Origin of the sequence: Pseudomonas sp. TYF_14, from assembly GCF_043105275.1 — a bacterium.
In the GTDB taxonomy this organism is placed as follows: domain Bacteria; phylum Pseudomonadota; class Gammaproteobacteria; order Pseudomonadales; family Pseudomonadaceae; genus Aquipseudomonas; species Aquipseudomonas alloputida.
Genome location: NZ_JBICLK010000061.1, coordinates 339910 through 422209 on the forward strand (window position 1 = coordinate 339910; position 82300 = coordinate 422209).

An 82300-nucleotide genomic window follows, 5' to 3' on the forward strand; every position below is an offset into this window, starting at 1 on the left:
GATCTGGAAGGGGTAATGCAGAGTGAACGCCTGGACCAGGTCGGCCTCGCCCCGGTCAATGAACGCTGCCATCAGCTCATGCACCACCGGGTCGACCAGTTCGTCACCCCAGGCAGCCACCGTCTGCGGCAGAAACGCCTTCTGGAAAATTCGGCGAAATCGCGGGTGCTCAGGGGCGTCCATGGTGGAAATACTGCGCCCGAAGCTGATGCCCAGGTTGTAGGTGTAGGCGTGATTGGTGAAGGTCTGCGGGTCTCCCAGCACCTGCGCCACTTCGTCATAGCCCAACACACAATAATGCGGAGCTCCTGCAGGGCTGGTGACATCCGGAGCAAGCCCCATAAGCACGCGGTATTCCCCCTGAAGCACGGACGCTTCGCGCCTCAATTCGGCGAGCTTCGGATAAGGGTCTGAATGGTCGCCAAACACCAGTGCATCCTCCAGAAACGGATCGAAGGATGGATCGTCAAACTGCTCGAGTGGGCTCACTGCGCTCATCAGTTGCTTCTCCGGCTTTGTTTATTGTCCCGACGTCTTGCGCTGAGCATTTCCAGCCTCTGCCTGAAGATCGGTTTCGGCCACTCTATGCAACCACTTAAAGGGAATAAATCCACAAAGACTGACAGGATCTTTCAATAAAATTGAATAATCATCTATTATTAAACAGGCATACTTTGCTCACTCCTCCGCCCTTGTTGGCGGGCTTTGACCAAAGGTGTCGATATGACTGAAGCTGTTACAGGCACTGCCATCATCGTCGGTGCGGGGCATGCCGCCGCTGAGTTGGCAACTCATTTACGTGACAACGGCTGGCAAGGCCGTATCGTTCTAATTGGTGAAGAGCCAACCCTTCCCTATCATCGCCCGCCGCTGTCCAAAGCCTACCTTTGCGGCGCCGTTACCACTGAAAGCCTGCTGATAAAGCCCAAAGCAACCTTCGACAAGGCTGACGTAGCGTTCATCAGTGGCACACGAGTCAGTGCAATCGACCGTAGGGCTTGCACAGTCGAGCTAGCAGATGGCAAGACCATTCACTACGACCGCCTGATCCTGACTACAGGCGGGAGGCCGCGGCCACTTCCGATCCCGCAGATAGAACAGGCGCAAAACGCCAACAACTTCCACTACCTGCGCACACTCAACGATGTCGAGCGCATTCGCCAACAGTTCGAAGCGGGTAAGCGCCTGGTCATCATTGGCGGCGGTTACGTTGGCCTGGAAGTTGCGGCCGTCGCCGTAGAGTTCGGCCTGCAGGTCACGGTGTTGGAGGCGCTACCGCGCGTGCTGGCGCGAGTCACTGCACCGGAGCTATCGGCCTTTTACTTGTCGCGACATCGCCAGGCAGGCGTAGATATCCGTACCAATAGCCAAGTGCAGGGTGTGCAGCTGGCGCCCCGCGGTGGAGCCGTTACGGCAGTGCTGTGTGCGGATGGCAGCTGCGTGCCCGCTGACTTGGTGGTAGTCGGCATCGGACTTGTGCCCAATGTCGAGCTGGCAGCGCAGGCAGGCCTGGCTGTGGACGATGGCATTGTAGTGGACGAGTTCGGCCAAACCAGCGACCCGAACATTTACGCGGCAGGCGACTGCACCAACCACCCCAACCCGATTTTGGGTAGGCGATTGCGCTTGGAGTCGGTGCCCAACGCCCTCGAACAGGCACGCTGCGTAGCCGCATCCCTTTGCGGCAAGCCCAAGGCCTATGCGGCTGTTCCGTGGTTCTGGTCCGACCAATATCAGCTGAAGCTGAAAATGGTCGGCCTGTCCCAGGGCTATGACCAATTGGTGTTGCGCGGGGCGCCTGAAACAGACTCTTTCGCCGCTTTCTACCTGAAAGACGGTCACGTCCTGGCCGTCGATACGGTTAACCGCGCGCCGGAATTCATGGTGGCCAAACGGCTGATCAGCGAGCGTATCCATGTCGACCCGCGCCGCTTGGCTGATGACGCCATTCCCGTCAAAGACTTGCTTACCCCCGCCTGAACACGCCACGAGGATAGCCATGCCCACAATCACCTTCATCCAGCCGGACGGCAGCGAGCAGCGCGTAGATGCCCCTGTCGGTCTCTCGGTCATGCAAGTGGCAGTCAACCACCAGGTGCCCGGTATCCTCGGAGACTGTGGTGGCAGTTGCAGCTGTGCCACTTGCCATGGCTACGTCGACCAGAAGTGGGCCCAGCACATGCCTGCCGCCCAGCCCTACGAACACGACATGTTGACCTGCGCGGTGGACGTAACAGAGCACAGCCGACTGAGCTGCCAGATCATGGTCACCCCGGAACTCGATGGGTTGATAATCAGGTTGCCGGCTTCCAGTTTTTGAGTAGTTGCGCGAGCCAGCGGGTGTCGTGCTCCCGAAAACAACAATAAAGTGAGGAAACGTATGACTGCAATTGACTTCACCCACCGGGTCGCTATTGTCACCGGCGCCGGGGGTGGACTGGGGCGCACCTTCGCGATGGCACTGGCCGCCAGGGGCGCATCCGTGGTGGTTAACGATCTGGGAGGACGCTTTGATGGCCAAGGCAGCTCGCCTGGCATGGCCGATGGGGTGGCAGAGGAAATTCGCGCTGCCGGTGGTACGGCTGTTGCCAACTACGACTCGGTGGCCACCCGGGCCGGTGGCGAGGGCATCGTGCAAACGGCACTGGATAAATTCGGTAGAGTCGACATCGTTATCAATAACGCCGGCCACCTGCGCAACGCTCGCTTCGAGGACATCGATGACGACACCCTCGACTCGATCATCGACGTCCACCTCAAAGGCGCCATTTACGTTACCCAGCCCGCTTACAAAGTAATGAAACGGCAAGGCTATGGCCGGGTCGTCTTCATGTCCTCTGCCGCCGCGGCATTTGGCAACCCTCAGCAGGCCGCCTATGCTGCCGCCAAAGCCGGGCTGCTGGGTATCATGAATGTGCTTGCGCTGGAAGGCAGCGCGCACGGCATACAGTGCAACGCCCTGCTACCGGTCGCCACAAGCCGCATGGAGGCAGCGATGGACCCGGCGCAGCTCGCTGCATTCACCGCTCAATATGCCGCTTTGGGCGAGAAACTGGGTAGCTCCTACTTGCCCGAGTTCGTCACCCCGTTGGTGGTGTACCTGGCAAGCGAAGCCTGTTCCAGCACACAGGCGATCTACTCTGCCGCGCTGGGGCGCTATGCCCGCGCTTTTATCGGTGTATCGGAAGGCTGGGCAGGCCCACGCGATAATCCGGTCAGCGCAGAAGTGCTGGCCGAACATTTCCGGCAGATCAGGGATATCGGTCAGTACAGTGTCCCTGCATCCTTGTCTGATGAATTCGCGATTATCGAACGTACACTCGGCCACTAGCCGTATTCCAGAAGGGTCCTGATAGAATCCATGCAAATTGCTTAGTCGGGAGAGGGATTTGGATAAGCTGCGCTGCATGGAAGTCTTCATGGCTGTCGTCGATCACGGTAGCCTCAGCAGTGCAGCGACTGCATTGGGCCTTTCCCCCTCAATGGTTTCCACCCATCTGAGCAACCTTGAGCGCGCTTTGGGAGTGCGGCTGCTGAACCGCACCACGCGGCGCATCAACCTCACCGATGAAGGCACGATCTACTACGCCCATTGCCGCCATCTGCATGACGAGATCGCCGACGTCGAATCCTTGCTCGCTGGCTCGCACGTGCAGCCCCGTGGTCGTCTGCGGGTCGATGCGCCAAGTATCATCAGCCAGTACCTGGTGGTGCCTTTACTGTCGACGTTTCGCAGCCGTTACCCGGATATCCAGCTCGACTTTTCGGACTCCGAGCAGCTCTACGACACAGTCGAAAGCCAATACGATTTGATCCTGCGTCTCGGCCCATTGGGCGACTCAAGCATGATCGCCCGTCAGCTTGGCCATACCCCGCTGCTCACCGTCGCCTCACCTCGGTACTTTGCGACTCGCAAGATGCCGCACGTTCCAGAAGACCTGCTTGAGCATGACTGCATCAGCTACAGGAATACCCGGACCGGTCGCATGCACCCATGGGCTTTTGAGCACAATGGGCATCGCAAGACACTGGACTTGCCCTGCAGCCTGTCCATCACCCAAGGGTGCATCCAGATCGAGGCGGCGCTCGATGGGCAGGGCATCATGCAAGGCATGGGGTTTTATCTGGAGGAGCACCTGCGCAGTGGGGCGCTTTGCCAGGTACTGCCGGACTGGGCCATGACTGCACCGACGATGGAGCTGCTTTACCCGCAAGGTCGAAGAGCCTCAAGCAAGATTCACGCGTTTGTCGATTTCATGCTCGAGCACTACCCAACCGGCCAGCAGATCGCAGCCCCGGCCCGTGCCCATGTCGGGTGACCAGGCTACCGCTGGGGAGCCCCAACGGTAGCGCAGCCAAGGCTATTTATGCAGAATACAACTGCCGTAGCGCAATCTTGTTGACCTTACCGCTGGGCAAGCGCGGGAGTTCGGCCACGAAATCCACGCTGGTGGGCCGCTTGTAACGCGCAATGCGTGTCCCGGAGTATTCGATGAGCTCCTCGGCGGTCAATTCGGCACCGGCCTTGAGGACCACGACGGCCTTTACTGTCTCTCCCCACTTTTCATGTGCAACGCCTATGACAGCAGCGTCACCAACCTGCGGATGGAACATCAGCGCCTGCTCGACTTCCTGGCAATAGATGTTTTCACCGCCGGAAATGATCATGTCCTTCTTGCGGTCGACCAAGTACAAAAAGCCTTGGTCATCGCGCCAGGCCATGTCTCCTGTGCGCAGCCAGCCATCGCGCAGCGCGTCCAACGTCGCAGCGTTGTTGTTCCAGTAGTACGCCAGGTTGGCAGGTGAGCTGATCCAGATCTCCCCGGGCGTGCCGTCGGGGCAATCCTGCTCATGGTCATCGACAATGCGAATGTCGCAATAGGCCATGGCCTGGCCTATCGAGCCCAGCCGTCGCAGGTCATCCTCGTTACCCTCAAGCTTGTGAAGATGACGGGGCAAGACGGTACCGCTGGTTTCAGTCATACCCCAGGAGTTGACGAAGATCGGCCCGAGCAATTCGACACCGCGGCGCAGGACAGCCACAGGCATCGGGGCAGCGGCGTACAGGATGGTTTCCAGGCTGGACAAGTCGTAATCGCGGATGTCCGGCAGGTCAAGCACCTGTTGAACGATGGTCGGCGCCATATGCACGGTCACCACACGTTCGCGCTCAATAGTTCGCAGCACCTCGCGGGCATCGAACTTGCGATGCAGCACGACGCAGCCAGCATGCCAGAACTCCGACAGCATCATGGAAATACCGCCAGCATGGAACATGGGCATCATCACCAGGACACGCCCGTTGATGCGCACATCCATGACCTCGGCCTGGTTCTGTGCCAATGCGAGGTCGCCACGCTGGCTACGCGCCGCACCTTTGGGGCGACCCGTGGTGCCACTGGTGTAGACCAGGTGGACGATATCCTCGGCAGTCGCGCGCAACGGGGCGCCGGCGGTATCGGCCTGCGCAATCGTCGCCTCATAAGGCTGCGCCCAAGGCGGGCAGGCAGCGCCTATGCACAGATAGTGCTCAACCGACTTCAATTGCGGCCGAAGACTGTCTATCACATCGGCATATTGGTCTTCGAACACCAGCACCCGGGGGGCACTGTCCTGCAGGATATATTCGATCTCAGGGGCAGCAAGCCGAAAATTGACCGTTGCGCAGATGTAGCCGGTCAGTTGGCACGCACCGTATACGTCGAAATACTCATTGCAATTCATCGCCAGGACCGCGACGCGGTCTTGATGGCGCATGCCGCGCGCATAGAGTGCAGACGACAATCTACGGGCACGCTCAAACAATTGCGCATAGGTGATGCGACGATCGTCGTAGACCACCGCCTCTTGATGGGGGAACAGGCGCGCGTTGCGTTCCAGCAACTCACCGAGTGTCTTCATTATTATCTCTTTTGCTGATGAGGCCTGGGTGGGCAGCCTGGCAACCGTGCACGGTGTTTGGGGCTGCCCCACCTGAAGGGGCATACACAGTCTACTGAAACCCTGCGACGCCCGGGTTCATCACTTTAGGCTTCCGGTCAACTCCGGTACAGCCTCGAACAGGTCAGCGACCAGGCCGTAGTCAGCCACCTGGAAGATCGGTGCCTCTTCGTCTTTGTTGATCGCGACAATGACTTTGGAATCCTTCATACCGGCCAGGTGCTGAATGGCACCTGAGATGCCTACGGCGATGTACAGCTGTGGCGCAACGATCTTGCCGGTTTGGCCCACCTGCATATCGTTGGGTACAAAACCCGCATCGACTGCAGCACGCGAAGCACCCACCGCAGCGCCGAGTGTATCGGCGAGGCTGTAAAGGTGTTTGAAGTTGTCGCCATTGCCCATACCGCGGCCGCCAGAAACGACGATTTTTGCGGCGGTCAGTTCGGGGCGATCGGACTTGGCCAGGGTTTCTTCAATGAATGAGGAAGTGCCCGCATCATGGACAGCGTTGACGATTTCGACACTGGCACTACCGCCCTGCCCGGCTACCGCATCAAACCCAGTGCTGCGCACGGTGATCACCTTCACTGCGGCGCTCGACTGCACGGTTGCGATGGCGTTACCCGCATACACCGGGCGCTGGAAGGTATCGTCCGATACGACCGCAGTAATTTCAGAAATCTGGTCTACGTCCAGCAGCGCGGCTACGCGCGGCAAGACGTTCTTGCCGTTGGTGGTCGCTGGGGCGAGCACATGGCTGTAGGCTGCCGCCAGTTCGACGATAAGGGGCGCAAGATTTTCTGGCAGGAGGTGGGCGTAGGCACCATGGTCGGCAACCAGGACCTTGGCCACGCCAGCAATCGTGGCAGCACTTTCAGCGACACCGCCGACGTTTTGGCCTGCGACCAGGATGTGCACATCACCACCAATCTGGGCGGCAGCTGCAACCGTGTTGAGGGTGGCCGGCGCTACGGCGCCGTTCTCATGTTCAGCGATAACCAGGATAGTCATTCAGATTACCTTCGCTTCGTTTTTCAGTTTCTCGACCAGTTCAGCCACCGACTTGACCTTGATGCCCGCACCGCGAACAGCGGGCGCCTCGACTTTGACAGTCTGCAAGGTAGTGGTCAGGGCCACGCCCAGTGCATCTGGCGTGACAGTCTCCAGTGGTTTTTTCTTGGCCTTCATGATGTTGGGTAGCGAGGCGTAACGCGGCTCGTTAAGGCGAAGGTCGGTGGTAACGATCGCCGGCAGTTTCAGGGCCACCGTCTGCAGGCCGCCATCAATCTCACGGGTGACGTTGAGCGTGTCGCCAGCGATGTCGACCTTCGAGGCGAATGTGCCTTGAGGAAACCCGCTGAGCGCAGCCAGCATTTGACCGGTCTGGTTGTTGTCGCTGTCAATGGCCTGCTTGCCCAGGATGACCAGCTGCGGCTGCTCCTTGTCCACCACTGCCTTGAGCGCTTTGGCGATAGCGAGGGAGCCAAGCTCGTCGCCCGCCTCAACCAGGACGGCCCTGTCAGCACCCAGAGCCAACGCGGTACGCAGCTGTTCTTGCGCAACACTTGAACCCACGCTGACCACGACCACTTCAGTGGCTACCCCTTTCTCTTTCAGACGAACCGCTTCTTCAACCGCAATTTCGCAAAACGGGTTCAGGGCCATCTTCACGTTGGCCAGGTCGACACCCGAGTTATCCGCTTTGACACGAACCTTGACGTTGTAGTCGACCACACGCTTCACAGCTACCAGAACTTTCATCGCAACCTCGCATCTATACGAACGTTATTCATGATGTTGAACAAAGTTCGGAGGGATGTCAAACCTTCTGAGAGGGTTGAGCAGGCCACTTCGCGACCGTTCGTCCTCTGCTGCTGGCAGGCCTGCACGCGTATGCTATTTATATTTACAAACAGCGTTCAATTTATTTTGACTCTGTGGCAAGATCCGGATAGCGCCTGACCTGCCCTCCAATGGACCACGCATCCTGACAGAGGGACAGGCGCTACTCATTCCAATAACACTGCTCAGAAGCAGGTATAAACGACATGAAGCTATCTTTTCCCTTGAGCCTTTCGCTGTCGGTTTTCGCACTGGTCATCGTCGCGCACTTTGTCGTCGAAGCACGACAGATGGATCTTCGAGCACGCATCGCCGCATGCCATGCCCAGCCTTATACCTGCAACACCCCCTCTGCCAGTCTGGCGATGCTCCGCTAAACCTCGGGAATTCAACTCCTGCCAACGTAAACCGGGCCGCTAGGCGGCCCGGTTTCAGTGTGGGTACGAATAACGCGTAGACGTGGCTACATCAGCGAACCGTATCGCTCGGTGTGGTGATCACTATCACCCCAACTCATATCGATCGTGGTCAGGCGCTTGAAGTACCAACCGGCCGCCAGTTCATCGGTCATGCCCATGCCTCCATGCAACTGGGTGGCTTGTTGCCCGATAACCCTACCCGCGCGGCCCACCAGTGTCTTAGCCGCTGATATGGCCCGCGCCCGCTCATCAGCACGCTCATTGTCGAGATTGGCAGCGGCATAATGGGTAATGGACCGCGCCTGCTCACTGAGGCCAAGCATCTCTGCCACACGATGCTGCAGCGCCTGAAAACTACCAATGGGTTTGCCGAATTGCTTGCGAGTCTGCAAGTACTCGACGGTCAATTCAATCAAGCGGTCCATGCATCCAACCGCTTCTGCGCACAAGGCAAAGCAAGCTCGATCCGCGGCCCACTCCAGATCCGCCAACCCCTTGTGCTCAATGCCCAGCAGCGCCTGGCGGCTCACGTTGACATCGCAGAGCTCTATTTCGGCAACGCGCTGACCATCCAGCCCAGCGAAGCTGCGCACTTTCACACCAGGCGCCGCTGCTTCAACCAGGAACAGGCTGATACCATCAGGATCGTCCTGGGTTCCGCGGGTTCTGGCCGAAACGATCAACCAGTGGGCAGAATCACCGTGTGAAACCACGCTCTTGCGGCCGTTCAGACGATAGCCGGTGCCAGTTTCACTGGCCTGGCACGTCACATCCGCCAGGTCAAAGCGGCTTTGTGGCTCAAGTGCCGCGAGGCTGACACGGCACTCACCGCGCGCCAGCAACGGCAGCAACCGCTCTTTGTGCTGTGCGCTGCCCACCCGCTGGAGCAGCGGCCCCCCCACCAACGCGCTGGCAAGAAAGGGTTCCAGTACCAGTCCGCGACCGAAGGCCTCCATCACCACCAAGGTTTCTTCAGCGCCGGCACCAAGACCGCCGTAATGCTCGTCCAGGCCCAGGGCCAGCAGGCCCGTTTCAGCCAAGGCCGACCAGTTGTCCTCGGACCAGCCTCGGGGGCTTTGTGCCAGGGTGCGGCGGGTCTCGAACTCATACTGGCGCTCGACAAAGCGAGCAACCATGTCGGCGAGCATCTGTTGCTCTTCATCGAGAGAGAAGTCCATGCAAAACCTCCAGGGCGTTAGCGCCGGTCACAGGCCAAGGGTCAATTTGCCAATAATGTTCTTCTGCACTTCCGTGGAGCCGCCGTAGATCGAAATCTTGCGCCAGTCCAGGTAATGCGATGCCAAGGCATTGAGCAGTTGCCCATTGGCGGTATCGACCTGCGTATCTCCCTCCAGCGCCTGGGGTACGAACGGCACCGCGTACGGGCCTGCGCATTCCATGATCAGCTCGGTCAGCCGCTGCTGGATCTCGGACCCTCGGATTTTCAGCAGTGAAGCTTCAATTCCTTTGCCCTGGCCCTTCCCCTCTTGGTCGATCAAACGCAACAGTGACCATTCATGGGCATGCAGTTCCATCTCGATAGCGGCCACCTTGTCTCGAAACCGCACATCGTCAAGCAGCGGGCGGCCCTTCTTCTGGCTACTGGCAGCGATCTCCTTGAGTCGGCGCATGAAGCGCTTGCAGTTGCCCAGACCGGCGATGTTGGTGCGCTCATGTCCGAGCAGGTATTTGGCGATCCCCCAACCTTTGTGCTCTTCGCCAACCAGGTTGTCACGGGGCACCCACACATCATCGAAGAACACTTCGTTGACGTCGTGCCCGCCATCGAGCGTCTTGATCGGTCGCACCTGGATACCCGGGGTGGCCATATCGATCAGCAGGAAAGAGATTCCCTCCTGCTGTCGGCCTTCATGATGCGTGCGCACCAGGCAGAAAATCCAGTTCGCCCACTGGGCGAAGGAGGTCCAGATCTTCTGGCCGTTGACCCGGTAACCATCGCCACTGACTTCGGCGCGGCAGCGCAGCGCCGACAGATCAGAGCCGGCACCTGGTTCGGAGTAGCCCTGGCACCACCAATCGCTCATGTCGAGGATGCGCGGAAGGAACCTGGCTTGCTGCTCCGGCGTGCCGAACTTCTGCAATACCGGGGCCACCATCGACAACCCGAACGGCATCTGCCGTGGAGCACCAGCGGTAAAGCACTCTTCATCGAAGATATTACGTTGCGCAGCCGTCCAGCCGGTACCACCAAAGGCTACCGGCCAGCCCGGCGCGCCCCAGCCGCGTTGTTGCAAGATGCGTTGCCAGCGCACATAGTCCTCGCGCCCCAGGTGCTGAAAGTCCAACACCCGATCACGGATATCAGCCGGTAGCTCGCGCTCTACAAAGGCACGAACTTCCAAGCGAAACGCCAGTTCTTCGCTGCTTTCCCGAAAGTTCATCGACTCATACTCCTCAGGCGAGCTCGATCACGCCGTTGTTCAGCACAACGGTATCGCGGCTGTCGACGCGAGCGCGCAAATGTACCTGGCCACCCTCGCCATTCCAGAACTGAAAGCGCAGCGTTTCGCCAGGATACACAGGCGAGGTAAAACGGGCGGCTATACGTTTCAGCCGCCTGGCGTCGCCTTCGGCGCAGCGCTTGATTGCAGCGAACGCGGCCATGCCGTAGGTGGCCAGGCCATGCAGGATCGGTTGTTTGAAACCCGCACGCGCAGCGACTTCAGGGTCGGCATGCAAAGGGTTGGCATCGCCAGACAGCCTGTAGATCAGCGCAGCCTGTGCAGGCGAGAGCAATTCGTATTCGAAATCCGGAGCGCGGTCAGGCACGCTTGGCAGGCTTTGCGGCGGCTCATCGCTGCGGCCACCTTGGGCGGAGTAGCCGCCATCGCCACGCAGGAACGAAACCTGGCGCGTCTGGGCAATGCGCTCGCCGCTGGCCGCGTCGATGATATCGCGCAGCAGCTCGACGATCGCGCCCTTGCCTTCGCCTTTGTCACAGATGCGATTGACCTGGGTGCGGCTGATGACCGTGCCGCTCACCGGCATCGGCATGAACCAACGGGTGTCCTGCTCGCCGTGTACCAGCTTCAGGTAATTGACACCGGTCTCGGGGTTGGTCATCCATGGCTTCGGCCAGGCAATCGCCGCCGCCAAGGTTGGCACTGCCTGCAAGCCGTCCTCAAAAGTGAACCGCAGGTGGACAGGATCCATCGGGTCGCCACCCACTCCCAGACCGAGCGCATAAAGAATAGTGTCGCGCTCAGTGTACGTGCGCGTGACCTCTTCAATGGGCCAGTGCTTGACGCGTTCATAGTTCAGCATAGGGTTAGCTCGTAGTCGGGTCTCAGGCTCGCCCCACCGGCCGCACCGATGGGGCTCGGTCGCGTAGGGATCAGATCGGTTCCCAGCTGTACACGTCATGGGTCTGGTGCAACGGCAGGAAGCTCGAACGCAAGGCCGGAATGGCGTGTTCAGCGACGTCGCGCGGGGTCCAGCCGTTATCACGGTGCACCGAACGGGTAACGCGAGGCTGGCTAACCAACATGATTTCATTGGCGCGCACATAGAAGATCTGCCCGGAAACATCCTGAGCCTGGTCGGATGCCAGGAACACTGCCAACGGCGCTTGCCGCGATGGGTGCATCATGCGTTCCATGCGCTCGGCTTGCAGTTTTTTCTCCGGAGTATCGGTGGGCACAGCGCCAATCATGCGGCTCCAGGCAGCCGGGGAGATACAGTTCGAACGTACGCCGAAATTGGCCATGTCCAGCGCAATGGCTTTGGACATACCGACGATGCCCATCTTCGCCGCCGCATAATTCACCTGCCCGATGTTACCTACCAGGCCGGTATTGGACGTCATATGGATGTAGCAACCCGAGCTTTGGCTACGGAAGTGCGGCGCCGCTGCGCGCGCCATGAAGAATGAGCCGTTCAGGTGTACGTTGAGTACAGCCTGCCATTCCTGCTCGTCCATCTTGTGGAACATACGATCGCGCAGAATGCCGGCATTGTTCACCACGGTATCGATTTGGCCAAAGGTGTCCATGGCGGTCTGCACGATACGATGCGCCGAGTCCCAACCCGCCACGCTGTCGGTGCTGGCAACCGCTTCACCGCCAGCGGCCTTGATTTCGTCGACCACACGCTGGGCCGGCCCTGCATCCTGGCCTTCGCCATGAACGGACGAGCCCAGGTCATTGACCACCACCCGAGCACCTTCGGCGGCCATAGCCAGCGCGATAGCGCGGCCAATGCCATTGCCAGCGCCGGTGACTACAACCACTTTGCCTTCAACCATTCCACTCATTGCGTATTCCTCTTGTTGTTAGTTGTACCGCTGCCACCTGGGTGCGCAGGGTCTTGTACGCTTAGCATTCGTCGTCAGGGAACTGCGGCGGGCGCTTCTCCATGAAGCTGGCGATGCCCTCTTTGTAATCCGGGCCCTGATTGGCAATTGGCATATCCAGGCCAGCGCTCATCACCGCCTCATGGCACGTCTGGAACGGTACTTCCCAAAGCTGCTGCTTCATGATGCGCATCGAGCGCGGCGAGCAGTTCTGCGCCAGGTCGCGGGCGTACGCATAGGTGTGCTCGACCAGTTGATCGGCCGGTACCGCAAGGTTTACCAGGCCCATACGCTGGGCCTCGACGCCTTTGATCTTGCGCCCGGACAGCAACAGGTCCAGTGCGTGCGCCTGGCCCACATGGTGCTCCAGGATCCAGGCCATGCCGTACTCGGCGGTAAGGCCACGGCGGGCGAACGCGGTGGTGATCGTGGCGTCTTCTGCGGCGAAACGGATGTCACAGAACAGCGCATGGATCAGGCCTATGCCCACGGTGGCGCCATTGAGCATGGCGATCACAGGTTTCGGGATCGCAGGGTAATAAGAGCAACGCGTTTGCCAATCGGCGCGCTTGCGCATGTCGAAAGGCCGCGGCAGCTTGGTCATCAACCCGTTGGGGTCACCGCCAAAACTATTGATATCGCCGCCCGCACAAAATGCCTTGCCTGCACCGGTAAAGACGATCACCCGCACGCCTTTATCGGCGCCTGCAGCCTGCATGGCGTCATACACCTCGGTCGCCACCTGGTCATTCCAGCTGTTGAGCTGGTCAGGCCGGTTGATGGTGATGGTGGCGATGCGGTCCTTGACCTCGTACAGAATGCTCTCGTAGCTCATGCCAACTCCCTTAGAACGACCGTGGCAAGCCGAGGATGTGCTCGGCGACATAGGACAGGATCAGGTTGGTGGAAATCGGGGCCACCTGATACAGGCGCGTCTCGCGGAACTTGCGCTCTACGTCGTATTCACAGGCAAAGCCGAAACCACCATGGGTTTGCAGGCAAGCGTTGGCCGCTTTCCACGATGAGGTAGCCGCCAAGTGCTTGGCCATGTTGGCCTCGGCTCCGCACGGCTGGTGCGCGTCGAACAGCTCGCAGGCGCGGTAGCGCATCAGGTCGGCAGCCCGAATGTCCATGTAGGCTTCAGCAATGGGGAACTGAATGCCCTGGTTTTTCCCGATTGGACGATCGAACACCACGCGGTCATTGGCATAGCGGGTGGCACGGTCGACAAACCAATAGCCGTCGCCGATGCATTCAGCGGCGATCAGGGTACGCTCGGCGTTGAGCCCGTCGAGAATGTACTTGAACCCTTGGCCTTCCTCGCCAATCAGGTTCTCTTCCGGGATCTCGAGGTTATCGAAGAACAGCTCGTTGGTCTCGTGGTTGACCATATTGGGAATAGGCCGCACATCGAGGCCTTTACCGATGGCGTCGTGCAAGTCGACCAGGAAGCAGGACAGGCCTTCGGACTTTTTCTTCACATCGGCCAGTGGTGTGGTACGCGCCAGCAGGATCATCATGTCCGAGTGCTGGACACGGGAAATCCACACCTTTTGCCCGTTCACCACGTAGCGATCACCCTTCTTGACCGCAGTGGTGCGCAACTTGGTGGTATCTGTGCCGGTGGTAGGCTCCGTCACGGCCATGGACTGCAGGCGCAATTCGCCACTGGCGATCTTGGGCAGGTACTTGCGCTTCTGTGCGTCGGAACCATTACGCAACAGGGTGTTCATGTTGTACATCTGGCCGTGGCAGAACCCGGAGTTGCCGCCATTGCGGTTGATCTCCTCCATGATCACCGAGGCCTCAGCCAAGCCCAGCCCCGAGCCGCCGTACTCCTCGGGAATCAATGCGGCCATCCAGCCCGCCTTGGTCAGCGCGTCGACGAACGCTTCGGGGTAGACCCGCGCATGGTCGATCTGACGCCAGTATTCATCAGGGAATTCGCCACACAGGCCTCGCAGGGAGTCACGCAGTTCACGGTACGGATCGTTAGCGTCATGTTTCATAGCGTTCTCTCGTCGATTCAAGCGTCTGCGGCGATCAGGCCGCCATCGCTAGCCAGTTGCGCCAAATGGTGGTCGGCGTCGCCGAACAGGATTTCGATCATGGACAGGCGGCGCATGTAATGACCCACCTGGCATTCCTCGGTGACGCCGATGCCACCGTGCAACTGCACAGCCTGTTGCGCCACGAAGCGTGCTGAGCGGTTGATCTGCACTTTGGCCGCAGCGATGGCGCGGCGACGTTCGAGGACATCGTCGTCGTCCACCATCATGCTGGCGTAGTAGGCCATGCTGCGCGCCTGCTCGAGCATCACCAGCATGTCCACTGCGCTGTGCTGCAGCGCCTGAAACGAGCCGATCAACACGCCAAACTGCTTGCGGACCTTGAGGTATTCAACCGTCATGTCGAAAGCCTGCTGCATTGCTCCGACAGCCTCGGCGCAAAGCGCGGCGACGGCGCGATCCGTGGCGTGTTCGATCAGCGGCAACGCCTGGCGGGATGAACCGAGCAACGCCGCCAGCGGCAGCCGCACGCCATCGAGCGTAATGTCTGCGGCGCGCAGGCGGTCCTGTGTCTGATAACCGCGGCGAGTGATACCCGCGGCATTGGCGTCGACAATGAACAGTGCAATGCCGTCGGCATCCCGTTGCCCACCACTGGTGCGCGCCGAGACGATCAGCTGGTCAGCGCAATCGCCGTGCAACACGAAGCGTTTGCACCCATCGAGGACCCAATGGTCGCCCTCGCGCCGTGCGCGAGTGGCAACGTCTGCCAAGTCATAGCGTGCCTGGGCTTCGCTGTGGGCAAAGGCCAACAGGCGTTCACCGGCAATCAAGCCCGGCAGGATCTCGGCCCGCTGCTGCACCTCCCCGGCGCTGGCCAGCAGTCCGCCAGCAAGCACCACACTGGCCAGATAGGGTTCGAGCACCAATCCGCGGCCCACCGCCTCCATGACAATCATGGTTTCAGCCGGGCCACCGTCAAAGCCACCATCGGCCTCAGTGAACGGCAGTCCCAGCAAGCCCAGGTCGGCATATCGGCCCCATAGCTCGCGGCTCCACCCCTCTCTCTGATCGAGATAACCGGCACGTTGCTCGAAGCTGTAGCGGTCTGCGACCAGGCGATCGACCGCATCTTTGAGCATGCGCTGTTCTTCATTGAAATCGAAATTCATGCTTAAAGTCCGAGCAGAGTTTTGGCCAGGATGTTGTGCTGGATTTCGTTGGAGCCCCCGACAATGGAGACATGGCGCACCCAGTAGTAATTTGGCGCGATGGTGCGCGCCCAATCATCGTCATGCTGTACCTCGCGCTCACCCACCACGAACGGCTGGTCGTATTCAAGCGCGTTGTAGCCTGCGACCTCCATCAACAGTTCAGTCGCCGACTGCTGCAGTTGCGAGCCTTTCATTTTCAGGATCGAGCTGCGCGGGTCTGGGGTGTGTCCGTACTTCTCGCTGTCGGCGATAACGCGCATCTGGGTCATTTCCAGTGCCTTGAGTTCAACCTCCAGGGCCGCGACCCGTTCGCGAAAGCGTGGCTGGTCCGCCAGGACGCCTGCCCCCATGGCCACGCTGCGGGCCAGTTGCTTGGCCCGTCTTACGCGGAACTTCGACAAGCCGACACGGGCGATGCCGCCACGCTCGCTACCGAGCAGGAACTTGGCAACATCCCAGCCGCGGTTTTCCTCACCAATCAGGTTGGCCACCGGAACCCTGACGTTATCCAGGAACATTTCGTTGGTTTCGTGGTGGCCATCGAGGGTGACAATCGGGCGAATCGAAATACCCGGCGTCTTCATATCCATGAGCACGAAACTGATGCCCTGCTGTTTCTTTGCCGTCGCGTCAGTGCGCACAAGCATGAAACACCAGTCAGCATGATGGGCCGTGGAGGTCCACAGTTTCTGGCCGTTCAGCACATAGTGATCGCCATCGCGTACTGCGCTGGTGCGCAGTGAGGCAAGGTCGGACCCCGAACCCGGCTCTGAGAACCCTTGGCAGAACCAGTAGTCCATGTTTGCCACACGAGGCAGGAAGTGCTCTTTCTGCGCCTGGGTGCCGAAGGCGATCAAGACCGGGCCGATCATGTTCATGTTGAACGAGATAGGCTCCGGCGCGGGCGCCATGTGCAACTCTTCCTTGAAGATGTAGTGCTGGGTGGCACTCCAGGCCTGGCCGCCCCACTCGGGCGACCAGGCCGGGCACGCCCAACCTTTGGCGTTGAGGATCCGCACCCAGCTGACCATTTCTTCTTTCGAGAGCCGCTGGCCGTATTCGACCTTGCGCCGAATCGACGCCGGTACTGCCGTTTTCAGAAAAGCCCTGACCTCATCGCGAAAAGCCAGTTCTTCCGGTGTAAATCGCAAATCCATAAGGGTTTCCTCAGTCGATAATGCCGCTGGCACGCAATTGCTCAACCCGCTCCGGGGTGAACCAGGCGGACAGCGCAGCGTCGGTATTGGCTGGCGTGATGGGCTGCGGTGCGAAAGGCGTAACGGGTACGCTGCGGGAGAACCGCGGCGCTGGCGCAGGTTGAGTCACGCCATCGACCTCGATGAACGTGCCCCGGGCGCGCAGATGCGGATGCCCGGCCGCCTCAGAGAACGTCAGCACGCCGGTGGCACAGGCATCGCTGGCCTCGAGCACGGCAACCCATTCATCACGGCTGCGGGTACGGAAACGTGCAGCGAGCACCTTCTTGGCGTTGGCCCACGCCTCGCGATCCATCTGGTCGCCAAGGAGCTGCGGGTCCAGGTCCATCAGCCGCAGCAACTCGTCGTAGAACTTGCTTTCGATCGGGCCAACGCTGATGAACTTGCCATCGGAACACAGGTAGCAGTCGTAGAACGGTGACCCACTGTCAGTGATGTTGGTGCCCCGCCCCTCTTTCCACATGCCGGCGGCCAGCATGCCAAAGAACGTGGTTGCGAGGTGCGCGGCGCCATCGACGATGGCCGCATCGACCACCTGCCCCTTGCCCGAGCCACGAGCCTCCAGAATGCCAGCCAGCAAACCGAGCGCGAGGTACAGCGACCCTCCTGCGTAGTCCCCCACGAGGTTCAATGGGATGCTTGGTGGTTGCCCTTCACGCCCGATGGCATCGAGGATGCCGGTCAAGGCCAGGTAATTGAGGTCGTGCCCCGCATACTTGGCCAGCGGGCCGTCCTGACCCCAGCCGGTCATGCGGCCATACACCAGGCGTGGATTACGCGCTAGGCAGTCATCTGGGCCCAGGCCCAAGCGTTCGGTCACCCCAGGACGGAAACCCTCGATCAGTGCGTCGGCCTGTTCAACCAGCTGCAGTACGGTCTCCACCCCTGCCGGGTCCTTGAGGTCGACGGCGACTGCGTAGCGGTTGCGCAGCAGGGTGTTGTACTGCAGCGGACGCTCGATACCGAGCTTGGCCGGCTGTTTACGATCGACGCGGATCACCGTTGCGCCCAGGTCGGCCAACAACATGGCGCACATCGGGCCTGGGCCGATGCCGGCAAGCTCGACAACCTTGATTCCGGAAAGTGGGCCGGCCATGTCAGCTGCGCCCCTGGCCGCGCATCGCTTGCCATTGCTCTTCATTCCAGTCTTGCATGGCACGGAAGCTTGGTCCGCCAACCCCCTGCATCCAGCGCCCGCCATCAATCACCACCATTTCACCGGTGATGTAGGACGAGCCATCACAAGCCAGGTAGCTATAGAGGTCGGCGAGCTCGCGGTGGTCGCCAAAGCGCCGCAAGGGCACGCTCTTTTCCTGAGGCTCGACCTGCGAACCTGGCGGATACAGCTGCTCCCAGGCACCCGGGGTGGGGAACAGTCCCGGTGCCACGCAGTTCAGACGAATGCCCTTGGGCCCCCACTCCACCGCCAGGCTTCGGGTCATGGCCAGCACGCCAGCCTTGGCCGCTGCGCTGGGCGCGGTAAAGGCCGAACCGGTCATGGTTGGCGTAGACACCGTACTGATGACATTGCCCGGGCGCCCTTCGGCAATCCAGCGCTTCCCGGCTGCAATCGCGCAATAGAAGCTGCCGTGCAGGACGATGTCCAATACCGCATCCACTGCCCGCGGCGACAACGTTTCGGTGCGCGCGATGAAGTTGGCGGCGGCGTTGCACAGCAACACATCCAACGGGCCGCTGCGCCACACTTCGTCCATCATGGCTTCGACCGACTCGGCGTCACGCACATCAGCTTGCACGGTGGCGACACGTGCCCCCGGCAGGGCAGTACGGAACTCTTCGGCAGTAGCATCAAGCACTTCTTTGCGGCGCCCGGCGATTACCAGCTCAGCGCCCAGCTCCAGATAGCGCTTGCCAATACTCTTGCCCAGCCCCGTGCCGCCGCCGGTTATGAGGATTTTCTTGCCAGCCAAAAGGTCGTTTGCGTACATGCTTCAATTCCCGCTGAATGTCGGTTGACGTTTTTCCATGAAGGCCGCAACGGCTTCCTGGTGATCCTGGGTCTGGCGCGTCAGCGGGTTGAGGTCGACCTCACGGCGCCAGGCGGCCTCCACGCTGTCACCACCACGCACCAGCGAAGCCTTGAGCAACGCCAATGTCACAGGTGGCAGTTGCGCCAGCTTCTGGGCACGCTGCACCGCTGCCTCCAAGGCCTGCCCCGGCGCAACCACCTGATTGAACAGGCCCAGTTCGCCAGCCTGAATGCCGTCGAACGGTTCAGCACTGAGCATCAACTGGCGGGCCTTTCCGGCACCGACTTTCTGAGGCAGGGTCCACAACAGCCCCGTATCGGGCAGCAGACCTACCTTGACGAACGAGCAAGCCAGCTTGGCCGACTCACTCCCGACGGCCAGGTCGCAGGCTGCGGCAAGCGACAGTCCAGCCCCCATGCAGTTGCCTTCAACAGCGGCCACCACAGGCTTGTCGCCGGTGAAAATCAGACGGAAGAGCCTGACCCCGATGCTGATGCGCTCACGCATGTCCAGCAACGAAGACGAAACGGTGGTCATCTCCGACAGGTCACCGCCGGCACAGAAGTGTTCACCTGCACCGGTCAGCACGATGGCGCGGCACGTGTCGTCCTGATGATGAAGCCGGTGAAAAGTCTCCAAAAGCGCCAAACGCATTTTCAATGAGAAGGCGTTGCGACGCTCCGGGTAGTTCATGGTGACAATTGCCACCCCGCCCCGATGCTCGACCTGGACGATTTCGCTGTCTTGAGTCATCTCAGGTTCCTTATTGGCCGGTAAATACTGGGGCGCGTTTTTCGAGGAAGGCATTGGCCGCCTCCAGGTGATCGCGTGACTGTCGCAACAGCGGCTGATAGTCGATCTCGGCGCGCAATGCAGCGTCCATGTCGTCTGCCGAGAACGTCAACGCCGTCTTGGTCAAGGCCACGCCCAGCGGGGGCAATTTGGCCAAAGACTTGGCGTACTCGATGGCTACGCTCAGCGCCTGGCCTGGCTCGACCACTTGGTTGGCCAAGCCGATGCGCCCGGCTTCGACGCCGTCGATTTCTCGCGCCAACGACAGCAGCTCGCGCGCCTTGGCGGGGCCAACCCTGTTCTGAAGGGTCCACAACACGCCGGTATCGGGAATCAGGCCAATGCGCAAGAAGGCGGCGCAAAACCGCGCGTTCGAAGCCGCTACCAGGTAATCGCTCGCCACGGCCAGCGACAGGCCAGCGCCGAACGCCACGCCTTCCACTGCCACCACCACAGGTTTGGGGCCACCCAGCAGGTCGCGCACGACTTCGCAGGACTCTGCAAGGATCTCTCGGCTCTGCAGCACAGTGCGCTTGGTCATCTCGGAAATGTCAGCACCAGCACTGAATTGCCCGCCAGCGCCTGTCAGCACCAAAGCCCGAGACTCAGGGTCGGCAACCATCAGCCGGTGCACGGTGTCGCGCAACGCCAGGCGCATCTGGCGGCCCATCGCATTACGGCGCTGCGCATTGTTGAGGGTGATGATGGCCACTTCGCCATCACGGGAAACCTGAATGCGTTCGTCGGTATGTTCGGACATCGTGCTCTCCTCAGTTGCCAACGAACACGGCAGGGCGTTTTTCCATGAAGGCTTTTGCTGCCTCCTGATGATCCTGGCTACGGCGCATGATCGGTTGCAGGTTCACTTCGGTCTCGATCGCTTGATCCAGCGAGCCGATGCCATTGGCCAGAGCAGCCTTGAGGTGGGCAACGGCCAGTGGTGGCATTCGTGCATACTGGCGAGCCACCGCCAATGCGGCCTGGCGAGTTTCGCCAGCAGGCACCAGCTCATTGGCAAAGCCGCTACGCAACGCTTGCTCGCCATTGAATTCATCGGCAGTGAGCATCAGCTCACGCGCTTTGCCAGCGCCCACGCGCTGAGCGAGCGACCAGAAAAGCCCGGTATCGGGCATCAGCCCAACTTTGACGAATGCGCACGCATAGCGGGTATCGGGCGCCGAGACAACGTAGTCACTGGCTGCGGCGAGCGAAACGCCTGCGCCCATGGCAAACCCTTCGACAGCAGCGATCACCGCTTTAGGCCCTTCAACCAGCAGGCGGAAGATGTTCAGCGGCAGCAGGTTGCGTTCGCGGTACTCCATCACCGTGCGTTCTTTCATTTCGGAGATGTCGCCACCCGCACAGAACACGCCGTTGGCGCCGGTCAGCACAATGGCCTGGCATGCAGCGTCGTGGTACATGAGGCCATAGAGGCGCTCATAAAGCGTTTCGCGCATTTTCAGCGAGAAGGCGTTGCGCCGCTGGGGGTAGTTCAAGGTAACGATGGCGACGCCTTGGTCGTACTCGACCTGGACGATATCGTCGGTATTTGCCTGGACCTCGCTCACAGCGTCTCCTCCGTACCCAGGATCAACGTTGCCTGGCTCGACAGCACACCGCCATTGCCGTGGGCGATAGCCAGCTTGGCGTCGGCCACTTGCCGCGCGCCGCATTGCCCCATCAGCTGCTGGGTGGCTTCAACCATGGTGAACAGGCCGTACATGCCTGGGTGGACACACGACAGGCCGCCCCCGTTGGTATTCACTGCCAGCCGGCCACCGGGCGCGATCGCGCCGCCTGATACAAAGCGCCCGCCCTCGCCTTTCGGGCAGAAACCGAGGTCTTCGAGAAACAGAATCGGGTTGATGGTGAAGGCGTCATAGAGCATCACCACGTCGATATCCGAGGGGCTGACACCGGCCATCTCATAGGCACGCTGGCCAGATTCCCGCGCTGCAGTCACCGTCAGGTCTGCCATCGAGGCAATCTCTCGGTGCGTGGTGGCAGAACCTGCGCCCAGCACATAAGCAGGTCGTTTGGCCAGATCATGGGCACGGTCGGCCCGAACCATGACCACCGCGGCAGCACCGTCGGTCACCAGGCAGCAATCACGTACGGTCAACGGGTCAGAGACCATGCGCGCACCCAGCACGTCGCTGATGCTCAGCTCATCACGCATGTAGGCATCGGGGTTGAGTTGCGCCCACTTACGCGCCGCAACGGCAACCTCGGCAAGCTGTTCACGGGTGGTGCCGTACTGATGCATGTGCCGTGCGGCCGCCAGCGCGTAAGAAGACACAGGGTTCATCGGCCTGTAGGGGGTTTCCCAGGGCGACGGACGTGAACTCTGTACCAGTTTGCCCGACGCGCTTTTCTGGTTGCTACCGTAGGCAATCAAGGCGACATCGATCTGTCCCGAGGCCAAGGCCATCGCGGCAGTATGGGCATAGATCTGGAAAGCCGAACCGCCGGTACGGTTGTTGTCGGTGAACCGGGGGTGAATACCCAGGTACTCGGAAAAGGTAAGCCCGGAGAGCATGTCGTCCGGCACACTGACGAACAGCCCGTCTACATCAGCCGGTGTCAGCCCTACCTGCGCCAGGGCGCGTACGCTGGCAGCAGCGGCCAGGTCCATGGACGACAGCCCTGGCGCCTCGCCCATCCCGTATGTGGCTCCCGCCACGATGGCTGTTTGTCCACGAAGACTTTGTTTCATAGTTTCCTGCCTTTATTGTTATTGCTGCAGGTTGCGAATGGTTTTGCCGTGGGTCAGGTCAGGCTGGCTCGAATACCAGCAGCGCCGCGCCATCATCGGGCTGGACGATCTTCGCCCGCACGCTCATGCCTATCTGCACGTCTTCGGGTGCCACACCCTCAACCCGGGACATCATGCGCACGCCCTCCTCCAAGTCGATCAAGGCGACGTTGTAGTTCGGGGTGGGGGGACGCTGGCGGACCACGGTGGAGGAATAAACCACACCGCGCCCACTGGCCTGGACCCATTCCAGGTCGGTATTGCCGGTACCGGGTTGAGCTACCCGGGGGTAGAAGCAGTAACCACCGTTCTGGCGGCTGCGCTGCAGCATGAAACGCCCCTCACTGAGGAACTGTTGGTAATCCGATTCTGGCAACAGGCTTTTCATAAGCCCTCCCGTTGAGCTGCAGAATTAGTTTTTATGAACGATGTTCCGAATGCTAAACGCTGATATCTATATCCGTCAAGCTGCTCGATACCGTTCCCCCTCCTCTTATGCACTATGCCAAACGCCGTTTCCATTATTTTCTGCGCTTTCCCTTCCCTTGTGCCTCCAGCCCAATAACTCCGCGACACGCCTGAACACCCGCCAGGACTGGCTCAAGCACAGAATCAGGATCTGCCATGACGGTTTACCCGCTCAGTGCGCCTTGACACCTTCAACATACGTCGTTTACTTTTACGAACAGCGTTCAGAATAACACTCCACCCCAAACGACATTAAGCGCAGTGGGTGAGCAGTCCTCGATTGGAGCCGACAAAACCGTGAACTACGAATTGACCGATGAGCAGCGTGAGATCCAGGCCCTGATTCGTCGGGTCGCTCGGGAAAAAGTTGCGCCGCGGGCCGACGAGATCGATCGCACGGCGCAATACCCCCATGACATGTTCGCGCTGCTGAAAGAGTTGGGGCTGTTCGCCCTGCCGTTTCCGACTGAATACGGTGGCACCAACAGCTTGCTGTCGGCCTGCATCGCCGTCGAGGAGCTGGGGCGTGTCTGCTACAACACCGGCTACCTGCTCGTTGTGCAATGGACGCCGTTTGGGGCGATCCTCGCTGGTGGTACCGAGGAGCAGAAGCAACGCTTGCTGCCTGGTCTTGCCAGCGGCGATCTGCGCGGCGCCCTGTCGATTACCGAACCGCAAAGCGGCTCGGATGTCTCCGGCATCAAGACCTCTGCACGCCGCACCGAAGGCGGCTATGTGCTGAACGGCTCGAAGATCTGGTGTACCAACTCCAACATCGCCGACTTCATCCTGGTCGCTGCCAAAACTGTCGCCGAGGATGGCACAGGTTTGGGCATCAACTTGTTCATCGTTGATCGCGATACACCCGGCCTGACGATTGGCGCGCCAGAACACAAGATGGGGGCCAGGGGGGTAGCAGCATGCCCACTGTTCTTCGATGACGCTTTCGTGCCAGTCGCCAACCGCCTCGGCCCCGAGGGAGGGGAAGGTTTCAAGATCGCCATGGAGGCGCTCAATACCAGCCGTCCACTGGTGGCTGCCAGGGCGGTGGGGCTGGCTCAGGGAGCTATCGATCATTCGGTCGACTACATCCAGAACCGCGTCACCTTCAAGCAGAAAGTCAGCGATTTCCAAGGCATACGCTGGATGGTCGCAGACATGGTCACCCAGACCGAAGCTGCCCGCCAACTGGTCTATCGCACCGCGTCCATGGTCGATGCCGGCGTCACCGGCCGCACACTCGCGCCGATGGCAGCCATGTCGAAGATGTTCGCCTCGGACGTGGCGATGAAAGTCGCCACGGACGCCGTGCAGCTGTTCGGCGCTGCGGGCATTTCCAATGAATACCCGATCAACCGTTATTTCCGCGACGCCAAGGTGGTGCAGATCATCGAAGGCACCAACCAGATTCAGCGAAACATCATTGCCGACAGCGTGCTCGGACGTGTTGCCCGCAACGACGCCAAACCCCGTTAAGGCGCAATCAGTTGCAGTTCCAAATAACCAACCTCAGGGAACAACAAGAATGGAACAGATCGAAACCGTGGGCCTTGGCATTCACTGGGAAGACCTCCCGGTCGGGCGCCGCTTCAAAACCGTAGGCCGCACCGTCACTGAGGCGGATGTTGTCAACTTCGTTTCAGTGACCGGCATGCTTGAAGTGCTTTTCACCAACGTCGAATTCCTCAAGGAACAGTCTGCGATCAAGGGCCGCGTCGCCCCTGGCGCCCTGGTGTTCACCTTCGCAGAAGGCTTGCTCACCCAGGCGACCATGCAAGGGGTGGGTTTTGCGTTCCTGAATATGGAACTGGACATCAAGGGGCCGGTATTCGTCGGTGACACCATTCACGTCGAGTGTGAGGTCATCGAGTGCCGCGAAAGCAAGGGCCGCCCTGGTCTGGGCCTGGTGCGGACACGCAACCGCATCTACAAGCAAGACGGCACGCTGGTGCAGGAGTACACCCCTCTGCGCCTGGTTAAAGGCAAGGACTACAGGGCTGACTGATCATGACCCAACGGGCATTGGCACAACCCACCGGCCCGCTGTCGGGGCTGCGTGTGATCGACCTCACGATCAACGTCCTCGGCCCCGTCGCCACTCAGATTCTGGGCGACATGGGCGCCGACGTGATCAAGGTAGAACCGCCCACGGGCGATCAGAACCGGCAGAACGGCCCGGGCCGAAATCCCGGTATGTCGGTGTTCTACCTCATCATGAACCGCAACAAACGCAGCGTGGTGCTCGACCTCAAGCAGGCGGCGTGCATGGAGGCCTTGCTCAAACTGGTGGAAACAGCCGACGTCGTTGTGCATAGCATGAGACCTAGCGCCGCCAAGCGGCTAGGTATCTGCTACGAGAAGCTGAGCGCGCGCAACCCCAATATCATCTACGCCTACGCGCCAGGTTACCGTAGCGATGGTCCGTACGCCAACATGCCGGCGTTCGATGACGTGATCCAGGGCGAAAGCGGCCTGGCGGCCATCAATCGCGACAGCGACGGTCGCCCGCGCTACTTCCCTACGGTCATCGTCGATAAGTTCTGCGGTTATGTACTGGCATCCTCCATCAGCATGGCGTTGCTACACCGCGAACGCACCGGCCAGGGGCAGGAAGTGCGGGTGCCAATGATGGAGACCATGTTGCAGTTCAACTTGTTCGAACATCTCTGGGAGGGGGCGCTGGGCAAGTCCGACGGCCTTGGCTATACGCGGATGTTTTCGGCCAATCGGCGGCCTTATGCGACCCGCGACGGCTACATATGCCTGCTGGCGGTCAATGATGAGCAATGGCGGCGTGTGCTGACGGCTATTGGCCGGCCTGAGCTACTGGAAGATCCTCGTTTCTGCCGCATGACCGAGCGCATGCGCCATATCAACGAGTTGTACAGCATTCTCGGGGATGTGATCGCAACACAGACCTCCGCGCATTGGGAAGCCCTGTTCGCTGCAGCCGATGTGCCTCATGGCCAGGTCCGGGAACTGCGCGACATGATGGACGATGAGTATCTGAAGGAAACCGAGTTCTTCAAGAAAGTCCAACATCCCACCGAGGGTGAACTGGTCATGACTTCGATTCCCGTGGAGTTCTCCGCGTCCCCAGGCAATGTGCGCTACTTGCCACCGAATCTGGGTGAACACAGCAGTGAAATCCTCGCCGAGCTGGGTTACAGCCATGAGCAGATCAGCGCACTGTGCGCAGCTCGTGCACCTGCTGCAACTGCTGCAACTGCTGCAACTGCTGCAACTGCTGCTTCACCACCTGCTACAAGCGCGGGCGCAGAAGGCATGATTCCTGAAACTGCGGCCCAGCCGCGTCCCTGATGCAAGATTAAAAGGTACTCGTGATGAAAGGATTGAAAGACAAAGTCGTTGTAGTGACCGGGGGTGCGGGTGGTATCGGTAGCGCAATTTGCAAACGCTTCAGCGAAGCCGGCGCGGTGGTGGCCGTGTTCGACCTGAATACCCAGGCTGCAAGCGCCCTGGTTGGCGAGATCGAAGCAACCGGTGGTCGCGCCCGCGGTTACAGCGTCGATATCACCGACCATGAAGTCGTCCACGCGGCAGTAGCCCGCGTGGAAGAAGAACTGGGACCGATCGACGTGCTGGTCAACAACGCAGGCTGGGACACAGGGGCGTTCTTCCTCCAGACCGAAAAGCCGTTCTGGGACAAGGTTGTCGGCATCAACCTTTACGGCCCGCTGAACATGCACCATGCAGTTCTGCGCCGCATGAGCGAGCGAGGGCATGGCCGTGTGGTGAATATCTCCTCCGACGCCGGCCGCGTCGGCTCCTCGATGGAGGCTGTGTACTCCTTCTGCAAGGGCGGCCTGATCGCCTTCAGCAAAACCATGGCGCGAGAAATGGCCCGCCAGCAGATACCGGTCAACGTCGTTTGTCCCGGCCCTACCGCAACAGCTTTGCTCGATAACCTCGCCCAAGGCGAAAAGGGCGAGCGGATCAAGGCAGGGCTGGTGAAGGCTGTACCGTTTGGTCGCATGGGGCAACCGGACGACATCGCCGGCACCGTGCTGTTCCTCGCCAGTGACGATGCAGCGTTCATCACCGGCCAGGTGATCAGCGTATCCGGCGGCTTGACGATGGTCGGCTGAGCCAAAGACTTTTTAAGGAGTGAAGCATGGAATTCAAAGACATCCTCTACACCGAAGACAACGGCATCGCCACCATCACCATAAACCGTCCTCAGGTCTATAACGCCTTCACTGCCAACACCTGTGAAGAGCTGATCGTGGCGTTCAGCCAGGCCGGCTACAACAAGGACGTCGGCGTTGTGGTGCTTACCGGCGCGGGTGACAAGGCCTTTTGCACCGGCAGTGACCAATCCGGCGGCCGGCACAAGGGCCGCGGGGTGGTTGGCCTGCCGATCGAAGAGCTGCAGAGCATCATCCGGGACATCCCCAAGCCGGTCATTGCGCGCGTCAACGGTTACGCTATTGGCGGCGGCAACGTGCTGGTAACCCTCTGCGACCTGGCGATCGCCGCCGATACTGCGCAGCTTGGCCAGGTTGGCCCTAAAGTCGGCTCTGTGGATCCGGGCTTCGGCACCGCCCTGCTCGCCCGCCTGGCGGGAGACAAGCGTGCCCGTGAGATCTGGTACTTGTGCAAACGCTACACCGCCCAGCAAGCCCTGGACTGGGGACTGGTCAATGCGGTGGTCCCGGCGGATCAGCTGGATGCCGAAGTCAGAAAATGGTGTGACGACATCCTGCAGATGAGCCCCACCGCCATCGCGCTGGCCAAACGCTCCTTCAACATGGACAACGAGAATATCCGCGGGATTGGTGCATTCGCCATGCAAGCCCTGGCCATGTACTACGACACTGAAGAGTCCAAGGAAGGCGGCAACGCGTTCCGCGAGAAGCGCAAGCCTGAGTTCCGCAAATACGTGAAATGATCATCCGAATGCTCGCAAGATGACTGCTGTCAGCCCCTGGCGCGCATCGCCAGGGTGACTGCAGGGTTATCGGCGCACCTTGGCTTGGTACCCCTTTGCCGCCCGCTTTATGCCGGCGGCGTTTTTTTGCCCTGCATTTATGCCTATCCCCAGCAAAAGAAAACCCGGCTACGCATGGCGGAGCCGGGTTGGGTATAGGCAAAGACGGTACAGCAGTGACGCCCCTCTGCGCTAGATCACACGCTTCTCACGCAGCGCTTGTATTTCGGTTTCGTCCAGGCCCAGCCACTCGCCCAGGATCCTGTCGGTGTGCTCACCCTGCGTCGGCGGTGCCTTGTAGTCGACGATCGGGGTAGCCGAGAACTTGACCGGGTTGGCGACCATTCTTACTTTGCCATCAGCTGAAGAGGCATGCGGGCTTTCCACGCACATGCCACGTTCCTGCACATGCGGATCGGCGAAGACTTGCTCCAGGTTGTTGATAGGGCCAGCCGGCACGCCTGCTTCATCCAGGGCGCGCAGTAGATCAAGCACTGTCCACGTAGCCACCAGTGGTTCGAACACCTCGCCCAGGGCCCGACGGTTGACCACTCGAAGAGGGATCTCGGCAAACCGCGCATCCAGCGCGAGCTCTGGATGGCCGAGCACCTCACAAAAACGGGCGTACTGTTCGTTGTTGCCTGCGACGATCATGATGTCGCCATCGACGCAGCGGAACATTCGCGAAGGCATGCCGCCATTGCCCTCGGTGCCTCGGCGCACAGGGATGTCACCTGAGACCAGGTATTGGCTGGCGTAGTGGGAGGTCGAAGCGATCAGGGCATCGAGCAGGGCAATGTCGATATGCTGCCCTGGTGCACCATTGACGTCGCGAGCATACAGCGCCGCTTGAATAGCATAGGCCGCATATTGGCCGGCCAGGATATCGGCTAGACTCGGCCCGGTTTTCATAGGACCGCCGCCGGGGGCTTCATCGGGCAAGCCGGTGATGCTCATCAACCCGCCCATGGCCTGGAAGATCGAATCGTAACCTGGCCGCGGAGCGTAAGGGCCCGTCTGGCCAAATCCGGTCAGCGAGCAATAGATGAGCCGCGGGTTCACTTCGCGCAACGAGGCGTAGTCCAAGCCGTAGCGCTTGAGGTCTCCCACCTTGTAGTTTTCCAGCAGAACGTCGCACTTGCCCACCAACTGGCGGATCAGCGCCTGGCCTTCAGGTTTTGCAATGTCACACGTGATGGATTTCTTGTTGCGGTTGGTGCTGATGTAGAACGAAGACTCTCGCGTGTCCTGCCCTTGCGCATCCTGCAGGAAAGGCGGGCCGAACTGGCGTGAATCGTCACCTTTGCCAGGTCGTTCGATCTTGATCACCTCAGCCCCAAGGTCGGCAAGCATTTGCGCAGCCCAGGGGCCGGCGAGGATGCGGCTCATGTCGAGCACGCGAACATTGCTAAGCGGGCCTTTACTCATCATCGTTTCCTCTTTTTATTATCGCCCAACGAATCGGGCAGGCCGCTTTTCGATGAAGGACTGCACGCCTTCTTTAGCGTCTTCGGTATTGAACAGCCTACGCTGGGTATTGGCAATCGAGGCATAAGCTGCTTGCCAGCCATGGTTTACCGCCGTACGAGCGTTCTGCAAAGTCGCTTGCACCGCCAGCGGCGCCTGCTCGGCAATGCGCTCGGCCAGCTCGATGGCGCGCTTGAACTCCTCGCCTACCGGTACGACTTCCTGGACAAAATTGAGGCGCAGCGCTTCGGCGGCATCGAATTCGTCACCGGTGAGCAGCAGTTTCATGGCATTACCCCAACCTGCACGCTCCACAAACCTGAACGTGGCGCCACAGCCTGCCATGATCCCGCGTTTGACTTCGATTTGTGAAAAGCGGCAATTCTGCGCAGCGATGACGATATCCGCAGCCAGCATCAACTCGATGGCGACAGTGAAGCTGATGCCCTGCAGCGCCATGACCATCGGCTTTGTGCGAATCGGTTCACGCAGGCCGAAAGGATCGACCTCCGCAGGTGGTATGTAGGGTTTACCTTCCTTGCGCAGTGGCGCGCACTTCGGCATGTCCAGGCCGGCCGTAAAGTGGTCGCCTTCGGCATACAGCACACCTACCCGCAGCTCAGGATCTTCTTCCAGACGGGTATACGCAGCCGCCAGCTCGGCAAACATCTTTGGCGTGAACCCGTTACGCTTTTCAGGACGGTCGATGCCAATAAGCAACAAGGGGCCGCGCTGCTCCAGCTTGATACGACCATCCGGGTCGCGTTGAGCTTCACTCATGGGGTGCAATCCTCTTCAGAACAGGTATTGATTGAGGGCTTCGCTGCTGATGCATTGCTGTGCCATCCCCTGCTCCCAGATTGCATTCACGCCTTGATTCTGAGCTCAGTGCGAAGCTGCGACGCATCAAATATCTTCACATAGTAGAACATCGGTCTTATATTTGAACAACACTTACCTTCCAATCCTGCCGACCTGAATGCCATGACTCCTCAAAAAAGTACGTCACACATCGCTCCAGGGGCCCTCCCCAGCTTGTCTCTGGCCTGCGACGTAGTCCGTCATTGGGCTCGCGTCACCCCCGATGCACCTGCACTGAGTGACGCCAGCCTGGCGCTCGACTATGGCTTGCTGGCCCGCGCCATCGATGAAGTCAGTGAGCTGCTGAGCGCGAGGGGTGTCACTGCCGGCGATCGGGTCCTGATTGTTGCGGAGAACAACATTGGCGCTGTTGTCGTACTGTTTGCCTGCCAAGCGCTCGAAGCGTGGCCGGCGGTGGTCAACGCCAGATTGCCAGCGGCAGAGCTGGCCGGGTTGCAGGCACTCGTTGAACCCCGCCTCTGCGTGTATGCCACTGCGGACAGCAAGGCTTGCGCAGCACATGCCCAAAGCGCGGGCGCGGCGCAAGTCGAGGGTTTGTTGGCCGGCCCGCTCGCGATGGGCGATACTCATGCGCACGTTTGCGCCGAACCACAAATAGCGGATGCCCAGGTAGGTCTACTGATCTTCACCTCCGGCACCACCGGCCAGCCCAAGGCAGTCATGCACAGTCATACTGGGCTATTGGCGCTAGGTGCCATTCTCAGCCGCTCGCGCCAGGTCAGCCCGACGGACTGTTACAACGGCGTAGCACCTCTGGCCCATATCATGGGCGTGGCCAACCTGATGTCGGTGATGGTCGCCGGTGCCAGCCTGCGCTTGATGGGGCGACTCGAACTGCCACAACTGGCTAATGCCATCGCCCAAGGCGACATCTCGCACTTGTCGTTCGTACCGACGGTTTACGTACGTTTGCTCGATTACATCGCCACGCAAAAGCTCGATGTGTCAGGGCATCGTCTGCGCTACATCAGCAGTGGCGGCGCACCACTCGATCACACGCTGCAGCAGCGTGTACAGGCACTGTTCGGGTTGCCGCTGGTCAACGGCTACGGCATGACGGAATGCGCACCGGGGGCACGTACCCGGGCCGATCGCACGAGCGAGCCGGGCACCGTTGGCTTTGCCGAAGAAGGCGTAGAGCTGCGCTTTGTCGATAACCAGGGCCTTGACGTGCCAGAAGGCGGGATTGGCGAACTGTGGATGCGTGCCCCCGCCACCATGCTCGGCTACTACCGCAACCCGGCCGCAACCGCTGCGACCTTGCGTCCAGGCGGCTGGGTCGCAACCGGCGATCTTGGTCGCCGGCTGCCGGATGGCGCCGTGGCGGTAGTGGGCCGACAAAAGGAAATGATCATTCGCTCAGGTTTCAATGTATATCCCGCCGAGGTCGAGGCCGCCCTCAACAGCCTGCCGGCCATCGTTGCCTCAGGTGTGGTGGGACGAGCGCTTGCCGATGGTGATGAGGAAATCGTTGCCTTCATCGAGGTTCGCCCCGGCTATGAAATTGATGCACAGCAGATCGATGGTGCTCTACGCGAGTTGATTGCGCCCTACAAGCGCCCCAACCGAGTCGTCTTCATGGCGCAACTGCCCCAAGGCAGCACCGGCAAGATCTGGAAAGCCAGACTTGCCAGCTTGGCAGCTGCGCTGGATAACTCCGCGGCGCCTACAGAGCCATTACCGGCGCCTCAGTACACCGAAGCCCAACCCTGGTTGTTACGCGCCGTGAATGCACCGACGCGCTCTCATTTTGTGCAATGCACGGACACTCGGCTGCACTATCGCAGCTGGAACGCAGACGACGCCACCAAGCCGGTACTCTTGTTCGCCCACGGCTATCGGGCAAACAGCCACTGGTGGGATTTTATCGCCCCCTTCTTCATTGACCGGTACCGCGTCTATGCAATGGACTTTTCGGGTATGGGTGAAAGCGGGCCCCGCAGCAGCTACAACGCACAGGCTTTCACCGACGACCTTATTGCTATTCTCGAGAACGAATTAGGCCCTGCCACAGTGGTTGGCCATAGCTATGGCGGATTACGGACCTTGCGTGTCTGCGCAGATCGCCCAGACCTGATCGTGCAGGCGGTGATCATCGACAGCCGGGTTCGCTTCATCGATGAGCCGAAGTCCGCGTTCCCTTTACCTCCGGCGCGCAGCGGCCGAGCGCGGCATTACCCTGATTACCCGACCATCCGCCAGCGCTATCGGGTTATCCCTGCACAACCACTGCCCCTTGCCGACACTTTCGAGCATGTCGCATTCCATTCCATTGCCTCAAGCCCAGAAGGCTGGCACTGGCGCCTTGACCCGGCCCTGCCGTTCACCGTAGGCGAAACCGATGGGGATGCGCTGCTGGAGAGCATCGACGTGCCGGTGGATTTCGTCTACGGCGAAGAGAGCATCGTCGTCGAACATTGGCGTGCAAAGAGGATCGCCGCCCGGTTGCGTCATTGTCGCGGTGCTATCGGTATTCCCAACAGTCACCATCACCTGATGTTGGATCAACCGCTTGCGCTTGTGTCAGTACTGCGTGCGTTGCTGGCTTCACCGAAACAGCAAGGAGATTGACAGCAACGCCCGAATGCATTCAGAATTGTAAACAGTGTTCATAATAACAAACCGGGCATTAGGCCCTACGGACCCTGTATGCAGCCAGACGGCCAGAGCACTCCTGTCGCCTCACGGGCAGCTAACCTGCCACCGCTGAGCTATCCGCTGTTCCGCGCCGTATGGTGCGCAACCCTCACGGCCAACATTTGCCTGTGGATGCAGAATGTCGCCGCTGCCTGGTTGATGGTCCAGTTTGACCCGTCTCCGTTGATGGTGGCACTGGTGCAGACCGCGATCACCCTGCCGGCATTCCTCTTTGGTCTGCCGGCTGGGGTCTATGCCGACCTGCTCGACAAGCGACGTATCCTTATCTGGACCCACGCCTGGATGTTGGCAGCCACCTTGCTGCTCTACGTGCTGCTGACCAGCGGCCAGCTGACACCCTGGGGTCTTCTGTTGCTGGCATTCAGCCTCGGTACCGGAAGCGCTGTCAGCATCCCTGCCTGGCAGGCGACTACCTCTGACGCAGTGCCTCGTACCGTTCTCGGGGCAGCGATCAACCTCAATGCTATCGCCTACAATGCTGCGCGTGCTGTCGGTCCTGCCCTGGCCGGCATCATCATCGCCAATTCCAGCCTGGAATGGGTATTTGCCTTGAACATCGTGCTGCTGGTGAGCGTTCTGGCAATTTTCGTCTTTGCCTATCGACCGGGCCCTACCACTCTCGCGCCCAAGGAGCCCCTACTCACTGCCATGCGCACAGGGTTGCGTTATGTTCGGCATGCCCATCCGCTGCACGGTCATATCCTGCGCACGCTGTTCTTCGTCAGCTGCGCGAGCAGCCTGTGGGCACTGCTTCCCTTGGTTGCCGGTGGAGACAACGTTGGAGGCTACGGCCTGCTGGTGGGTAGCCTTGGTGCAGGCGCGGTCGTTGGCGGGATCGTACTAAACCAGCTAAGGCCGCGGATCAGCGACTTTCACCGCCTTTCGACGTTATCCACGGTGGTATTTCTGCTTGCCATGCTGGTCGCTGCCTGGGCGCCGTACCTGACACTGATCAGCGTTACCCTGGTACTCGCGGGTGCAGCCTGGATCAACTTCAATTCGACGACCAGTGCAGCGTTCCAGACAACGCTACCTGGTTGGGTGCGGGCCCGTGCACTGGCCATCTTCATGCTGACCTTCCAAGGGTCCATGGCCATTGGCGGCATGCTCTGGGGCGCTGTAGCCAACCAACTGGGTGTGTCGTGGACCTTGACCCTGGCAGCTGGCCTGATCTTCCTCGGCATGGCAGTTACCCGCCATTACCCTTTGCGAATGGGGCGTGAAGCCGAGGTCACCCTGTCCTCGCACTGGGCCGAACACCGCGTAGACATCAGCCCAGACGTCAATGACGGCCCCGTAGTCGTCCAGGTCGACTATCACGTGGCCATCGAGCATCAGCAGGACTTCTGTCAGCTGATCTCCCGATTGGGCCAGGCTCGCAAACGCGATGGGGCCACGCAGTGGCTGCTCTATCGAGACCTGGCTGACCCGCAGCGATTCAGCGAACGCTTTGTCACAGCCTCTTGGGGCGAGCATTTGTTGCAACGCCGCAGAAGCACGCTCGCCGATCACGAACAAGAAAAACAACTGACGCATTACCTGCAGCCAGGGACGATCCCTAGTGTGTCTCACTACCTGCTCGTCGTTCCCACGCCCTAACCGTGAAACCAGACGCCACTGAAGACGTGGCCTAGGAGAAATCTGTTGTCCGATCGTGAGTATATGGAATTCGACGTGGTGATCGTCGGCGCTGGCCCATCAGGCCTCTCGGCTGCCTGTCGGCTGAAGCAGATTGCTGCCCAGACAAGCCAGGACATCAGCGTGTGCGTCGTCGAAAAAGGCTCTGAAGTGGGCGCGCATATTCTTTCTGGCGCAGTGTTCGAACCCCGAGCGCTGAATGAATTGTTCCCCGACTGGCAGGCACTCGGCGCACCGCTGAATACGCCAGTGGTGCGAGACGACATCTATCTGTTGCAAGGCCCGGAGACAGCCACCCAGATCCCGGGGTTGTTTGTGCCCAAAACCATGCATAACCAAGGCAACTACATCATTTCACTTGCCAATCTATGCCGCTGGCTCGGCCAGCAGGCAGAAAACCTGGGCGTTGAGATCTACCCTGGTTTCGCCGCCCAGGAGGCATTGATCGATGAAGACGGTGTTGTACGGGGCATCGTGACCGGTGATCTTGGGGTTGATCGGGAGGGCCAGCCCAAAGATGGCCTTTACACCCCAGGTATGGAGTTGAGGGCCAAGTACACCTTGTTTGCCGAGGGCTGCCGAGGCCATATAGGCAAGCAACTTATCCGCAAGTATCAGCTGGACAGCGATGCTGATGCGCAGCACTACGGTATCGGCATCAAGGAAATCTGGGATATCGACCCGTCCCTGCACCAGCCTGGGCTGGTGGTCCACACCGCTGGCTGGCCGCTCAATGACGACAACCCTGGCGGTTCGTTCCTCTATCACCTGGAGAATAACCAGGTGGTGGTGGGTTTGATCATCGACCTGTCGTACAGCAATACCTATCTGTCGCCGTTCGACGAATTCCAACGCTACAAGCACCATCCTGTGGTCAAGCAGTACCTGGAGGGCGGAAAGCGCGTCACCTATGGGGCGCGAGCCATCTGCAAAGGTGGCCTGAACTCGCTGCCCAGGATGATCTTCCCCGGCGGCGCGCTCATAGGATGCGACCTGGGCACCTTGAACTTCGCCAAGATCAAGGGCAGCCATACCGCCATGAAATCCGGGATGCTCGCTGCAGAAGCGGTTGCGGCCGCACTGGCCGCAGGCCGCGAAGGTGGCGATATGCTTGACGGTTACGTTGAAGGGTTCAAAGCCAGCTGGCTGTACGACGAATTATTCCGCAGCCGTAATTTCGGCCCAGCCTTACACAAGTTCGGCGCGTTGGTAGGCGGGGCGTTCAACTTCATCGATCAGAACATCTTCAGCGGCAAGCTGCCCTTCACCTTGCACGACAACAAGCCAGATCACGCCTGCCTCAAACCCGCCGCCGAGTGCAACAGGATTGCCTACCCAAAACCCGACGGAAAGCTGAGCTTCGACAAGCTGTCGTCGGTGTTCCTGTCCAATACCAACCACGAGGAAGAGCAGCCGTGCCACCTGAGGCTCACAGACCCGGACGTACCTTTGAACTGGAACCTGCCGCGGTATGACGAACCCGCGCAGCGCTACTGCCCCGCCGGTGTTTATGAAGTCGTGACGCAAGACGATGGTGGCAAGCGGTTCCAGATCAACGCGCAAAACTGTGTGCATTGCAAGACCTGCGACATCAAGGACCCCGCTCAAAACATCACCTGGGTCACTCCCGAAGGCGCTGGCGGCCCCAACTACCCCAACATGTAAGCCACCCCAGGCGCCCAATACGTGTGCCTTACAGGAGCAGAATGATGCTTTACGAAACCCTGATTCTGGATAAGCAGGACAAGGTCGGTCTGATACGCCTGAACCGCCCTGAAGCGTACAACGCACTGAACGACCAGCTGATGAATGATTTGACAGCCGCGCTCGATGACCTCGAGGCCGACGACGCCGTTGGCGCCATCGTGCTGATCGGTAGCGAAAAAGCGTTTGCTGCAGGCGCAGACATCAAGATGATGCGCGAGTGGAACATGATGGACGTGTTCAAGCGCCAATTCATCACTGCCAACTGGGAACGCGCCTCGCGCTGCCGCAAACCGGTGATTGCCGCAGTGAGCGGTCTGGCGCTGGGTGGTGGCTGTGAGCTTGCGATGATGTGCGATGTCATCATCGCTGCCGATAATGCCCGTTTCGCGCTGCCGGAAATTACCCTGGCCACCATCCCTGGTGCAGGGGGAACACAACGCTTGACTCGCGCCATTGGCAAGTACAAGGCGATGGAGATGATTCTCAGCGGCCGCCCGATGCTCGCCGACGAAGCTGAGCGCAGCGGGCTGGTCAGCCGGATTGTGCCCCTTGCAGACCTTCAGTCCGAAGCATTGGCATTGGCCGGAAAAATGGCCGGCTACTCCCAGCCGGTGGTGGCACTGGCCAAAGAATGCGTCAATCGGGCCTTTGAGAGCAGTCTCAGCGAAGGTGTGCTGTACGAGCGCCGTATGGCCTACGTGACATTCGGCACAGAGGACCAAAGCGAAGGCCTGGCTGCATTCGTGGAGAAACGCCCACCCCAGTTCAAGCACCGCTAGGAGCCCCCATGACAAAGCAAGTTTCTCTCCCCTCAAAGGCCGTTCGGTATGCCGAGTACCGCGTTGAAGTACCCTTTCTGGACCACCTCGATATCCTGGTCGAACCAGAGCCGGAGCCTCCTTGCCTGGTTGTCGATCTTGAACGCAAGCATCTCAACGGCGCCGAACAGGCACATGGTGGGCTGATGATGACCTTGCTTGACATGGCCATGGCCGCTGCAGCGCGAACCACTGACAGCAAAAAACGGTCATGCGTCACGGTGGAAATGAAAACCAACTTCCTGCGCCCCGGGGGCGGCAGCGGCGGTCGGCTGTCAGCCCGTGGCAAGCTGCGCTACGCTAGCAAGACGCTAGCGTTTTGCGAGGGTGACCTGGTTGACGACCAAGGAAGGCTGGTAGCGACTGCCAGCGGCATCTTCAAATTCGTCAACCTGCCTGGAGATGATGCGCCTTGAGCCTCATCGAGCATCGCTAGCAACACCCCTTCGATGGACCCCTTCAGGAGGCGTGCAATTGGACGCCTCTTTTTTTTGGTCCATCACGAACATCTGGCATTGACTTTAACCACCAAGCGTTTGGTAGTGAGACGGATTTTCTCCCGTCCACGCTTTGAAGGCCCGCCGGAAATTGTGAACATTGCTGAATCCCACGCGATAACTAACTTCCTTCGCACTCAGGCGGGTTTGACTCAGGAAGCTTATCGCCAGGTCCTTGCGGATACTGTCCAGAATCCCTTGGTACGTCTCCCCTTCTGCTTTCAGCTTGCGCTTCAAGCTGGCCGGGCTCACCGCCATGGTCGCACTCATTTCCGTCAGCGTAGGGTAGTTGCCAGGATTCAGAATCAAATGCCGCTTGATAGCGGTGCCAACGCTCGTGCAGCTACTGGCCGCACCAAGGAGCTGGGCACATTGAGCTTCGAGCAGTCCGCCGATTTCCGATGCAGAGAGCACAAGGGGAAGGTCCAGGTACTTTGCGTCGATCGCCAGGCAATTTTCCCTTTGGTTGAATCGAACCGGGCAGCTGAAGATATTCCGGTAGAGTTTTCCGTAAGGCGGCTCGGGGTAGGCCAGATAAAGGCGTTTGAATGGAACATCGACCCCGGTATATGACTGCTGTGCCGTCTTGACCCGCGCGTACATCTCTTCGACCAGAAACGGTTGTACATCGTCCAAGCCGCTGACGGTGGAAAACTTCAGATGCCACTCGCCATTCACCACGCCATCGGAATAATGCGTGAAGTCATTGACCAGCGTCCTATAGGTCTTGCTGAACTCCCTCATACCCCCCAGCGTGGCGCAGAACAGCGCAGCATAACCAAGCAGACCTTCGCCAAGTACGCGTACCTCAAGCCCTATCTTGATACCGATACCCGGTGGAGACATTTCGATAATGCGGTGTAACAACGCGCGATATTGACTGACCGAAGGCATGTAGCCAGCGTTGCCGATGGCGTCGGACTCTATGCCGGTTCCATCCAGGATGGAGTCGAGGGCAATCCCTCTTGCTTCCATCCGCTTGAGCAGGTAGTCGAGCTTTTGCATGGCTAATCAGTCCCGTGCACTCACAGGCCCCCATGGTATGGCATTGATCCTGTCTGACATAGACATTGATGCGTAAATCAGAACGCCATTCAATGCGCCGAACCGTGAATCCCCGCCCATTATCGCCTCTTGAGCCCATCGGATATAGCAATGAGCCCAATGGATATAGGCCTGTCGGCGAACCACTTGTCCCCGCTGCTACCATCGAAACACAGGCTGACAGAGCGAGTTCGGTGGCCACGGACGAGAGCCATCGGAGGTGTGCGGGGTACATAACCGTGGACTATTGCATGCAAGGGTTCGCTCTGAGCTGCCAGCACGTCAACGGATTGAGTGAAGTGATTTCTCAACAATAAAGATAATAGGGAGAGCGCAATGAACAATGCGGAACAACGCGCCCGCGACGCCGGACTGTCGGTGGTCGATTGGGATCTCGAGCTTGACGAAAAGTTTCGTCGCCAGTTGCCTTCGGCCAGTGCTGGGCAAGCCATGCGCGAATACTCACGCGACAAGGGTATGTTTTATAGCAGTGCCGCGCGCGGTTTTTTCGTGGTCACCTCCCATGCCATGATCACCGAAGCACTCAAAAACTGGGAGTTGTTTTCAAGCGTTGGCGGGCACTTCCTCTACCTGCGTGAAACACCGGCACACCGACCACTGCCCATGCAGATGGACCCACCCGATCACACCAAAGTACGCGCGCTACTTGCACCCTTCTTTACCCCCCAGCGCGTACAAGGCAGGTTCAAGGAAGATGCGGTTGCGCTGACCCGCGAAATTATCGACCGCGTTACCACACTCGGCTCATGCGATGCGATAAGTGAACTGGCTGAACCCATTGCCACGGCGATCACGCTGAACAACATGGGCGTGTCGCCTTCGCTTGCCCGTGACCTCACCCAAGCCGTGAGAGCACGTTCAAACCCTAGTACGGTGGGGCAGGACAAGAAAACCTACGAGCAGGGCGTGTTCACAATCCGTGATGTCTTCCTCGAAATCCTCGCCAAGCGTCGCGTCGAACGCGCCGACGACATCCCTTCGGCGCTGCTGGACGCGCGGGTCGACGGTAAACCACTCGACGACGACACCATCCTGAACCTGTGCTGCACGGGGTTTTCTGCAGGTGTGCACACCAGCAGCACGCAGATGGGGTTTGCCTTTTATTACCTGGCGAGCAAGCCCGAGCTGCGCAGACAGATCGTAGAAAACCCTGGCTGCATTCCCACTGCGATCGACGAGCTTTTGCGCTTCGAGTCCTCCGCAGTCATGGGGGGGCGTACCGTCACGCGTTCAGCAATGTTCCATGGCGTGAAGCTGGAAGCCGGCGATCGCGTGATGCTTCTGACACTCGCAGCCAATCGTGATCCCGCGATATTCGAGAACCCCGACCGTATCGACCTTAATCGCAAACCTAACCCGCACCTGTCCCTCGGAGGTGGCCCACATCGCTGCATTGGTTCGTTCCAGGCACGCATGATCATGCAGACCTTACTTGAGGAATGGCACCGGGCGATCCCCGATTATTGGTTGGGTGATATGAGCAACGTGACTTACGAAATGGCAATTACCGGCCGCATGAGCGCCGTGCCCCTCCAATTCGCACCCCGCCCTATTCATTGACAGGAGAAACACAATGCCAGCGTTGGAACTGACTTTCGATTTGCGTCTACCCACTTGGGCGACAACCAAGCGCACTGACCTCTACAAAGCTTCACTGGATATTGCCCAATGGGCTGATGAACGCGGATTTCAGGCCACCTCCATCGGCGAGCACCACACCACCGATGACGGCTATCTGCCCTCGCCTGTCATGCTCGCTATGGCTATTGCCGCGCGAACCAAGCATTTGCAACTGCGCATGATCGTCCTCGCGCCATTCTACAACTTGATGAGGCTGTCGGAGGATCTGCACGTACTGGAGGTGCTGAGTGGCGGTCGTGCACTGCCGGTCATCAGCGGCGGATATCGCCCCGCTGAATTCGACATGTACGGTATTCGGCTTGAAGACCGGCTGAACGTGATGGAGGAGACGGTGGAGTTTCTCAAGAACGCGGGCACCGGCGAACCATTCATGTACCGCGGGCGCCAGATCGATTGCGTTTCCCCCGTGCCGGACGAGCCTATGCGCGTGTTGATGGGCGCCAGCTTCGAAAAAGTATTGCGCCGTGCCGCGCATACGCGTGCAGATGGAGTTCGACCCGCCGAGTACAAGCTCGCCGAGTTCTATCGAGACGAGCTCAAGAAGATGGGCAAGCCTGATCCCGGCCCTTACCCTACCTATGGGCCGACGTATCTACACGTGACCCATTCCCCGGAAAAAGCATGGGATCAGGTCGGACGGCATCTACTGCACTGGACACAGTCCTATGCCAAATACTCCACTCAGCGCAACAAAAGTGGCCAGTTGTCGTCAGCCTACGAGGCGGGTGACACCATTGAAAGCCTCAAAGCGAATCCGAACTTCCAGATCGTCACACCTGAACAATGCCTGGAATATGCCAAGACCTACGGGCCACACGACATCCTGCGCATTGCCCCGCTCGCGGGTGGCATCGACCCCAAAATTGCCTGGGAAAACCTCAATCTATTTGAGAAGGAAGTGTTGCCGCACCTGGATGTCACGTTCAATCCGCGCCTCGTTTATTGATCGCGGGGTTGTTCGACGACATCCCAAGCGGTGACCCATCGCATTGAAAGAGCAGGCGGTGCGCAAGCTTGCAGTGACACACCAGCACCGCAACCTCTCGGAGCTTGCCGTCAGCGCGAGCGGAGCGACAAGCCAGGAAATTGTGCGTTCCAGAATAATAACAAGTCGGAGCAACACGAAGATGAGGCGATTCGAAGGACAGATAGTAGTAGTGATCGGTTCGGCGACAGGCCTTGGCCGGGCCATGGCCGAGGAATTTGCGCGCGAAGGCGCCCACCTGGTGCTGGCCGATATCGATACTGAAAAAGTCAAGGAAACGCAACAAAGCGTCGAAGCGCTAGGCGCTCAAGCGATCACCGTCGCAACAGACGTCATGAAGCGTGAAAATCTCGTTGAGCTGGCCCAGAGTACGCTTGAGCGCTTCGGTCGTGTGGATATCGTCTGCAGCAACGCTGGAGTCGGCGAGTACTCATGCTCCGCCTGGGAAAAGGACGAAACCGACCTGGATTGGGTATTGGGCGTCAACCTTTACGGTACGGTTTACGCCGTGTCGGCCTTTATCCCGATCATGATGAAGCAGGGCCATGGCCACTTCGTCTCCACCGGCTCCAACACTTCGCTGCAACCCATCCCCTCTATGTCCGTCTACGCCGCCAGCAAACGCGCCATGCTGGGCTACTGTGAGGCTCTTCAATACGACCTGTGGAATAACGATTCCTCGATCAACGTGTCGGTAATTTGCCCGAACAAGGTGATGACCGATATGCCCGACAGCGCGCGCAATCGCCCACAGAGCCTCGCCGGTAGAACCCCGACCACGGAAGAAATTGCACGCAAGGCGGCCTTCTTGGCTGCAGGCGGCCACACCCCTCAAGAGGCAGCGAAAATCGTGCTGGACGGGGTTGCCGAGCAGCGGTTCTACATTCTCACGAACGCGGTGGATGCCGACCAGGCGCAGGCGTGGGCGCTCGGGGTGCGTCACGGTCACTTGGTGCGCCCCAACTACGCCCCGCCCAAGCTTGGCCGTTGATGCGCGAACTTACACCCCGGGTTCAGACAGTTGGAGCATATGAAGCATGGAAACAAAACCCACACTCGCCGTCCTCGGTGGTACCGGAGCCCTCGGCTCTGGCCTGGCACTGCGCTGGATTCAAGCGGGCTACAACGTCATCATCGGTTCACGCGAACACGAGAAAGCGACAACAGCCTGCGCCGAGATGCGCACCCTTCTCACCAAGCGCGGCGCTGACGCCACACTGCTAGCGGACATGGACAATATCGGGGCAGCAGCCGCTGCCGAGATCATTGTGCTAACTGTCCCCTTCAGCCACCAGCAGAGCACACTGGCCGCCGTAAAAGATCAACTGCACGGCAAGATTCTGATCGATGTGACGGTGCCATTGATGCCACCTAAAGTCGGCACGGTGCAACTGCCTGACGCAGGTTCCGCCGGACAGGTCGCGCAAGCCTTTCTTGGCGACGGCGTGCGCGTCGTCTCAGCTTTTCAAAATGTTGCAGCTGATCACCTCAAGTCAGACCGAGCGCTCGACTGCGATGTGCTGGTTTGCGGCAACGACCCGCAGGCTCGGGCCGAGGTCGTCAAGCTTGTCGAGGCCTGCGGTATGCGTGGTTTCCAGGCCGGCCCGATCGACAACGCCGCTGCCGCCGAAGCCTTGACCTCAGTGCTGATCACCATCAACCGACAATTCAAATGCCACGCCGGCATCCGAATTTGCGGCCTGTAGAACCGAGTCGGCCCATGACGACACAACTGACTTTGACTGCCCTGCCTGGGATTCCGCTGGTGGAGCCGGGCGACGATTTGTCCACGGTCATCCTCGAGGCTTACGCACGTGTGGAGTTGACACCGGCCGATGGCGATGTGCTGATCGTTGCCCAGAAGGTCGTCTCCAAGGCGGAAAATCGCTATGCGCACCTGCGCACCATCGAACCCTCTGCGCCAGCGCTGGACCTCGCTGGCCATACACGAACGGATCCCCGCTTGACCGAGCTGATTCTGCGCGAATCACGTGAAGTACTACGTCAGAGGCCCGGCGTCATCATTGTCGAGCACCAGCTCGGTTACGTGCATGCCAATGCCGGCATCGACCGTTCCAACATCTTCTCCGACGACGATGACGATCCGCGCGTGCTGTTGCTGCCTGCCGACCCTGACACTTCGGCAAGGATTCTGCGCGACGCCCTGCATGAGCGCTGCGCCGCTGACATCGCGGTCATCATCAACGACTCCGCCGGCAGGGCCTGGCGCAATGGTGTGATCGGTTTTGCAATTGGCTCCGCGGGTATCGAGCCCTTGCGCGACATGATCGGTCAGCCCGACATGTTCGGACGTGCGCTCGAACGCACTCAGATCGCCATTGCTGACGAATTGGCTGCAGCCGGATCCCTGCTGATGGGCCAGGCCAGCGAAGCGACGCCGGTTGTCCTGGCGCGCGGAATTCACTTCAACACCAGCGAGTTGGGCAGCACTCGACTGATTCGGCCCAAGCACGAGGATCTGTTCCGATGAGCATTCGCTATATCGCCTTTTCCGGTGGTGTCGGGGGAGCAAAGCTCGCCTTGGGCCTGGCGCGTGTTGTGCCGCCCGACGAGCTGCTGATCGTCTGCAATACAGGGGACGATTTTGATCACCTCGGTCTACGTATCTGCCCTGATCTTGACACTGTCACCTACACGCTCGCAGGGCGCGCAGACAAGGTACAAGGATGGGGTACCGAAGGCGAAACCTGGAGCTGTCTGGAATCGCTTACAGCGCTTGGCGGCCCCAGTTGGTTTCGTCTTGGAGACAAGGATCTTGCCACTCACCTCTACCGAACTCACCGACTGCGCGAGGGCGCTGGATTAGGCGAAGTCACCGCTGAGCTATGCCATGCCTATGGAGTCGAGGCCCGCGTAGTGCCGGTGTCGGACGACCTGATTGGGACGAAGGTGGTGACGAGCGACGGCGAGCTGCCGTTTCAGGACTATTTTGTACGGCGCCACTGCGCACCACGCGTGTTTGGGTTCCGTTTCGCGGGGGCGGAGACTGCATCCATTCATCCGGAATTGGCTGCTGCGCTGGCGTCGCCAACGCTGCAAGCCACCATCATTTGCCCGTCCAACCCCTTTCTCAGCATCGGCCCCATGCTGGCTATCCCAGGCCTAAAGGCTTCGTTGAGCGCGACAGGAAAGCCGGTCATCGCCGTGTCACCGATTATTGGCAACCAAGCCGTGAAAGGTCCTACTGCCAAAATCATGGCTGAGCTAGGCATGCCGATCACTTCGCTTGCCATCGCTCGGCATTTTCACGGCACTATCGACGCGCTGGTTGTCGATGAGGTGGATCGGGATCTGCTCAGCCCGATTTCCGACCTTGGCATGGCCTGCGAGGTCACGGCAACGCTGATGAAGGACGACGACGATAAAGTGCAGCTCGCCCGAATGATCCTGGAGTACGCCGATGTCCTCACGCGCTGACTCAATCTGGGCGGTCGTCCCGGTCAAGAATTTTTCTGCCGCCAAGAGCAGACTGAGCACATTGCTTAGCGCCGCCCACCGTGCCCAACTCGCCAGAGCGATGGCTGCAGACGTCATCACGGCACTCAGGAACTCAAACGCGGCAGCTCGTCTTTACATGCTGTCGAATTCAAGCGACACCTGCGAAGCTGCTGCTGCCCTTGATATCAATTGGCTGGATGAGGCGAGCGTCGCCCAGTTGCCGGGACTTAACGCTGGCATAGAGGGCACTGCCCGCCTCGCCGCCCGAGGCGGCGCGACCGCGCTCCTGGTGATCCTTGCCGACATGCCGCTGTTGACCGTGGAAGACATTCGTCAGGTGGTATCGACATGGCAATCGCTCGAAGGCGAACAGCGCGTGGTCATGGTTCGCTCCGACGACGGCGGTACCAACCTGCTGCTCGCTGAACACCCGGAAGCGTTCACATACCACTACGGCCCGGACAGCCATGCCCGCCATAGCCGCGAATGCGCACGTCGCCAATGCACCACCGCTACGGTCACGCTGACGAGCACAGCGCTCGACGTCGACAACGTCGAAGATTTTTACAGCCTGGCACATGCGGCGCGGGATGGCCGCTGCGGCAAACACACGGCCGCGCTGCTCAGGGACCTCTCGCCCGCAACGCTCCTTTGCGACACCTCCACTTACCAGGAAATCGCCTCGTGACCCATAACCATAACAACCTCAATGCGAGCGCCATCATCCGTTCAGTCGTCGCGGGCCGCCTACCCAGCGCCGATGAGGCACTGGCCCTGGCTGATTGCGTCGACCTGCCAATGCTACTCGCCGCTGCAAGCGAGATTCGCGACCGTGGTGACCGCAATATCGTGACCTATTCGCGCAAAGTATTTCTACCGCTCACGCGGCTGTGCCGTGACGTCTGTCATTACTGCAGCTTCTCACGCCAGTCGCCCTCCGTCGAAACGGCTTACCTCACGCTGGAACAAGTGCTGGAAACGGCGCGCGCTGGCGTCCAAATGGGCTGCAAGGAAGCGCTGATAACGCTCGGCGAGAAACCTGAACTTCGCTACCGCGCCGCTCGTCAGGCGCTCGATGCGATGGGTTTCGAAACCACTATCGACTATGTCGTGCACATCGCCGCAGCGGTTTTTCGGGAAACGGGCCTTTTGCCGCATGTAAACGCAGGTTGCCTCACCGAAGCTGAAGTGGCGAAGCTGCGTGCTGTTTCACCGTCGATGGGAATAATGCTCGAGTCGACGTCGGAGCGCCTGTGCCAACGCGGCGGCCCGCATTTCGGAAGCCCCGACAAACTACCCGCACCGCGCCTTGCAACGCTCGAGGCAGCCGGCAGGCTGCAAGTGCCAATGACCTCCGGCATCCTGATCGGCATCGGCGAGACCCGCCGCGAGCGAGTCGAGGCCCTGCTCGCACTGCGCGACATACACGAGCGACACGGTAACCTGCAGGAAGTTATCGTTCAGAATTTCCGCTCCAAATGCGGTACGCCGATGGCCAAGGCGCCTGAACCCAGCCTTGACGAGCTCCGCTGGAGCATTGCTATCGCGCGCATCTTGTTTGGGCCGGAAATGGGCATCCAGGCACCGCCAAATCTTTCCTCCGAGGGCTTTGGCATACTCATCGGAGCGGGAGTCAGTGACTGGGGCGGCGTGTCGCCGCTGACGCCTGACTTCATCAATCCCGAGGCGCCATGGCCCCATCTGGACAAACTCGAGCACGAGACAAAAGCAGCCGGTAAACATCTTCAAGAGCGCCTGACCATCTATCCGCGTTACGCGGTGGCCAATACCGACTGGGTGGACCCGGGCTTGCGCAGTGCTGTATTGCGAGGTATCGACACGGAAGGTTACCCCCGTACAGATGATTGGGTCGCTGGCGATGTGCAGCCACCGCCCGCTGCCGACCTTTCGCTGCTCCAAGAGACCGATGACACTCACGTCAGCCAGGATCTGCAGACACTCGTCGAGCTGTTACTTCAAGGCGCGCCTATTGCCGAACAGGATGTCACTCGCTTGTTCCAGGCGCGTGGCCAGGACTTCGCCTATGTCTGCCGCGCGGCGGATCGCTTGCGCAGCGCGCAGTGCGGCGATGTCGTCAGCTACGTAGTCACCCGCAACATCAATTACACCAACATTTGCTACTTCCACTGTGGGTTCTGCGCATTCTCCAAAGGACAGCGCAGCAGTCGAGGTGCCGCCTACAATCTGGGCGCCGAGGAGATTGGCAAACGCGTAGATGAGGCCTGGGCACGTGGCGCGACGGAGGTTTGCCTACAGGGCGGTATCCACCCGGCTTATACCGGCGAAACCTATCTGTCTATCATCGATTCGGTGAAGAAGGCGGCGCCTGACATGCACGTGCATGCCTTTTCGCCACTGGAGATCTGGCAAGGCGCGCACACGCTCGACCTGTCTCTAAACGAGTATCTCACGCGCCTCAAGAACGCGGGCCTGGCCAGCCTGCCCGGAACCGCTGCGGAAGTGCTTGATGATGAAGTCCGCGCCCTGCTTTGCCCCGACAAACTCAACACCCAACAATGGCTGGAAGTAATGTATGCCGCTCACGCGATCGGCCTCAAGAGCACTGCGACCATCATGTTCGGCCATGTCGAACGCATAGAGCATTGGTCACGTCACTTGCTGCACCTGCGTGAGCTCGCCTCGAAAACCGGCGGTATCACCGAATTCGTGCCTCTTGCTTTCGTCCACATGGAGGCTCCGCTCTACCGCAAAGGTAAAGCACGCAAGGGACCTACATTCCGGGAGGCGATCCTGATGCACGCCGTCGGTCGATTGGTGCTGCACCCCTTCATCAAAAACATTCAGGCCTCGTGGGTAAAGATGGGCCTCTCAGGCCTCCAGGCTGCTCTGCATGCCGGCGCCAATGACGCAGGTGGCACATTGATGAACGAATCGATCACCTCCAGCGCCGGCGCCAAGCATGGCCAGGAGATGACCCCCGAGACTTTGACCAACCTGATCGACGCCAGCGGCCGCGTACCGCGCCAGCGAACCACGCTCTACGGTTCGCCGATTCAAGATCGAGAATCGCCAGCAATCTTATAGCAAATCAATTCCGTCCCCCAGAGAGGTTCTTGCCACCGACCCAACCGGAATGCCATGCACTTCGATGAAAACAAGAACAAAACCAGAGGGCATATAAATGCAGAGACAACTAGCTACCCGTGGCAACCCGCTGTCAGCACCCTTCGCGACCGCTAACATAAATCTGGACACTCCGAGTAGTTACAGTCAGCGCGGGTGGGCCAATGGCCGCGCCCCGAGGCTGGGCGCCTATATCGGTATCAACTGCAATCCAGTATGGGAACAGGCGTTGCCAGATATCACCGTGTCGTTCCCGGTTTTCCTGACCAATGAGCTTTACGGCGACCCCGCTAAGCAAACTGCAGGAGTTGCGCCGCGAGACACCTATTCGGTCAGAGTAGATCCGCCCGTTAAATACTTACCGGGCGCGATGAAGCATCAGCTCGACGTTGGATACATCCCCCCTGCAGGCCGCACCGGCGACGTCGGTGAAACAGATGTTCATAGTGGGCTCGACGGCCCACAGGACCGCGATGCGCTGATCTTCACTTATCAAACCGCGCTCTGATTGGGAGGTTCCCTATGAAGCTTCGTATCATTACTTTGTCCATGACACTCTTCGCGGCCAGCGTAGCCCACGCAGCCGTCTCGACGCAGGAAGCCGCTGAACTGGGTAAATCGCTCACCCCATGGGGAGCTGAAGTTGCGGGTAATGCTGCCGGCACCATCCCGGCCTATACCGGCGGGCTGCCGACCTCGACTAATCCGCCTGGGTTTGTGCCAGATTCCGGCCACTGGGCCAACCCTTATCCTGATGACAAACCGCTGTTCATCATTAATGCCAAGAACGTGGATAAGTATGCCGATCAGCTCTCCGAAAGCACCAAAGAGCTGATCAAGCGTTTCCCGGACACCTATACCGTCCCGGTCTATCAGAGCCGGCGCAGCGCTAAATACCCCGACTGGGTCCAGCAGAACAGTCTTGCCAATGCGACGCGTTGCAAAACCATCGAAGAAGGCCTCGCGTTGCAAGGGTGCTTTGGCGGCGTACCTTTCCCCATTCCCAAGACCGGCAATGAAGTTGCTTGGAATGCCATGCTGCACAACCAGGGGGAATCATTGCGGATTTCCGGTCAGGGCTGGTATGTCGATGCCAAAGGCAACAGAGTATTGACGGCAGGCATTGATCTAATTACCGACGCGCCTTACTACAACAAGGAACTGGACGTAGAGAAGTTTGCCGCCATCGGGCTTTACCGGGCGCAGATGAACATCTACACCGCGCCTGCACGCACGGTGGGCGAAGGTAACCTGCTACGTTTTTACGTCAATCCGGTTGAGAGCCCCAATGCCACTTGGAACTACTCGCCTGGCCAACGGCGGGTTCGTCGCTCGCCGGATGCTCAATACGATTTTCCAGTAGCCACTTCTGGCGGTGCCATGCTGTACGATGAGGTGTTCATGTTTTCGGGCATGCAGGACCGGTACGACTTCAAGTACTTGGGCAAGAAAGAAATGATCATCCCTTACAACGCCTATGACTGGATGCAAGCCACGCCCGAAGAGCTCTTGAATCCCCACCACCCTAATCCAAATGTCATGCGCTGGGAGCTTCACCGCGTCAATGTGGTAGAGGCGACCCTCAAGCCAGGCAAGCGTCATGTGCAACCCAAGCGGCGTTTGTACTATGACGAAGATATTCCTTCCACCGGCATGTCCGATGCCTGGGACGCTGCGGGCAATCTGGCCAAGGGCATCTACATGCCGTCCTACCAGATGTACGACAAGCAAGTTCCCCATGCTTCATCAATGTGGCTGTACGACTTTGCAACGGGCGTCTATTACCACACCAGCATCACTGGAGGGCGCGGTAATGGCGCGTTTGTAAGAGAGCATATGCAACCTATTCAATTTTATACAGCAGAATCTTTGGCGCGGCGCAGTCAGCGTTAAGGACAACACAGCAGCAGGCCAACAAGGGCTGCTGCTGTTTTCAAACGCTGCAGCGCTAACAATGCTCGGGCCCATTGGAGCCCTGAAGCAGTACGCTCAATGTCTCAATTCCCAGTTGTTGAAATGATAGTTGCCCCAGGCGACGTCTTCCTAGTCAGGTGTAGAATGATTGAATCCACTTCGCTCGCTGCAGTGATTGTTGGCGCAGGGCATGCGGCAGGAGAACTTGCAACCAGCCTGAGAGACAACGGCTGGCAAGGCAGCATCCTTCTTATCGGGGAAGAGCCCTTCCTCCCCTATCATCGTCCGCCGCTATCAAAAACCTATTTGTCCGGTACGGCGACCGCTCAAAGCCTGCTGATCAAGCCACCGGCCACTTATGAAAAAGCCAAGGTAGACATAATCAGTAGCATGCGGGTCGATAAAATCGACAAGCTCAGCCGTACTGTACTTCTGGCCGATGGCAGAGTGGTCAACTACGATCGCCTGATCCTGGCCACTGGAGGCAGGCCACGGCGATTACCCATTTCGCACATCGAGCAGGCTGAGCGCTCGGGCAACTTTCACTACCTTCGAACGTTGCACGACGTTGACCGTATCCGGCAGCAGTTCGAACCCGGCATGCGCTTGGTCATCATCGGTGGCGGGTATATAGGCCTGGAAGTGGCGGCCGTGGCTGTCAGGCACGGCCTGAAGGTAACAGTCCTCGAAGCCCTGCCTCGGGTATTGGCAAGAGTTACCGCGCCTGAATTATCAGCCTTCTACGAATCGCGTCACCGTGATGCCGGTGTGGACATCCGCACGGGAATGGCCGTTGAGGATGTGCAAATGGATCCATCGGGTGATGCAGTCAGCGTCGTAACGTGCGTGGGCGGCAGCACCGTAGCGGCTGATCTGATTATCGTTGGTATCGGTCTTGAACCGAATGTGGAACTAGCCGCAGAGGCCGGCTTGAGTGTCGATAACGGTGTAGTGGTGGACGAGTTCGGCCAAACGTCTGACCCAAACATCTATGCCGCCGGCGATTGTACTAACCATCCCAACCCCTTGTTCGGCCGCCGACTGCGCCTGGAATCGGTACCCAATGCACTTGAACAGGCACGTTGCGTTGCCGCTTCGATTTGCGGCAATCCAAAGGCCTACTCCTCCATTCCCTGGTTCTGGTCGGATCAGTACGAGTTGAAGCTGAAGATGGTTGGCCTTTCCCAAGGTTACGATCAATTGATTGTTCGAGGAAATCCAGACAGCAATGCCTTTGCGGCTTTTTACCTCAAGGAAGGCCAAGTGTTGGCTGCCGATACCGTGAACCGCCCCGCCGAATTCATGCTGGCCAAACGCTTTATCAGTCAACGGACCAAGGTCGATCCCGCGCGATTGGCCGATGACTCTATTCCACTTCAAGACCTGCTGCCAAACAGCTGATTACTCACTTCCTCAGGACACCAAAATGCCAACCATCATATTCGTTCAACACGACGGAACAGAACAGCGCGTGCAAGCGCAAATCGGCCAATCGGTTATGCAGGTTGCAGTCAGCAATCAAGTACCCGGCATTCTGGGCGACTGCGGAGGCAGTTGCAGCTGCGCCACCTGCCACGGGTATGTCGCGCCGAACTTCAGGTCGCGCATGCCAGTGGCCGAATCGTACGAGACGGACATGCTCACCTGTGCAATGGGTGTATCCGAAGACAGCCGCCTCACCTGCCAAGTCATCGTCACGCCTGAGCTGGACGGCCTAGTGGTGAGACTGCCTACCAGGTAAACCCAACCCATCGGCGAAGAAATGCAATCCAAACCTTCAATAGTGCAATTGATTTTCTATAGAGCTATAGATAATCTCTCGACAGAGCGAAGCAGACTCCCAATCGAATCGAAATCATTCGGAACAGCCCGCTCTGGCGGCTCGTTATCCGCTCAGTAATCATCATCGCGCCATAACCATGGAGAGCAGCATGAATCGACTCAACGGCAAGGTCGCCCTCGTCACGGGCTCTACGCAGGGGCTTGGCGAGGGTATCGTCCGGCGCTTTGCGCAGGAGGGGGCGAAACTCGTGGTTAACGGGCGCTCACAGGAAAAGGGCGAAGCAGTCGTAGCCACGCTGCGCCAGCTCGGCGCCGAAGCCATATTCGTGCGCGCAGACCTGACCGACAAGGAACAAGCGCAACGTCTGGTACGCCAAGCCGCCGAGTACTTCGGCGGCCTCGACATCCTGGTAAACAATGCTCAGGTGGTGCCAGAGCTGGCCAGCGCCGAGTCAGAAGCCAACGATGCTTTGCTCGATGTCGCATTGCGCTCCGGAGTTTATGCCTCGCTCTGGACGGGCCAGGCCGCCCTACCCTGGTTCATCCGGGCAGGTGGCGGGCGCATCATCAACTTCGCCTCAGTGAATGGGGTCTATGGCAGCAAATTCGGGCTGCCGTACAACACCACAAAGGAAGGCATACGCGGCCTCACACGCACCCTGGCCAATGAATGGGGACGCCATAATGTCACTGTGAACGTGGTTCTGCCCTCTGGTTTGAGCCCGGCATACGAAGCGTTCTATGGAGAGGACCGAAAAAAGATGGAGGCTGTTGCCAGACAGACACCCATGCGCCGCCACGGCCGTGCGCAAGAGGATATCGGCAATGCGGTGCTCGGACTTGCCGGCGAGTCTGGCCGCTTCATAACCGGTCAGTCGCTGTTCATCGACGGCGGGCAGAACCTGCTGGGGCTACCACAACTCCACCAAATCGATAGAGTCGAGGGCAACGCATCATGAATGAAATGCAGAACAAAAACGCGCTGATCCTCGGTGCGGACACGATAGGACACGGCATCGCGATACGCTTCGCGCGCGAAGGTGCACGCGTCGCAGTGCTGGATCCCGATGCCAGCCTCGCCGAAGAGTTGGCGCAAACCATTCGTGCTAGCGGTGGTGATGCCTTGGCATTTACTACGCCCTTGGACGAAACGGCTGGGGAAATCGTAACAGCGGCAATCGCACAACTCGGCGGTCTCGATGTCCTGGTCAATAACGTGCTGCCCATTCCTGCCATCGGCCCACTCGAGCGCCAGCCTGCCGCTGTCTTCGCCGAAGTATTCACTTGCATCCAGGCGGCAGTTGCCGCTATGCAGGCCGCCCTGCCAGCCCTGCAGAGTGCAGGCGGCGGGCGCATTATCAACATTGGCCACCGTTACGGCGAGGGCGTCAATGAAGGCTTGGCGGCATACAATGCCGCGGCCTGGAGCCTTGTCGGGCTGACCCGCACGGCAGCCCTTGACTGGGGCCGCTACCAGATCGCCAGCAACCTGCTGCTGCCTTTGGCGGATACCCCGGAACTACGTCGCTATCACGAGCGCCGGCCCGGCGTGATCGACCTGATGATCAGGCAGTTGCCGTTGGAGCGTCTGGGCGACCCAGTCGAAGACATCGGTTCGGCCGCGCTTTTCCTGGCCGGCGACGCGTGCACCTTCGTCAACGGCGAGGTCATTCACGCAGATGGCGGCCAGCACGTGGCCGGACCGGTCCTCAATCCAGCCCGGTTCGGCTGATTAGCCGATCAAGGTGATGAAGTACTGCATGGGGCTGCTTCGCAGCCCCAATTGCCTAAGTGATCAGCATCACACTAGCGCACCATGTTTTCCTTCACGGCCAAACGCATCGCTGGCCTGCCCAAGTGCAACAAGAGCGCTGCAAAAGGCAACGCCAAGGCAAAGATCAAGGCCAATGAATGTCCAACCTTGGTGTCGTCTTCGAAAATGAAGTCTGTAAAAGCCGCGACCACCGACGGCCCAGCACCTATCCCCAGCAATATCATCACGAATAGATAAAGCGATGACAAACGCCCACGCAACTCGGCAGGTGTGGCAATTTGCAGGGCCGCAGCAGAGATTCCCATGAGCGGGCTGAGCAGTACCTGGATAAGGAAAAACGCGCCCAGAAATACGTAGGGGTTGTGCCACAGCACCCCGACGACTGCGATAGGTACACTTACCAATGATGTGAAGCAGAATAATCGCATGTGCGCATCCAGACGCCCACGCGCGATCTGTCGATCGATCAGCTGTCCACATCCAAGAGCACCGAGCACCCCACCCAACGTGCCGACCACCCCGAGCCAGACACCTATCTGAGCGGGCTTCCAGGCAAACGTGCGCTGCAAGTAGGTGGGTGCCCACAACGCCAAGCCGGCGACCGCCATTACGCAGAGCGTGTAGCCAAGATGGTGACAGACGAAAAACCGCGCGTGCCGGCGGATATGGATGAATACCTCACCGAACACTTCAGTTGAAAGAGCGCTGGCAGGCCGAACTGTATGCGTGGTGCGCCTGACCGGCTCGCGGAAAGTGAACACAAGCAAGCCCAGCAATACGCCAGGCAACCCGATGGTGATGAACACCATCTGCCATGAGCGAACTTCACCCACCATAGGTAGCAGGACCGATTGATGCTCAGCCACCAGGCCAACGATCACGCCTCCCATCAGGTAGGCCATGCCTGTACCGAACAGCGAGCCCAGTGAGTACACTGCCAGGGCCGTTGTCAGCCGGTGCGCAGGAAAACTGTCAGCCATTAACGAATAGGCCGCCGGGCTCAGGGCGGCCTCCCCCGCCCCTACGCCAATACGCGCCAGGAACAGCTGCCAGTAGTTGTGCGCGAAGCCGCAGAAGGCGGTTGAAAGCGTCCAGATCGTCACACCACCGAAAATGACCCAGCGGCGGCTGAAGCGGTCGACCAACCAACCCAGCGGCAACCCGCAAACCGCATAAAACAGGCCGAAAGCAAATCCTTGCAACAGCGACAGTTCAAAGTCAGTGATGCCCAGGTCCCGCCGGATCGGGTCCACCAGCAACGAGATAACCAACCGGTCCAGTAGTGACAACCAATAAAGCAGGAACAAGACCCCAGTCATGTACCACGCGGTCGTGTGCCGAGGGAATGGTTGCAGATTGGCTGCCAAAGCAGGCGTTTCCAATTTCATCGTGCAGTACCCCGTAGCAGGAAGCAGGACAAGGCAGGAATGAGAACCAGCGCACCGAGCATGTTCCAGAGGAACATGAAGGTCAGCAGGATGCCCATGTCTGCCTGGAACTTGATGGGCGACCAGGCCCAGGTGATGACACCTGCAGCAAGCGTGATGCCTACCAGCGCTACTACCTTGCCGGTGAACAGCAAGGCACGCCTGTACGCTTCTGCAAGCGGCATCCCGCTGCGCTGCTGCGCCAATTGCACACTGAGCAGATACAGGGCGTAGTCGACCCCGATACCGACGCCCAAGGCAATGACCGGCAGCGTCGCTACCTTTACCCCAAAGCCCAGTGCCACCATCAGCGCCTCGCACAGGATCGATGTCACCACCAATGGCACCAGGGCCACCACAACCGCTCGCCAACTGCGGAAGGTGATGAAACAGAGCGCGGCAACCGCCAGGTATACGAACAGCAGCATGGTGCGGTTGGCATCACGCACGACGATATTGGTCACCGCGTCAATACCCGCGGAACCTGCCGCCGGCAAGAATTTCAGCTGATCGGAGTCATGCTCACGGGCAAAGGCCTCCACCGCAGCCAGGACCCGAGCAAGTGTCTGCGCCTTGTGGTCAGCCAGGTAAGCGATAACGGGCACCAGCGAGCAGTCCGAGTTGACCAGGTCAGGGTTGGCTTCCTGCGCACGCAGCACGGATGTGTTGACCAAGGCCTGGTTATGGCTGATGGTGATCCACTTCGGAGATGCCTCGAAAAGCGCGGAAGACAGCCGGCTGACAGCCCCCGCCAGCGACACCGTGCTTTGCACGCCCGGTACCTGCTGTAGCGCCCACTCCAGGCGGTCAACCTCCACCTGTGTCTGCCATGCTTCGCAGCCGCCTGGCGGGGTTTTGACCATGACCGCAAACTGATCACTGGAAAGCCCGTAGTGGCCAGTAATGAATGCCGAATCCTGGTTATAACGCGCATCGGGGCGGAGCTCCGGAGCCCCCGCGTCCAGATCACCTATCTGCAATTGCAAGCTGATGACAAAACCAGCGGCCGCCAAAGCCAGCGCAAAACCGATTGCCAAAAGCGCCCACTTGGGTTTGGTGAAGCGTACCAGGACGTCCCATGCCCCCGGCGGGTTGTGACTGGACTCATGGCTGCGCCGCGCCGCGTTAGCCCCCACGCCCAGGTACGACAGGAGGATTGGCAGCAAGATAAGGTTGGTGAACACCAACACTGCCACGCCAATGCTTGCTGTCAGTGCCAATGATTTGATGACAGGGATGTCAATGATCATGAGCACACCAAAGCCGACCGCGTCAGCTACCAAAGCCGTCAGACCGGCCAAAAACAGCCGACGGAACGTAAAGCGTGCAGCAACATACTTGTCAGTCCCCCTGGCGATGTCCTGCATGATGCCATTCATCTTTTGCGCACCATGGGAAATGCCAATGGCAAACACCAGGAACGGCACCAACACCGAGTAAGGGTCAAGTGAATATCCCAATGCCCGCACCATGCCCAGCTGCCAGACAACCGCCACGAGTGAGCAGGCAACCACCAACATCGTGCTTCGCACGCACCGGGTATAACCGTAAAGGATCACTATAGTGACCAGCGCTGCGACAGCGAAGTACATCATGACCTGGTACAAGCCCGCGATCAGGTCGCCCGCCAACTTGCCGAAGCCGACGATATGGATGCGAATTTTCCCGGGTTTGTCTGGCAGAGCGGAATCTTGCAACGCTCGCACCGCTTCGAGCTGGGCGTGCAGGGTGCCGTAGTCGATCGGCTCGCCGGTGTCGGCATAACGCTCCAGCAGCGGCGCAATGATCATTGCCGAGCGTTGGTCGTTGGCTATCAGGTTGGCACGTAACCCAGCACGACTGACATTAGTGCGCAGCTCATTGATAGCCCGAGCGGAGCCGTCATAGGTATCCGGCATCACCGGGCCGCCACGAAAGCCCTCTTCAGTCACTTCGGTCCAGCGCACCACCGGCATCCAGATTGACTTGACGAAAGAACGATTTACCCCAGGCATGAGGAACAGTGCGTCATTGACCTGCTTCAACGCCTCAAGGTACTCAGGGTCATAAATATCACCCTGGGTATTCTCGACCACAACGCGAAGGTTGTTACCCAACCCGCGCAGGTCTGCCTTGTTTTCAAGGTAATTGCGTATATAGGGGTGAGACTGCGGAATGATGTCCTCGAAACCCGCGTTTACCTGCAGTTTGCTGGCTTGGAATGCAGTCCAGACCGTCAGCAAGGCGCACGCCAGCATGATGAACAAACGGTGATTGAACAGCAGTTGCTCCAGGTAGCTGCCTGAATGCGGATCGAACTGCGCAGCCCCACTGGCTGCAGCCCGGTCACCGGCGCCGCTGTCTTGGAAAATGGTCATGCGGGATTCCTCACTGACGTCCAAGTTCGAGATGCACTACCCCGCCGGCACCCACCGCGACCACGGCAGCAGTGCCTGCCGGGGCTACGCCATACAACGGCATGGTTCTTGGGGTGGAGACCGGCCGAAAGCGCTCCGCAGCGCTGTCCTCACTGATCAGTACTTCGCCAGCCTGAGTAACCAGCACCACCTGCATATCTCTCAATGAGGTCGCAGCGGTAATGGTGTTGTCAGTTCCGGTATTGGCCTTGCTCCAGTGCTGGCCCCGGTCATGGCTGACGTATACGTTGCCGCGCAGGCCAAATAGCAGCAGGCGGTTACCCTGTTCGAGCATGCCGAACCAAGTGCCGCTATAGGGTGTAGAGAGGGAGTCGAAACGCCCGGTCTGAAGATTTTTTTGCAGCAGCAGCCCTTGTTCCCCCGCCAGGTAGACTTGCCCTGCGTTACCCAACTGGACCGCATTGAAGTGCAATCCACCTGGGTTGTCGGTCTTGTCTGAGAGCACCTGCCAGCTTTGCCCGCCATCTTCGGTTGCGAGTAGCAGGTTGTAGGCGCCGACTGCGTAACCGCTGACGGCGTCCTTGAAGCGCACGTCCAGAAACGGCCGGCCAGGCCCTTCCTCCTTGAAACGTTCGGCATCCAGCAGTGCTGCTGACGGACCGGCATCACTTTCGTCAGCTTGCACGGCAAGCGGCCTCCAGTACGCGATCAACAGGTCTGCCAGCGCTCGCCCGTCCAATTGTTTGAGCCAGGTCTTGCCGCCATCGGCTGAGTGCAGGATTACGCCCCCATGCCCAACCGCCCAGCCTTGAACCGGTGTGGGAAAGTGCACGGCAACAAGGTCTACAGACACCGGCACATCGGCCTGATGCCATGTAGTGCCGTCGTCGGAATATAAGGCGTGACCGCGGCGGCCCACTGCCACCCAGCGACCCTCTGACGTCTGGGTGATACCAGTGAGCATGCTGTGCTGGGCAAGCCTGCTGGGGCTGGCGGGTATATCCAGCGGGTCGCGGAACTGGGCTGCGGTTGCGCAAGCGACACTCAACAGCAGCCCGGCAACGAGCGCCAGTTTTCGTTGTATCAGTAACATCGGCCACTCCTTGTAGGTGGCCCCGAGCACCACTGCGCCAGGGCCGATCACCGATAATCAGCGGCCACTGCGGGCCTGCAAGGCCTCTGGCGTGAACGTAGAGCGCGGGTGGAGCTTATCCATTACCCGCCAGCCAAACTTCAGGTCGGCATAGTGCTGCGAGAACGAGTACGCCCCGGTCGCGAAGTCATACGCCCAATAGGTGCGCGACATGGGCGCCTGCTTGTCATACAGCTGGCTCATCCCCTGCTGCATCGACTTGTAGAGCTTGCCCGAGCCATCGTATTCGTCAGCCACCCCAGCGCCAGACCAGTCCTCATCGAAGTAGTACACCCGCTTGCTGTATACATGCCGCACGCCCGGTTTGAGGGTGCCTTCCACTACCCACACCCGGTGCAGCTCCCAGCGAACATGGTCGGGGTTCACGTGCTTGGGCGTCAGTGACTTGTCAGAGCCGATATTGAAGCTGAGGTCATAGATGTTGTAAGGAATGTACAGCTCACGCTTGCCCACCAGCTTCCAGTCGAAACGGTCAAGACGGCCGGTGTACAGCTCTGCGTCGTCATAGGTGGTCACCCCGCCCTGGGACGCGATTGGTGTGTCGTAGGCGATGTCCGGGCTCAAGCGCACACGGCGCGTACTGGCCGAGTAGGTGTAGGCCCGCCGGGGCATGTCGACCATGTCGATCGTGTCGTAATACATGGTCGCATCACCGACGCTGCGGGCCGGCCCGGTAAAGTGGTAGGCGTTTTGAAAGATGAACGAATCGTTCTTCTTGACCGACTCGGCGGTTGCCTCCGGGTTATGGAACGCAAAGTTGCGCGAAAGCTTGATTTCACCCGAGTTGATCAATTTGCCGTTGCTGTCGACATAGAAGTTGCGCATGTGGTCTTCGGCAGCGACCCCGTTGTACCTGGCCATGTGGTTCCACATGACTTCCTGACCGGTCTTGGGGATCGGGAAAGGAATGCCGCCAATGGCGCCCTCGAGTGCATCTCCACCTTTCGTCAATTTGGCCTGGGTCGCATTGTTGCGGGTCTTGTCGAGAATGAATTGTGGGTAACTGACGCTGCGGTGTGTGGGATAGACGTCCAGACGATAACTGGGCTGGCGCCGCAACATTTCTTTGGTACCTTCCGACAGCTTGTCCGCGTATTCGGCCATGTTATTTGCCGTGATAGCGTATAGCGGCTTCTCTGCAGCGTACGGATTCACCCATTTGCCGCTGTCTTTTACAAAGCCTGGCGGGTTGGTGGTAGTCGGCAGGCCACCCTCGTAGGCAGGTATTTTCCCGTCGGCACTGGCCTGGGCTTGAGATCCGAACAGCGTCAGGGTCTTGCCCAGTTGGGCCGCTTCATCAGCACTGACTGCCGCAAGGGCACTGCTGCTCAGGCCTGCCAGTGCGCAAGCTACACACATTTTTCTAAACATGGATTTGCCTCGTGGTGATTATCGGCAGATCAGAAGGTGGTCTGGTAGGTCAATGACACCCACGCTTTGTCCAGGTACGGAGCCCCAAGAATCAGGTTGTCCGAATCACTTTTCTTCTGGTCGTAATAGGTAACGGCGAGGTCTACGAAATGGCGTGAGTAGGCTTCTGCAGAAATCCCCACCTTGGCGGTGGTGAACCCTTCGCTGCCGCCGCCATTGGTAGGGGCGTTGCCACTGAGGTTTCTAGAGAGAAAAATCGGCAGCTTGAGATCGATGCTGGGGAATACCTGGACCCATGTCGGGGTAAAGGCCACGGCCACAGAGTAAAACTCATCATCGGAACAACCGAGCATCTTGGCGTTGCTGTTGCAACCGGCGTTGTAGCCCTTGGCGCGGTAGGCACTGCGGTTGTCGGTGACCTTGTCCAGCTTGGCCCAGGCCAATTCACCGGAAAGGCTGGCGGAATCGAAGAGCGCGGTATCACCATAGGTTTGCACAGCATTGACCAAAGCATGCCACGTAGAGCCGCGCGCGCCTTCCAGGCGATGAGCCTGGTCAGCGGCGGCGCCACTGGAGTTGAGCGGCATGTTCTCGCGGTAGGACAACTCAGCGCCGATCGACACACCGCCGATGTTGCTGCTGACGCTCAGGCCATAAAGCTCGATATCCTTGGCATAGACAGCGTGCACCAAACCAGTGGCGAAGTCGCGCTGGGAGACCCATGCAGACTTTTCATCGAAACGGCGGTAGTACAGGCCCAGCGTGCCATCAAACCAGTCCGGTCGATAGCGTACCGACAAGCCGTAATCCCCCTTGTCGCCCTCGATAGCCTTGCCCCGACCAACGTTGGGGCCTTCGAGTATCGCATCGCTCCCCGCAAAGTAAGTGCCGCCTTCTGGAATGCGATTCGGGTCCCACTCGAACAGATACTGACCTGCCACGACAATCTGGTCGCTGGCCTGCGTCATGAACGATATCTGGTTTATTGGCAAGGCCGTTTCTTTTGCCGATGCGCCTGGGTTGGCGGTCGCTTTGCGCAGGTCTGCCGGCGCTTGCGAGTACGAAATTGCGTTAGTGCTGCCGAATAACCCCTCGCCCCAGATTACCGCATGCTGCCCAAGGCGCAGGTCCGTCGGGAGCCCTGCGGGTTCGAAGCGGCCATACACGTAGGCGTCAAGAAACTCCCCGGAAGGGCCCGCGTAATAGCGCTTGACGATATGCGTGAATCGATTGTCAACGTAGCTCGTGCCACCGGGGACCGTCGCAGGGTTTTTGCCGTCGTATGCCTCGTCGTACCAAGCCGCCGCACTCAAACGGGCCCCGTAACGCCCCTGGTAGTTCAGGTCGATCTCACTGAGCAAGTCCAGACGGTTGCTGATGGTGTCGTATTTGTCGAACGCGGCGTTGCTTTGATCGTAAGCGCCACCCCCTGCCCGGTCGATCAAGTGGCTCTGGTCTTGCAGGCGCATGGCCCAGTTGTAACGCACCGTGTTGTCCCAACGGAGGCGGAAATCGGAATCACCCAAGTCAACTTCGAACGCCTGGGCCTGGCCTACCGTCATGCACGCAATCGCTACGCCAAGCAAATGGGGCTGCAAGCGCCCCGGTGACATCGCCTTCATCATCATTGATAACCCATTTTGGCTTTTTTATTGGAAGGGTACGGCCGTCGTGCATTCATCCTTTTGAATGGAGTTCCATAAATAGACCAGATGATTCCGCCACGCAAGGAAGCATTTTAAAATTTCAAAGCAGCGTAGATGCTGCACTTTCAGCGAGTCGCCGTTTGAAACCTACCAAGCACGCTTGCTTAAAAGGCCAAGCAAGTGATCATTTCGTATTGATATACGAACGCCGTTCAGTTTAAATTGACATGAATTCGTCACTGCTTTACTGGCTTTTCCCTAAAGCGCGCCGAGGGCACAGCGGCACATGAATGCTACAGAACACCCCCTGACATCTACACAGCTCCAACGGGTCATCGACGCCAATGCGTTCAGCTCCTGGATGCAAATTCGTGTTCACCGGGTCAGCGAAAACGGTATCGAACTGCACCTGCCGAGCCGTCCGGAGATGCTTGGCACCGAGGCATTGCAGCGGGTGCATGGAGGCGTCATCTCCAGCCTCATCGATGTCGCCTGCGGTTACGCGGCAATGTGCGTCAATGGCCGCGGGGTCAGCACCGTCAGCCTGCAAACCGATTTTCATCGTGCAGCTACACCCGGCGCGCTGCGCGTCGAAGGTTGTGTGGTGCATCTGGGTGGGCGCCTGTGTACTGCTCATGCGCGTGTCCTGGACAGCGCAGGCACGCTGTTGGCCAGCGGCCGCTGCACCCTCTACATCAGCCGTGAAGCACACCCTGCGCTTGCTCCCGATTCGCCCAAGGCAGCGTCACCGGGCGCTTCATTTCAGAGGTAACAACAATGCGAGAAGCACTGTTCACGACCCGCATCACAGAACTTCTCGGCATTCGTCACCCTATATTGTGTGGCGGCCTGGGCCCTGCACTTGCCGACGCCGAGTATGTAGCTGCGGTGGTCAATGCGGGCGGCATGGGATTCCTGGTCGCGGCCGGCTTCCCGGACCCAGAGATGTTTCGCGAGCAATTGCTGCGCTGCCGCCATCTCACAGGTGGCCAAGGTTTTGGGGTCAACTTGTATATTTCTCGCCAGGCCGGTGGAGCCCAACGCCTTGAGCGGCAGATACAGGTGCTTATCGAAGAAGGCGTGAAGTGCGTGGAAACCGCTGGCGCGAGCCCCGAGGCAGTGCTACCGGCACTGCGCGATGCGGGCATCAAGGTCCTGCACAAAGTACCCGCCGTGCGTTATGCGCGCAGTGCCGCACGGCTAGGCGTAGATGCGGTGATCGTGGTCGGTAACGACTGCGGCGGTCACCCGGGCATTCATGGCATCAGCAGCATGGTCCAGGCCGCACAGGCCACAGCCGAACTCAGCGTCCCGATCGTAATTGCCGGAGGTATAGGCACTGGCCGGCAGCTGGCGGCCACTCTGGCCATGGGTGCCGACGCCATCCTCATGGGTTCACGCATGCTGGTGGCCAAAGAGTTGGCAATCCATGAGGCCTATAAAACCCAGGTGGTATGCGGCGACGGCACTGAGAGCATCGTGGTCAAGACCGGCCTGCGGGACCATCACCGGGTGCTCCTCAACGAAAGTGCCAAGGCCGTTGCTGCGCTCGATGCTACCGGGGCCAACGACTTCGAACAGTACCGGCCTCACGTGGTTGGCGCCCTTGCAACCGAGGCCTACAGAAGCGGCGACAGCCGCCTGGGCATGCTCGACTACGGCCCTGCTGTGGTGTTCGCCGACGCCATCAAACCTGTTGAAGCCATCTTTGACGACATCATCGATGACGCACGCAATGCCATGAGCCGCCTCGGCCAACTGACTCACCCCCACAAGAAAAATGACCATGACTGAATTGCTGGCTAGCGAACATTCACTCGACCTCAGCGGCCTGGTAAAGCGCGGTGATACCGTGATGTGGGGGCAGGCCAATGCGGAGCCCTTGGCGTTAACCCAGGCTTTGATGCAACAGCGTCAGCGTATCGGCAATTTTCGTGTTTTCCTCGGGATAACCGACAGCGACACCTGTCGCCCCGAGCATGCCGACTGTGTTGAGTTTCTCTCATATTGCGGCAGCGGCGAGAACAGGGCGCTGGCCAAGGCGGGTGCACTGCAGATTCTGCCAAGCCATTATTCCGAGTTTCCCAACCTGATCCGCCAAGGCCTTCTGCAGGTGGATGTGCTGATGTTGCAATTGGCGCCCGCAGACGCATTGGGGCGGTACAGCCTGGGACTTGCCCACGAATACCTTCTGCCTGCATTGGAAAAAGCCAGGCTGGTCATTGCCGAAGTGAACCAAGCGTGCCCTTGGACGTATGGCGAGCGCTACCTGCACGCCAACGAACTTGACCTGATCGTGCACACCAATCGTCCTCCCCTGCAAAGCCGAGCCATAGCGCCCGGCCCAGTAGAGCGCGACATCGCCCAGCGCGTTGCCGAGCGTATCCAGCACGGCTCCACCCTTCAACTGGGTATTGGTGCAATCCCCGAAGCCGTGCTTCATGCTCTGCACGGCCATCGCGAGCTTGGCGTGCACTCGGGGACTATCGGCGATGGAGTAGCCGACCTCATGCAACGCGGCGTGATTACCAATTCCCGTAAGAGTCAGGACAAAGGGGTCACGGTGGCGGGCGTACTGATGGGCAGTGAGGCGCTGCATCGCTTCGCTCATCGCAATCCGTTCATCCGCATGCGCTCTACCGCCTATACCCATTGCGCACAAAACCTCGCGGCTCAACATCAATTTGTGGCCATCAACTCGGCAATCGAGGTTGACCTGACCGGGCAAATCAACGCTGAAAGCGTGGGTGGCAACTACATTGGCGCGCTCGGCGGCGCTGTTGACTTCCTGCGCGGGGCACGACAGTCCCGCGGCGGCCTGCCAATCATTGCCCTGCCCTCCACTGCCGGGGCGCGCAGCCGTATCGTTTCCCAACTCAGTGGCCCAGTCAGCACCCCGCGCAGCGACGCCGGGTTGATCGTAACCGAGTACGGCGTTGCCGACCTGCGCGGCTTGAGCCTCAGCCAGCGTGCCCGCTGCATGATTGAAATTGCCCACCCCGATTATCGCGAACAACTGAAACGAGACGCCGCCAGCCTTTAGCTGGCAACAGGAGCCCACCATGAGACGTGCAGCAATTGTCGCCCCCTTGCGAACCCCCGTCGGTACTTTCGGGGGTAGCCTGCGGCCACTTGCCGTAGAGGTACTCGGCGCCCATGTAGTGAACGCAGTTTTGAACAAAAGCGGCCTGGACCCCGCGCGTATCGACGATATCGTCTTCGCCCAATCCTATGCCAACAGCGAAACCCCTTGCGTGGGCCGCTGGATCGGTCTGCAGGCAGGCCTGCCGGTGGAAGTCCCGGGCATGCAGTTGGACCGGCGCTGCGGCGGCGGACTGCAGGCGGTGTTGAGTGCCGCCATGATGGTACAAACCGGCGCTGCTGATGTGGTGGTCGCTGGTGGCGTCGAGAGCATGAGCAATATCGAGTACTACAGCACCGATATGCGCTGGGGCTCACGGGCTGGTACGGTCAAGCTGCATGACCGCCTCGAGCGTGGGCGTGAACGCTCTCAACCGGAAGAGCGCTTCGGTTTCATCTCCGGAATGATCGAAACGGCAGAAAATCTTGCCCGCAGCTATGGCATCAGCCGTGAGGCCAGCGATGCCTACGCGATTGAAAGCCACCGTCGAGCAGCACAAGCCTGGGCCGAAGGCCGGTTCGAAGCCGAAGTCGTCCCGGTCAGTGTGCCGCAACGCAAGGGCGAACCCCTGCTATTCAGTCGCGATGAAGGTATCCGTGCCGATGCCAACCTGGAAAGCCTGGGCAAATTGCGCACACTGGTGCGTGACGGCACCGTGACTGCAGGCAACTCCAGTCAGCAAAACGACGCGGCAGCGGCCTGCTTGGTGGTCGCCGAGGACAAGCTCGCCGAATTGGGGCTGGAACCCATGGGCTTTCTGGTTGGCTGGGCCGCTGCGGGTTGCGAGCCCTCGCAAATGGGCATAGGCCCGGTGCCCGCCGTGCACAAGCTGCTGGCAAGGACTGGCCTGAGTCTGGCGCAGATGGACCTGGTCGAGTTGAATGAAGCGTTCGCCTGCCAGGTACTGGCGGTGCTGAAGGGGTGGCAATGGCATGACACCGAACGGCTGAACGTGAATGGCTCTGGCATCTCGCTGGGCCACCCCATTGGTGCGACGGGCGTGCGCATGTTGACCACACTGCTGCATGAGTTGCAGCGACGCCAAGGGCGCTACGGCCTGGAAACCATGTGCATCGGCGGCGGCCAAGGGTTGGCGGCAATCTTCGAACGCTACTAGCTGTAACGGGTGAGTAAAGGATTACTGTTCCCACCATGAACAAAGGGCCGCAATGCGGCCCTTTGTTTTGAAACCACCGAGTTTGACTGCGCTCAACGGCCTTTGAAGACTGGCTTGCGCTTTTCACGGAATGCGTTGACCGCTTCCTGATGATCTTCTGTCAAATTCGACAATGCCTCATAAGCCAGCGAGGCGTCGATGACGGATGTCACCGCTTGCTTGAGCACAATGTTCATCGACGCCTTGGTCCACTGGATGGCGTAAGCTGCGCCGTTTGCAAGCCGCGTGGCCATTTCCTGAACCCGATCATCCAGCGCCTCGGGGGCAACGGCGTAATTGATCAGGCCGATTTTTTCGGCAAGCTCAGCAGTCAAGGCATCGCCGGTGAGCAAGTACTCTTTGGCTTTGGCAAACCCGACCAATTGAGGCCAGATCGCGGCCCCACCGTCGCCCGCAACGAAGCCGACAGCGACATGTGGGTCACCAATCTTGGCCGGCAACGCCGCGTAGCTGATATCGCAATACAGCGCGAGGGTCGCGCCCAGGCCAATGGCATGGCCATTGATCTTGGCGATGATGGGCTTCTGGCAGTCGAGCATCGAAAAAACGATCTGCTTGCCCCGGCGCATACTATCGAAAAAGCGCTGAGGCTCATCAATGACCTTCTGCATTTCTTCGATATCACCACCGGCACTGAACGCACGCCCTGCGCCCGTGAGAACGATTACCCGGGTATCGGCATCATGGCCCGCCTCGATGAACACCCTGGACAGCTCTTTATCCATATCGTCGTCAATGGCATTGAGCGTATCCGGCCGATTCAGGGTAATCGTCAGGATGCCGTTATTGCGCTCTAGCTTGAGCGCTTCGTAGCTTGAAAGATTCATTGCTGTCCTCATCTCGCTGCCCTGTCCGGGCGCATCATCAATATAGGCGAAGCGGCCTTGCCAGTGTCATGACGCTGGGCTCAAACAGGGTCCCAGGAGAACACATCACCCGAGCGTTCAACGGGTACGAACGAGCCCTTGAGGGCAGGCATGCCGTGCTCAGCCAAGGACTCAGGCGTCCAGCCCTCGGACCGCTGAACCGAACGGATCGGACGAGGCTGACTCATCAGGAAGATTTCATTGTTGCGCACGGCAAAGACCTGCGCATTGACAGCCTGGGCTTGGTCGCTGGCCAAATAGACGCAGATAGGGGCGATCTTGGCGGGTGTCATCTGCTTGATTTTCTCGACCCGCGCCTGCTGCTCCGGCGTGTCGGTGGGGATAGCACCAATCATGCGGCTGAAGGCGAAGGGCGCGACACAGTTCGAACGAACATTGAACCGCTCCATGTCCAGCGCAATGGATTTGGACAAGGCCATGATGCCCAGCTTGGCGGCGTTGTAATTGGCCTGGCCCAGGTTGCCGATGAGGCCTGAGGTAGAGGTCATGTGAATGAAGCAGCCTGCCTCTTGCTCCTTGAAGTAGTTAGCGGCAGCGCGGCTGACGTAGAACGACCCGTACAGGTGAACCTTGAGCACCGCGTCGAATTCCTCAGCACTCATTTTGTGGAAGAAGCGGTCACGCAGAATGCCCGCATTATTGACCACGCAATCGATCCTGCCGAAACGTTGCACCGTCTGCTCAACCATGCGCGCAGCGCCCGCCTGGTCCGAAACACTGTCCGTATTTGCCATGGCCTCGCCACCGGCAGCAATGATCTCGTCCACCACGCGCTGTGCCGGGCCCACATCTGCGCCCTCGCCCGACACTGAAGCGCCGACATCATTGACCACGACCTTGGCCCCATGCTCCGCCATCAGCAGGGCAATATCACGCCCGATACCACCGCCGGCGCCAGTCACCAGAACGACCTTACCTTCGACCATTACCGCCATATGATTTGCTCCATATCGTTGTACGCGCGCTGCAAAAGCGCACAGGGCCATGCATTGCTGATAGCTCGAAACAGCTCAGCCACAAGGTCATAATAATGAACGTCGTTCCTATAAGCAAACCTTAGGTAGGTTGCTAAGTACCCAACAGGTATGGCCTCACGCGCCCACTATATGCTCAAAGCGAGAGAAATAGCGGTGCGCAGGGCGAAATTGGCACTAGTCTAAATGAAGGATCACAACTGAACGGTATTTGATATACTGCACGTGACTTGCAAGGCACCGCCCAGTGCCCACTGCATCAACAATTTCACCCACAAGGGTTAATTCATGAAAAAAAGGGAAGATGAAGTGGACGCCACTGAAACGCCAGCTTCGCTGGGCCCTCGATCGGTCACCCGAATTCTTGGTCTTTTTGAGGTCCTCGCCAAATCCCCGGACGGCATGTCACTGGCAGAGCTCAGCAGCACCCTTGAGTCTCCCAAAAGCAGCCTGCTGACGTTGCTGCGGCCGCTGGTTGCCGAGGGCTACCTGAACCACACGACCAGCCGTTACCACCTTGGGCCATTCATCTACCGCCTGGCCGGCAACATCCTGGCCACCCGAAATTTCTCCAGGATGATGCGCCCGTACCTGCACGACCTCGCAGGCAAAACCGGCGAAAGCATCTACCTGTCCGTCATCGACATGGAGACCCAAATGGTCACCCATATCGATGGCATAGACTCGCAAAACCCCGTGCGCTACGTATCGCCGTTGGGCGCACCTCGGCCACTGCACTGCACGGCACCTGGCCGATTGCTCCTGGCTTACCAAGACGAAAAAGCGCAAGAGCGCTACCTGCGCACTGCCAAGCTCAAGGCGATGACCTGGAGAACCGTCACGGATCGCAGCACACTCAAGAAGCAGCTCAAGGAAATCCGCGAGAGCGGTATTTCCATCAGTATCAGCGAGCTCAGCGAGGGCGCAGCTGGTATTGCCGCCCCCGTCTTTGACACGGACGGCACCGTCGCCGCAGCGTTGGTCATCGCAGCCCCTGCTGAGCGGATGCAGCATAAGCTCAATGACTTGCGGCCATTGCTACTGGAAACCGCCGCTGAGGCATCGGGCCAGTTGAAGCACTGATCCGCTCGTGCACTTGCCTAGGGCCCGCCGGCATACCGGCAGGCCCGATTGCCCCCTTACTATGCAGCAGCAACCAAACCCTGGATTGAGCGCGCGTAGCGCGCCAAGTGATACTCCAACCCGCCCCACCACGCATTGCTCAGCACAAGGCGGCGGTAGTGATGACCAACCCTGAACTCCTCCGTCAACCCGTAGCCGCCATGCAGCTGTATACCCTGTGCGGTGACGAATTTTGCGCTGCGCATGACCTGTGCCTTGCAACCCGATATCTGCGCGCTGCGCTCGTGCACTGGAGCCTCGCCCGCCAGCATAGCCAGGCCCCGATGCAGGCTAGCGCGCGCCTGCATGGTTTCGATAGCCATGTCGGCCATACGGTGCTGAAGCGCCTGGAAGCTGCCAATCGGCACCCCAAACTGCTTTCGGGTCTTGAGGTAGTCGGCGCATAGCGCAAGCACATCCTCCATCCCACCTACGATTTCTGAACACTGGTGCACGATCAACTCATCAGTGGCCCGTTGCAATCCGACATAAGCGTGGCCTTCCCTGCCCAGCAGGGCATCAGCCGGGACGACTGCATTGTCGAGGCGCAAATCTGCAGCCGGTGTTCCGTCAAGCAAGCGCACCGTTTCCAGTGACATGCCTGGAGTATCCCGCTCCAGAACAAAAAGTGACAGGCCTTCAATGCTCGCTGGCTCCCCGGCTGTGCGGGCGACCACGAGCAGCCGATCGCTTTGCGCGGCGCAGACCACTGCGCTCTTGTGACCATTCAAGATGTAGCCGTCACCCCGTCGCTGCGCTGTCGTCGTTACCCACGCCACGTCTCCCCGGGATTCAGGCTCGCTGCAAGCCACTGCCAGCAATATTTCACCCGACCCGATGGCGGGCAGTAGTTCGGCTTGCTGCGCCTCATCGGCGCAATGCCGCAGCACCGCTGCGGGCAGCAGGCACCCATGCAAGTACGGCTCAAGCAGCAAACCCCGCCCCATCTCTTCTGCAAGGATTGCCGTTTCCACGGCGCCGAAGCCTACACCGCCAAACGCCTCGGGGATGCCTGCGGCCAACCAGCCCATCTCGGCAAACTCCCGCCAGACCTGCGGTTCGAAACCGCCGCTGGTGGCAATGGCCTGGCGCCTGCTGAAGGCGTAATCCTTTTCCATGAACCGCCGGGCGTTTTCCTGGAGCATGCGTTGCTCATCGCTCAGATTGAAATCCATGCTACTCCCCTCAAAGATTGAACATTGCCTTGGCGATGATGTTGCGTTGTATCTCGGCAGCCCCACCGTAGATCGAACAACCCCGGCGATAGAACAGTTCGGCCGCCATGCCCGGCGCGAACACTGGGCCCGTGAATCGCTGATCGCGCAGCGCGCGGTCCTCGTTAGGGTCTGGGTAGTAGACAGCCCCGTAGTCACCCAGCACCTCAACCAGCATCTCGGTCAGTTTCTGGTGCAGCTCGGACCCGCGGACCTTCAGCATCGAGCCGATCGCCATGCCTCCGGTCTGCTCACTAACCCCCAGGTGCAGCACCCGTTTGACGGCCATATCGATTGCCAGTACTTCCAGCTCGTATTCAGCCAAGCGGCTGGCGAATGTCGGGTCCTGTATCAGCGGAAGCGCACCGGCCCGTTGTTCCGAGGCATAGCGGCGAATCTTGGCCAGGTAGCGCTTGAGCGCCGGAGCTTCGGCACCGAGAAACGCGCGCTCGTTGAACAGCAGGAACTTGGTGTAGCCCCACCCTTTGTTTTCCTCGCCCACCAGATTCTCTACAGGCACCCGAACGTTGTCGTAGAACACCTCGGCCAAGTGGTTGCAGCCGTCCAGGCTGGTGATTGGCCGCACCGTCACCCCAGGCGTGGTAAGGTCGACCAGCAAAAAGGAGATGCCTTTTTGCGGTTTGGTTTCAGTGTCGGTGCGCACGAGCAGGAAACACCACTGCCCCCAAATTGCATTACTGGTCCAGATCTTCTGGCCATTGACGATGTAATGGTCGCCGTCGCGAACTGCAGTGGTGCGCAACGACGCAAGGTCCGACCCCGCTTCAGGCTCCGAAAAACCTTGCACCCAATACACTTCACCTTTTTGTATTGCCGGCAGGAATCGTCGCTTCTGCTCGTCACTGCCAAACTCGCAGATCACCGGGCCAACCAGTGTCACGCCTTGTTGGTTGGGCGATGGCGCGCCGGCCAGGTAGCATTCCTCTTCAAAGATGTACCGCTGTTCTGCAGTCCAGTCGGTGCCGCCGTGCTCCTTCGGCCAGAACGGCACTGACCAACCGCGGGCCTCATGCAGGATTTTTGTCCACTTCAGCGAGTCATCATCGCCCGGCAAGTAGCCTTGCTGGCCGCGCCACGCCATATCGGCAGGCAGGTGCTCACGCAAGAAGGCGCGGACCTCCTCTCGGAAAGCTTCGCTGTTTGCGTTGGGTTCAAAATTCATGGGCAGCCTCGCTCAGCGGAAGGAAATCGTATGGCCGCCGTCGACCGCAATCGTCTGGCCATTGATGTAGCCACCCGAGGGGGATGCCAGCAGTACGGCCAAGCCAGCCAGTTCTTCGACCTCGCCAAAGCGCTGGGACGGGTTGCGCCCGCGGTACCATTGCACCATCGCCTCGTCTTCCCACTGCGACCGCGCCATTTCAGTCTTGAAGGTGCCCGGGGCAATGCAGTTGGCGGTGACCCCTTTGCTGGCGAATTCATTGGCCATATTGCGCACCAGCTGCATATCTGCTGCCTTGGTCAAGCCATAGGTCCCGGTGACCGGGTCGCCCAACAGGCCGACAACGGAGGCCACGACGATGAAACGCCCATAACCGCGCTCCAGCATGCCCGGCATGGTCATTTGTGCCAGCCAGATACTGCTCTGCACATTCACTTGCATGAATTTGTTGAAGGTTGTCTCCGGCAGGTCCAGCACCGAACCAATCCAGGGGTGGATCGCAGCATTGGCCATGACAATATCCACGCGCCCCCACTGGGCCATGGCAGTGTCGACCAAACGCTGTAACTCTTCCTTGCTGCCAATGTTACAAGGCACCGCGATCGCTTCACCGCCTGCGGCCCGAATCTCGGCCGCAGCAGTTTCACAGGCTTCGGCTTTGCGGCCGGAGATCACTACCCGGGCGCCATGCTCTGCCATACCTTTGGCACTGGCCAGCCCCAAGCCGCGGCTGGATCCGGTGATGATTGCCACTTTGCCGCGCAGGTCAAACAAGGAAGATACGGTCATTCTGTTCCCTTCTATTTTTATTCGCTGTGCAAATGTTGTATCCACATCGTGAATTTTGACTATACTCCGATCACCTCAGTCGAGCGCAAGTTTATGAGTTCAGAATCTTCGAAAAAACCGATACCCGAGGGCGAGAAAGATCGCCAGTACGTCACCGCCTTGGCACGCGGGCTCCAGATATTGCGATGCTTCAGCCACGAACAGCCCGAGCTAACACCCCAGGAAATCGTGCGCATGACAGGTCTCCCGCAGCCTACGGTCTGGCGGCTCTGCCATACCCTCAGCAAAGAGGGCTTCATCGTATGCGCGGGCGAAAACAACCGCATGGCGCTCGGTTTGCCTGCGCTGGCGCTGGGTTATGCAGCCCTCGTGCGGCAGTCGTTGCCGAAAGTTGCCCTGCCGCATATGCAGGCGCTGACCGACAACCTGCGTTTGGGTACGTCACTGGCCGTTCGCGACGGCCTGTCGATGCTGTACATCCAGCGCACACATGGCGACTTCGTGTACATGAACGACCCCGTGGGTGCCCGACGCCCTTTCGCCACCGCGCCGACCGGCTGGGCATGCTTCGCCGCTTACGATACGGATGAGCGTAACGAGGTCCTCGAGGCCCTTGAGCAGCATGACCCCAAGGCAATGCCCAGCGTGCGCGCCCTGCTCGACCAGGCGTGTACGCAGTATGCGCAGCATGGGTTCATCACCAGCATTGGCGTGATCCACGAGCACCTCAATGCGGTGGCAGTACCCATCCGCTCATTGCGCAGCGGCACTGTCTACGCGCTTTCCGCATCGGGCCTTGCTGCAGAGTGGCCGGAAGAAAGACTCATGGCCGAGGGCCGGCAGCTGGTTGAGTTGGCCAGACAACTTGCAGTCGCGGCCGACTGAAGCACCCTTTTGTCCATCACCTAAGGAGTAATCAATGTCAGCGATCAAACCCCTGGTCCTCGTTACTGGAGCCACAGGTGCACAAGGCGGCGCCACTGCTCGGGCGCTGCTCGCAGAGGATTTTCGCGTACGCATTCTGACGCGCAACCCTGACTCACCAGCGGCTCAAGCCCTGGTCGCCGCTGGTGCTGAAGCCGTGGCGGGCGACATGGAGGATGCAGCCTCGTTAGCGAGCGCCGTCGCAGGTGCATCGGGCGTATTTTCGGTCCAGGTACCCGATGCTGCCGGAACAGACTCAGAGCGCCGTCACGGGTTTGCGTTGATTGAAGCTGCCAAAGCCGCAGGAGTGACTCATTTCGTTCACACCTCGGTCTGCGAAGCGGGCAAGCACAGCGCATTTCCACGCTGGGGCAGTGACTACTGGTGGCAAAAGTACTGGACCGACAAATGGGACGTGGAAGAGGCCGTACGCAGCGCCGGCTTCAACCATTGGACGGTATTGAAGCCCGCTTTCATGATGGACAACTTCGCTCAGCCCAAAGCCCGCTACATGTTCCCGCACCTGCAGCAAGGTCAGATCGTCACGGCCCTGTCCCCCGCTACTCGCATGCAGCTTGTCGCAGCCGACGACGTCGGCAAGCTTGCTCATGTCGCCTTCAAGGACCCGGAGCATTTTTCGGGTAAAAACATCGACCTGGCGGTTGAAGCACTCACTATGGAAGAGGTGGCAAGCGCATTGTCACAGGCGTTGGGCAAACCTGTGTCAGCCCAGTCCGTGAGCCCTGAGCAGGCAGTCGAGTCCGGGTTGTTCGCCGGCTGGGTGCGTTCCCAGGAGTGGACCAACGAAGTGGGCTATCGCGCAGATATCCCGGCGCTCACTCAAGCACTGGGTGATCGCGGCATCGTGCTGACGCCCTTCGCCACCTGGATTGAGCGCCACGCTGCAGAGATCCAGATCGACGCATGACCGACATCGCTCGTGGTTCACCAACAATAAGAGTACAACCATGACCAATCTCTACGACCTTCCCGAAGACATCCAGGTCTCCGCCGAGGGCGGCCTACGCATCATTACGCTTAACCGGCCAGACCACCTGAACGCCTCTACTACCGAGATGCTGTTCTCCTACCCCAAGCTTTTTCGTGCCCTGGCTGAGGATCCCGAGGCCAAGGTCGCCATTCTGACTGGCGCAGGTCGTGCGTTCAGCGCAGGCGGCGACATGAACCACTTCGTCAAGACGCTGGACGATACCGACTTCGCTCGCAGCGTGCAGGAGAACTCACGCCGTACCATCCACAGCTTCATTGACCTGCCGATACCGATCATTGCCGCCGTCAATGGGCCGGCCGTAGGCTGGGGGGCGACGATGGCCACCTTGTGCGACATTGTGTTGATCTCTGAAACGGCATTCATGGCAGAGCCCCACATCAATATCGGGCTGGTGGTGGGTGACGGTATCTCAGTATCGTGGCCGCTTTACACCAGCCTGTTACGCGCCAAAGAGCTGATTTTCACGGGTGACAGGATCACTCCACAGCAGGCGGTGGAATTCGGCCTGGCCAATCGCGTGGTGGCGCCTGACAAGTTGCTTGAGGAGGCTCGGGCATTGGCCGCAAAGCTGCTCAAGCAACCGACCCAAGCGCTGCGCGAGACCAAAAAGCTGATGAACCTGCATCTGCATAACAGCGCAGCTCAAGTGCTCGACGCCACACTGGGCCGCCAGTTGGCCGCCACAGTCAGTCCTGAACACCACGCAATCGCTACCCAGTTCATCGAGCAACAAAAACGCAAGCAGAGTTAGAGCCAATAACCTGCACTGCAAATACAACGCCCCCGGAGCTTGGCTCCGGGGGCGTTTTCGTAAACCGTCGAACCTATGTTCGCGGGGTAACCAAACGTATTTCGGGTTGCGGGGTTACCCCATCGACGGGGATCTGCTGCGCAAGCCGACGCTGGACTGCTTCGGCTTCGGCGATAATGGTCTTGATCAATTCGGCGATGGTGGGCAAGTCGTGAACCAAGCCAACCGACTGGCCCGAAGCGGTCATGCCTTTATCCAGGTCGCCGGTAGACATGGTCAAGCCATGCATCTGCAGCATCTTGGACATGCGCATCATTGACTCGATCTGGCGCGGGCCCAGTGACAGCGTGTGCTTGACCAGCTTCAGCCAAGGCGTGTTCAGCTCTTTGGCGATGGTGAATGAGTTGAGGAAGATTTCCCAGATATTCAACATCTTTGCATTGACCATACGCTCGGCGGCTGCCGTTTTCATCTGGCGGCAGGGGATGCCATCGAATCGGTCCGAGAAGATGGTGTCCTGCACATCCAGCTCCAAGGCTTTGTTCTTGAAGTTGGCATGCATTGGGCCTTCTTGGGTAACCCAGAACCGAGTACCCATGGACACCCCCGACGCACCTAGCGCCAGAGCCCCCACCAGACCGGCTCCGTTGGCCACGCCACCCGCAGCAATGATGGGGATATCCAGAAGTTCAGCCAAGCGAGGGATCAGCACGAAGCTGCCGATTTCCCCCGCATGCCCGGCGGCCTCATAGCCTGCAGCAATCACCGCATCGCAGCCGTGGGCTTCTGCTCGCTGCGCCAGCCTGACATCACTGACCGAAGCCATGACCTTACCGCCGTAGGCATGCGCGGCCTTGACGATCCAGTCGCCCTTGCCCATCGAGTAGTTAATGACGGGCACACCTTCTTCGAGCATGACCTTCGCGTTAGCCATGCCGTTAGGCAGCGCCAGTGGCGCGTTGGCGCCAAAGGGTTTATCAGTCAAGGCGCGAATTTCGCGAATGGCGGCGCGCGTCACTTCGGGGGGATTGGAGCCAGCACCGTATACCCCAAGGCCGCCAGCATTCGAGACAGCCGCAACCATGTTCGGAAACGCGACCCTGCCCATCCCCGCGTTAAGTAACGGGTATTGGATGCCGAACAGTTCGGTAATCGCAGTTTTCATAATCTGAGTCCTTGGACGCTGGTGTGGACCGAGCGTTATTGTTGGGTTTTCAAGGATTAGGAGTAAGTGGGCTCGTCCCACCAAGGGAAGTAGTCCGGCATGTCTTCAGAGACTTTGCAGGCAAACTGCGGAAGGCGTTTCTCCATGAATGACTGCACACCTTCCTTGGCATCCGGGCTGCGGCCCCGGGTGCAGATGCCCCGACTTTCGATACGGTGGGCCTCCATGGGATGTGACATGCCGAGGCTGCGCCAGGCCATCTGCCGCATGAGTGCGACCGAGACAGGGGCGGTGTTGTCGGCAATCTCCCGGGCGATTTCGTAGGCCCGCGGCAGTAGTTGTTCATGCGCGACAACCTCACTCACCAGGCCGCCGGCCTTGAGTTCATCGGCTGGCATGACGCGCCCGCTGTAGCTCCACTCAAGCGCCTTGGTAATGCCCACGATACGGGGCAGGAACCAGGACGAGCAGCATTCGAACACGATGCCCCGACGGGCATAGACGAAGCCCAGTCGCGCTTTCTCGCTTGCAATGCGGATGTCCATTGGCAGCAGCATGGACGCCCCAATGCCCACACCAGCACCGTTGATGGCGCCGATCACCGGTTTGAGGCTGTCAAAAATGCGCAGCGCAAGCCTGCCACCGCCATCTCGCGCCGACTCTTTGCTGTAGTCGAACGAGCCGTCGGCGCGAATCGGTGTATCTTTTTCAGCGCTGCCGTTCTTGTCCTTGTCGAAGATATCAGCGCCTTTCGAAAGATCAGCGCCGCCGCAAAAGCCTTTGCCCTCCCCCGTCACCACGACAACGCGCACCGCATCATCTCGGTCAGTCTCGTCAAATAGCGCAATGAGCTCGTTCATCATCAGCGAATTCATTGCGTTGAAAACCTCGGGACGGTTAAGCGTCACCGTGGCGATACCGTTTTCGACCTGGTAGCGGATAGTTTCGTAAGTCACAGTTCCATCTCCTCATTGGCGGCCTATCACGACCGCCAGCCTGCAGTACCAAAGGAAAGCCGCACCCTCAGGGCGCGGTTACTTGTATGAGAAGTTCGGCGAGCGCTTCTCGAAGAACGCCTTCTGCTTCTCTACTTTATCTTCGGTGGACTGTGCTACGTAGACGCCTCGGCCCTCGAACTCGATGGCCTGCTCCAGGCTTCCCGCGTTCATGTTGTGCCATAGCGATTGCTTGGTCACCCAGATGCCCATCGGCACGTTGACCACGATGTTCTTGGCGATTTCCAGGCAGGCATCCTGAAGCTCTTCATCGGGTACTGCCCTGAGCACCATGCCAATACGCTCGGCCTCTTCGGCCAGTACTGGCCGCGCGGTCAACAGAATCTCCGCAGCACGCTGTGCGCCAACTGCACGAGGCAGCAGGTAGCTGATGCCCAGCTCCGCACCCGACCCGGCGTTGTGAATGGCATTGACAAACTTGGCAGATTTAGCCGCCAAGGTGATGTCGGCCGCCAGTGGGAATGCCAGTGCCATGCCTGCCACGGTGCCGTTGACGCCACAGATGACCGGTTGCGGCAAGTTACGCATCAACACCGGCAGCGAAGCAATCACATCGATCGTATAGCGGGAATAGAACGGCTTACCCACGCCCTCCGGTACCCAGTCCGCCTTGCCTGGGTTTTTCAGATCATGCCCAGTACAGAAATGGCGGTTACCCGCTGCGGTCAGAATCACTACGCGGACTGTCGGGTCGTATTTGATCTGCTTGAAAAGGTCCGCAAGCTCGGTATACATCTCGAACTGAAAGGCATTGGTGGCATCAGGCCGGTTGATGGTGATGCGTTTGACGCCTTCGATCGGCTCATCAATCAGGAAGTTGTCACTCATCATTCTGCTCCCTTCTCGCCATTCAACCAATGTGCTTTTACCATGCCATCACCGTAAGGCTCATCACGCTTTTTCAGCGCGTCTTTCAGGCCCAGGTCTGCCATGTCCGCCTTGAACTGCGTACGGCGGGGACCTTGAGTCAGGTGGGCTCGGGCATCCATCTCAGCCGCGAAACGTTGCAAGGTTCTCGCACCCTGCAGTTCAAGCGCAGTGTTGACGATACGCTTGTGTGCGGAAAGCAGTTCGGCATCGACGAAACTGATACGCCGCGCTAGCTCATCGACAGCGCTGTCCAGCTCCTCCACCGGTACGGCATCCAGCACCAGGCCAATGCGAGCAGCCTCACGCCCCCACAAGTTGTCGCCGGTCATCAACATACGCTTTGCCCACTGCGGACCCACGTGGTAAACCCACATTTGCACAGGCGGCGTGCCATTGGCACGAGCTGCCGGGAAGCCAATCTTGGCGTTTTCCGCACAAATCACGAAGTCGCACATAAGTGCCAGATCGGTACCACCTGCCAAGCAATTACCTTGGACTTTGGCGATGACCGGCTTGTGCATGTCGAACAACACCATGTTCAGCTTCTGGGTCTGCTCAAGGTTCCAGCAATCGTCGTCGATGGTCTTGTTAGTGGTGCGGTAACGAGTTTGGTCCCATGGCGGCGTACCGCCTTCGAAACCTGCATAGGCGCCTGCCAAGTCATAGCCGGCGCAGAAATCTTTGCCCGCACCTTCGAGGATTACCACATTAACGTCATTGCGATCGTCCGCCTCAAGCAGGGCGTCGCGCAGCTCAGTGAGCATCGCTGGATGCAAAGCGTTGCGTTTGTCGGGACGATTCAGGGTGATTCGGGCAATTCGGTTCTCAACGCTGAACAGTAGGTATTCAGTGCTACGGAGGTGCTTATTCATATTATCTCCATGCGTCTTTGTGAACGATGGTCGATAATATAAACGATAGGTCGCGATGGTCAAGCTGATCTGAGACCGGGCTGGGGCCCTGGGCGGGCCACAGCTGGAACCTATTCCGCGCCTGCACTGCAGCATGCTCAGCGGCGCCTTCTCATGCTGGGTGCTTATCGAGAACCAGCGGCGCGCTCAAAGAGCCGAGCAGCTAGTACTGCCCCGGATTCATTGGATTCTCGAGGCAGGTCCATATCCGTCACATTCATTACGTCATCGAAACCGTCGAGCAGAGCTTCGGCGGAGTCGAAGGCCCTGCCCTGAGTCTGACCCACGACCACTCTGGAAAGGTGCTGACCCACGCTGTGGAAAAGCTCGCCATTGACTGGGCAGGACCGATGGGCGAAAAGCGCAACGGATTCTGCAACGTATTCCACCGCCATCATGTTAGCTAATCCCTCGGGAACGTTTTGCCCTTCCCAAGCGCGCGTAGCTGCTACTGGGGCAACACAATTGACGCGAATATCAAATTCTTCACCTTCGCTGGCGAGGTACTTGGCGAAGCCGGACATTGACGACTTGGATAGCGAGTAAGCGGGCATGCCCTTTCTTCCCCACAATCCTGCAGCGGAGTTGATCAGTACGACTCGCGCGTGGCCCTGTGCACGAAAAATAGGCCAGCACTGACGCGCCAGTTCCCAGCTGCCGACGGCATTCACCCGCAGGCTCGTGCTGAAGCCCTCCTCGGTTGCTTCTTCAATCGAAGTCATAGGCATGACGGGACTGGCGTTGTGCACCACTATATGGACCCCGCCGAGTTGCAAAGCCGCTTTGACCACTTCGGCTACGCCCTGAGCACTACCGATGTCGGCAACCACGGGCACTGCAATCCCACCCCCCGCACGAATTTCCTGAACTACGGATTCGGCTGGGCCTCGGTCACCGCCTTGATCGCCCGTCAAGGCGCATCCAAAGTCATTGACGACTATTGCGGCCCCCCTAGCGGCAAGGTTCAACGCGATAGCTCGCCCCAACCCGCGACCAGCCCCGGAAACAATCGCTACCTCACCATCGAAACGCAGATTTGTGCTGCTCATCGTTGTTATTCTCCGACCGTTGAAAACGAGCATTTCACATGAATGATTCGGAATTATTCGCACAGCAAATTATCTTTTTGCAGAGTGAATGCCTATCACAATAGGTTGTACGCCTGTCGCAAGCAATGACGATCGCACTCACAGGTCAATTCGCAACCTGAACCCCAGCAATGAAACCACCGCCGAAGCTTCCGCGACGCGCTGCGCTTCAGTGGTCGGTGATTGATGATGTGTTGGCAGGCTAGGTGCGATCTAGCGCCCGCTTCAAAATGCGTTCGACATGATTTTTGTTGCCTCGACCACACCAAACGGAAGCCCTATTCCAAGGAATCATCGCCCCTCACTGATGCAGAAACACCAGTACGCCGCACAACGTGGCAAGCGCACTCAATGGTCCGGAGCACTGATCGCTTTGCGGTGACCCGCAGTACGAACATTAGGTCCGATAAGCCACAGGTTATCCGACTTTATCGGCGGAAAACTCAATAGTGGCACCGCCTGCACGGCTCGGACCATCCGGGCGACGCGTCGGCGGTGAAGACCCTGCTGCGCGAGGCGCGCAAGGCCCAGGCCCGCCAGGGCGTGGCGCTGCGCAAGAAAACCGCGGTGGTGCGCGAACCGCTGCAGGCGATGCTCGCCCCCTGCACCGACGGCGTGCGCGGTTTGCGCGATCGCGCCCTGCTGCTGCTGGCCTGGAGTGGCGGTGGCCGGCGCCGCTCGGAAGTGATCGGCCTGCAGGTCGACGATCTGCGCCGGCTGGATGCCGACACCTGGCTGTATGCGCTCGGCGCGACCAGGACCGACACCGGCGGCGTGCGCCGGGAGAAACCGCTGCAGCGGCCGGCGGCGCAGGCACTGAACGCCGGGCTCGAAGCTGCACCGGCCGCGAGCGGACCACTGTTTCGCCGACTGTATCGGGGCGGCGCGGTCAGTCGCTCGGCGCTGTCAGGCGATCAGGTGGCGCGCATCGTCAAGCGCCGCGCGGCACTCGCCGGGCTCGATGGCGACTGGGCGGCGCACAGCCTGCGCTTGGGCTTTGTCACCGAGGCAGGACGCAAGGGCGTGCCGCTCGGCGAGGTGATGGCGATGACCGAGCACCGCAGTGTCAGCACGGTGATGGGCTACTTCCAGGCCGGTTCGCTGCTGGGCAGTCGCGCGAGCCAATTGTTGTCGCTTGAGCCGCCAGTCGATCCCGCACCGGACGCCACACTGCCCGCTGGGGATCAACCCTAACCAGAACAGGCCGGACCTGCGGCGGCGCCCGCCCCCCGTCGATCGCGCTCGCGCTGGGGGCCACACCTGCACAGTTCGTGATATCGAGCATCATAAGGCAAAGACACCAGGCACCACACAACCTAAACAACAGCTATGAGGCACTGAGCCGATACCCTGATGACCGACTGGCTTAGCCGACACCCATTGCAACTCGATAAGATCAGGGATTCTTCATATAGCGGTCCGCTGCCCGTGGCTACAGGATCGGTGGCGTGCCCCCCTCCTGCTGTCATAGTGTTAATAGAGTCTCTCGACTGCCACTTTCGGACCCCTGCCAATGAACAGTTTCACGATCCACGGACTTAGCGAACAGCCATCAACGAGCTGCTGGACCTCTGCACATGGAGCGTTTTTAACAAGGCACGGACAAATTTTTCGAAGAGCTATCGAAGTGCTCGGAAAAGTAGAACTGGCGCAGCGCTGGATGATCAACCCTGCACTAGGTCTTGGCAACCACACCCCATGCACCCTGCTTTGGCATCATGAAAGCTATGTGCAGGTATGGGACTTTCTCTACCGTCTTGAGTACGACGTTTATACGTGAGCATCTAAATGCTGCTGAACGGGCTAAGGGTTAGCCCGGCACCGAGTGCGCATCTGCCTGGTAGTGATATTCCTGCAGCGAAAAGCGACCTCCCGGACCTAACAGCAAGTTGGTGGCACACATTTCCAAGAATGCAATCGCCTCGGCTTGAGCGTACTGCGTGTAAAAGTCGCGGCTAACACGAGGCAGCCTGCCTCGATTCTGAAGGCAAAGCTTTACCATCTGCGCCAAAAGGTAACCCCGAACGTCGTATCGGGCGTCCACCCTGCTGAGCACTGTGGCATAGCAGGAGCGGAAAACGAACCTCGTCAAATCGGAACTCAGGGGGACTATTTGATCGCTCATCGGCCACCTACTGTAAAAGCCTTGAAGCTGGCGAACATTGTCAAGATCACGAAAACACCTTGAATGCGTCACGCGAGGTAAACGTGAGTGAAGAAAAATTGTAGAAAAACTTCAGAACTGAAGATTTTCTTTGCCTACTGAAGAAAATCATCCAAGTTTGGGCAATCCTAGCAAAAAAACAGGGCCTTGGCCTTATCACTCTGGCAGGCTGCAAGGGCGGCCTGACAGCGCAGTAGGCTACCTAGCACCCTGGGGACACCGGCCATGACCCATCCCATATCTGAAATCAAGATCGCTATTGAAATCCTCCTCTGCTTCACCCTGACCTGGCTTCGGGCAGCGGAAGGCCCATCCATCTCAGTACATGGTGCTGATTAAGAAAACCTTGGAACACTTCTCGCGTCGTTTTGAAGAAAAACCGTAAGTGATCCATCATCCCCACATTCCAACCGTCCACCTGATTCCCGATGCTGTGCTCCCGATTTCTTTCTGGAGCCAGCCCGCCATGATGCGCCCCGACAGCAAAGTCGAAAAAGTCTACCTCTACCCCAAGCCCGTGGACTTTCGAAAGTCCATCGACGGCCTCACTGCCCTGGTCGAACTGGACATCAAGGTCGCCGTGTTCGACCCGGTACTTTTCGTCTTCCTCAATAAAGCCCGTAACCGCATCAAGGTGTTGTATTGGGAGCGC

76 protein-coding genes and 1 pseudogene (1 of these 77 cut by a window edge) are annotated in these 82300 nt (G+C 59.3%); 40 read left to right on the forward strand and 37 right to left on the reverse strand.

Translation table 11 applies throughout. The annotated features are described in order from the left end of the window. On the reverse strand, window positions 1-498 hold the beginning of the coding sequence (locus ACF8O8_RS17790) for a cytochrome P450 (RefSeq protein WP_392510109.1). Its footprint begins 750 nt before the window's first position; 498 of the gene's 1248 nt are visible here — the first part of the coding sequence; the start codon lies at window positions 496-498; the stop codon falls past the left edge of the window. A 225-nt stretch (window positions 499-723) separates the two neighbouring features. On the opposite strand from ACF8O8_RS17790, the gene ACF8O8_RS17795 reads away from it, so the two are divergent. The 4 genes from ACF8O8_RS17795 (at window position 724) to ACF8O8_RS17810 (ending at window position 4319) form a co-directional block, all read left to right on the forward strand. Continuing rightward, complete coding sequence (locus ACF8O8_RS17795) at window positions 724-1980, forward strand: NAD(P)/FAD-dependent oxidoreductase (RefSeq protein ID WP_392510110.1); 1257 nt, start codon at window positions 724-726, stop codon at window positions 1978-1980. Window positions 1981-1999: 19 nt separating this feature from the next. Continuing rightward, window positions 2000-2320, forward strand: coding sequence for a 2Fe-2S iron-sulfur cluster-binding protein (locus tag ACF8O8_RS17800; RefSeq protein ID WP_392510111.1), 321 nt, complete (start codon window positions 2000-2002; stop codon window positions 2318-2320). A gap of 60 nt (window positions 2321-2380) precedes the next feature. After that, the gene (locus tag ACF8O8_RS17805) at window positions 2381-3331 is read left to right on the forward strand and encodes an SDR family NAD(P)-dependent oxidoreductase (protein ID WP_392510112.1); all 951 of its coding nucleotides are present in this window, start codon (window positions 2381-2383) and stop codon (window positions 3329-3331) included. 76 nt (window positions 3332-3407) lie between these two features. Continuing rightward, window positions 3408-4319 carry a LysR family transcriptional regulator gene (locus ACF8O8_RS17810; protein WP_392510181.1) on the forward strand — a complete coding sequence of 304 codons (912 nt, stop codon included), beginning with the start codon at window positions 3408-3410 and terminating at the stop codon, window positions 4317-4319. 46 nt (window positions 4320-4365) lie between these two features. On the opposite strand, the gene ACF8O8_RS17815 is transcribed toward ACF8O8_RS17810, so the two are convergent. From ACF8O8_RS17815 to ACF8O8_RS17825, 3 genes are all read right to left on the reverse strand, one after another. Beyond that, window positions 4366-5901, reverse strand: coding sequence for a class I adenylate-forming enzyme family protein (locus ACF8O8_RS17815; protein WP_392510113.1), 1536 nt, complete (start codon window positions 5899-5901; stop codon window positions 4366-4368). Window positions 5902-6021: 120 nt separating this feature from the next. Continuing rightward, on the reverse strand, window positions 6022-6954 hold the full coding sequence (locus ACF8O8_RS17820; RefSeq protein ID WP_392510114.1) for an electron transfer flavoprotein subunit alpha/FixB family protein: 933 nt from the start codon (window positions 6952-6954) through the stop codon (window positions 6022-6024). Then, the gene (locus ACF8O8_RS17825; RefSeq protein WP_392510115.1) at window positions 6955-7704 is read right to left on the reverse strand and encodes an electron transfer flavoprotein subunit beta/FixA family protein; all 750 of its coding nucleotides are present in this window, start codon (window positions 7702-7704) and stop codon (window positions 6955-6957) included. A 287-nt stretch (window positions 7705-7991) separates the two neighbouring features. Between ACF8O8_RS17825 and ACF8O8_RS17830 the strand changes: the two genes are divergently transcribed. Further along, a complete protein-coding gene (locus ACF8O8_RS17830) occupies window positions 7992-8162 on the forward strand; it encodes a hypothetical protein (RefSeq protein ID WP_392510116.1) in 171 nt (56 codons plus the stop codon). 86 nt (window positions 8163-8248) lie between these two features. Here ACF8O8_RS17830 and ACF8O8_RS17835 read toward each other — a convergent pair whose 3' ends face one another. From ACF8O8_RS17835 to ACF8O8_RS17905, 15 genes are all read right to left on the reverse strand, one after another. Continuing rightward, window positions 8249-9382 carry an acyl-CoA dehydrogenase family protein gene (locus ACF8O8_RS17835; protein ID WP_392510117.1) on the reverse strand — a complete coding sequence of 378 codons (1134 nt, stop codon included), beginning with the start codon at window positions 9380-9382 and terminating at the stop codon, window positions 8249-8251. Between the two features lie 27 nt (window positions 9383-9409). Further along, a complete protein-coding gene (locus tag ACF8O8_RS17840) occupies window positions 9410-10606 on the reverse strand; it encodes an acyl-CoA dehydrogenase family protein (protein ID WP_392510118.1) in 1197 nt (398 codons plus the stop codon). A gap of 13 nt (window positions 10607-10619) precedes the next feature. Further along, window positions 10620-11489 (reverse strand): MaoC/PaaZ C-terminal domain-containing protein, encoded by an 870-nt coding sequence (locus ACF8O8_RS17845; protein WP_392510119.1) that lies wholly within the window; start codon window positions 11487-11489, stop codon window positions 10620-10622. A gap of 70 nt (window positions 11490-11559) precedes the next feature. Beyond that, a complete protein-coding gene (locus tag ACF8O8_RS17850) occupies window positions 11560-12477 on the reverse strand; it encodes an SDR family NAD(P)-dependent oxidoreductase (RefSeq protein ID WP_392510120.1) in 918 nt (305 codons plus the stop codon). Window positions 12478-12538: 61 nt separating this feature from the next. Next, window positions 12539-13351 carry an enoyl-CoA hydratase gene (locus ACF8O8_RS17855; protein ID WP_392510121.1) on the reverse strand — a complete coding sequence of 271 codons (813 nt, stop codon included), beginning with the start codon at window positions 13349-13351 and terminating at the stop codon, window positions 12539-12541. Window positions 13352-13361: 10 nt separating this feature from the next. Beyond that, window positions 13362-14525 carry an acyl-CoA dehydrogenase family protein gene (locus ACF8O8_RS17860; protein WP_341798503.1) on the reverse strand — a complete coding sequence of 388 codons (1164 nt, stop codon included), beginning with the start codon at window positions 14523-14525 and terminating at the stop codon, window positions 13362-13364. A gap of 17 nt (window positions 14526-14542) precedes the next feature. Continuing rightward, entirely contained in the window at window positions 14543-15697 is a 1155-nt protein-coding gene (locus ACF8O8_RS17865; protein ID WP_392510122.1) for an acyl-CoA dehydrogenase family protein, read from the reverse strand. Window positions 15698-15699: 2 nt separating this feature from the next. After that, window positions 15700-16896, reverse strand: a complete 1197-nt coding sequence (locus ACF8O8_RS17870) for an acyl-CoA dehydrogenase family protein (RefSeq protein WP_392510123.1) — start codon at window positions 16894-16896, stop codon at window positions 15700-15702. 10 nt (window positions 16897-16906) lie between these two features. Then, window positions 16907-18052, reverse strand: a complete 1146-nt coding sequence (locus tag ACF8O8_RS17875; RefSeq protein WP_392510124.1) for a CaiB/BaiF CoA transferase family protein — start codon at window positions 18050-18052, stop codon at window positions 16907-16909. Window position 18053: 1 nt separating this feature from the next. Then, window positions 18054-18905, reverse strand: a complete 852-nt coding sequence (locus ACF8O8_RS17880; RefSeq protein WP_392510125.1) for an SDR family oxidoreductase — start codon at window positions 18903-18905, stop codon at window positions 18054-18056. A 3-nt stretch (window positions 18906-18908) separates the two neighbouring features. Continuing rightward, window positions 18909-19700 carry an enoyl-CoA hydratase/isomerase family protein gene (locus ACF8O8_RS17885; protein WP_392510126.1) on the reverse strand — a complete coding sequence of 264 codons (792 nt, stop codon included), beginning with the start codon at window positions 19698-19700 and terminating at the stop codon, window positions 18909-18911. 10 nt (window positions 19701-19710) lie between these two features. Further along, window positions 19711-20499, reverse strand: coding sequence for an enoyl-CoA hydratase/isomerase family protein (locus tag ACF8O8_RS17890; protein WP_392510127.1), 789 nt, complete (start codon window positions 20497-20499; stop codon window positions 19711-19713). A gap of 10 nt (window positions 20500-20509) precedes the next feature. Further along, the gene (locus ACF8O8_RS17895; RefSeq protein WP_392510128.1) at window positions 20510-21307 is read right to left on the reverse strand and encodes an enoyl-CoA hydratase/isomerase family protein; all 798 of its coding nucleotides are present in this window, start codon (window positions 21305-21307) and stop codon (window positions 20510-20512) included. Then, window positions 21304-22455: a thiolase gene (locus ACF8O8_RS17900; protein ID WP_392510129.1), complete on the reverse strand. Its 1152-nt coding sequence runs from the start codon at window positions 22453-22455 to the stop codon at window positions 21304-21306. Before ACF8O8_RS17900 ends, ACF8O8_RS17895 begins: the two co-directional genes overlap by 4 nt. A gap of 58 nt (window positions 22456-22513) precedes the next feature. Further along, window positions 22514-22882, reverse strand: a complete 369-nt coding sequence (locus tag ACF8O8_RS17905; protein ID WP_392510130.1) for a Zn-ribbon domain-containing OB-fold protein — start codon at window positions 22880-22882, stop codon at window positions 22514-22516. A 377-nt stretch (window positions 22883-23259) separates the two neighbouring features. On the opposite strand from ACF8O8_RS17905, the gene ACF8O8_RS17910 reads away from it, so the two are divergent. From ACF8O8_RS17910 to ACF8O8_RS17930, 5 genes are read left to right on the forward strand one after another with little or no spacing between them, the layout of a single operon-like run. Continuing rightward, a complete protein-coding gene (locus ACF8O8_RS17910) occupies window positions 23260-24438 on the forward strand; it encodes an acyl-CoA dehydrogenase family protein (protein ID WP_392510131.1) in 1179 nt (392 codons plus the stop codon). Window positions 24439-24487: 49 nt separating this feature from the next. Continuing rightward, the gene (locus ACF8O8_RS17915) at window positions 24488-24967 is read left to right on the forward strand and encodes a MaoC/PaaZ C-terminal domain-containing protein (RefSeq protein WP_341798492.1); all 480 of its coding nucleotides are present in this window, start codon (window positions 24488-24490) and stop codon (window positions 24965-24967) included. Window positions 24968-24969: 2 nt separating this feature from the next. Next, window positions 24970-26283 carry a CaiB/BaiF CoA transferase family protein gene (locus ACF8O8_RS17920; protein ID WP_392510132.1) on the forward strand — a complete coding sequence of 438 codons (1314 nt, stop codon included), beginning with the start codon at window positions 24970-24972 and terminating at the stop codon, window positions 26281-26283. Between the two features lie 23 nt (window positions 26284-26306). Beyond that, window positions 26307-27071: a glucose 1-dehydrogenase gene (locus ACF8O8_RS17925; RefSeq protein ID WP_392510133.1), complete on the forward strand. Its 765-nt coding sequence runs from the start codon at window positions 26307-26309 to the stop codon at window positions 27069-27071. 26 nt (window positions 27072-27097) lie between these two features. After that, the gene (locus ACF8O8_RS17930) at window positions 27098-27874 is read left to right on the forward strand and encodes an enoyl-CoA hydratase-related protein (RefSeq protein WP_392510134.1); all 777 of its coding nucleotides are present in this window, start codon (window positions 27098-27100) and stop codon (window positions 27872-27874) included. 231 nt (window positions 27875-28105) lie between these two features. Here the strand turns inward: ACF8O8_RS17930 and ACF8O8_RS17935 are convergent, their stop codons facing one another. Next, window positions 28106-29344, reverse strand: coding sequence for a CaiB/BaiF CoA transferase family protein (locus tag ACF8O8_RS17935; protein ID WP_392510135.1), 1239 nt, complete (start codon window positions 29342-29344; stop codon window positions 28106-28108). A 15-nt stretch (window positions 29345-29359) separates the two neighbouring features. Then, window positions 29360-30160: a crotonase/enoyl-CoA hydratase family protein gene (locus ACF8O8_RS17940; protein ID WP_392510136.1), complete on the reverse strand. Its 801-nt coding sequence runs from the start codon at window positions 30158-30160 to the stop codon at window positions 29360-29362. 255 nt (window positions 30161-30415) lie between these two features. On the opposite strand from ACF8O8_RS17940, the gene ACF8O8_RS17945 reads away from it, so the two are divergent. The 5 genes from ACF8O8_RS17945 to ACF8O8_RS17965 all read left to right on the forward strand — a co-directional run bounded on the left by ACF8O8_RS17945 (window position 30416) and on the right by ACF8O8_RS17965 (window position 37499). Next, complete coding sequence (locus tag ACF8O8_RS17945) at window positions 30416-32833, forward strand: alpha/beta fold hydrolase (protein WP_392510137.1); 2418 nt, start codon at window positions 30416-30418, stop codon at window positions 32831-32833. A gap of 78 nt (window positions 32834-32911) precedes the next feature. Further along, window positions 32912-34519, forward strand: a complete 1608-nt coding sequence (locus ACF8O8_RS17950; protein WP_392510138.1) for an MFS transporter — start codon at window positions 32912-32914, stop codon at window positions 34517-34519. Between the two features lie 63 nt (window positions 34520-34582). Further along, window positions 34583-36223 (forward strand): electron transfer flavoprotein-ubiquinone oxidoreductase, encoded by a 1641-nt coding sequence (locus tag ACF8O8_RS17955; RefSeq protein WP_392510182.1) that lies wholly within the window; start codon window positions 34583-34585, stop codon window positions 36221-36223. 44 nt (window positions 36224-36267) lie between these two features. Continuing rightward, window positions 36268-37044 (forward strand): enoyl-CoA hydratase, encoded by a 777-nt coding sequence (locus tag ACF8O8_RS17960; protein ID WP_392510139.1) that lies wholly within the window; start codon window positions 36268-36270, stop codon window positions 37042-37044. Window positions 37045-37052: 8 nt separating this feature from the next. Then, entirely contained in the window at window positions 37053-37499 is a 447-nt protein-coding gene (locus ACF8O8_RS17965) for a PaaI family thioesterase (protein ID WP_392510140.1), read from the forward strand. A 105-nt stretch (window positions 37500-37604) separates the two neighbouring features. Here ACF8O8_RS17965 and ACF8O8_RS17970 read toward each other — a convergent pair whose 3' ends face one another. Beyond that, window positions 37605-38585 carry an AraC family transcriptional regulator gene (locus ACF8O8_RS17970; protein WP_392510141.1) on the reverse strand — a complete coding sequence of 327 codons (981 nt, stop codon included), beginning with the start codon at window positions 38583-38585 and terminating at the stop codon, window positions 37605-37607. Window positions 38586-38960: 375 nt separating this feature from the next. Here ACF8O8_RS17970 and ACF8O8_RS17975 point away from each other — a divergent pair, with 375 nt between their 5' ends. From ACF8O8_RS17975 to ACF8O8_RS18040, 14 genes are all read left to right on the forward strand, one after another. Further along, window positions 38961-40205 (forward strand): cytochrome P450, encoded by a 1245-nt coding sequence (locus tag ACF8O8_RS17975; protein ID WP_392510142.1) that lies wholly within the window; start codon window positions 38961-38963, stop codon window positions 40203-40205. Between the two features lie 13 nt (window positions 40206-40218). Further along, entirely contained in the window at window positions 40219-41232 is a 1014-nt protein-coding gene (locus ACF8O8_RS17980; protein ID WP_392510143.1) for an LLM class flavin-dependent oxidoreductase, read from the forward strand. 181 nt (window positions 41233-41413) lie between these two features. Further along, window positions 41414-42262, forward strand: a complete 849-nt coding sequence (locus ACF8O8_RS17985; RefSeq protein ID WP_392510144.1) for an SDR family NAD(P)-dependent oxidoreductase — start codon at window positions 41414-41416, stop codon at window positions 42260-42262. Between the two features lie 46 nt (window positions 42263-42308). Continuing rightward, the gene (gene npdG, locus ACF8O8_RS17990) at window positions 42309-42977 is read left to right on the forward strand and encodes an NADPH-dependent F420 reductase (protein WP_392510145.1); all 669 of its coding nucleotides are present in this window, start codon (window positions 42309-42311) and stop codon (window positions 42975-42977) included. 14 nt (window positions 42978-42991) lie between these two features. Then, a complete protein-coding gene (gene cofE, locus ACF8O8_RS17995; RefSeq protein ID WP_392510146.1) occupies window positions 42992-43762 on the forward strand; it encodes a coenzyme F420-0:L-glutamate ligase in 771 nt (256 codons plus the stop codon). Further along, window positions 43759-44709, forward strand: coding sequence for a 2-phospho-L-lactate transferase (gene cofD, locus ACF8O8_RS18000; RefSeq protein ID WP_392510147.1), 951 nt, complete (start codon window positions 43759-43761; stop codon window positions 44707-44709). Before cofE ends, cofD begins: the two co-directional genes overlap by 4 nt. Next, entirely contained in the window at window positions 44693-45418 is a 726-nt protein-coding gene (gene cofC / locus ACF8O8_RS18005; protein ID WP_392510148.1) for a 2-phospho-L-lactate guanylyltransferase, read from the forward strand. The genes cofD and cofC overlap by 17 nt, the downstream gene beginning before the upstream one ends. After that, a complete protein-coding gene (gene cofH / locus ACF8O8_RS18010; protein ID WP_392510149.1) occupies window positions 45415-47796 on the forward strand; it encodes a 5-amino-6-(D-ribitylamino)uracil--L-tyrosine 4-hydroxyphenyl transferase CofH in 2382 nt (793 codons plus the stop codon). The genes cofC and cofH overlap by 4 nt, the downstream gene beginning before the upstream one ends. Window positions 47797-47893: 97 nt before the next feature. Further along, window positions 47894-48343: a hypothetical protein gene (locus ACF8O8_RS18015; protein WP_392510150.1), complete on the forward strand. Its 450-nt coding sequence runs from the start codon at window positions 47894-47896 to the stop codon at window positions 48341-48343. A 14-nt stretch (window positions 48344-48357) separates the two neighbouring features. Beyond that, complete coding sequence (locus tag ACF8O8_RS18020; RefSeq protein ID WP_392510151.1) at window positions 48358-49728, forward strand: DUF1329 domain-containing protein; 1371 nt, start codon at window positions 48358-48360, stop codon at window positions 49726-49728. Window positions 49729-49893: 165 nt separating this feature from the next. Then, window positions 49894-51150 (forward strand): NAD(P)/FAD-dependent oxidoreductase, encoded by a 1257-nt coding sequence (locus ACF8O8_RS18025; protein WP_392510152.1) that lies wholly within the window; start codon window positions 49894-49896, stop codon window positions 51148-51150. 97 nt (window positions 51151-51247) lie between these two features. After that, on the forward strand, window positions 51248-51490 hold the full coding sequence (locus ACF8O8_RS18030; protein WP_392510183.1) for a (2Fe-2S)-binding protein: 243 nt from the start codon (window positions 51248-51250) through the stop codon (window positions 51488-51490). Window positions 51491-51680: 190 nt separating this feature from the next. Beyond that, complete coding sequence (locus ACF8O8_RS18035) at window positions 51681-52490, forward strand: SDR family NAD(P)-dependent oxidoreductase (RefSeq protein ID WP_392510153.1); 810 nt, start codon at window positions 51681-51683, stop codon at window positions 52488-52490. Continuing rightward, entirely contained in the window at window positions 52487-53263 is a 777-nt protein-coding gene (locus ACF8O8_RS18040) for an SDR family NAD(P)-dependent oxidoreductase (RefSeq protein WP_392510154.1), read from the forward strand. The genes ACF8O8_RS18035 and ACF8O8_RS18040 overlap by 4 nt, the downstream gene beginning before the upstream one ends. 74 nt (window positions 53264-53337) lie before the next feature. Here ACF8O8_RS18040 and ACF8O8_RS18045 read toward each other — a convergent pair whose 3' ends face one another. Genes ACF8O8_RS18045 through ACF8O8_RS18065 form a run of 5 tightly spaced genes read right to left on the reverse strand, consistent with a single transcriptional unit; the run spans window position 53338 to window position 61241 of the window. Further along, complete coding sequence (locus tag ACF8O8_RS18045) at window positions 53338-54693, reverse strand: spinster family MFS transporter (RefSeq protein ID WP_392510155.1); 1356 nt, start codon at window positions 54691-54693, stop codon at window positions 53338-53340. Further along, entirely contained in the window at window positions 54690-57089 is a 2400-nt protein-coding gene (locus ACF8O8_RS18050) for an RND family transporter (protein WP_392510156.1), read from the reverse strand. Before ACF8O8_RS18050 ends, ACF8O8_RS18045 begins: the two co-directional genes overlap by 4 nt. Before the next feature lie 10 nt (window positions 57090-57099). Continuing rightward, a complete protein-coding gene (locus tag ACF8O8_RS18055) occupies window positions 57100-58182 on the reverse strand; it encodes a WD40/YVTN/BNR-like repeat-containing protein (RefSeq protein WP_392510157.1) in 1083 nt (360 codons plus the stop codon). Window positions 58183-58239: 57 nt separating this feature from the next. Then, complete coding sequence (locus ACF8O8_RS18060; protein WP_392510158.1) at window positions 58240-59613, reverse strand: DUF1329 domain-containing protein; 1374 nt, start codon at window positions 59611-59613, stop codon at window positions 58240-58242. Between the two features lie 29 nt (window positions 59614-59642). Further along, window positions 59643-61241 (reverse strand): DUF1302 domain-containing protein, encoded by a 1599-nt coding sequence (locus ACF8O8_RS18065; RefSeq protein WP_392510159.1) that lies wholly within the window; start codon window positions 61239-61241, stop codon window positions 59643-59645. 304 nt (window positions 61242-61545) lie between these two features. On the opposite strand from ACF8O8_RS18065, the gene ACF8O8_RS18070 reads away from it, so the two are divergent. From ACF8O8_RS18070 to ACF8O8_RS18085, 4 genes are read left to right on the forward strand one after another with little or no spacing between them, the layout of a single operon-like run. Beyond that, entirely contained in the window at window positions 61546-62031 is a 486-nt protein-coding gene (locus ACF8O8_RS18070; RefSeq protein WP_392510160.1) for a PaaI family thioesterase, read from the forward strand. A 5-nt stretch (window positions 62032-62036) separates the two neighbouring features. Next, on the forward strand, window positions 62037-63053 hold the full coding sequence (locus ACF8O8_RS18075; RefSeq protein WP_392510161.1) for an NAD(P)H-dependent flavin oxidoreductase: 1017 nt from the start codon (window positions 62037-62039) through the stop codon (window positions 63051-63053). Then, window positions 63046-64302 (forward strand): acetyl-CoA hydrolase/transferase family protein, encoded by a 1257-nt coding sequence (locus ACF8O8_RS18080; protein WP_392510162.1) that lies wholly within the window; start codon window positions 63046-63048, stop codon window positions 64300-64302. The genes ACF8O8_RS18075 and ACF8O8_RS18080 overlap by 8 nt, the downstream gene beginning before the upstream one ends. 19 nt (window positions 64303-64321) lie before the next feature. Next, entirely contained in the window at window positions 64322-65518 is a 1197-nt protein-coding gene (locus ACF8O8_RS18085) for an acetyl-CoA C-acetyltransferase (protein ID WP_392510163.1), read from the forward strand. Between the two features lie 92 nt (window positions 65519-65610). On the opposite strand, the gene ACF8O8_RS18090 is transcribed toward ACF8O8_RS18085, so the two are convergent. Next, window positions 65611-66405, reverse strand: coding sequence for an enoyl-CoA hydratase-related protein (locus tag ACF8O8_RS18090; RefSeq protein WP_341798474.1), 795 nt, complete (start codon window positions 66403-66405; stop codon window positions 65611-65613). Window positions 66406-66485: 80 nt separating this feature from the next. Further along, window positions 66486-67400 carry an SDR family oxidoreductase gene (locus ACF8O8_RS18095; protein ID WP_392510184.1) on the reverse strand — a complete coding sequence of 305 codons (915 nt, stop codon included), beginning with the start codon at window positions 67398-67400 and terminating at the stop codon, window positions 66486-66488. Window positions 67401-67727: 327 nt separating this feature from the next. On the opposite strand from ACF8O8_RS18095, the gene ACF8O8_RS18100 reads away from it, so the two are divergent. After that, window positions 67728-68522 carry an IclR family transcriptional regulator gene (locus tag ACF8O8_RS18100; protein WP_392510164.1) on the forward strand — a complete coding sequence of 265 codons (795 nt, stop codon included), beginning with the start codon at window positions 67728-67730 and terminating at the stop codon, window positions 68520-68522. Between the two features lie 59 nt (window positions 68523-68581). Here ACF8O8_RS18100 and ACF8O8_RS18105 read toward each other — a convergent pair whose 3' ends face one another. The 3 genes from ACF8O8_RS18105 to ACF8O8_RS18115 are packed head-to-tail and all read right to left on the reverse strand — an operon-like array spanning window position 68582 to window position 71747. Next, window positions 68582-69736, reverse strand: coding sequence for an acyl-CoA dehydrogenase family protein (locus ACF8O8_RS18105; RefSeq protein ID WP_392510165.1), 1155 nt, complete (start codon window positions 69734-69736; stop codon window positions 68582-68584). Window positions 69737-69746: 10 nt separating this feature from the next. After that, window positions 69747-70958, reverse strand: a complete 1212-nt coding sequence (locus ACF8O8_RS18110) for an acyl-CoA dehydrogenase family protein (RefSeq protein ID WP_392510166.1) — start codon at window positions 70956-70958, stop codon at window positions 69747-69749. A gap of 12 nt (window positions 70959-70970) precedes the next feature. Then, window positions 70971-71747 carry an SDR family NAD(P)-dependent oxidoreductase gene (locus ACF8O8_RS18115; RefSeq protein WP_392510167.1) on the reverse strand — a complete coding sequence of 259 codons (777 nt, stop codon included), beginning with the start codon at window positions 71745-71747 and terminating at the stop codon, window positions 70971-70973. A 48-nt stretch (window positions 71748-71795) separates the two neighbouring features. On the opposite strand from ACF8O8_RS18115, the gene ACF8O8_RS18120 reads away from it, so the two are divergent. The 3 genes from ACF8O8_RS18120 to ACF8O8_RS18130 are packed head-to-tail and all read left to right on the forward strand — an operon-like array spanning window position 71796 to window position 74434. Next, window positions 71796-72632, forward strand: coding sequence for an IclR family transcriptional regulator (locus tag ACF8O8_RS18120; protein ID WP_392510168.1), 837 nt, complete (start codon window positions 71796-71798; stop codon window positions 72630-72632). 34 nt (window positions 72633-72666) lie between these two features. After that, window positions 72667-73599 carry an NmrA/HSCARG family protein gene (locus tag ACF8O8_RS18125; protein WP_392510169.1) on the forward strand — a complete coding sequence of 311 codons (933 nt, stop codon included), beginning with the start codon at window positions 72667-72669 and terminating at the stop codon, window positions 73597-73599. A gap of 40 nt (window positions 73600-73639) precedes the next feature. Further along, on the forward strand, window positions 73640-74434 hold the full coding sequence (locus ACF8O8_RS18130; RefSeq protein WP_392510170.1) for an enoyl-CoA hydratase/isomerase family protein: 795 nt from the start codon (window positions 73640-73642) through the stop codon (window positions 74432-74434). A gap of 73 nt (window positions 74435-74507) precedes the next feature. Here the strand turns inward: ACF8O8_RS18130 and ACF8O8_RS18135 are convergent, their stop codons facing one another. The 5 genes from ACF8O8_RS18135 to ACF8O8_RS18155 all read right to left on the reverse strand — a co-directional run bounded on the left by ACF8O8_RS18135 (window position 74508) and on the right by ACF8O8_RS18155 (window position 79478). Continuing rightward, window positions 74508-75599 (reverse strand): NAD(P)H-dependent flavin oxidoreductase, encoded by a 1092-nt coding sequence (locus tag ACF8O8_RS18135; RefSeq protein WP_392510171.1) that lies wholly within the window; start codon window positions 75597-75599, stop codon window positions 74508-74510. Window positions 75600-75655: 56 nt separating this feature from the next. After that, on the reverse strand, window positions 75656-76555 hold the full coding sequence (locus ACF8O8_RS18140; protein ID WP_392510172.1) for a crotonase/enoyl-CoA hydratase family protein: 900 nt from the start codon (window positions 76553-76555) through the stop codon (window positions 75656-75658). A gap of 78 nt (window positions 76556-76633) precedes the next feature. Continuing rightward, a complete protein-coding gene (locus ACF8O8_RS18145) occupies window positions 76634-77443 on the reverse strand; it encodes an enoyl-CoA hydratase-related protein (RefSeq protein WP_392510173.1) in 810 nt (269 codons plus the stop codon). Further along, window positions 77443-78420 (reverse strand): crotonase/enoyl-CoA hydratase family protein, encoded by a 978-nt coding sequence (locus ACF8O8_RS18150; protein ID WP_392510174.1) that lies wholly within the window; start codon window positions 78418-78420, stop codon window positions 77443-77445. The genes ACF8O8_RS18145 and ACF8O8_RS18150 overlap by 1 nt, the downstream gene beginning before the upstream one ends. Before the next feature lie 101 nt (window positions 78421-78521). Next, window positions 78522-79478: an SDR family NAD(P)-dependent oxidoreductase gene (locus ACF8O8_RS18155; protein WP_392510175.1), complete on the reverse strand. Its 957-nt coding sequence runs from the start codon at window positions 79476-79478 to the stop codon at window positions 78522-78524. 456 nt (window positions 79479-79934) lie between these two features. Between ACF8O8_RS18155 and ACF8O8_RS18160 the strand changes: the two are divergent. The 3 genes and pseudogenes from ACF8O8_RS18160 to tnpB form a co-directional block, all read left to right on the forward strand. Then, window positions 79935-80678, forward strand: a pseudogene (locus ACF8O8_RS18160) (tyrosine-type recombinase/integrase); the annotation flags it as partial. Between the two features lie 319 nt (window positions 80679-80997). Further along, a complete protein-coding gene (locus tag ACF8O8_RS18165; protein ID WP_241791894.1) occupies window positions 80998-81264 on the forward strand; it encodes an antitoxin Xre/MbcA/ParS toxin-binding domain-containing protein in 267 nt (88 codons plus the stop codon). Between the two features lie 850 nt (window positions 81265-82114). Then, on the forward strand, window positions 82115-82300 hold a 186-nt coding region (tnpB, locus tag ACF8O8_RS18170), incomplete at its 3' end, for an IS66 family insertion sequence element accessory protein TnpB (RefSeq protein ID WP_243703999.1).

Coding starts and splice junctions, on each gene's coding strand:
- ACF8O8_RS18125 (WP_392510169.1), top strand. CDS start 72,667: ATGTCAGCGATCAAACCCCTGGTCCTCGTTACTGGAGCCACAGGTGCA.
- ACF8O8_RS18060 (WP_392510158.1), bottom strand. CDS start 59,613: ATGTTTAGAAAAATGTGTGTAGCTTGCGCACTGGCAGGCCTGAGCAGC.
- ACF8O8_RS18145 (WP_392510173.1), bottom strand. CDS start 77,443: ATGAGTGACAACTTCCTGATTGATGAGCCGATCGAAGGCGTCAAACGC.
- ACF8O8_RS17865 (WP_392510122.1), bottom strand. CDS start 15,697: ATGAATTTCGATTTCAATGAAGAACAGCGCATGCTCAAAGATGCGGTC.
- ACF8O8_RS17795 (WP_392510110.1), top strand. CDS start 724: ATGACTGAAGCTGTTACAGGCACTGCCATCATCGTCGGTGCGGGGCAT.
- ACF8O8_RS17845 (WP_392510119.1), bottom strand. CDS start 11,489: ATGCTGAACTATGAACGCGTCAAGCACTGGCCCATTGAAGAGGTCACG.
- ACF8O8_RS17970 (WP_392510141.1), bottom strand. CDS start 38,585: ATGCAAAAGCTCGACTACCTGCTCAAGCGGATGGAAGCAAGAGGGATT.
- ACF8O8_RS18130 (WP_392510170.1), top strand. CDS start 73,640: ATGACCAATCTCTACGACCTTCCCGAAGACATCCAGGTCTCCGCCGAG.
- ACF8O8_RS17875 (WP_392510124.1), bottom strand. CDS start 18,052: ATGGCCGGCCCACTTTCCGGAATCAAGGTTGTCGAGCTTGCCGGCATC.
- ACF8O8_RS18100 (WP_392510164.1), top strand. CDS start 67,728: ATGAAAAAAAGGGAAGATGAAGTGGACGCCACTGAAACGCCAGCTTCG.
- ACF8O8_RS17835 (WP_392510117.1), bottom strand. CDS start 9,382: ATGGACTTCTCTCTCGATGAAGAGCAACAGATGCTCGCCGACATGGTT.
- ACF8O8_RS17905 (WP_392510130.1), bottom strand. CDS start 22,882: ATGAAAAGCCTGTTGCCAGAATCGGATTACCAACAGTTCCTCAGTGAG.
- ACF8O8_RS17840 (WP_392510118.1), bottom strand. CDS start 10,606: ATGAACTTTCGGGAAAGCAGCGAAGAACTGGCGTTTCGCTTGGAAGTT.
- ACF8O8_RS18075 (WP_392510161.1), top strand. CDS start 62,037: ATGCGAGAAGCACTGTTCACGACCCGCATCACAGAACTTCTCGGCATT.
- npdG (WP_392510145.1), top strand. CDS start 42,309: ATGGAAACAAAACCCACACTCGCCGTCCTCGGTGGTACCGGAGCCCTC.
- ACF8O8_RS17955 (WP_392510182.1), top strand. CDS start 34,583: ATGGAATTCGACGTGGTGATCGTCGGCGCTGGCCCATCAGGCCTCTCG.
- ACF8O8_RS17985 (WP_392510144.1), top strand. CDS start 41,414: ATGAGGCGATTCGAAGGACAGATAGTAGTAGTGATCGGTTCGGCGACA.
- ACF8O8_RS18080 (WP_392510162.1), top strand. CDS start 63,046: ATGACTGAATTGCTGGCTAGCGAACATTCACTCGACCTCAGCGGCCTG.
- ACF8O8_RS17940 (WP_392510136.1), bottom strand. CDS start 30,160: ATGAGTGAAGCTCAACGCGACCCGGATGGTCGTATCAAGCTGGAGCAG.
- ACF8O8_RS18085 (WP_392510163.1), top strand. CDS start 64,322: ATGAGACGTGCAGCAATTGTCGCCCCCTTGCGAACCCCCGTCGGTACT.
- ACF8O8_RS18105 (WP_392510165.1), bottom strand. CDS start 69,736: ATGGATTTCAATCTGAGCGATGAGCAACGCATGCTCCAGGAAAACGCC.
- ACF8O8_RS17850 (WP_392510120.1), bottom strand. CDS start 12,477: ATGAGTGGAATGGTTGAAGGCAAAGTGGTTGTAGTCACCGGCGCTGGC.
- cofE (WP_392510146.1), top strand. CDS start 42,992: ATGACGACACAACTGACTTTGACTGCCCTGCCTGGGATTCCGCTGGTG.
- ACF8O8_RS18045 (WP_392510155.1), bottom strand. CDS start 54,693: ATGAAATTGGAAACGCCTGCTTTGGCAGCCAATCTGCAACCATTCCCT.
- ACF8O8_RS18055 (WP_392510157.1), bottom strand. CDS start 58,182: ATGTTACTGATACAACGAAAACTGGCGCTCGTTGCCGGGCTGCTGTTG.
- ACF8O8_RS17965 (WP_392510140.1), top strand. CDS start 37,053: ATGACAAAGCAAGTTTCTCTCCCCTCAAAGGCCGTTCGGTATGCCGAG.
- ACF8O8_RS17900 (WP_392510129.1), bottom strand. CDS start 22,455: ATGAAACAAAGTCTTCGTGGACAAACAGCCATCGTGGCGGGAGCCACA.
- ACF8O8_RS17925 (WP_392510133.1), top strand. CDS start 26,307: ATGAAAGGATTGAAAGACAAAGTCGTTGTAGTGACCGGGGGTGCGGGT.
- ACF8O8_RS18115 (WP_392510167.1), bottom strand. CDS start 71,747: ATGACCGTATCTTCCTTGTTTGACCTGCGCGGCAAAGTGGCAATCATC.
- ACF8O8_RS18065 (WP_392510159.1), bottom strand. CDS start 61,241: ATGATGATGAAGGCGATGTCACCGGGGCGCTTGCAGCCCCATTTGCTT.
- ACF8O8_RS17975 (WP_392510142.1), top strand. CDS start 38,961: ATGAACAATGCGGAACAACGCGCCCGCGACGCCGGACTGTCGGTGGTC.
- ACF8O8_RS17915 (WP_341798492.1), top strand. CDS start 24,488: ATGGAACAGATCGAAACCGTGGGCCTTGGCATTCACTGGGAAGACCTC.
- ACF8O8_RS18090 (WP_341798474.1), bottom strand. CDS start 66,405: ATGAATCTTTCAAGCTACGAAGCGCTCAAGCTAGAGCGCAATAACGGC.
- ACF8O8_RS17880 (WP_392510125.1), bottom strand. CDS start 18,905: ATGTACGCAAACGACCTTTTGGCTGGCAAGAAAATCCTCATAACCGGC.
- ACF8O8_RS17890 (WP_392510127.1), bottom strand. CDS start 20,499: ATGTCCGAACATACCGACGAACGCATTCAGGTTTCCCGTGATGGCGAA.
- ACF8O8_RS17860 (WP_341798503.1), bottom strand. CDS start 14,525: ATGAAACATGACGCTAACGATCCGTACCGTGAACTGCGTGACTCCCTG.
- ACF8O8_RS17960 (WP_392510139.1), top strand. CDS start 36,268: ATGCTTTACGAAACCCTGATTCTGGATAAGCAGGACAAGGTCGGTCTG.
- ACF8O8_RS18095 (WP_392510184.1), bottom strand. CDS start 67,400: ATGGCGGTAATGGTCGAAGGTAAGGTCGTTCTGGTGACTGGCGCCGGC.
- ACF8O8_RS17930 (WP_392510134.1), top strand. CDS start 27,098: ATGGAATTCAAAGACATCCTCTACACCGAAGACAACGGCATCGCCACC.
- ACF8O8_RS17980 (WP_392510143.1), top strand. CDS start 40,219: ATGCCAGCGTTGGAACTGACTTTCGATTTGCGTCTACCCACTTGGGCG.
- ACF8O8_RS18030 (WP_392510183.1), top strand. CDS start 51,248: ATGCAGGTTGCAGTCAGCAATCAAGTACCCGGCATTCTGGGCGACTGC.
- ACF8O8_RS17950 (WP_392510138.1), top strand. CDS start 32,912: ATGCAGCCAGACGGCCAGAGCACTCCTGTCGCCTCACGGGCAGCTAAC.
- ACF8O8_RS18135 (WP_392510171.1), bottom strand. CDS start 75,599: ATGAAAACTGCGATTACCGAACTGTTCGGCATCCAATACCCGTTACTT.
- ACF8O8_RS18110 (WP_392510166.1), bottom strand. CDS start 70,958: ATGAATTTTGAACCCAACGCAAACAGCGAAGCTTTCCGAGAGGAGGTC.
- ACF8O8_RS17805 (WP_392510112.1), top strand. CDS start 2,381: ATGACTGCAATTGACTTCACCCACCGGGTCGCTATTGTCACCGGCGCC.
- ACF8O8_RS17885 (WP_392510126.1), bottom strand. CDS start 19,700: ATGACTCAAGACAGCGAAATCGTCCAGGTCGAGCATCGGGGCGGGGTG.
- ACF8O8_RS17935 (WP_392510135.1), bottom strand. CDS start 29,344: ATGATGAGTAAAGGCCCGCTTAGCAATGTTCGCGTGCTCGACATGAGC.
- ACF8O8_RS17825 (WP_392510115.1), bottom strand. CDS start 7,704: ATGAAAGTTCTGGTAGCTGTGAAGCGTGTGGTCGACTACAACGTCAAG.
- ACF8O8_RS18025 (WP_392510152.1), top strand. CDS start 49,894: ATGATTGAATCCACTTCGCTCGCTGCAGTGATTGTTGGCGCAGGGCAT.
- ACF8O8_RS17855 (WP_392510121.1), bottom strand. CDS start 13,351: ATGAGCTACGAGAGCATTCTGTACGAGGTCAAGGACCGCATCGCCACC.
- cofD (WP_392510147.1), top strand. CDS start 43,759: ATGAGCATTCGCTATATCGCCTTTTCCGGTGGTGTCGGGGGAGCAAAG.
- ACF8O8_RS18070 (WP_392510160.1), top strand. CDS start 61,546: ATGAATGCTACAGAACACCCCCTGACATCTACACAGCTCCAACGGGTC.
- ACF8O8_RS17810 (WP_392510181.1), top strand. CDS start 3,408: ATGGAAGTCTTCATGGCTGTCGTCGATCACGGTAGCCTCAGCAGTGCA.
- ACF8O8_RS17830 (WP_392510116.1), top strand. CDS start 7,992: ATGAAGCTATCTTTTCCCTTGAGCCTTTCGCTGTCGGTTTTCGCACTG.
- ACF8O8_RS18015 (WP_392510150.1), top strand. CDS start 47,894: ATGCAGAGACAACTAGCTACCCGTGGCAACCCGCTGTCAGCACCCTTC.
- ACF8O8_RS18165 (WP_241791894.1), top strand. CDS start 80,998: ATGAACAGTTTCACGATCCACGGACTTAGCGAACAGCCATCAACGAGC.
- ACF8O8_RS18050 (WP_392510156.1), bottom strand. CDS start 57,089: ATGACCATTTTCCAAGACAGCGGCGCCGGTGACCGGGCTGCAGCCAGT.
- ACF8O8_RS17870 (WP_392510123.1), bottom strand. CDS start 16,896: ATGGATTTGCGATTTACACCGGAAGAACTGGCTTTTCGCGATGAGGTC.
- ACF8O8_RS18020 (WP_392510151.1), top strand. CDS start 48,358: ATGAAGCTTCGTATCATTACTTTGTCCATGACACTCTTCGCGGCCAGC.
- ACF8O8_RS18155 (WP_392510175.1), bottom strand. CDS start 79,478: ATGCTCGTTTTCAACGGTCGGAGAATAACAACGATGAGCAGCACAAAT.
- ACF8O8_RS17800 (WP_392510111.1), top strand. CDS start 2,000: ATGCCCACAATCACCTTCATCCAGCCGGACGGCAGCGAGCAGCGCGTA.
- ACF8O8_RS18040 (WP_392510154.1), top strand. CDS start 52,487: ATGAATGAAATGCAGAACAAAAACGCGCTGATCCTCGGTGCGGACACG.
- ACF8O8_RS17820 (WP_392510114.1), bottom strand. CDS start 6,954: ATGACTATCCTGGTTATCGCTGAACATGAGAACGGCGCCGTAGCGCCG.
- ACF8O8_RS17920 (WP_392510132.1), top strand. CDS start 24,970: ATGACCCAACGGGCATTGGCACAACCCACCGGCCCGCTGTCGGGGCTG.
- cofC (WP_392510148.1), top strand. CDS start 44,693: ATGTCCTCACGCGCTGACTCAATCTGGGCGGTCGTCCCGGTCAAGAAT.
- ACF8O8_RS18035 (WP_392510153.1), top strand. CDS start 51,681: ATGAATCGACTCAACGGCAAGGTCGCCCTCGTCACGGGCTCTACGCAG.
- ACF8O8_RS17815 (WP_392510113.1), bottom strand. CDS start 5,901: ATGAAGACACTCGGTGAGTTGCTGGAACGCAACGCGCGCCTGTTCCCC.